The 112,343-nt window shown below is 63.0% G+C and carries 110 protein-coding genes, 1 other RNA gene and 1 pseudogene (1 of these 112 running past the window's edge); 61 read left to right on the top strand and 51 right to left on the bottom strand.

The window, feature by feature from the left end:
- From QQJ84_RS18705 to QQJ84_RS18655, 11 genes are all read left to right on the top strand, one after another.
- Positions 1-418: the 3' portion of a cytochrome P450 gene (locus QQJ84_RS18705; protein WP_284259847.1), read on the top strand. Its footprint begins 794 nt before the window's first position; the window shows 418 of its 1,212 coding nt (coding positions 795-1,212); the start codon falls outside the window, past its left edge; its stop codon occupies positions 416-418.
- Entirely contained in the window at positions 415-1,149 is a 735-nt protein-coding gene (locus tag QQJ84_RS18700; RefSeq protein WP_284259846.1) for a type 1 glutamine amidotransferase, read from the top strand. Before QQJ84_RS18705 ends, QQJ84_RS18700 begins: the two co-directional genes overlap by 4 nt.
- A gap of 40 nt (positions 1,150-1,189) precedes the next feature.
- Positions 1,190-2,044, top strand: a complete 855-nt coding sequence (locus QQJ84_RS18695) for a PAS domain-containing protein (protein WP_284259845.1) — start codon at positions 1,190-1,192, stop codon at positions 2,042-2,044.
- Positions 2,044-3,450, top strand: coding sequence for a sigma 54-interacting transcriptional regulator (locus tag QQJ84_RS18690; RefSeq protein WP_284259844.1), 1,407 nt, complete (start codon positions 2,044-2,046; stop codon positions 3,448-3,450). The genes QQJ84_RS18695 and QQJ84_RS18690 overlap by 1 nt, the downstream gene beginning before the upstream one ends.
- Before the next feature lie 219 nt (positions 3,451-3,669).
- On the top strand, positions 3,670-4,116 hold the full coding sequence (locus tag QQJ84_RS18685; protein ID WP_284259843.1) for a heme-binding protein: 447 nt from the start codon (positions 3,670-3,672) through the stop codon (positions 4,114-4,116).
- A gap of 445 nt (positions 4,117-4,561) precedes the next feature.
- Positions 4,562-5,512, top strand: coding sequence for a SphA family protein (locus tag QQJ84_RS18680; RefSeq protein ID WP_284259842.1), 951 nt, complete (start codon positions 4,562-4,564; stop codon positions 5,510-5,512).
- A 93-nt stretch (positions 5,513-5,605) separates the two neighbouring features.
- Positions 5,606-6,811, top strand: coding sequence for a benzoate/H(+) symporter BenE family transporter (locus QQJ84_RS18675; protein ID WP_284259841.1), 1,206 nt, complete (start codon positions 5,606-5,608; stop codon positions 6,809-6,811).
- Positions 6,812-6,968: 157 nt separating this feature from the next.
- Positions 6,969-8,336 carry a benzoate 1,2-dioxygenase large subunit gene (gene benA / locus QQJ84_RS18670; RefSeq protein ID WP_284259840.1) on the top strand — a complete coding sequence of 456 codons (1,368 nt, stop codon included), beginning with the start codon at positions 6,969-6,971 and terminating at the stop codon, positions 8,334-8,336.
- 6 nt (positions 8,337-8,342) lie between these two features.
- Positions 8,343-8,828: a benzoate 1,2-dioxygenase small subunit gene (gene benB / locus QQJ84_RS18665; protein WP_284259839.1), complete on the top strand. Its 486-nt coding sequence runs from the start codon at positions 8,343-8,345 to the stop codon at positions 8,826-8,828.
- Positions 8,829-8,843: 15 nt separating this feature from the next.
- Positions 8,844-9,863 (top strand): benzoate 1,2-dioxygenase electron transfer component BenC, encoded by a 1,020-nt coding sequence (benC, locus tag QQJ84_RS18660; protein WP_284259838.1) that lies wholly within the window; start codon positions 8,844-8,846, stop codon positions 9,861-9,863.
- Complete coding sequence (locus tag QQJ84_RS18655; protein ID WP_284259837.1) at positions 9,860-10,669, top strand: 1,6-dihydroxycyclohexa-2,4-diene-1-carboxylate dehydrogenase; 810 nt, start codon at positions 9,860-9,862, stop codon at positions 10,667-10,669. The genes benC and QQJ84_RS18655 overlap by 4 nt, the downstream gene beginning before the upstream one ends.
- Here QQJ84_RS18655 and QQJ84_RS18650 read toward each other — a convergent pair.
- The gene (locus QQJ84_RS18650; RefSeq protein ID WP_284259836.1) at positions 10,666-11,583 is read right to left on the bottom strand and encodes a LysR family transcriptional regulator; all 918 of its coding nucleotides are present in this window, start codon (positions 11,581-11,583) and stop codon (positions 10,666-10,668) included. The genes QQJ84_RS18655 and QQJ84_RS18650 overlap by 4 nt on opposite strands.
- Before the next feature lie 197 nt (positions 11,584-11,780).
- Between QQJ84_RS18650 and QQJ84_RS18645 the strand changes: the two genes are divergently transcribed.
- Positions 11,781-12,212 (top strand): aromatic-ring-hydroxylating dioxygenase subunit beta, encoded by a 432-nt coding sequence (locus QQJ84_RS18645; protein WP_284259862.1) that lies wholly within the window; start codon positions 11,781-11,783, stop codon positions 12,210-12,212.
- Between the two features lie 626 nt (positions 12,213-12,838).
- Here the strand turns inward: QQJ84_RS18645 and QQJ84_RS18640 are convergent.
- From QQJ84_RS18640 to QQJ84_RS18630, 3 genes are all read right to left on the bottom strand, one after another.
- Positions 12,839-14,242 (bottom strand): multicopper oxidase family protein, encoded by a 1,404-nt coding sequence (locus QQJ84_RS18640; RefSeq protein ID WP_284259835.1) that lies wholly within the window; start codon positions 14,240-14,242, stop codon positions 12,839-12,841.
- A 442-nt stretch (positions 14,243-14,684) separates the two neighbouring features.
- On the bottom strand, positions 14,685-14,960 hold the full coding sequence (locus QQJ84_RS18635; protein WP_284259834.1) for a metal-sensitive transcriptional regulator: 276 nt from the start codon (positions 14,958-14,960) through the stop codon (positions 14,685-14,687).
- A gap of 123 nt (positions 14,961-15,083) precedes the next feature.
- On the bottom strand, positions 15,084-15,488 hold the full coding sequence (locus QQJ84_RS18630) for a DUF302 domain-containing protein (protein ID WP_284259833.1): 405 nt from the start codon (positions 15,486-15,488) through the stop codon (positions 15,084-15,086).
- A 331-nt stretch (positions 15,489-15,819) separates the two neighbouring features.
- Between QQJ84_RS18630 and uppS the strand changes: the two genes are divergently transcribed.
- The 5 genes from uppS (at position 15,820) to QQJ84_RS18605 (ending at position 22,808) form a co-directional block, all read left to right on the top strand.
- Positions 15,820-16,629, top strand: coding sequence for a polyprenyl diphosphate synthase (gene uppS, locus QQJ84_RS18625; RefSeq protein WP_284259832.1), 810 nt, complete (start codon positions 15,820-15,822; stop codon positions 16,627-16,629).
- 27 nt (positions 16,630-16,656) lie between these two features.
- Positions 16,657-18,675, top strand: coding sequence for a bifunctional DedA family/phosphatase PAP2 family protein (locus QQJ84_RS18620; protein ID WP_284259831.1), 2,019 nt, complete (start codon positions 16,657-16,659; stop codon positions 18,673-18,675).
- 335 nt (positions 18,676-19,010) lie between these two features.
- On the top strand, positions 19,011-20,642 hold the full coding sequence (locus QQJ84_RS18615) for a glycosyltransferase family 2 protein (protein ID WP_284259830.1): 1,632 nt from the start codon (positions 19,011-19,013) through the stop codon (positions 20,640-20,642).
- Positions 20,639-21,919 (top strand): glycosyltransferase family 4 protein, encoded by a 1,281-nt coding sequence (locus tag QQJ84_RS18610; protein WP_284259829.1) that lies wholly within the window; start codon positions 20,639-20,641, stop codon positions 21,917-21,919. Before QQJ84_RS18615 ends, QQJ84_RS18610 begins: the two co-directional genes overlap by 4 nt.
- 31 nt (positions 21,920-21,950) lie before the next feature.
- Positions 21,951-22,808, top strand: coding sequence for a hypothetical protein (locus QQJ84_RS18605; RefSeq protein WP_284259828.1), 858 nt, complete (start codon positions 21,951-21,953; stop codon positions 22,806-22,808).
- 30 nt (positions 22,809-22,838) lie between these two features.
- Here QQJ84_RS18605 and QQJ84_RS18600 read toward each other — a convergent pair whose 3' ends face one another.
- A complete protein-coding gene (locus tag QQJ84_RS18600) occupies positions 22,839-23,993 on the bottom strand; it encodes a discoidin domain-containing protein (protein WP_284259827.1) in 1,155 nt (384 codons plus the stop codon).
- Positions 23,994-24,236: 243 nt separating this feature from the next.
- Here QQJ84_RS18600 and QQJ84_RS18595 point away from each other — a divergent pair, with 243 nt between their 5' ends.
- The gene (locus QQJ84_RS18595; protein WP_284259826.1) at positions 24,237-24,920 is read left to right on the top strand and encodes an OmpA family protein; all 684 of its coding nucleotides are present in this window, start codon (positions 24,237-24,239) and stop codon (positions 24,918-24,920) included.
- A 319-nt stretch (positions 24,921-25,239) separates the two neighbouring features.
- Here the strand turns inward: QQJ84_RS18595 and QQJ84_RS18590 are convergent, their stop codons facing one another.
- Positions 25,240-26,244 (bottom strand): YncE family protein, encoded by a 1,005-nt coding sequence (locus QQJ84_RS18590; protein WP_284259825.1) that lies wholly within the window; start codon positions 26,242-26,244, stop codon positions 25,240-25,242.
- Positions 26,241-27,452 (bottom strand): O-antigen ligase family protein, encoded by a 1,212-nt coding sequence (locus QQJ84_RS18585; protein WP_284259824.1) that lies wholly within the window; start codon positions 27,450-27,452, stop codon positions 26,241-26,243. Before QQJ84_RS18585 ends, QQJ84_RS18590 begins: the two co-directional genes overlap by 4 nt.
- 32 nt (positions 27,453-27,484) lie before the next feature.
- Between QQJ84_RS18585 and QQJ84_RS18580 the strand changes: the two genes are divergently transcribed.
- A complete protein-coding gene (locus QQJ84_RS18580) occupies positions 27,485-28,285 on the top strand; it encodes an alpha/beta fold hydrolase (RefSeq protein WP_284259823.1) in 801 nt (266 codons plus the stop codon).
- On the top strand, positions 28,282-29,397 hold the full coding sequence (locus QQJ84_RS18575) for an NAD(P)/FAD-dependent oxidoreductase (RefSeq protein ID WP_284259822.1): 1,116 nt from the start codon (positions 28,282-28,284) through the stop codon (positions 29,395-29,397). The genes QQJ84_RS18580 and QQJ84_RS18575 overlap by 4 nt, the downstream gene beginning before the upstream one ends.
- A 102-nt stretch (positions 29,398-29,499) precedes the next feature.
- On the opposite strand, the gene QQJ84_RS18570 is transcribed toward QQJ84_RS18575, so the two are convergent.
- The 5 genes from QQJ84_RS18570 to aspS all read right to left on the bottom strand — a co-directional run bounded on the left by QQJ84_RS18570 (position 29,500) and on the right by aspS (position 34,642).
- The gene (locus QQJ84_RS18570; protein ID WP_284259821.1) at positions 29,500-30,267 is read right to left on the bottom strand and encodes an AIM24 family protein; all 768 of its coding nucleotides are present in this window, start codon (positions 30,265-30,267) and stop codon (positions 29,500-29,502) included.
- A gap of 95 nt (positions 30,268-30,362) precedes the next feature.
- Positions 30,363-31,070, bottom strand: coding sequence for a phosphate regulon transcriptional regulator PhoB (phoB, locus tag QQJ84_RS18565; RefSeq protein ID WP_284259820.1), 708 nt, complete (start codon positions 31,068-31,070; stop codon positions 30,363-30,365).
- Positions 31,071-31,796 carry a phosphate signaling complex protein PhoU gene (gene phoU / locus QQJ84_RS18560; RefSeq protein WP_284259819.1) on the bottom strand — a complete coding sequence of 242 codons (726 nt, stop codon included), beginning with the start codon at positions 31,794-31,796 and terminating at the stop codon, positions 31,071-31,073. It lies immediately after the preceding gene.
- A gap of 12 nt (positions 31,797-31,808) precedes the next feature.
- Positions 31,809-32,612, bottom strand: coding sequence for a phosphate ABC transporter ATP-binding protein PstB (gene pstB / locus QQJ84_RS18555; protein ID WP_284259861.1), 804 nt, complete (start codon positions 32,610-32,612; stop codon positions 31,809-31,811).
- 236 nt (positions 32,613-32,848) lie between these two features.
- Positions 32,849-34,642, bottom strand: a complete 1,794-nt coding sequence (gene aspS, locus QQJ84_RS18550; RefSeq protein WP_284259818.1) for an aspartate--tRNA ligase — start codon at positions 34,640-34,642, stop codon at positions 32,849-32,851.
- 61 nt (positions 34,643-34,703) lie between these two features.
- On the opposite strand from aspS, the gene rnd reads away from it, so the two are divergent.
- The 4 genes from rnd to QQJ84_RS18530 all read left to right on the top strand — a co-directional run bounded on the left by rnd (position 34,704) and on the right by QQJ84_RS18530 (position 37,017).
- Entirely contained in the window at positions 34,704-35,885 is a 1,182-nt protein-coding gene (gene rnd, locus QQJ84_RS18545) for a ribonuclease D (protein ID WP_284259817.1), read from the top strand.
- Positions 35,875-36,213, top strand: a complete 339-nt coding sequence (locus tag QQJ84_RS18540) for an MmcQ/YjbR family DNA-binding protein (protein ID WP_284259816.1) — start codon at positions 35,875-35,877, stop codon at positions 36,211-36,213. The genes rnd and QQJ84_RS18540 overlap by 11 nt, the downstream gene beginning before the upstream one ends.
- A 245-nt stretch (positions 36,214-36,458) precedes the next feature.
- A complete protein-coding gene (locus tag QQJ84_RS18535; protein WP_284259815.1) occupies positions 36,459-36,680 on the top strand; it encodes an AbrB/MazE/SpoVT family DNA-binding domain-containing protein in 222 nt (73 codons plus the stop codon).
- Complete coding sequence (locus QQJ84_RS18530) at positions 36,670-37,017, top strand: type II toxin-antitoxin system PemK/MazF family toxin (protein WP_284259814.1); 348 nt, start codon at positions 36,670-36,672, stop codon at positions 37,015-37,017. The genes QQJ84_RS18535 and QQJ84_RS18530 overlap by 11 nt, the downstream gene beginning before the upstream one ends.
- Positions 37,018-37,042: 25 nt before the next feature.
- Here the strand turns inward: QQJ84_RS18530 and QQJ84_RS18525 are convergent, their stop codons facing one another.
- From QQJ84_RS18525 to QQJ84_RS18500, 6 genes are all read right to left on the bottom strand, one after another.
- Positions 37,043-37,438, bottom strand: a complete 396-nt coding sequence (locus QQJ84_RS18525) for a type II toxin-antitoxin system VapC family toxin (protein ID WP_284259813.1) — start codon at positions 37,436-37,438, stop codon at positions 37,043-37,045.
- Entirely contained in the window at positions 37,435-37,638 is a 204-nt protein-coding gene (locus QQJ84_RS18520; RefSeq protein ID WP_284259812.1) for a type II toxin-antitoxin system Phd/YefM family antitoxin, read from the bottom strand. The genes QQJ84_RS18525 and QQJ84_RS18520 overlap by 4 nt, the downstream gene beginning before the upstream one ends.
- A gap of 126 nt (positions 37,639-37,764) precedes the next feature.
- Positions 37,765-38,403: a thiamine phosphate synthase gene (gene thiE, locus QQJ84_RS18515; protein WP_284259811.1), complete on the bottom strand. Its 639-nt coding sequence runs from the start codon at positions 38,401-38,403 to the stop codon at positions 37,765-37,767.
- The gene (locus tag QQJ84_RS18510; RefSeq protein ID WP_284259810.1) at positions 38,400-39,089 is read right to left on the bottom strand and encodes a VIT1/CCC1 transporter family protein; all 690 of its coding nucleotides are present in this window, start codon (positions 39,087-39,089) and stop codon (positions 38,400-38,402) included. The genes thiE and QQJ84_RS18510 overlap by 4 nt, the downstream gene beginning before the upstream one ends.
- Before the next feature lie 9 nt (positions 39,090-39,098).
- Complete coding sequence (locus QQJ84_RS18505; RefSeq protein ID WP_284259809.1) at positions 39,099-40,013, bottom strand: class I fructose-bisphosphate aldolase; 915 nt, start codon at positions 40,011-40,013, stop codon at positions 39,099-39,101.
- A 55-nt stretch (positions 40,014-40,068) separates the two neighbouring features.
- Positions 40,069-40,449: a hypothetical protein gene (locus QQJ84_RS18500; protein WP_284259808.1), complete on the bottom strand. Its 381-nt coding sequence runs from the start codon at positions 40,447-40,449 to the stop codon at positions 40,069-40,071.
- Between the two features lie 41 nt (positions 40,450-40,490).
- On the opposite strand from QQJ84_RS18500, the gene QQJ84_RS18495 reads away from it, so the two are divergent.
- The 3 genes from QQJ84_RS18495 (at position 40,491) to ssrS (ending at position 41,308) form a co-directional block, all read left to right on the top strand.
- A complete protein-coding gene (locus QQJ84_RS18495) occupies positions 40,491-40,691 on the top strand; it encodes a hypothetical protein (protein WP_284259807.1) in 201 nt (66 codons plus the stop codon).
- Between the two features lie 5 nt (positions 40,692-40,696).
- On the top strand, positions 40,697-41,005 hold the full coding sequence (locus QQJ84_RS18490; RefSeq protein ID WP_284259806.1) for a cell division protein ZapA: 309 nt from the start codon (positions 40,697-40,699) through the stop codon (positions 41,003-41,005).
- A 145-nt stretch (positions 41,006-41,150) separates the two neighbouring features.
- Positions 41,151-41,308: non-coding RNA, 6S RNA (gene ssrS / locus QQJ84_RS18485), on the top strand.
- Positions 41,309-41,328: 20 nt separating this feature from the next.
- Here the strand turns inward: ssrS and ligA are convergent.
- From ligA to QQJ84_RS18470, 3 genes are read right to left on the bottom strand one after another with little or no spacing between them, the layout of a single operon-like run.
- Positions 41,329-43,341: an NAD-dependent DNA ligase LigA gene (ligA, locus tag QQJ84_RS18480; protein WP_284259805.1), complete on the bottom strand. Its 2,013-nt coding sequence runs from the start codon at positions 43,339-43,341 to the stop codon at positions 41,329-41,331.
- Complete coding sequence (gene recN / locus QQJ84_RS18475; RefSeq protein ID WP_284259804.1) at positions 43,338-45,017, bottom strand: DNA repair protein RecN; 1,680 nt, start codon at positions 45,015-45,017, stop codon at positions 43,338-43,340. Before recN ends, ligA begins: the two co-directional genes overlap by 4 nt.
- Positions 45,018-45,043: 26 nt before the next feature.
- Positions 45,044-46,012 carry an outer membrane protein assembly factor BamD gene (locus QQJ84_RS18470; protein ID WP_284259803.1) on the bottom strand — a complete coding sequence of 323 codons (969 nt, stop codon included), beginning with the start codon at positions 46,010-46,012 and terminating at the stop codon, positions 45,044-45,046.
- A 216-nt stretch (positions 46,013-46,228) separates the two neighbouring features.
- Here QQJ84_RS18470 and rpsA point away from each other — a divergent pair, with 216 nt between their 5' ends.
- From rpsA to pyrF, 4 genes are all read left to right on the top strand, one after another.
- Positions 46,229-47,962, top strand: coding sequence for a 30S ribosomal protein S1 (gene rpsA, locus QQJ84_RS18465; RefSeq protein WP_284259802.1), 1,734 nt, complete (start codon positions 46,229-46,231; stop codon positions 47,960-47,962).
- A 248-nt stretch (positions 47,963-48,210) separates the two neighbouring features.
- On the top strand, positions 48,211-48,534 hold the full coding sequence (locus QQJ84_RS18460; RefSeq protein WP_284259801.1) for an integration host factor subunit beta: 324 nt from the start codon (positions 48,211-48,213) through the stop codon (positions 48,532-48,534).
- Between the two features lie 44 nt (positions 48,535-48,578).
- Positions 48,579-48,815, top strand: coding sequence for a lipopolysaccharide assembly protein LapA domain-containing protein (locus QQJ84_RS18455; protein WP_284259800.1), 237 nt, complete (start codon positions 48,579-48,581; stop codon positions 48,813-48,815).
- A complete protein-coding gene (pyrF, locus tag QQJ84_RS18450) occupies positions 48,815-49,510 on the top strand; it encodes an orotidine-5'-phosphate decarboxylase (RefSeq protein WP_284259799.1) in 696 nt (231 codons plus the stop codon). Before QQJ84_RS18455 ends, pyrF begins: the two co-directional genes overlap by 1 nt.
- An 18-nt stretch (positions 49,511-49,528) precedes the next feature.
- Here pyrF and QQJ84_RS18445 read toward each other — a convergent pair whose 3' ends face one another.
- Entirely contained in the window at positions 49,529-49,954 is a 426-nt protein-coding gene (locus tag QQJ84_RS18445; RefSeq protein ID WP_284259798.1) for a hypothetical protein, read from the bottom strand.
- Positions 49,955-50,198: 244 nt separating this feature from the next.
- Here QQJ84_RS18445 and QQJ84_RS18440 point away from each other — a divergent pair, with 244 nt between their 5' ends.
- From QQJ84_RS18440 to QQJ84_RS18395, 10 genes are all read left to right on the top strand, one after another.
- On the top strand, positions 50,199-50,522 hold the full coding sequence (locus tag QQJ84_RS18440; RefSeq protein ID WP_284259797.1) for an FtsB family cell division protein: 324 nt from the start codon (positions 50,199-50,201) through the stop codon (positions 50,520-50,522).
- Between the two features lie 286 nt (positions 50,523-50,808).
- Positions 50,809-51,768: a pyruvate dehydrogenase (acetyl-transferring) E1 component subunit alpha gene (gene pdhA / locus QQJ84_RS18435; RefSeq protein WP_408862245.1), complete on the top strand. Its 960-nt coding sequence runs from the start codon at positions 50,809-50,811 to the stop codon at positions 51,766-51,768.
- A 3-nt stretch (positions 51,769-51,771) separates the two neighbouring features.
- On the top strand, positions 51,772-53,103 hold the full coding sequence (locus QQJ84_RS18430) for a pyruvate dehydrogenase complex E1 component subunit beta (RefSeq protein ID WP_284259795.1): 1,332 nt from the start codon (positions 51,772-51,774) through the stop codon (positions 53,101-53,103).
- A 12-nt stretch (positions 53,104-53,115) separates the two neighbouring features.
- The gene (locus QQJ84_RS18425) at positions 53,116-54,390 is read left to right on the top strand and encodes a pyruvate dehydrogenase complex dihydrolipoamide acetyltransferase (protein ID WP_284259794.1); all 1,275 of its coding nucleotides are present in this window, start codon (positions 53,116-53,118) and stop codon (positions 54,388-54,390) included.
- 68 nt (positions 54,391-54,458) lie between these two features.
- Positions 54,459-55,856: a dihydrolipoyl dehydrogenase gene (gene lpdA, locus QQJ84_RS18420; protein WP_284259793.1), complete on the top strand. Its 1,398-nt coding sequence runs from the start codon at positions 54,459-54,461 to the stop codon at positions 55,854-55,856.
- A 63-nt stretch (positions 55,857-55,919) separates the two neighbouring features.
- The gene (gene lipA / locus QQJ84_RS18415) at positions 55,920-56,870 is read left to right on the top strand and encodes a lipoyl synthase (RefSeq protein WP_284259792.1); all 951 of its coding nucleotides are present in this window, start codon (positions 55,920-55,922) and stop codon (positions 56,868-56,870) included.
- Positions 56,870-57,361: a type II toxin-antitoxin system RatA family toxin gene (locus QQJ84_RS18410; protein ID WP_284259791.1), complete on the top strand. Its 492-nt coding sequence runs from the start codon at positions 56,870-56,872 to the stop codon at positions 57,359-57,361. The genes lipA and QQJ84_RS18410 overlap by 1 nt, the downstream gene beginning before the upstream one ends.
- Positions 57,362-57,529: 168 nt before the next feature.
- Positions 57,530-58,489: a hypothetical protein gene (locus QQJ84_RS18405; RefSeq protein WP_284259790.1), complete on the top strand. Its 960-nt coding sequence runs from the start codon at positions 57,530-57,532 to the stop codon at positions 58,487-58,489.
- Complete coding sequence (locus QQJ84_RS18400; protein WP_284259789.1) at positions 58,486-59,718, top strand: phosphotransferase family protein; 1,233 nt, start codon at positions 58,486-58,488, stop codon at positions 59,716-59,718. Before QQJ84_RS18405 ends, QQJ84_RS18400 begins: the two co-directional genes overlap by 4 nt.
- Positions 59,719-59,836: 118 nt before the next feature.
- Positions 59,837-60,847: a TIGR03617 family F420-dependent LLM class oxidoreductase gene (locus QQJ84_RS18395; protein ID WP_284259788.1), complete on the top strand. Its 1,011-nt coding sequence runs from the start codon at positions 59,837-59,839 to the stop codon at positions 60,845-60,847.
- Between the two features lie 14 nt (positions 60,848-60,861).
- On the opposite strand, the gene uvrA is transcribed toward QQJ84_RS18395, so the two are convergent.
- A complete protein-coding gene (gene uvrA, locus QQJ84_RS18390) occupies positions 60,862-63,738 on the bottom strand; it encodes an excinuclease ABC subunit UvrA (RefSeq protein WP_284259787.1) in 2,877 nt (958 codons plus the stop codon).
- Between the two features lie 130 nt (positions 63,739-63,868).
- Between uvrA and ssb the strand changes: the two genes are divergently transcribed.
- Positions 63,869-64,354 (top strand): single-stranded DNA-binding protein, encoded by a 486-nt coding sequence (gene ssb / locus QQJ84_RS18385; RefSeq protein WP_284259786.1) that lies wholly within the window; start codon positions 63,869-63,871, stop codon positions 64,352-64,354.
- Positions 64,355-64,467: 113 nt separating this feature from the next.
- The gene (locus QQJ84_RS18380; protein WP_456304819.1) at positions 64,468-64,956 is read left to right on the top strand and encodes a uracil-DNA glycosylase family protein; all 489 of its coding nucleotides are present in this window, start codon (positions 64,468-64,470) and stop codon (positions 64,954-64,956) included.
- A gap of 58 nt (positions 64,957-65,014) precedes the next feature.
- Here QQJ84_RS18380 and QQJ84_RS18375 read toward each other — a convergent pair whose 3' ends face one another.
- The 6 genes from QQJ84_RS18375 to rfaE1 all read right to left on the bottom strand — a co-directional run bounded on the left by QQJ84_RS18375 (position 65,015) and on the right by rfaE1 (position 72,544).
- Positions 65,015-66,154, bottom strand: a complete 1,140-nt coding sequence (locus tag QQJ84_RS18375; RefSeq protein ID WP_284259785.1) for an OmpA family protein — start codon at positions 66,152-66,154, stop codon at positions 65,015-65,017.
- A 204-nt stretch (positions 66,155-66,358) separates the two neighbouring features.
- Positions 66,359-67,501 (bottom strand): OmpA family protein, encoded by a 1,143-nt coding sequence (locus tag QQJ84_RS18370; protein WP_284259784.1) that lies wholly within the window; start codon positions 67,499-67,501, stop codon positions 66,359-66,361.
- 200 nt (positions 67,502-67,701) lie between these two features.
- On the bottom strand, positions 67,702-68,850 hold the full coding sequence (locus tag QQJ84_RS18365; protein ID WP_284259783.1) for an OmpA family protein: 1,149 nt from the start codon (positions 68,848-68,850) through the stop codon (positions 67,702-67,704).
- Between the two features lie 222 nt (positions 68,851-69,072).
- Positions 69,073-70,164, bottom strand: a complete 1,092-nt coding sequence (locus QQJ84_RS18360) for an OmpA family protein (RefSeq protein WP_284259782.1) — start codon at positions 70,162-70,164, stop codon at positions 69,073-69,075.
- A gap of 243 nt (positions 70,165-70,407) precedes the next feature.
- Complete coding sequence (locus QQJ84_RS18355) at positions 70,408-71,076, bottom strand: GNAT family N-acetyltransferase (protein WP_284259781.1); 669 nt, start codon at positions 71,074-71,076, stop codon at positions 70,408-70,410.
- Between the two features lie 4 nt (positions 71,077-71,080).
- Positions 71,081-72,544: a D-glycero-beta-D-manno-heptose-7-phosphate kinase gene (rfaE1, locus tag QQJ84_RS18350; protein ID WP_284259780.1), complete on the bottom strand. Its 1,464-nt coding sequence runs from the start codon at positions 72,542-72,544 to the stop codon at positions 71,081-71,083.
- A gap of 65 nt (positions 72,545-72,609) precedes the next feature.
- On the opposite strand from rfaE1, the gene hslO reads away from it, so the two are divergent.
- The 10 genes from hslO (at position 72,610) to QQJ84_RS18300 (ending at position 81,747) form a co-directional block, all read left to right on the top strand.
- Positions 72,610-73,557 carry an Hsp33 family molecular chaperone HslO gene (hslO, locus tag QQJ84_RS18345; protein ID WP_284259779.1) on the top strand — a complete coding sequence of 316 codons (948 nt, stop codon included), beginning with the start codon at positions 72,610-72,612 and terminating at the stop codon, positions 73,555-73,557.
- Complete coding sequence (locus QQJ84_RS18340) at positions 73,554-74,306, top strand: YajG family lipoprotein (protein ID WP_284259778.1); 753 nt, start codon at positions 73,554-73,556, stop codon at positions 74,304-74,306. Before hslO ends, QQJ84_RS18340 begins: the two co-directional genes overlap by 4 nt.
- A complete protein-coding gene (locus QQJ84_RS18335) occupies positions 74,303-74,647 on the top strand; it encodes a cupin domain-containing protein (protein WP_284259777.1) in 345 nt (114 codons plus the stop codon). Before QQJ84_RS18340 ends, QQJ84_RS18335 begins: the two co-directional genes overlap by 4 nt.
- Positions 74,648-74,733: 86 nt before the next feature.
- Positions 74,734-75,003 carry a 30S ribosomal protein S20 gene (rpsT, locus tag QQJ84_RS18330; RefSeq protein WP_284259776.1) on the top strand — a complete coding sequence of 90 codons (270 nt, stop codon included), beginning with the start codon at positions 74,734-74,736 and terminating at the stop codon, positions 75,001-75,003.
- A 406-nt stretch (positions 75,004-75,409) separates the two neighbouring features.
- Positions 75,410-76,825 (top strand): chromosomal replication initiator protein DnaA, encoded by a 1,416-nt coding sequence (gene dnaA / locus QQJ84_RS18325; protein WP_284259859.1) that lies wholly within the window; start codon positions 75,410-75,412, stop codon positions 76,823-76,825.
- 140 nt (positions 76,826-76,965) lie between these two features.
- Complete coding sequence (gene dnaN / locus QQJ84_RS18320; protein ID WP_284259775.1) at positions 76,966-78,090, top strand: DNA polymerase III subunit beta; 1,125 nt, start codon at positions 76,966-76,968, stop codon at positions 78,088-78,090.
- Positions 78,011-79,204, top strand: coding sequence for a DNA replication/repair protein RecF (gene recF / locus QQJ84_RS18315; RefSeq protein WP_348522697.1), 1,194 nt, complete (start codon positions 78,011-78,013; stop codon positions 79,202-79,204). Before dnaN ends, recF begins: the two co-directional genes overlap by 80 nt.
- A complete protein-coding gene (locus QQJ84_RS18310; protein WP_284259774.1) occupies positions 79,201-80,013 on the top strand; it encodes a TIGR00282 family metallophosphoesterase in 813 nt (270 codons plus the stop codon). The genes recF and QQJ84_RS18310 overlap by 4 nt, the downstream gene beginning before the upstream one ends.
- Positions 80,013-80,534, top strand: coding sequence for an SRPBCC domain-containing protein (locus QQJ84_RS18305; protein WP_284259773.1), 522 nt, complete (start codon positions 80,013-80,015; stop codon positions 80,532-80,534). The genes QQJ84_RS18310 and QQJ84_RS18305 overlap by 1 nt, the downstream gene beginning before the upstream one ends.
- 145 nt (positions 80,535-80,679) lie before the next feature.
- On the top strand, positions 80,680-81,747 hold the full coding sequence (locus QQJ84_RS18300; RefSeq protein WP_284259772.1) for an acyltransferase family protein: 1,068 nt from the start codon (positions 80,680-80,682) through the stop codon (positions 81,745-81,747).
- Here the strand turns inward: QQJ84_RS18300 and QQJ84_RS18295 are convergent.
- The 7 genes from QQJ84_RS18295 to QQJ84_RS18265 all read right to left on the bottom strand — a co-directional run bounded on the left by QQJ84_RS18295 (position 81,712) and on the right by QQJ84_RS18265 (position 89,033).
- Entirely contained in the window at positions 81,712-82,284 is a 573-nt protein-coding gene (locus QQJ84_RS18295; RefSeq protein WP_284259771.1) for a hypothetical protein, read from the bottom strand. The two genes, QQJ84_RS18300 and QQJ84_RS18295, sit on opposite strands and share 36 nt — an antisense overlap.
- A gap of 6 nt (positions 82,285-82,290) precedes the next feature.
- Positions 82,291-83,241, bottom strand: a complete 951-nt coding sequence (locus QQJ84_RS18290) for a class I SAM-dependent methyltransferase (RefSeq protein WP_284259770.1) — start codon at positions 83,239-83,241, stop codon at positions 82,291-82,293.
- A 6-nt stretch (positions 83,242-83,247) separates the two neighbouring features.
- A complete protein-coding gene (locus QQJ84_RS18285) occupies positions 83,248-84,129 on the bottom strand; it encodes a DMT family transporter (RefSeq protein WP_284259769.1) in 882 nt (293 codons plus the stop codon).
- 102 nt (positions 84,130-84,231) lie between these two features.
- Positions 84,232-85,437, bottom strand: a complete 1,206-nt coding sequence (locus QQJ84_RS18280) for a phosphoglycerate kinase (protein ID WP_284259768.1) — start codon at positions 85,435-85,437, stop codon at positions 84,232-84,234.
- A complete protein-coding gene (gene gap / locus QQJ84_RS18275; protein WP_284259767.1) occupies positions 85,434-86,462 on the bottom strand; it encodes a type I glyceraldehyde-3-phosphate dehydrogenase in 1,029 nt (342 codons plus the stop codon). The genes QQJ84_RS18280 and gap overlap by 4 nt, the downstream gene beginning before the upstream one ends.
- A gap of 3 nt (positions 86,463-86,465) precedes the next feature.
- On the bottom strand, positions 86,466-88,502 hold the full coding sequence (gene tkt, locus QQJ84_RS18270) for a transketolase (RefSeq protein WP_284259766.1): 2,037 nt from the start codon (positions 88,500-88,502) through the stop codon (positions 86,466-86,468).
- A gap of 114 nt (positions 88,503-88,616) precedes the next feature.
- Positions 88,617-89,033: a group II truncated hemoglobin gene (locus tag QQJ84_RS18265; RefSeq protein ID WP_284259765.1), complete on the bottom strand. Its 417-nt coding sequence runs from the start codon at positions 89,031-89,033 to the stop codon at positions 88,617-88,619.
- Positions 89,034-89,183: 150 nt separating this feature from the next.
- Here QQJ84_RS18265 and QQJ84_RS18260 point away from each other — a divergent pair, with 150 nt between their 5' ends.
- Positions 89,184-89,423, top strand: a complete 240-nt coding sequence (locus QQJ84_RS18260; RefSeq protein WP_284259764.1) for a DUF2188 domain-containing protein — start codon at positions 89,184-89,186, stop codon at positions 89,421-89,423.
- A gap of 116 nt (positions 89,424-89,539) precedes the next feature.
- Here the strand turns inward: QQJ84_RS18260 and QQJ84_RS18255 are convergent, their stop codons facing one another.
- Genes QQJ84_RS18255 through QQJ84_RS18245 form a run of 3 tightly spaced genes read right to left on the bottom strand, consistent with a single transcriptional unit; the run spans position 89,540 to position 91,976 of the window.
- Positions 89,540-90,373, bottom strand: a complete 834-nt coding sequence (locus QQJ84_RS18255) for a CDP-alcohol phosphatidyltransferase family protein (RefSeq protein ID WP_284259763.1) — start codon at positions 90,371-90,373, stop codon at positions 89,540-89,542.
- The gene (locus QQJ84_RS18250) at positions 90,370-91,044 is read right to left on the bottom strand and encodes a phosphatidylserine decarboxylase (protein WP_284259857.1); all 675 of its coding nucleotides are present in this window, start codon (positions 91,042-91,044) and stop codon (positions 90,370-90,372) included. The genes QQJ84_RS18255 and QQJ84_RS18250 overlap by 4 nt, the downstream gene beginning before the upstream one ends.
- Entirely contained in the window at positions 91,044-91,976 is a 933-nt protein-coding gene (locus tag QQJ84_RS18245) for an Ig-like domain-containing protein (RefSeq protein WP_284259762.1), read from the bottom strand. The genes QQJ84_RS18250 and QQJ84_RS18245 overlap by 1 nt, the downstream gene beginning before the upstream one ends.
- Positions 91,977-92,072: 96 nt before the next feature.
- Here QQJ84_RS18245 and QQJ84_RS18240 point away from each other — a divergent pair, with 96 nt between their 5' ends.
- Both QQJ84_RS18240 and QQJ84_RS18235 read left to right on the top strand, forming a co-directional pair.
- Entirely contained in the window at positions 92,073-92,624 is a 552-nt protein-coding gene (locus tag QQJ84_RS18240; protein ID WP_284259761.1) for an LOG family protein, read from the top strand.
- A gap of 244 nt (positions 92,625-92,868) precedes the next feature.
- Positions 92,869-94,221, top strand: a complete 1,353-nt coding sequence (locus QQJ84_RS18235; protein ID WP_284259760.1) for a purine-cytosine permease family protein — start codon at positions 92,869-92,871, stop codon at positions 94,219-94,221.
- A gap of 202 nt (positions 94,222-94,423) precedes the next feature.
- Here the strand turns inward: QQJ84_RS18235 and QQJ84_RS18230 are convergent, their stop codons facing one another.
- Both QQJ84_RS18230 and QQJ84_RS18225 read right to left on the bottom strand, forming a co-directional pair.
- Positions 94,424-95,224 carry a sulfite exporter TauE/SafE family protein gene (locus QQJ84_RS18230; RefSeq protein WP_284259759.1) on the bottom strand — a complete coding sequence of 267 codons (801 nt, stop codon included), beginning with the start codon at positions 95,222-95,224 and terminating at the stop codon, positions 94,424-94,426.
- A 36-nt stretch (positions 95,225-95,260) separates the two neighbouring features.
- The gene (locus QQJ84_RS18225) at positions 95,261-97,243 is read right to left on the bottom strand and encodes a primosomal protein N' (RefSeq protein ID WP_284259758.1); all 1,983 of its coding nucleotides are present in this window, start codon (positions 97,241-97,243) and stop codon (positions 95,261-95,263) included.
- 43 nt (positions 97,244-97,286) lie between these two features.
- Here QQJ84_RS18225 and fsa point away from each other — a divergent pair, with 43 nt between their 5' ends.
- Both fsa and QQJ84_RS18215 read left to right on the top strand, forming a co-directional pair.
- Positions 97,287-97,943, top strand: a complete 657-nt coding sequence (gene fsa / locus QQJ84_RS18220) for a fructose-6-phosphate aldolase (RefSeq protein ID WP_284259757.1) — start codon at positions 97,287-97,289, stop codon at positions 97,941-97,943.
- Positions 97,936-98,838, top strand: a complete 903-nt coding sequence (locus tag QQJ84_RS18215) for a tyrosine recombinase XerC (protein WP_284259756.1) — start codon at positions 97,936-97,938, stop codon at positions 98,836-98,838. Before fsa ends, QQJ84_RS18215 begins: the two co-directional genes overlap by 8 nt.
- A 230-nt stretch (positions 98,839-99,068) precedes the next feature.
- On the opposite strand, the gene QQJ84_RS18210 is transcribed toward QQJ84_RS18215, so the two are convergent.
- The 9 genes from QQJ84_RS18210 to xseA form a co-directional block, all read right to left on the bottom strand.
- The gene (locus tag QQJ84_RS18210) at positions 99,069-99,818 is read right to left on the bottom strand and encodes a hypothetical protein (RefSeq protein ID WP_284259755.1); all 750 of its coding nucleotides are present in this window, start codon (positions 99,816-99,818) and stop codon (positions 99,069-99,071) included.
- A 313-nt stretch (positions 99,819-100,131) separates the two neighbouring features.
- A complete protein-coding gene (gene atpC / locus QQJ84_RS18205; protein WP_284259754.1) occupies positions 100,132-100,554 on the bottom strand; it encodes an ATP synthase F1 subunit epsilon in 423 nt (140 codons plus the stop codon).
- A gap of 2 nt (positions 100,555-100,556) precedes the next feature.
- Positions 100,557-101,987, bottom strand: a complete 1,431-nt coding sequence (gene atpD / locus QQJ84_RS18200; RefSeq protein WP_284259753.1) for a F0F1 ATP synthase subunit beta — start codon at positions 101,985-101,987, stop codon at positions 100,557-100,559.
- A gap of 12 nt (positions 101,988-101,999) precedes the next feature.
- A complete protein-coding gene (locus tag QQJ84_RS18195) occupies positions 102,000-102,878 on the bottom strand; it encodes a F0F1 ATP synthase subunit gamma (protein ID WP_284259752.1) in 879 nt (292 codons plus the stop codon).
- Positions 102,879-102,884: 6 nt separating this feature from the next.
- Positions 102,885-104,417: a F0F1 ATP synthase subunit alpha gene (atpA, locus tag QQJ84_RS18190; RefSeq protein WP_284259751.1), complete on the bottom strand. Its 1,533-nt coding sequence runs from the start codon at positions 104,415-104,417 to the stop codon at positions 102,885-102,887.
- 1 nt (position 104,418) lies between these two features.
- Positions 104,419-105,015, bottom strand: coding sequence for an ATP synthase F1 subunit delta (atpH, locus tag QQJ84_RS18185; protein ID WP_348522695.1), 597 nt, complete (start codon positions 105,013-105,015; stop codon positions 104,419-104,421).
- Between the two features lie 99 nt (positions 105,016-105,114).
- Positions 105,115-105,678, bottom strand: a complete 564-nt coding sequence (locus QQJ84_RS18180; protein ID WP_284259749.1) for a DUF2889 domain-containing protein — start codon at positions 105,676-105,678, stop codon at positions 105,115-105,117.
- 244 nt (positions 105,679-105,922) lie between these two features.
- Entirely contained in the window at positions 105,923-106,879 is a 957-nt protein-coding gene (locus QQJ84_RS18175; RefSeq protein ID WP_284259748.1) for a Hint domain-containing protein, read from the bottom strand.
- 616 nt (positions 106,880-107,495) lie between these two features.
- The gene (gene xseA, locus QQJ84_RS18170; protein ID WP_284259747.1) at positions 107,496-108,923 is read right to left on the bottom strand and encodes an exodeoxyribonuclease VII large subunit; all 1,428 of its coding nucleotides are present in this window, start codon (positions 108,921-108,923) and stop codon (positions 107,496-107,498) included.
- A 48-nt stretch (positions 108,924-108,971) separates the two neighbouring features.
- On the opposite strand from xseA, the gene purD reads away from it, so the two are divergent.
- The 3 genes from purD (at position 108,972) to QQJ84_RS18155 (ending at position 112,148) form a co-directional block, all read left to right on the top strand.
- Positions 108,972-110,261: a phosphoribosylamine--glycine ligase gene (purD, locus tag QQJ84_RS18165; protein ID WP_284259746.1), complete on the top strand. Its 1,290-nt coding sequence runs from the start codon at positions 108,972-108,974 to the stop codon at positions 110,259-110,261.
- Between the two features lie 6 nt (positions 110,262-110,267).
- The gene (locus QQJ84_RS18160) at positions 110,268-111,035 is read left to right on the top strand and encodes a Stf0 family sulfotransferase (protein WP_284259745.1); all 768 of its coding nucleotides are present in this window, start codon (positions 110,268-110,270) and stop codon (positions 111,033-111,035) included.
- Between the two features lie 66 nt (positions 111,036-111,101).
- Positions 111,102-112,148, top strand: coding sequence for an aldo/keto reductase (locus tag QQJ84_RS18155; protein ID WP_284259744.1), 1,047 nt, complete (start codon positions 111,102-111,104; stop codon positions 112,146-112,148).
- Between the two features lie 14 nt (positions 112,149-112,162).
- Here the strand turns inward: QQJ84_RS18155 and QQJ84_RS18150 are convergent.
- Positions 112,163-112,343: pseudogene (locus QQJ84_RS18150) on the bottom strand (ABC transporter permease); the annotation flags it as partial.

The following is a 112,343-nucleotide window of genomic DNA, read 5'->3' as shown; positions in this document are numbered from 1 at the left end:
GGCGGCCAGGCCAGAACTCTCCGCCCCGGCCGTGGAGGAGATCATGCGCGTGCGCCCGACCGTGACCTGGGTCACGCGCGAGGCGATGGAGGATATCGACTTCCAGGGCGTGCATATCAAGGCCGGCACCACTGTGCATCTGTTCTCCGAATCCGCAGGTACCGACCCGCGGGTAATCGTGCAGGAGGGCTTTGATATCACGGCCCGCCGGCCGCTGCATTATGGTTTCGGCATGGGCGGGCATCATTGCCTCGGGCATTTTGTCGCGCGCAGCGATATGGCGGTGGTGCTGCGCGTGTGGCCCGCGCGCGTGACCGCGCTCGCGAATGGCGGCGATGCGGTGTGGCTGCCCGATAGCGGCAATACCGGCCCGCTCTCGCTGCCCATTACATTCAAGCACCGCGCGAGGGCGGCATGAACCCCAAGCCCCGCCTCGCCTATATCGCCCAGTTCGCGCATCCGGGCTCATACCAGAAAGCCAACTGGGTGCGGGTGCTGGGCGGCGACGATGAAACCATCGCCTTCAGGGCCTTGCTGGAAGCCAGCGGGCTGGCTGACCGGTTCGAATATATCGGCGTGAGGGCGCACGAGGGTGAGGAGATTTCCCTCGATTACGACATGGCCGTGCTGGGCGGCAGCTTTGCTTCGGTGCATGACGGCCACGAATGGCAGCGCGAGATACAGAAATGGCTCACCGCCTGGAGAGTCACGGAAAAACCGCTGCTGGGCATTTGCGGCGGGCATCAGCAAATGGCCGTGGTGCTTGGCGGCCGGGTTTCGCGGCGGCCGGAAGGCCCGGTCGTTGGCAGCCTGCCGGTTACCCGCACCGAGGCGGGGCAGCGCCATTTTCTGTTCGAGGGCTTCACTGACGAATCGCCGTTCTTTTTCGGCAATTTTGACCATGTGGACACCCCTCCGCGCGGCGCCGCCACCCTCGCCACCCGCCCTGGCCTGCCGCACGCGGCACTGGACCATGGCGGCAACTGGGTCTCGGTGCAATTTCATCCGGAGACCACCTGCGACCGCATGGCCACCTGCTGGCTAGAGATCGACCAGGAGCAATCCCGCCGCTATAGCTTCATCCCGCAATGCCAGGGCATGGTCGAAAATTTCCTCCGCCATGGCCTGAGGGTCCTGGCGGCCGCGTGAAGTGCTGCCTATACTGCCCCCCCATGCCGCGAGGTGATGTGTGACGAAGCGCCACGACGAAAAGATGCTGGGCCTGCCGGATACGGAGCCGGGCTGGGACGATTTTTCGAGCGATTTGATGGTCGATATCGTCGATTCCGAGGGGCGGCTCTCCTGGATGAACGCGACTGAAGCCGAGGTGCTGGGCCTGCCGGCAGCGGCTATTGCCGGGCTCCCGGTGGAGACTTGCTACGCCGCGGCCTCGGCCGAGGCACTGCGCGAGATGCTCGGCCGGGGTCTGCCGGAAGGCTTCGTCACCACGCTGCCGCTGGTGCTGCTCGGGCGCGGCGGGCGGGAGGTGCGCACCATCGCCCGCTGCCGCAAGATCAGCTACGCGGGCAGCCCGCAATTCCGCCTGATCAAGCTCAATCTTGCCCATGTCGGCCAGGCCTATGACGATCTGGAGACCGAGAACCAGTTGCTCAGCCGCGTTATCGCCGACGCCAGCGAGGCGCATTGGTGCATAGAGTTTCTGGAACCGGTTGATATCAACCGTGGCCGGGAGGAGGTCGTAGACCAGATTTTCGAGAACCGTTCGATCTGGCGCATTGCCAACCCCGCCATGCAGGCCCTCTACCACCTGCCGGGCAGCGGAGAGTTCAGATCCTTCGACGTACGGCTCTACTGGCCGCGCACGCCGGAAAACGAGGCTTTTGTGGGCCAGATCATTGATTCCGGATACCGGATCGACGCTGCAATTTCCTCCGACCGGCGATCCGACGGCACGGTTGTTGATCTGGAGAACGATGTGCGTGCCGAGATCCGCGAACCTTATCTCTATCGCATCTGGGGCAACTGCAGGCATGTGAGCGAGCCGCCGTTGCCGCACGGGGCGGTGCGCTGGGCGCGGCGTTAGTGGCAAAACAAGCGGAAATCAGTCCGTTCCGCCTGGGAATACGTGGGCAGCAGGCCGCCTCGGAGGAGGAAATCACCGCGCTGCTGGAGTCGCCGGCCTTTCGCGCCGTTGCCATGCTGCTGCCTGATCCGCTGATCGTGGTGGACGGCGATGAGAACGTCGCTTTTCTGAATGCCGCGATGGAGCGTTTGGCCAGTCTGTCCGCCGTTGAGGCCGAGCGCCTGCCGTTTGCCAAATTCCTGCGCCGTAACGACTGGGAATTGGAGGAGAATTTCACCGCCGGCGGGCGCAGCGACGGCCAGGCGCGGCTCACCATCCAGGCCGATGGGCGGGTCTTGCCCGTACTTCGCCGCATCCTCGCCGCCAATGACAGCAGCACCGGCCATATCGTATACATCATCCGTGCGGCCGGCGCGCTGGAGCCCGCGGCCCGCACTCAGGCGGGGCGGACCACGGCGGCTACGGGCGACGCGGCGGCGCTGATGTTTCCCGCCATGCTGGAAGAGCAGGTGCAGCGCGCTGTCCGCGCCTATCACCGCCGGGTGCGCATTCTGCTGCTGGGTGAATCCGGCGTCGGCAAAACCGCCATCGCCCGGCATATCCACAACCTCACCGCAGGGAGGGACGTGCCCTTCGTGCATGTGAATTGCGGCAGCATTCCAGAAACATTGTTTGAATCCGAGATGTTTGGCTACGAGCGCGGTGCTTTCACCGGGGCGTTGCAGGCTGGCAAGCGCGGATATATCGAGAGCGCGAAAGGAGGCACGCTGTTTCTCGATGAGGTAGGCGAGATTCCGCTTTCTTCTCAGGCCAAGCTGCTGAAATTTCTGGAGGACAGCACCATCCAGCCGGTAGGCTCGGCGGTTAGCAAACGCATTGAGACGACCGTGATCACCGCCACCAACCGCGATTTGCGGACGATGATTGCGCAAGGAAGCTTCCGCGGCGATTTATTCTACCGCATAGCCACCTTCCCGGTGCCGATCCCCTCGCTGCGCGAGCGCCCGGACAAGGAGGCATTGCTGGACGCGATCCTGGCGCGGATAAATGCCGGGCGAAATCCGAAACTGCATCTATCCCCGCCCTGCCGCGCGCGGCTGCTGGCCGCCAATCTGCCTGGAAATGTAAGGGAACTCTCCGGCATCATTGATTATCTCGACATTGTCGCCGATGAGGTGGCAACGCCCGCGCATCTCGCCGGCGCCTTGATCGGGCAGGAACCGCCGCCGCCCATTGCCGCGCCGGTGCCCGTGGTGGAGGGCAAGCTGAAGGACATGACGGCAATGTTCGAGGACCAGATGATCCGCGCGGCAATCGCTCGTTACGGCTCCAAACGCGAGGCGGCGCAGCATCTTGGCGTCGATGGCGCAACGCTGATCCGAAAGCTGCGCCGCAGCCCCGTTTAGAGCAACATGCGAACGGTGATTTGCTTTCGCCTTAATCGCAGGGGGCGGGAAACAACTAAAATAACGAAGTTTTACAAAATATCGAAATTATTGTTGACTCTCGGGTAATATTCGGGAATAAAATCTCACAAAAGCTGCGCAGAGGCTTGTCGCCTGCGTGCGCGCTTCCCGGTAATGCGTACGTCTCTGTTGAAACCCGATAAAATCCGAGGATGGATCATGAGTATTTCCCGTAAGATTTCCACCATCACCTCTGCCGCGGCGTTACGTGCCGTACAGGTGGCGGTGGACCATGCGGCAACACGCGGCGCGGCGGTGGTGGTGGCGGTGGTGGATGCCGGCGGAGTGCTCATGGCCAGTCTGCGCGCTGATGGCGCGTTTGCGGCCTCGGTGGATATTGCGCGCGACAAAGCCTGGACCGCGGCGATTTTTGGTGCCTCCACCGATGATTTATGCGCGGCCCTCTCGAAGCGTGAGGTGGTGCGCGAGGGTCTCGCATTGCGCCCGGGGGTCGTGTTGTTCGGCGGCGGTCTACCGATCCGGCTGGATGGCAACATCATAGGCGGTATCGGCGTTTCCGGCGGTTCGGAGGATGACGACCGAGCCAGTGCCGCCGCCGGGTTGCACGCGCTTGGCCTTGAGACCGCCAGCGCCGCGGTTATTTGACGGGCGGAGATTCTCCCGCGCGCCAGCGATGGCAATGATGGCCTGAATGTCCTGTGGCAAATATGCCACAGCCGGCGCGAGATAACTACAATACAAAAAATCTCGAAAATAACCTTGACCATCGAAATTAAACTGCATAAGAACAAGATGCAGGAAGGAACGCCGCAGTATGGCATTCCACCGAGGATAGGGAATGTTCGTTGATGCGCATTATTTTTTGCCGATGCGGTGCGGTTTAATCCCGGCGTTTGTGGTGGCGGGGAAGTACTGCCGTTGCGTTTTTATTTTGCGGCATAAAAACCAGAATCTGTAACGAAATTTTGTGGCGGGAGACGGCGCGCCATGCACCTTCCGCCGCATGGCCGGCGCGAATTCAGCCGTGAGCCGTGCGTATTTTACGGCCAATTTAAAGGCAAGTTTCATAATGCATAAAGGGAGATCAGATATGTCAAAAGCAAGTTTCAAGATGACGGCAACGCTGAGCGCGGTCGCGCTCTCCATGGCCGCTACCGTGGTGTTGGCAGGCCCGGCGAAGGCGGAGGAATTGTGGGATCCGTATCTGCGCGGCGTGTTCGAAGGCCAGGCGGCTGGCGCGCTGCCGCCGCCGGGCGTTTATGGTGAGCTTGATAATTATTGGACATCCTACGGCAATTATTTGAACAACAACGGCACCAAGGAGCCGGGTCATCTCAGCGCGCTGGTTGAGGTGCCAATTGTGCTCTGGGTTCCCGGCATCAAGATTTTGGGCGCCGATTACGCCGCCGCGATCGGGCAGCCGATCGACTTCACCAGGACCAAACTGTTTGGCCACACCGGCGGCGGCAATTGGGGTACGTATAATACGATCCTGGTGCCTGGCATGTTGTCCTGGGCTTTGCCAGATCATGTTTTTGTGAGGACTGGCCTTACTGTTTTGCTTGATGACGCCAGCTCGACCATGGGCGATGTCTACAAAGGCAAGCTTACGAACGGTGGCGCGCCCTCGGGCAATGCATACACCACTATTCAACCGGATTTCGGCGTGAGCTGGCTGTATGACGGTTGGAATCTGAGTGTCGGCACGCATTATGCCATTCCGGTTTCGGGCAACAAATCCAACGGCATCAACTATCGCTCGGCCGCTCAGTTCTCGGCTGACTACACGGTTACCAAGACGATCGGCGCCTGGACGGCCGGTATTGGCGGGGAGCAGGAGAATCAGTTCAGCCGCGACACCGTAACGGTGAACGGTGTATCCGTGCCGGGCAGGCAGACGAGCAATTATGGTGTTGGGCCGATCCTTGGCTACCAGTTCGCCAACGGCGTTGGCGTTATGGGTTACTGGAACCATTCTTTCGCCACCAAGAGCGATGTTGCTGGTGATTTCTTCAATCTTCGGCTGACGGCGGCGTTCTGACAAGCCTGCCGGCAAGGCCTATATAAACGCGCTTCAGTGATGCAGGTTAAAGCATCATTGAGGCGCGTTGCGTGTTTTTCGAGAGAGGGTGACATGAACCAATCCAGCGGCGCCAGCCACTCCTTGCGGCGGGACTGGTCCATCTCCGCCATCACGGCCGGTTTCCTCGCTGTGCTGATCTCATACTCCGGCCCGCTGGTGATTTTTTTCCAGGCCGCCAAGGTGGCCAACATGCCCAATGAGATGATCGCCTCCTGGGTCTGGGCGATATCGGTGGGGGCAGGGGTTTCGGGAATTCTGTTGAGCTGGAAGCTGAAAGTTCCGGTTGTCACCGCGTGGTCGGCGCCCGGAACGGTGCTGCTGGTTACGCTCTTTCCCGCGCTCTCGTTGAATGCGGCCGTGGGTGCTTACCTCACCGCGGCGGCGATTTTGTTTTTTATCGGCATTTCCGGCAGTTTTGATGCCATCACGCGCCATATCCCGCGCGGCATCGCATGCGGGATGCTGGCGGGCATTCTGTTCCAGTTCGGCGCCAATGCGTTCCGTTCCATAAGCTCCATGCCCAGCCTCGCATTATCGATGGTGGCGGCCTACATTGTTTTTAAGCAGCTGGTGCCGCGCTACGCCATTGTGCTGGTGCTGCTGTTCGGCGCGGCGCTTGCGGTGCTGCTGGGCCAGACGCATCTCGGCGAGGTGAGCCTGCGCTTCGCCCGCCCGGTGTTCATCCGCCCGGAATGGACGCTGGGCTCCACGCTCAGCCTTGCCATACCTCTGGTGATGGTCAGCCTCACCGGCCAGCACCTCCCGGGGATGACGGTTCTGCGCGTCTCGGGCTATCACACCCCGGCGCGGCCGATCATCGCGCTCACCAGCCTGGCCTCGCTCGCGGTGGCCTGTTTTGGCGGCATCACCATCGTCACCGCGGCCATCACCGCGGCCCTGTGTACGGGCAAGGACGCGCATGAAGACCCAGCCCGCCGCTATGTGGCCGGCATCGCCAACGGTGTGTTTTATCTGGCGGGCGGCTTGTTCGCCGGCTCCATTGTGCTTTTGTTCAATGCCCTGCCTCGTGAATTCATCGCCGTGCTGGCCGGGCTGGCGCTCATCGGCGCGATCAGCTCCAACGTGCTGGGCACGGTGCTGGAGGAGGAACACCGCGAAGCCTCGATGATCACCTTTCTTGCCACCGCCTCGGGCATGAGCTTCCTCGGCCTCGGCTCGGCATTCTGGGGCGTGGTCATCGGCTCGCTGGCCTATCTGGTGCTCAACAAGCCCTACCGGGCGGCGCTGGCGAAGTAGGCGCGCCTGGCGGCAAACGGCTCCATACCTTTTAGGTATGATCTTACATGATATTGGTCTTGGACAAAAAAATTTCGAGATTTTAAATCCGCTGTCAAGATGCACTCGCCAGCACGGCGATCCGATTTCGAAGAAAAATAGCAAGAGGAGATGCCCCATGTTAGACGGCCTTCAGCATACACTCGACAACGCCTTGCAGGACGATCCCAGCACCGGGCATTTCCGCTCCAGGCGCGATGTGTTCACCGATAAGGACATTTTCGAACTCGAGATGCGCCATATCTTCGAGGGCAACTGGATTTATCTGGCGCATGAGAGCCAGCTTCCCAACAACAACGATTATTTCACGGCTTACATCGGCCGCCAGCCTGTTGTCATCGCGCGCAACCGCACCGGCGAGCTGAACGCCTTCATCAACGCCTGCAGCCATCGCGGCGCCCAGCTGTGCCGCCACAAGCGCGGCAACCAGGGCACCTATACCTGCCCGTTCCATGGCTGGACCTTCAATAATTCCGGCAAGCTGCTCAAGGTGAAAGATCCCGAGGGTGCGAATTATCCCGATCAGTTCAACAAGGACGGCTCGCACAACCTCACCAAAATCGCGCGGTTTGAGAATTATCGCGGCTTTTTGTTTGGCAGCGTGAACGCCGATGTGAAGCCGCTTACCGAACATCTCGGCGAGGCCGCGAAGATTATCGACATGATCGTCGATCAATCGCCCGAGGGGCTGGAGGTGCTCACCGGCGCATCCACCTATGTTTATGACGGTAACTGGAAACTGCAGGCGGAAAACGGCGCCGATGGTTATCATGTCACCGCCACGCATTGGAACTACGCGGCCACAACCGGGCGGCGCAAGGAGACGGAGCAGGGCGATACCATCCGCGCCATGTCAGCCGGGGGCTGGGCAAAAACCGGCGGCGGGTCTTATTCGTTCGAGCATGGCCATTTGCTGTTGTGGACCAATTGGGCCAACCCGGAGGACCGGCCGAACTGGCACCGCCGCGATGAGCTGGCCGCCAAGCATGGCCAGGCCATGGCCGATTGGATGGTCCGCCGCTCGCGCAACCTGTGCCTGTATCCGAATGTTTATCTGATGGACCAGTTCAGCTCGCAAATCCGCGTGCTGCGCCCGCTCGCGGTGGATAAGACGGAGGTGACGATCTACTGCATCGCGCCGAAGGGCGAGGATGCGGCGGCGCGCGCCCATCGTATCCGCCAGTATGAGGATTTCTTCAATGCCAGCGGCATGGCGACGCCGGATGATCTGGAGGAATTCCGCTCCTGCCAGCAGGGCTACCAGGGCCATGCCGCGCCGTGGAACGATATTTCCCGTGGCGCCAAGCACTGGATTCACGGGCCGGACGAAGCCGCCAACGAGATCGGGCTGAAGCCGCTGATGAGCGGCGTGCGCACCGAGGATGAAGGGCTCTACGTCACCCAGCATCACTACTGGGTGGAGACCATGCAGCGCAGCCTCGCGCATGAGCGCGCGCAGCCGGCCAATTCCACCGCGGGGGAGTAAGTGAAAATGATTAACATCGAGCAGGCACAATCGTTTTTGTACAAAGAGGCACGCTACCTTGACGATAAGGACTGGGACAACTGGCTCGCCCTCTACGCCGCGGATGCGCAATTCTGGATGCCGGCCTGGAGCGAGGATGACCAGATCACCACCGATCCGCAGACGCAGATATCGCTGATCTACTATGCCAACCGGGGCGGGCTGGAGGACCGGATTTTCCGTATCCGCACCGAGCGCTCCAGCGCCACGATGCCCGAGCCGCGCACTTCGCATAACATCAGCAATGTGGAAATCATCGCGCAGGGCGAGGGCGAAGTGAAACTGCGTTTCAACTGGTTCACGCTGAGCCACCGCTACAAGACGACGGATACCTACTTCGGCACCTCGTTCTATACGCTGGATACATCGGGCGCCGCGCCGGTTATCAAGGCGAAAAAAATTGTGCTGAAGAACGACTATATCCGCCACGTCATCGATATTTATCACATATAGCCAGGCGATTCTGTCATGTCATTCAAGGTTGCGCTTAACTTCGAGGATGGTGTCACCCGTTTCATCACCTGCCCGGCCACTGATACGGTGGCCGATGCCTCCTACCGCGCGGGCATCAACATTCCGCTGGATTGCCGCGACGGCGCCTGCGGCACCTGCAAATCGTTCTGTGAATCCGGCACTTATGAAGGCGGGTCCTACATCGAGGACGCGCTGAGCGATGAGGAGGCCGCGCAGGGCTTTGTGTTGACCTGCCAGATGAAGCCGCGCTCCGATCTCGTGCTGCGCATCCTCGCCCCCGCCTCGGCCTGCAAGACCGGGGTGAGCAAGCAGGAGGCGGAAATTGAATCCGTGACCAAACTCTCTCCCACAACGGTAAGCTTCTCGTTGCGGCTGGCAGCGCCTGTTAATTTTCTCAGCGGACAGTATGTGAACATCGAGGTGCCGGGCAGCGGGCAGACCCGCGCCTACTCCTTCAGCTCTGCGCCCGGCGCGCCAAGAGCTGAATTTCTGATCCGCAACATCCCGAGCGGGTTGATGAGCAGCTTCATCACGCAGCAGGCGGCGCCGGGAACCAAGGTGAACTTCACCGGCCCGGTGGGGAGTTTCTTTCTGCGCGAGGTGAAGCGCCCGGTGCTGCTGCTGGCCGGCGGCACGGGGCTGGCGCCGCTGCTCTCCATGCTGGGCGCGATGCTGGCCGAGCCGCCCGCCCATCCGGTGCATCTGGTCTACGGCGTGACGAATGATGAGGATTTGGTCGAGGTCGAACGGATCGAGGATTTTGCAGCCAAATTGCCGAATTTTACATGGTCGGCCTGCGTCGCCAGCGAGTCCGCCGCCTATCCGCACAAGGGCTACGTTACCCGCTACATTCAACCCGCGCATCTCAACGGCGGCGATGTCGATGTGTATCTGTGCGGGCCGCCGCCGATGGTGGAGGCCGTGCGCAGATATTTCACCGAAAGCGGCATCGCCCCGGCGAGCTTCCATTACGAGAAATTCGCCCCCAGCACCGCGCACGGCGCGGCGGCATGAGCGCGCTTCCCGCCTGGCCCGGCCGGTTTGCTGGAAAGGTCGCGGTGGTGACAGGAGCGGCTCAGGGCATCGGCCGTGAGGCGGCGCTGCGGCTGGCGCGCGAGGGGGCCAGCCTGGTGCTGGCTGACCGCTCCGAGCTGGTGGATGAAGTATGCGCCCAAGCCGTGGCCGGTGGTGCGCAAGCGGTGGCCGTGCGGGCCGATCTGGAGGGCTATGAGGGCGCTGAAGCGGTGATGCAGCGCGCGCGCGAGGCTTTTGGCGGCATCGGCATCCTCATCAACAACATCGGCGGCACCATCTGGACCCGGCCCTACGCCGAATACCAGCCGGCGCAGATCGAGGCGGAAATCCGCCGCTCATTGTTCCCCACGCTCTGGGGCTGCCGCGCGGCCCTGCCGCTGCTGCTGGAGGGTGGGGGCGGCTGCATCGTTAACGTCTCCTCGGTGGCCACGCGCGGGCTCAACCGCGTGCCCTACGCCGCCGCCAAGGGCGGGGTGAACGCCATGACCGCCTGCCTGGCCTGGGAATACGCTGAACAGGGCATAAGGGTGAACGCCGTCGCCCCCGGCGGCACCGATGCGCCGCCACGCCGTATCCCGCGCAGCGCCGGTGCGCCGCCAGCACCACCCTCGGCGCAGGAGCAGGCCTGGTATCAGACAATCATGGACCAGACCGTGCAGTCCAGCCTGATGAAGCGTTACGGCACGCTGGACGAGCAGGTCGCTGCCATCCTGTTTCTCGCCTCGGACGAAGCCTCCTACATCACCGGCGTCACGCTGCCGGTGGCAGGCGGGGATTTGGGCTAACCTAACCCTTTTGGCGCGGGCAGGCCCCAGGCCGCATATGCCTCGATGATCACCCGGCTCATGAGGGCGAGCTGGGGGGAGTGGTCGCCGATCCGGCGGCTCATGATAATCGGCGAGGAGATGCCCGGCTCGGCCAGTTCGCGGTATACGATATCGTCGCGCCGCAGGCGTTGCACCGAGGCCGGCACAATGGCGACGCCAACCTCGGCGGCCACCAGCCCGACCGCCGATTGCAGCTCGCGCGCCTCATGCACCACATTGGGCTCCAACCCGCGGTCGCGAAACAGCGAGATCACCTGATCCGCATAGCTCGGCCGCGGCTCGCGCGGATAAATAATCAGCGGCTCGCCGGCGAGGCTGGTGATGCTGAGTTTGCCCTCCTGCGCCAATAGGTGGTGCGCGCGCGGCAGGGCCACCACCAGCGGCTCCTCGCGCAGCACATCGCGCCGCAGCGCCGGATCGTCGAAGCGTATTCTCCCAAACCCGACATCGATCCGGTTTTCCTTCAACGCGGCGATCTGCTCCAGGCTGACCATCTCCACCAGGCTTAACTCCACTTCGGGCGCCGCCGCGCGGAAGCGGCGGATGAGATCAGGCAATGCCGCATAGATGGTCGACGCGGCGAAGCCGATGACAAATCGCGGCCGCCCGGATTGTTTGAGCCGCCGCATCATCACCTTCATGCCCTCAATGCGCTCGAGCACCTGCACCGCCTGTTCCAGAAACAACCTGCCGGCATCGGTGGTGCGCAGCGGGCGGCTGTCGCGGTCGAGCAGAACGAGGCCGAGTTCTTCCTCCAATTGTTGAATCTGCCTGCTGAGCGGCGGCTGCGCCACATGCAGCCGCTCCGCCGCGCGGGTGAAGCTTCCCTCCTGCGCAACGGCGGCAAAGTAACGGAGATGGCGTAGCTCCATTGTGGCTTCCTTCGATATTGTTGATGTGAATGTGGAATTTTTCAAGCCGGAAGGCAATTCCCAGCCAATCACGCCGCCAATTCTTAACCTCGAATAGCCCGGCTCCATAGCGTTTTTTATACATTCCCGCCTGAACTCAACGGGCCGCCCGCACATGATTTATCGACCAAGGACCGCATTAAACAGCAAAGGCACGGATTTTTCCACGACTTCGGAATTGGGAAGCGCTGTTGACGGATGATGCGGAATATCTTGTCCCTCCTATCGGAGTACCGGGTGGCGCTACACTCTCACCAGCCGATACGATGTTTGTGATCTGTGATGACCGGGCGCAGCTGACGGCATGCCTGGACCGGTTGAAAAGTAGCAAGGGGTTTTGTGAGGTTCCCCGCTCCAACTTGCGGCATCTCATCGGCAATGTTCGTATCCTGGCTGATGACGATAAGGCAATCACGGTCTCGGCTAATTTTTGGGTCTACCGGATTCGCCGGGCGGAAATCATTGAATTCATCGGCCGATACCGTTACTTGCTCGTAAAGCATGGCAACTCGTACAAAATAAAAAGCAAGCGCGTGATTCTTGATATTGATGTGCTGCGCGGGCAAGGGAGTATCAGCGTTATTTTATAAATGCGGCGCAAGGATTAACGCCGGTATCACGCCGGCGTATTCGTCTCCGCCTATCGTCGTATCTATATCTGGCCGGTCGCATATGATGATGGAAAAATCACGCTGTTCTCGGAGATTGTGATTGGCGGCGGCCATGTCGGATTGAAGGTGCCGGTACCAGGCGGGGCGATTAGCAACGGATCACCTCGCTGCTGAGCACGCTGCATTACCCGCCGCCGGAGGCTGGGCTGATCACGGCGATCGCCCCGCTGGTTCCCCACCTGGGTGTGCTTACGGCATTTCTGCTCATCGGCAGTTTTCTGCTGGTGGCGGCAATCATCGCGCAGTTTGGCGTCAACACCCGCGCGAAGCTCCTGGATGATATTTCTCCGTAGGCGATCGCGATATCCGCCATCCTTGAGCACGATCGTTTTAGAGCTGGATGACATGAGATGGGATCGCCGCGCGATTACATCTCATGTCTGAATCCTTCTCTGAATTATAAAGACAGAGGGTGATGATGCTGGAGCATTTCCGTGTGAACGGAAAATGCTCCACGAAGCCTTTGAACAAGTTGGCATTGATATAGCGATTCACAATCAGGCGTGCCGCGCATTGATATGACGCAACGCGCGGCTGGCGGTCTGCTATATATAGCGAACCTCCGTCATCATGCCTGCTGCCATGTGGTAGAGATTATGGCAGTGGAACAACCAGCGCCCTGGATTCACGGCATCAAACGCGATGCGCACATTGCCCATGGGCGGCACCAGAACCGTATCACGCATCGCCCCCGGTAAAGCCGTGCCGTTTATGGCAACAACCTGGAAGTGATGGCCATGCAGATGCATCGGGTGCGCCATTTTGCTGTGGTTAACGATGTCGAACGCAACACGCTCGCCTTGTTTCACCAACAGGGGGTCGTGATTCTTCCATTGCTTCCCGTTGATGGTCCAATCATACCCCGCCATGTTGCCGGCGAGAATGACCTGATGCACCCGGTCGATCGGCCGGTTGGTGAGCGGCGTCTGGGCGCGCAAATTGGCCTCGAGTGTGATGCCGCATGCCCCTGCCGATGTGTTGGCTTGTTTTGAGAGTTTTATGATTTTGGCCGAGGGTGTGGCGAGGATAAGGCCCGTGCGGGCGGTGTCCCCTTCGCGCTGGGCCAGGATCGGATATGCCCCCTCGCGCGGCGGGAGGGTAAGCAGCAGATCGAGCCGCTGGCCTTCCGCCACGGGCAGGGGGGCGGAAACATCAAGCGGCTGCACCGCATCGCCATCCACGGCGATCAGCTGTGCCGGAACGCCGCCGGTGCCGATCCAGAAGGCGGTGGCGGTGGCACCATTGATCAGCCGCAGGCGCACGCGGCCGCCACGCTCCACGCGCACGATCTGCGGATCATCCAGCGTGCGGCCGTTGGCGAGATAGGCGTCGAAGTTGATATCATTGAGGTCTGGTCCGTTGCCCATGGCCATGCCACCCATCATGCCCATGCCGCCTTGGCTGTTTTGGGCGGTGAGGCTGGGCAGAATCTCAGCCGGGTCACGGAACGTGAAGTCATGCAGCAGCACCACCACTTCTTGTGTGCTGGCGCGAACATCCTCCGCCGTATGCACAATCAACGGCGCGGCCATCAGCCTTTGCTCCTGCAGGCCGAGATGCGAATGCATCCAATGCGTGCCGGGGCGGGGTACAAAGTCGTAGGCGGCTGAGGCGCCGTTGGCGATGGGTGACTCATAGCCGGTAGCCGTCACGCCATCCTGCGCCACAGGCGGTGTCTGGCCATGCCAGTGGATGATGGTTGGCTCGCCGCAAGCGTTTTCAAGCGTGACGGCGAAACGCTCACCTGGGGCGAGCCTGACGCCGTCGAGGCCGTCAGCGCCTTCAAGCGCGAACATGGAGGCGGATTTGCCGTTAACTTCGATGATGCGCTTGGCCGCGCGCAAACGGCGTATTGGCATCGCAAGCGCCGGGGTGGAGGGCAGCCACGCAAGCGCGCCCGCGCTGGCGCCCGCCAGCAAAACATGGCGCCGGGAAAAATGTCTGAGCATCGTTGATAACCTTTGGAATGATCTGAATTTAAAAAGGCAAGTCTCTGAGAGGCGCGGCGAGATGATCCCGCCAGGGGCTACACGGCAATGCGCGGCGGCGGCGAAACGGGCCGTACAGTCAGGCCGTGCGGGAAGGTTCCGGCCGGCCGGGGGTAAAGGCTGATGATCGGCGATACAATCGCCGGCCCGGCTGAGAAAGGAAGCAGAACGCCCGCCAACCCTGCTGAGAACGTGCAGGATGTTTCTTGATCAGGGCAGCAGGGGCAGGGAAGCGATGGTTGAACCTGCGATGGCATGGCCATGGCATGGGGCAAGGGGCCAACTGCGCAAGGCGAGGCCGCGTTGCCGGGCGATACGCCAAGCAGGAACATCAGCGCAAAGGCCAGTTGGAACAAGCTGCGCGGCAACCGCCCACTCCTATTTTGTGCCCGGGCGATGCGCATCACCTTGTCATCCGCCCCAGGGTTTGCACCAGCTCCTCGACCTTATGGCGTTGATCGGTGATATCGCCGGAGGCGAAGGCGTTGGCGACACAATGGTTGACATGATCGCGCAAAATTTCCTCTTCCACCTTATGCAAGGCGGCGCGAATGGCGCTGATCTGCGTCAGCATGTCGATGCAGTAGCGGTTATCCTCAACCATGCGCAGCACACCGCCAACCTGACCTTCAACCCGCTTCAGCCGTTGCGTCACTTTTTGCCGTGTCGCGTCATGCATCGGGCCGCGCCTTTGATACCATACCCATGCGGGGTATATACCGCATGGCGGGTTCACGGGCAAGCAACGGGTGAGCGGCGCAAGCAGATCGCGGTCATTGAAATTTGGCGCGGCGCGGGCGGGTTAATGTCGCGCCATGGCGTCAATGGTGCCGATGACCGCGCGCAGTTTTTCCCCTACAGTTTGGGCAATCCCGGCAAGGGCCGGATTATCGATGGCTTGCATCGAGGCCACTGGATCAACCGCAGAGATCTCAATCATGCCCCCTGCCTGCTCCTGCACGATCACGTTACAGGGCAGCATTGTGCCGATCTTGTCTTCGGCCTGCAGCGCTTGATACGCCATTTGTGGATTACAGGCGCCAAGAATCCGGTAAGGCCGGAAATCGGCGCCGAGTTTCTCTTTCATCGTCGCTTGCACGTCAATTTCGCTTAACACTCCAAAGCCGTGCTGTTTCAGCGCGGCCTTCGTGGTTTCCACGGCTTTCTCAAACGGTAGTCTTACGGTTGCCGAAAAATGATAGGTCATGGATGAATATCCCCGGCAGTGTCTGGGATTGCTTTGAAATGGCTTGACCCAGAACATCTGGTTTTGCGCAGGATGCAGAGGGCGGCCATTAAGATCAAGGGAATAATAAATTGCGCGTCCGGCTCAAGACATCGAACGGGCGGCGCGCATCCGGTGCAAACGGGTGGATCAAAACCTGCTCAGGGGCCATAAGGGCAAAGCACGGCAGGTTTGCTTACAGTCCTTGTTACAATAACCTCTGCAGAACGGGTACATGAAAGAAACGTCACCATCAAATACAGTCGAACCGGCGAGCCAACCCGCCCTTAAGCCGCGGCCGGGCGGGTTTTCCGTGTTGCGGCGTTGGGCGCGGTTGGTCTCCGGGCCGGTCTGGCGGCTGGTTTATGGCCTTTATGAGCGTCAGCTTGCGCGGCAGGTACGAGCGCTGCCGATGCCCGGCCATGTCGGCATTATTCTCGACGGCAACCGCCGCCATGCGCGTGAGAGCGGCATGCAGGATCCCGGCGCGATCTACCGGCTCGGCGCCGCCAAGCTCGACGATATTCTGGCCTGGAGCGTCGAACTCGGCGTACGCATGGTCACGCTCTGGGTGTTTTCGCCCGATAATCTGCGCCGGCCGGAGACGGAGATCGGCGGGATTTTCGGCGCGGTCGAGGCCAAGATGCGCGCCCTCGCGGCGGATCCGCATATCCACCGCCGGGGCGTGCACGTCGCCGCCATGGGCCGGCGCGACCTGCTGCCCCCCGGGCTGCTGGAGGCAATAGACGCCGCCGAAGCCGCCACACGGGGCAATGATCAAATAACCGTCACACTGGCCATTGGCTATGGCGGGCGGGAGGAGATCGCCGACGCGGTGCGGGCCTTCCTGGCTGATTGCGCCTCGCATGGGCTTTCAACGGCTGAAGCAGCCGCTCAAGTCAGCCCGGCGGCGATCCGGCGGCATCTCTACCTGGCTGACATGCCAGACCCGGACCTGATCATCCGCACCAGCGGCGAGGTCCGCCTTTCAGGGTTCATGCTCTGGCAGAGCGTGCATAGCGAGCTGTATTTCTGCGACGTGAACTGGCCTGTGATGCGGCGGATCGATTACTTGCGCGCCATCCGCTCCTATCAGCGGCGCGAGCGGCGGTTTGGTGTCTGAGCGCCCGCGGTATAGCCTGGCGGCCTGATGCAAGCCTTTGTCTTCGCCGTTATCGCGTTTGCCACCGCGCATAGCCTGCTGGCCTATGGGTTGGCGTTTTTGCTTGCCGGCGCGGAAGCGTTTCCGGTGATCGGGGCGCTGGTGCCGGGTACGGCGGTCATCGTCGGGCTTGGCGCGCTGGTGCCGGGCGGGGCGCTGGCCATGTGGCCGTTGATTGGCGCCACCGCAGCCGGAGCCATTACCGGAGATGGCCTCTCATATCTGTTCGGGCGCCACTACAAGCAGCATGCCATGGCGATGTGGCCGCTGCGCAAACGGCCGGGGCTGCTGGCTTCGGGCGAGGCGTTTTTCACCCGTCATGGCAGCAAGGCGGTGTTGATCTCGCGGTTCCTGCCGGGGGTACGCGCGGCCATACCCATGGTGGCGGGCATGTCAGGCATGGCGGCGGCGCGGTTCTATGCGGTTGATGCCTGCGCCGCCGGGTTGTTCGCGCCGGCGCATATCCTCTTTGGCATGGCGATCGGCGCCTCGCTCACGGTTCTGCACGCCATTGCCGGACGGCTTGTGGTGCTGGTGCTGAGCCTAGCTTTGGCCGTGTGGCTTGTGGTGTGGCTCACACCCTGGGTCATACGCCGTACACTTGGGCTGCTGGCGCGGCTGCGCGGGCCGGTGCGGCACTGGGCGGAAGCCGGGGATGGCTGGGCGCGCCGCCTCGTTCGCTCATTGCTCGACCCCGAACGGCCGGAGACGCTGGGGCTGCTGGTGCTGGGCTTCGCCTTAATCGGCGGCCTGGGGCTGTTTTTTGGTGTTTTGCAAGATGTTCTCGCCGGTGACCCGCTGGTGCGGGCGGATTTGGCGGTGTTTCACCTGCTGCAATCGCTGCGCGTGCCTATTGTCGACCAGGTAATGGTGGCGATAACGGAATTGGGCGATGCCCGCGTCGTTGTGCCTGTTCTGCTGGCGGTATTGGTGTGGCTTTCCTGGCAGCGGGCTTGGCGGGCGGCAGTCTATGGGGTTGCCGCCGTGGCCGGAGCCAGCCTGTTCGCGTTCCTGCTCAAGATCACCTTGCAACAGCCCAGGCCGGGGGGGCTCTATCATGGTTGGAATGCCTATTCCTTCCCAAGTGGTCATGCCACCGCCAGCGTGGCGCTCTACGGGTTTCTGGTGGTGCTGATCTGCCGCGAGGTTGGCGCGCGCGCCCGCTTCGCGGTGACGCTCGCGGCGGTTCTGTTCGTGGGCGCCATCGCTTTTTCCCGGCTGTATCTGGGCGCGCACTGGCTTTCCGACATAATGGCGGGTCTGGCCTTTGGCGTGGCCTGGGTGGCGCTGCTCGGCATTGTGTATCTGCAGCATGCCCGCCGGGATGTGCGGGCGGGCGGTTTGGCCGGGGCTGGACTGGCCGCGCTGCTTGTGGCCGGGGGGCTGCATATCGCCACGGCGCATTCGGCGGATATGCGGCGATATGCTCTTGCGCTGCCAACGCGGCAGATGGCGGCGGCAGCCTGGCTGGATGGCGGCTGGGCGGCGCTGCCGGTGCGGCGGGTGGATCTGCTGGGCGATTACGAAGAACCGTTTACCCTGCAATGGGCCGGGCCGCTGGCGCCGCTGCGGGCCGCATTGCTGGCACAAGGCTGGCAACCGCCTGTGCCGTGGGATTTATCCTCATCGGTGGAATTTTTGTTGCCCAATGCACAGCCGGACGCTCTGCCGGTGTTGCCGCACCTCGATAACGGCCGCGCCGAGGCGCTGGTGCTGATTAAAACCGGCGGCGATGTTCCCGCCAACCAGCGGCTGGTTTTGCGCCTCTGGCCTTCCGGCACTGTGCTGTCCGGCGGCGCAAAGGCGCAGCCGCTCTGGATTGGCACCGCGGTTGCCGAGAGGATTGAGCATCTGAAACCGCTGGCCAGCCTTTTCGATGAACGCAATGATGTAAACGGCGCCTTGCGAATTCTGAAATCTGCCCTGCCGGGCGCGCTCACGCAAAGCCGCGCCCCAACGGTTTCAGGGCCGGCGTGGAATGGAGAGGTGCTGCTCGGGCCGCCTTGAAACAATTCAGCTCGTCCGCCGCGCCGCTGGGTGCAGCCCCTGACGCTGGGGCAAACGGTTTCTCCAACAGGCCGTCAACGGTGGCACCAGGCAGAGCAGCCTTTTTTGGCTGCCCCTGCGAGAAGCCTTTGTCGGTGGCCTCGCCATAAATGTTTCTCTCGCCTCCACCGCGGCAATCGTTGCCGCTTTCAGGCGGATGCTCCAGCGCTCCGGGCGTTAAAATTTAGCCCGCCACCTGTATGGCATTACGCGGTGTAATTCTTGTATGGTTGGCCGTGTGGATAATTTTGGTTTTGTGCTTCTGCTCGGTATGGTGGCGTAAAGGTGGGGCTTAAATGGCAGATATCGATGATCCGGCAGCGATAGCGACAGGGGAAGCCAGCGCTGGCGTGGCGTTTGATGAGGAAACTTACCTGCGCCTGAACCCGGATGTTCGCTTGGCTGTGGCCAGTGGGGGCTTCCATTCAGGGCGGGACCATTACGAAAGATACGGCCGCGCCGAGGGAAGGCCCTTCATGATGCCGCAAGGTGGTGTACGCGGGCGCATCGTGATGACTGCCGCGCCTGATACCCGCCGCGAAAAAGTGAGACTTCCGGCCGCGGCGGTTGATGCGGTCCGGCTTTCTCGTTCCGGCGGGATTTTTGTCGTCGGATGGATTAACGATGTCAGCGACAGGCTGGACAGTCTGGACCTGTATTTTTCCAACTGGTCGGTTTCCCTCGACGCAAACAGCCTGGCACGTGAGCGCAGGGAGGACGCAGAGGAAGCGTTGGCCAATGGGGGCCGGCATCCTTACGGATGGTGGGGCTTCATGTTTGCAGCCAGACGGCTGCCGGCCGGGGTGTGCAGCGTGGTGCTGCGGCTTAAATCCGGCACAGAACTCAGCTTCATGGTCACGGCCGAAATGCTGGAGGACCAGGAGATGCGCAAAGCCACGCTGACGCATCTTGTGCAAGCCAAGTATTTTGGCAACCCGTATTTTGATGCCGTGGCGGCGATTGATGCCACCATCGGCGAACAGATGGCTGACTTTAACAAGATGCTAAGCCGCCGCGCGGTAAATGCGCCGTATGCCGAGCGCTTTGGCGAGACAGGGCGGAGCTATAAAGGCTCGATTATCGTCTGTCTCTACGGCAAGGCGGAATATATGTTCCTGCAACAAGCGCTGTTCTCAAGGCTTGCGGGCATTCATGATTATGAATTCATCTATGTGCTCAACAGCCCCTGGATTGCCGAGCAAACGCTGCGTGAGGCAAAACGCTGCGCGTTGATCTATGGATTGGATATGAGTGTCGTGATCCTTAACAGCAACGCTGGATTTGGTGCCGCCAATAATGCCGCCGCACAATTTGCAAGCTCTGACCGGCTGTTGATCATGAACCCGGATGTGTTCCCCTACGACAGTAACTGGGCGGAAAAACACACCATGCTGATTGAGACCCTGCCGCATGAACAGACCGCGCTGTTTGGCGCGCCGCTTTATTATGATGATGGGTCGCTGATGCATGCGGGCATGTATTTTTGCGAAGATACCATGCCTGGTTTTGCCGGGGGCCGTAAGCGCGAGACCAGTATCTTGCGCGTGGAACATTACGGCAAGGGCGCACCGCCGGAGACTGCGGCGTTTTTAAAACCCCGGCCGGTTCCTGCGGTCACGGGCGCGTTTATGTCTGTGCAGCGGGCCTGGTTTGAGCAGCTTGGCGGCTTCACCCAGGATTATGTGTTTGGCCATTATGAGGATGCGGATTTGTGCCTGAAAAGCATTGAGGCCGGGTGCCTGCCGTGGCTGCATGATATCCGCCTCTGGCATTTGGAGGGCAAGGGCTCGGCGCGCCGCCCGCAGCATGAAGGTGGATCAGTCGTTAATCGCTGGCTGTTCAGCCGTAGCTGGGGCGAAATGGTCCGTAATAGCCTGCTGGGGCCACAGCCTGGTTATGCCGGTCTGGGTGGAGAGGCTGCGTCATGAAGGTTTTGCTGGTTAGTCTTTATCACCCCGAGCTGGTGCGTGGCGGTGCGCAGACGGTGGCTTATGAATTGTTCCAGGGTTTGCGCGAAAGGCCGGATGTGGAGCCGGTGTTGCTGGCGTCCATCGATCATTCCTCGCCAGCGCTTTACAAAAGTGGCGCGCGCATAACAGGATTTGATGGCAGGCCGGATGAGTATCTCTTGCTCACCCAGGAATATGATTATGTTTGGGAGAAGAGCGGCAGTGTCATGCTGGCGGAATCCTATGCGGAGTTTTTGCTGCTGATTAAGCCCGATGTGGTGCATTTTCATCATTTTCTGACCATCGGCATTGATTTTTTGACCCTGACGCGCCGGGTGTTGCCAGAGGTGAAAATTGTATTCACCGCGCATGAGTTCCTGACCATCTGCCCCGCCAACGGGCATATGGTGCGGCGTACCGACGCCTCGCTTTGTTCGCGCGCATCTGCCGTGCGCTGCCACCAATGTTTGCCGGACCGAGCGCCGGAGCATTATTTCATGCGCGAAATGTGGATGAAGCGGCATCTGGAAGCGGTGGATATTTTTACCACGCCCAGCCGGTTCATGATCGGCCAGTTTGAGAACTGGGGCCTGGAACGCTCGAAGTTTGTGCATGTTACCAACGGGCTGTTACCACATGGCATACAGCCCCCGGCGGCCTCAGCCGGGGAACGGCGCAACCGCTTTGGTTTTTTTGCGCAGCTGGTAGACTCCAAGGGGCTGCATGTTTTGCTGCAAGCGGTGACATTGCTTCGCGCCAGCGGGTTTAACGATTTTATCGTTGAGATTAATGGCGATAACATCCAGTTTGCAACGCCGGCACGGCGCCAGGAGATTGAGGATTTTCTTGCCGCCGAAGAGGCGTTGCCGCTGGCGGAGCGTAACGTAATTTTTAACGGCTCCTACCACCATGACCAATTGCGCGGGCGCATGGCGCGGGTGGACTGGGTCGTGGTGCCCTCAGTATGGTGGGAAATTTTCTGCCTGGTGATCTCGGAAGCCTGGAGCTTTGGGCGGCCGGTGATCGCCTCTAACGTCGGCGGCCCGGCGGAGCGCATTACCGATGGTGTGGACGGCTTGTTGTTCGAGATGGGCGATGCCCGCGCTTTAGCTGAAACCATCCGCCGCGCCTGCACTGAGAAGGGCTTGTGGGACAGCCTGGCAGCCGGGATTACGCCGCCCGCCAGCCGTGCGGAGATGGTGGCGGGGTTTTTGGAGGTTTATGAGGGCGTGAACGTAAGCGCGGCGGCGGCGTAACAGGATGTTATCGAGTCAGCGCTGGCGGGAAATGGGTCTACTTGTAAAAAAAGTTGCAGTAATCACGGACGCAATCTCGCCGGAGTTTTTTTTCCCCCGCTGGCAGCGTTATTATGGTGGTTTGTTTGGTCAGGAAAATCTGCATGTTATCACATATGCAGGTATGAAGCCGTTGTTTCGCGATGTTCAAGTGGGCAATATCTGGGAGGTAAACAGGCCATACGATGATAAATTGCGGGTTGATTTGATCGCTGATTTCATAGCTGTATTGCTAAATAGCTACGATGTAGTGCTGCGCTGCGATGTTGATGAATTTTTATTCCCTGATCCGGCCAGATTCTTGAATCTCGCTGATTTTGTGGAAAAAAATATGCAACCCTATGTTACAGCGCGCGGAGTGGATGTGATTGAGTTGGAAGATGATCCGCCGCTTGATTCGAATGCTCCTGTTTTGGGAAATCAGCGGCACTATGGCCTACGTTCGGCAGCCTTGAACAAGACGTGTCTGACGACGGTGCCTTTGCGTTGGGCTCCTGGGTTTCATGGTGCGAATGCATCCCCACATTTTTCATATCTATATAATTTCCACCTTAAATGGGCGGATATTAAAGCCCGAATAATCTGGAACGAAAAAATGCTCACGGGTCTCACGCCGGGGACGTCTGAGCATACATATTTTGCGGTTGGTGCGGAGCATTTACTCAGTGTCGCAAAATTTTTCTCGAATAAACCGAAGCTGGGAGAAGAGACAGAAGGTGAATTTGACCGGCGTTTTCTTGGTTCAGTAAATGTTCACCAGGAGAGCCAGATATATCAGGGAGAATTTATAACTCAGGATTTTTTGTTTTCCCTTGAGAAACAGTTTAATACCCCTGCAGCTGATTTCTAACGAAAGCAGGCTTATCATATCGTCTAACGACTAGGCAGCAATATGCCTTTCCCACCCCAGATGACGGGCATAGCCGCCTTCATCTAAAATTACCGCACGATAGCCCAATGCTGCATAACGATTGCCAACCATGGGTTCGTCCAGATCGTCCGTATGATTAAATATGCGCGAAAAAGGACCAACAGCATCATAATCAGATTTTCGGCGTAGCCCTGGGTTCCATGAAAATCCATGCCACATATCGAGGTAACCACAAGCCAAAACGCCGAATGTTTTGCAGCGTGCGCGAAAGCTCAAAGGATGGCCGTTGGTGTCGTTCCAAGCTCTTAACCAGACGCAGACACATGATAAATCAGATTTCAATATTTCCATGCTTTTCTCGATAAAGCCTGGCCGGTAAAACTCCCAATCATCTTCACAATGGAAAATATATGGGGTTGTCACATAAGAATAGGCAACATCGATCGCATGGAGTTGACCCCGTCTCGTGTTGATGCGGATTAATCTGGCACCATATCGGGCGCAAATATGTTCCGGGTTTGCATCGCCATCCTCCACGACGATTATCTCCTTGATGGCGTTATAGGTGTTGTATTGCTCGAACGAACGAAGCGTTTGTTCAAGGAGATCATGCCGATTGCAGGATGTAATCACGACGGTGACGTCACCATTCGGATTTATTTTATCTGCCGGGGAAATTTCTGAAATTGGAAACCCCACCGCCTCGGCCGGCTCACTTGTGTAAACTTCGACCTGATCGAGGTGAAGATAGCCGGTTCCGAGCAGCGTTACGCGCACAAACCTGCCCCATGCAGGCCACGGTTCGCGCCAAATATAGGGGTTGCAGCCCCCCTCTACCGGGATATCATCGTCTTTTCGTGTAATTTCTGCCCAAACCTCACCGTCAATTGATACGGAGATGCTGAAATTTTTAAGTCGGGACGAGGTGGCATCGCATGTGTTGTGAATGCGGACCTCGGATATTTTGTAATTTTTGACGAGATCAACCTGCCACCAGGGGTTTTGTTCCAATGCGGTATGAAATTTCCGGGCACCGTCGATCTTGCCGTTGAGCGCACCGGCTGCGTCTTCCTGAGCAGTAGGGGCCTGTGACCATTCAGAGACCGAACTCTGGGTCGCTGGCTTGCCCCGGCTAATAAGCCGATCGATAGATGGTTGCAGCATCGCCTCTTCCTTTTGTCAAAACGATGCTATCATGTTTACAAAGCGAGCTATAGCCCGGTCACCGGGCCGGGTACTCAGATTAAGCGGCTCCCAACAGCCAAACGCTTGCTCCCCCATCGGAAAATAGCGTAGACTTGGCGGAGACAGATTAGGCCAACGCGTCCGGCAATTCATTCCGTAAGCTGTCCACAATTGCCTGGCGACGTACGAAACTGAAAATTCATCAGGAGAACGCCGATGCAAATGACCAGAACCGTTCACCGGACTGCTGCCGCCTTTATGTGCGTCACTCTGCTCGCGGGGTGCAGCCAGCAATATGCTCAAAACAACCCCGGCGCCGCCAGTGCCGCCACGGGGGCGGGAATTGGCGCCGTCGGTGGTGCGTTGATCGGCGCACTGGCCAGTGGCGGCCAAGCGCGCGGCGCTGTCATCGGCGCGCTGGGCGGTGCGGCGGCAGGCGGCCTTGGCGGGTATCTCTGGAACCAGCATCTGGAGGCGCAGAAGCAGCAATTGCAGCAATCCGCGCAGGGTACGGGCGTGCAGGTCACCCAGACAGCGGATAACCGCCTGAAGGTCAACATTCCGGCCGATGCCGGCTTCGACACCGGCAGCGCGACGCTTAACCCGCGCATCAATCCCATCCTCGATCAGCTGGCTTCAGGCGTGCAGCAAAACCCGACCGAGACAGTGCAAATTGTTGGCTATACAGACAGCACCGGCTCCAGCGAGATCAACTATCCGCTGTCTGACCACCGGGCCGGGAGTGTGCAGTCGTATCTCGTCTCACGCGGGGTTAACGGCCAACGCATTACCACTCAGGGCATGGGGCCGCAGAACCCGGTGGCCAGCAATACCACCGCAGCCGGACGCGCGGCCAACCGCCGCGTGGAAATCTACGTGGCCTTCCCGGCGCAACCGGCCGGTTAGAGCCTGATCGCTTTAAGTGCGATCAGGCTCTAACCGTTTTTCTGAGGACGATTCACGCTTTCGGCCCGCCCGGTTGAGCGAACCTCAAACGATCGCGCTTTAACAAATCAGCTGACCCGGTAACACGCTATGAACCCCGCGACGCGAATAAGGCCTTAACGATCCGCGCCGCCACCGGTGCGGATGCCGCCTTCCGATCGGCCCGGAAGCGGACTATTCGGCTGCCCTGCGTGGACGGATAGGGTGTCTGTATTTTGTCTTCTCTCAAAGCTACGAGAGGCCGTTGGGCCACAGACACGTGTTGTTCGAGCGGTGCTTTTTACAGTCTTTCGGCCGTCAGCTCGCCCGTTTTCTGCATTTCGGTGTTGAGAAATATGCCGTGCGGCGAGCGGCCGACGGTGATGGTATCAAAATTGCCGGTATCGGGGTCCAGAATGGCGACGGCTTCGTTGAAGCGGAGCGCGATCCAGATTTTACCGTCGGGCGCAATCCCGATGTCGTCCGGGCCGCCGGGGATGGGGTAGTCGCGTTTAACTTCCAGGCTCACCGGGTCGAGCGCCGAGAGTGTGCTGCCGACGCGGTTGGAGACGTAGAGGGTTGAACGGTCAGTCGAGAGAAAAATGTTGTGCGCGCCTTCGCCCGTCGCCTGGCGGCGGGTGATTTCGCCGGTCAGCGGGTCAGCCTCGACGATGCCGTTCTCGCCCATGATACAGATCAGGAGCTTGCCGTTGTGCCAGAGCACGCCGGCGGGGGTTTTGCCGATGGGCACGCTCCAGCGCTCGGTCATGGTGGCGAGGTCGATGGAGACCAGCGTGTTCGACTTTTGCATGCTGTGGAAGCTGAAGCGGCTGTCGGGGGAGAAATCCATATGGCTGGGGAATTTGCCGGATTTGAAGCGTTTGACGAGCTGCATGTTGGTGGCGTCGTAGATGTCGACATAGTCGAGGCGCAGGGCGTTCACCACAAGGTATTTCTGGTCCGGCGTGTAGGCGAGCTGATAGGGGTCGGCGATGCGGATATGGCCCATGGGCGCGGCGGTCAGGGGATCGAAGATAAACAGCGCGTTGCCGCTGGCATCGGAGACATAGAGTTTTTTGCGGTCCGGGGTCAGCGCCCAATGGCTCGGCTCACGCAGCATGGGCAGGGTGTTGATGACCTGCTTCGTTGTCATGTCGATGACGGAGATGGTCGCCTCGCCGGAGTTCATCACCATGGCCAGTTGCTGTGGCGCGGCGGCGCCGGGGGGCATGGGCGTGTCAGCCAGGGCTTGTGCGGGGAAGAGAGCCAGAGGCAGGAGCGAGACAGCAGTGCGGCGCGTAATCATGCCGCCAGACTAGCCCTTTCCGGCTGCGTTGCGAAGACCGTGCTGGTCCAAAGGAAAAAGATGCTCGCGGTGGTGGCGATGAGGGTGTTGTCCGTCACGGACTGTAGTGCGAACCCGAGGAACACCAGACGCATGAGCCAGCGCTGGGCGGCAGGCAGGGCGGCGGTGCCGCGTTTTGCCCAGAGAAACAAAAGGCCGATGAGGAGCGCGAGGCCGATGATGCCGCCCTCGGCGCCGATTCGCAGATATTCATTATGCGCGGCGTTGGTGCCGGTGAGAGTGAAGATGGCAGCGGTGAGGGGGACGATGACTTTACCCGCCCCGGCGCCCCAGCCGAACCAGGGCGAGCTGCCAAACGCCTGTTCGAAATAGGGCCAGATGAGGTTGCGATTGGAGAGGTTGGCGGCCTCGCCGCGCTGCGCCAGGGTTACCACGCGCAGGAAGCTGAGCGCATTGAAAAAGATGAGGCCGAGGCTGGCAAAAGCGCCCGCCGCGGCGAGCAGCATCAGGCGGCGCTGGGCGAGGAGCAGCCCCGCGCCCATCACCGCGGCCAGAGCCAGCGGCGCGCGCGCGCCTGTGAGCAGGATGAGGGTGAAGTTGGCTATAATCGGCAGTGCGGCGGCGCGGGTTGGCGTGCGCAAAAAGCTCATCAGCCCCGCGTAAAAACCAGTAAGGGCGAAACCGGCGAGAAAGGCGGGTTCGCCCGCGCCGCCGAGGCGGATGGCGCCTTGCTCCGTGACATAAAAATGCCCCTGGCCGCTCAGGGCGAGGAGCATGCCAAACCCCACCGTGGCCAGCGGCGCCCAGATGATGGTGCGCTGCACGGTGCGGCAGAAATCCTCCGGGAGGCGGACCAGGCTGAACAGAAAGGGCGCGGCCGAGCCGATTGTTGAGCGCAGGCTGGCGGCGATGCCAAGCCCGGGGTAGAGGCCGTGCATCAGGCCGGTTGCGAACATGAAGGCGAACGCCAGGGCGGGGTTGAACGGGTCGCGCCGCCAGCCGTGGCGCAAACCCAGCGCCAGCACAATGCTGAGTCCGCAGGCCTTGAGCAGGCCGGTGGCGGGCTCCTGACCTCCAAACAACCCCCCCGCCCAAACATCGGGCGAGGATTCCACCAGGAGAATCCATAACACACAGGCGGCGCGGGGAAAGCGCAGGGTTAACCCCAGGGCGCAGACTGCGGAGAATACAACCAGGGCTTGCATCATGCTGCGTTCATAGCTGGTTTTCCGGCGGGCGCTTGAGATTATTTTCCGATGCGGCGAAGGTGGCGGGGATGATTCTCAATACATTGATCTCGGGCGAAGGCCCGCCGCTGGTGCTGCTGCATGGTTTGTTCGGCGCGGCGAAAAACCTGGGTGCGCTCTCGCGCGGGCTCAGCCCGCAGGCGCGGGTGATCGCCATGGACCTGCGCAACCATGGCGACAGCCCGCACGGCGCGGCGATGGATTTCGCCACCATGGCGGGGGATGTGGCCGATACCTGCGCGGCGCTGGGCGTGGCCCGCGCGCGGGTGGCCGGGCATTCGCTGGGCGGCAAAACGGCGATGATGCTGGCGCTGCTGCGGCCGGAGCTGGTCGAGCGCCTCGCGGTGCTGGATATCGCGCCGATGCGCTATGACCATGATTATGATGATTATGTGAAGGCGATGCAGGCGATTGAGCTGCACCCAGGCTTGAGCCGCGGCGAGGCCGACGCCGCATTGGCCCATGTGGTGAAGGCGGCGCCGATGCGCGCGTTTCTGCTTAACAATCTGAGCCTGGGCGCTGTGCCGCACTGGCGCGCGGGGCTGGATGAAATCGGCGCGGCGATGCCTGATCTGCTGTCCTGGAACGAGCCGCAGGGAGCCTTGCCTTACCAAGGCCCGGCGCTGTTTTTGCGCGGCGGCGAGTCGGACTATGTGCCCGATGCGGCCGGGCCGGGGATAAAGCGGTTGTTTCCGCGTGCGGTGGTGGAGACGGTGGCGGGCGCCGGGCATTGGCTGCACGCCGAAAAACCTGCGCAGGTGCTGGCAAGTTTGCAGGGGTTCTTTTTTCCATGAGCCAGGGCTTCGACATGATCGTGATCGGCGCGGGCATTGCCGGCGCCACCGTGGCGGCGGGGTTGGGGGCTACGCACAAGGTCGCGCTGGTCGAGGCGGAGGAGCAGGCGGGTTATCACACCACCGGGCGCTCAGCGGCGATCTGGGTGCGCAACTACGGACCCGCCGATGTGCGCGTGCTCACCGGGCTCTCGCGTGAGTTCTTCCTGAACCCGCCTGCGGATATCGGCACGGACCGGCTGGCGGTGGGGCGCGCGATCGTCTATCTGGCGCCGCCGGCGCAGACCGGCGCGCTGGACGGGTTGATCAGCCAGGGGCTGGGGATCGAGGAGATTTCCCTGGCTCAGGTGAAGGCGATGGTGCCAGCACTGATCGAGGGTTACGCCGTGCGGGCGGGAATCGAGACTGATGGTTTCGACATGGATGTCGCGGCGCTGCACCAGTTCTACCTCCGCCGGGCGCGCGCGGCGGGCGGGCAGTTGATGCTGCGCAACCGGGCCGGGCGCATCGCGCGCAAAAACAGCGCCTGGGAGGTGGAAACCTCGACCGGCGCGATCCTGTGCGCGCCCATTGTGGTGAACGCCGCCGGGGCCTGGGCGGATGAGGTCGCGCAGATCGCCGGGCTGGCGCCGATCGGCCTGGTGCCGTGCCGGCGCACCGCCGCCATCATCGACCCCGCGCCCTATCAGGTGGAACACTGGCCGATGGTGCAATCCGCCGCGCATGATTGGTACATCCGCACCGAGGCCCGCACCCGGCTGATGGTAACCCCCTGCGATGAAACGCCGATGTATCCGCATGACGTGCAGCCCGATGAGCTGGATGTCGCCACCGGCATCGACCGGATGCAAAAAGCCCTGAATATTCCAGTGCGGCGGGTGGAGCGCGCCTGGGCCGGGCTGCGCACCTTCTCGCCCGACCGCAGCCTCGCCTTTGGCTGGGATAACGCCGCCCCCGGATTCTTCTGGTGCGCGGGGCAGGGCGGCTACGGCATCCAAACCGCGCCGGCCGCGGGCGCGCTGGTCGCGGCCATGGTGAAGGGGGAAGACCCTGGGCCGGCCACGGGGATTATTGCCGCGATCGATCCGATGCGGTTCCGCGGGAGAGTTTAGACAAGCGCGAGCGTTTGAGGTTCGCTCAACCGAGCGAGCCGAAAGCGTGAATCGTCCTCAGAAAAATGGTCAGAGCCTGATCGCGCTTAAAGCGGTCAGGCGCTAACGCTGCCCGAAAATATCCCCGAGGATACCGCCCGCAATGGCCGCGCCGCCAATTTGCGGGGCGGTGGCCACGGCCTGCTCGCCGCCGAGATAAGGTGAGAGCGCGTGCGCGAGATTGGGCACGGTCATGCTTTGCAGCCAGACCTTGCCGGGGCCGGTTAGGCGCGCGATGAACAGCCCATCAGCGCCGAACAAGGCGTTCTTGATGCCGCGCATGAACACAATGTCAAAATTCACGCTATCCTGGAACATGCCGATATGGCCAGGGTGAACCTGAATGGATTCGCCAGGGCGCAGATCATAGACCACGGCCTCGCCGCCAAGTTCGACAAATGCGGTGCATGGGCCTGCGAGTTTTTGCATCACAAAGCCATTGCCGCCGAAAATTCCGGCGCCGAGCTGGCGCTGGAAGCCGATGGAGAGATTGACCCCCTGGGTGGCGCAGAGAAACCCATGCTTATGGATCATGTAGGAATGGCCAGCCGGAACATCGACCTGCTGGATAGTGCCCGGCACTTTCGCGGCGAAGGCGATCAGCCCCGGTCCACCCTGGGGCGAATATTCGGTCATAAACAGCCCGCCGCCCGAGAGGGCACGGCCGATGGCTCCAAAAAACCCGCGCGCCCCGCCGGTTTGCGTCGTGGTGTTGAGCTGCATGTTATCGCTCATCCAGGAAAATTCGCCTGGTTCAGCGATGATGACCTCGCCAGGGTCGAGCCCGATCTGCAACACAGGCATGGTGGTCCCGGCGATCGTGTGTTTCATGGCTGGCTCCCGATTGTTGCCGCCAATTCAAGCACTTTTTGCAACAACGGCCAAGAAAAAAACACCGCCTTCCCAGGCGCGGGCCAATTTGAAGCCTAAAGCGCTGCTTCCAGGTCCAGCGCGTAGCCGGCGGCGCGGATGGTGCGCACGATGTCAATTTCGCCGGGGCCGTTGATGGCTTTGCGCAGGCGGCGGATGTGAACATCCACGGTGCGGGGTTCGACATGGATGTCGCGGCCCCACACGGCGTTAAGCACGTCTTCGCGCGAGAACACGCGCTTGGGGTGGCGCAGGAAGAATTCCAGCAGGCGGAATTCGGTTGGCCCCAGATGCAATATGCGGCCGTTGCGCTGCACCCGGTGCGAGGCGGGGTCCAGCGAAATGTCGTGAAAATTCAGCTTCACCTTGGTCGGCACCGAGCCGGCGCGGCGCAGCAGGGCGCGAATGCGCGCGATCAGCGCCTCGGTGGAAAACGGTTTGGTGATGTAGTCATCGGCCCCGGTGTCCAGCCCGCGCACCGCGTCCTGTTCCTCGGCCCGCGCGGTGAGCATGATAACCGGCAGCGTGCGCGTGGCGGGGCGGCGGCGGATCTGGCGGCAGACCTCGATGCCCGACATGGTGGGCAGCATCCAGTCCAGCAGCACCAGGTCGGGCGGGGTCTCGGCGATGCGGGTCAGCGCCTCGCCGCCATCGCCCGCGTCTTCCACGCGAAAACCCTGTTTTTCAAGATTATAGCGCAGCAGCGTAACCAGCGCGGCTTCGTCCTCGACGATGAGGATATAGGGTTTGTTCTGGTCGGTCATTTATTGCCCAGCTGGGTTGGCGTGGATATAGGCCGACGTCTGGTCGCCCTTGGGGCGGAACTCGGGCAGGGATTCGCCGGTGACGGCGTAATAGGTCAGCTCGGCGATATTGGTGGTGTGGTCGCCGATGCGCTCAAGGTTTTTGGCGATGAAGAGCAGATGCGTGCAAGCGGTGATGCTGCGCGCGTCCTCCATCATGTAGGTGATCAGCTCGCGGAAGATGGTGTTGTAGAGATCATCCACCGCCTGGTCGGCGCGCCATACGGAGATGGCTTTCTGCGGGTCGGCCTCGCCCACCGCGTCGATGCTGGATTTGAGGTTTTGCTGCACCAGGGCCGCCATCTGGCCAAGGCCCGAGAGCGCGAAGCGGCTGGCGGCCTGGTTGATGACGATGCTGCGCTTGGCGATGTTGGCGGCATAGTCGCCCACGCGCTCCAGATCGGTGACGACCTTGAGCGCCTGGATGACCTGGCGCAGGTCATCAGCCACCGGCTGGCGCAAGGCCAGCAGGCGCACGGCGAATTGCTCGATGGCGCGCTCCTCGGCATCGATCTTCGGGTCGTGTTCAATCACATTGGCGGCAAGCGCGGCATCATGTTCCAGCAGCGCCGTAGCGGCGTCAGCCACCGCGCGTTCCACCAGCCCGCCCATCACGGCGATCATGTCGCGGAGTTTCTTCAGCTCCGCTTCAAAGCTGGCGACGATATGTTTGGGTTCATCGGGCATGGCGCTGCTCCTTTAGCCGAACCGGCCGGTGATATATTCCTGCGTCTTGCGCTCACGCGGGGCGGTGAAAATCTGTGTCGCGGGGCCGGCTTCCACCAGCTCGCCGAGGTAGAAAAAAGCAACCTGGTCGGCGCAGCGCCCGGCCTGTTGCATGTTGTGGGTAACGATGACGATGGTGAAGTCGCGCTTCAGCTCATCGATCAGCTCCTCGATCTTGAGCGTGCTGATGGGGTCGAGCGCGCTGGTGGGCTCATCGAGCAGCAAAACCTCGGGCCGCACCGCGATGGAACGCGCGATGCACAGGCGCTGCTGCTGGCCGCCCGAGAGGCCGAGTGCGGAAGTATGGAGCCGGTCCTTTACCTCACCCCAGAGGGCAGCGCGGGTGAGCGCCCATTCCACGCGTTCATCCAGCTCGGATTTGGAGAGCTTCTCGTGCAGGCGCACGCCGAAAATCACGTTCTCGTAGATTGATTTCGGGAAGGGCGTGGGTTTTTGGAACACCATGCCGACACGCCGGCGCAGGTGGTGCAGATTTTGCCCAGGCGCGATGATGTTCTCGCCGCTGATCAGCACCTCGCCTTCGGCGCGCTGGCCTGGGTAGAGGTCATACATGCGGTTGAGCACGCGCAGCAGGGTGGATTTGCCGCAGCCCGAGGGGCCGATCATCGCCGTGGTCTGGCGGTCCGGAAAATCGATGCTGATGTTGCGCAGCGCCTGGTTGGCGCCATAGAAAAAATCGAGATTACGGATTGAAACCCGTGCGTCGGTCATCTGTGCCTTGGGGGTAAGGGCTTCGGGTGGCGCCGCTTCAGGCATAATTGGACTCGCTATTTCCATCTGCGCCTCCATAGGCGCGTTTCATGACAGTAAAATGACAGTACCGTGAAGCTTCCGTGACAGGAAGGGGGCCTGATTGCGCCTTCGAAGACGAAATAAGGCCAGATGCCCCGGGAAAGACGGTAAACGCCATTTTATCTCCTCCAGGGCCGCGGAATATAAAATTTAACAGGCGAAACGCCCCGGCGCGCTCAACACGCGCCGGGCGCGCGGGGTCAGGTTTTGATCACTTTGGGCGGCAGCGCCAAAGCGATGGAGAGTTCCTTCAGCCGTGGCGCGGCAATGGGCGCGGGGGCACCCATCATCAAATCCTCGCCCTGCTGGTTGAGCGGGAAGGCGATGACCTCGCGGATGTTGGGCTCGTCGGCGAGCAACATGACAATGCGGTCGATCCCAGGTGCCGAGCCGCCATGCGGCGGGGCGCCGAAGCGGAAGGCATTCAGCATACCGCCGAAGCGCGCTTCGACTTCTTCTGGCCCGTAGCCCGCGATCTCGAAGGCGCGCAGCATGATATCCGGGCGGTGGTTTCTGATTGCGCCGGAGGAAAGCTCGATGCCGTTGCAGACGATATCATACTGGAAGGCTTTGATGGTCAGCGGGTCCTGGTTCTGGAGCGCCTCCATCCCGCCCTGGGGCATGGAGAAGGGGTTGTGGGAGAACACCACCTGCTTCAGCTCTTCGTCGTATTCGTACATCGGGAAATCAACGATCCAGCAGAACTTGAACGCGCCCGCCTTGATGAGGCCGAGATCGTGGCCCAATTTGGTGCGCACGGTGCCCGCGAATTTGGCGGCGTCCAGCGCCGAACCCGCTGCGAAGAACACGGCGTCACCAGCTTTCAAGCCACAGGCGGCGCGAATTTGCTCGGCGCGCTCCGGCGAGAGATTTTTGGCAATCGGCCCCTGCGGCCCGGCGTCGGAGAAGGTGATATAGCCCAAACCGCCCGCCCCCTCGGCGCGCGCCCATTCGTTCAGCTTGTCAAAAAAGCTGCGCGGGTTGGCACCGGCACCGGGCGCCGGAATGGCGCGCACGATCCCCCCGCCTTCGATGATTTTGGCGAACAGGCCGAAGGAGGAGCCGCGAAAAGCCTCGGTGACGTCGGAAATCTCGATCGGGTTGCGCAAATCGGGCTTGTCGGAGCCGTATTTGAGCATCGAGACGTCGTAGGGGATGCGTGGGACGGCAAGGTCAACCTCGCGGCCATTGGCAAATTCCTGGAATACACCAAGCAGGATCGGCTCAATGGTGTTGAACACGTCCTCCTGGGTGACGAAACTCATCTCAAAGTCGAGCTGATAAAACTCGCCCGGCGAGCGGTCGGCGCGCGAAGCCTCATCGCGAAAACACGGCGCGATCTGGAAATAACGGTCAAACCCGGCGACCATGAGCAGCTGCTTGAACTGCTGCGGCGCCTGGGGCAGCGCGTAGAACTTGCCCGGATGGTTGCGCGAGGGCACCAGGAAGTCGCGCGCGCCCTCAGGGCTGGAGGCGGTGAGGATCGGGGTTTGGAACTCGGTGAAATTGGCCTCGATCATGCGGCGGCGGAAGCTGGCGATAACGCCGGCGCGCAGCATGATGTTTTTGTGCACCTGCTCGCGCCGCAGATCGAGAAAGCGGTATTTGAGGCGCAGCTCGTCTGGGTAGCTCTCATGCCCCGCAACCTGGATGGGCAGGACATCGGCGGTGGATTGCACGAGCAGGTCTTCCACCCGCAGCTCGATCTCCCCGGTGGGGAGTTTCGGGTTGGTGGTGCCCGGCGCGCGTTCCACCACAGTGCCGGTGAGGGTGATGACGGACTCAACGCGCAGCGACTCCGCCGCCGCAAAGGGCGCCGAGCCGGCCGCGAACACGCATTGGGTGAGGCCGAAATGGTCGCGAAGGTCAATGAACAGCAGCCCGCCATGGTCGCGCTTGGCGTGGACCCAGCCGGAAAGCCGGGCGGTTTGGCCGATATTCGCTGACCGCAGGGCGGCGCAGTTGTGGGTGCGGTAGGGATGAGAGTGTTGCATGAGAGGCGAATGAAACCGCAGCCTCTTCCCTGTCAAGCCGGGGGGTGATTAAGGAGAGGTTATGAGTGACATCCAAACCGCCTTTATTACCACAACCGACGAGCTGGCAGCCCTGTGCGCAAGGCTGAGCACCGAGGAGTTCGTGACCGTGGACACCGAGTTCATGCGCGAGCGAACGTATTACCCCGAGCTTTGCCTCGTGCAGCTGGCGGGAACCCACGATGTGGCGGTGGTGGACGCACAGGCGAAGGGCATCGACCTTGCCCCGCTGGGCGTGCTGCTCGCCAAGCCCGATGTGGTGAAGGTGTTCCACGCCTGCCGCCAGGATGTGGAAATATTTCTGCTGATGTTCGATGCGGTGCCGCTGAACCTCTTTGATACCCAGGTGGCGGCGATGGTGGCGGGCTTTGGCGACCAGGTGGGCTATGATGCCCTGGTGCAGGCGCTCACCGGCGGACATATCGATAAAGCCCACCGCTTCTCTGACTGGTCGGCCCGCCCGCTGACCAAGGCGCAGGTGGATTACGCCGCCGCCGATGTGACCCATTTGCGCACTGTATATGAGCGGCTGATGGCGCGGCTGCGGGTGGATGGGCGGATGGATTGGGTAGGCCAGGAGATGGCGGCGCTCGCCGACCCTGACACTTACCGCGTGAACCCCGAGCGCGCCTGGGAGCGGCTGAAGCTGCGCACCGGCAATAAGCGCCAGTTGGCGATGATCCAGGCGATCGCGGCCTGGCGCGAGCGCGAGGCGCAGCGGGTGAATATCCCGCGTCAGCGGCTGGTGAAGGATGAGCAGATTCCAGAGATTGCGGCGCTGGCACCCGAGACCGCCGATGCGCTGGCCAAGGCGCGCGGGATCACCAGCGGCTTCGCGCAGGGCAAATCCGGGCAATCGCTGCTGGCGGTCATCGCGGCGGCCAAGGCCCTGCCCGAGGGCGATCTGCCGCGCACCGAAAAACCGCGCGATCTGCCCCGCGCCTCGCCGGCGCTGGTGGCATTGTTGAAGGTGCTGCTGAACGCGGTGGCCGAGCAAAACAATGTGGCGCCGCGGCTGGTGGCAAGCTCGGAGGATATCGAGACGCTGGCTCTGGGCGAAGCCGAAGGCAACGCCGCGCTGGAAGGCTGGCGCGGCGAGATGTTCGGGCGCGATGCGCTACGGCTGATCCGCGGCGAGATCGCGCTCTCCGCCCAGGGCAAGCGGGTGAAAATCGTCGAAGTGGCCGGGCGGGGTGAGGCTTAGCAGCTTCGACGCTTTTTGCCGCAAGCTGCCCGCCAGCACCTTTGTGGTGCAGTGGGGCGGCTCCCATGTGCATAAAATCGGCGGCAAGGTGTTTGCCATCGGGCAGTTTACCGGGAAGCCGGCCTATGTGTTCAAGACCACGCCGCTGCGCTTTGATCTGCTGATCGAGCAGGGGATGGCAATGCGCGCGCCTTATTTGCGGCGTGGAACCTGGGTGCAGGTGAGCGATGGGGTGCCCGATGCCGAGCTGCGGCGGTTGCTGCGCCAGTCCTACGATGTGGTGGTGGCGGGGCTGACCAAGGCCGCCAGGGCCGATCTCGGCGTTTAATTCGGAAAATTCCTTACTGAATCCTGGAAAATCCTTACATCAAGGAAGTTCCTTGCGGTGGAAGTTTTTTCCTTACTTGGTAAGGATTTTCCTTACCCGGAAAGGAATTCCCTTCTTGCCCCGGATTTTCCGTGAATACTGGAATATTCCGGCGTTTTCGCCAGAAAAAGTAAGGAATTTTACCGAACGTAAATGAAATCTCCGCACAAATGCCGCGACTCGGGCATTTTATGGAGGACCGGAACATGATCACCAGCAAGCTGACCTCGAAGGCGCAGACCACCATTCCGCAAGCGGTGCGGCATCATCTGGGGCTGAAGGAGGGGGATATGCTCGGCTTTGTGCTTGAGGGCGAGCGGGTGGTGCTCTGCAAGCCGCTCGCCCCGCAGCCTGGCGCCGTGGCGGAGATGGCCGTGTTCAACGAATGGGAGAGCGAGGCGGATAAGAGGTCGTTCTATGGGCTTTAAACGCTGGGATATTGTCCGAATCCCCTATCCAGCAGGCGGCAAACCGGCGCGCGAACACCGGCCGGCGCTGGTGATCGTCGCCGGGGACATTTTTAAGAACCACGGGCTGCTCTGGGTGCTGATGATCACCAGCGTGAAAAACCGCGGCTGGCCTGGCGATATCGAGGTGGGGGATATGATGGCGGCAGGGCTTGGCGTGCCCTCCGTGGTGCGCACCGCGAAAATCATGACCGTGGAGGGGCGCGAAGCCGAGATAATCGGCGCGTTGCTGGGCGGCGCGCGGCGGCAGGTCAGCGAGCAGGTGTTCGCGAATATGGGGCTGACCGGGGTGGTGTGACCACGATCATCACGCCATGACCATGTTACCAGATGGTGCGGATATGGGAGTAGGCGCGTAGCTTGGCGCTGCCGGTGATGAGCGGGCAGCCATATTGGCGGGCGGTGGCGGTGAGAATACGCGCAATCAGGCCACCGGGCGCCAGGGCGGGCAGGGTTGCCGCCCGCACGGCGATTTCGTTGTTCACGGGAACATACCGTATCTCCGCCAATGCGCCGATCTGTGCCAGCCAGGCGCTGGGCTCCATGCGCAACCCGAGCCGCCCGGCCTGCGCCAATTCCGCGACTTCCAAGGCCGTGATTGCGGAAATCAAAATTTCGCCGCCCGGCCGTTCAGCCTCGATGGCGGCCAGCGCCGCGACGGACAACTCCGCATGGCGGTTGACCCACCAGATCAGGCTGTTGGTGTCGAGCAGGATCACTCCATCTCTTCCGGCGGCGTGAAGAACAGCACCGAGCCGCGCAACGCCTCCAGCGGGTTGGCGCGTGGCGCCGCGTAGGGGCGGATTTCCAGCGTAGGGGTACCGTTGTCAGTGATGATGAGCGGGCGGCCGGTGGCCTCCACCTCACGGAATAATTCCAAAGCGCGCGGCTTGAACTGGGATTTGGAGATTTTATGCATGGTGACCAGGGGTTTATGCCCATGGTCATTAAGGAAATATTGATTTTAGACGCAGCCGGGGCGGAAATTTTCCGCAACCAAACGCAGAGCCGCAATTGAGGGCAGGTGGCGCGATAGGCGTCCGCGCTACCCGGCCGTGGCGGCCGCAATTGCCTTTATCATCGCCCGCACGCCCTCAGCGGGGCCGCCAGGGTGATTCCAAACCGCGCCGACGACGGCGAGAAATTCGGCGCCCGTCTGCACCAGCGGGGCGCAGTTTCCGGCGGTGATGCCGCCGATGGCGACACAGGGGATTTCCATGATCTCCGCCCAGGATTTGAGCGTGGAAATTTCCGCCATTTCGGGCGGCTCCTTGGTCGCGGTGGGGAAGAAGGCGCCGAAGGCGACATAGTCGGCCCCGGCCTCGCCGGCTTCCATGGCCAGGTGCAGCGAGTTGTGGCAGGTCACCCCCAGGGTGAGGTCACCAAGAATTTTGCGGGCCTGCGCGACTTTCATGTCGCTCTGGCCGACATGGGCGCCGTCGCAGCCGTGTTTCACGGCAAGGTCTGGCCGGTCGTTGAGCAAAAAGGCGGCATCGCGCGATTGCACGACGGGGCGCAGCCGCTCGATGGTTTTCTGCACCTCCAAGTCCGGTGCGTCCTTCAATCGCAGCTGCACCGCGGCGACATCCCCGGCATCGAGCGCGGCGGCGAGCAGATCGGCGAAGTTGCCGGGCAGCACCGGCGGGGTGATGAGGTAGAGGCGGCAGTCAGGGGTGGCTGTCATGCGTAGGTTCCAAATAATGTGCCGGCGATGGCGGTGGTGGCCATGGCGGCCGCACCCCAGAAGCTGACCCGCAGCGCGCTGCGCAGCACGGGCGCGCCGCCGCTATGCGCGGCCACGGCGCCGAGCAGCGCCAAAAACAACAGCGAGGCAACGGCGACGCTGGGGATGAGATCTGGCAGCGGGGTCAGGACGCTCGCCAGCAGCGGCAACAGCGCGCCGCCGGAAAACGAGATGGCGGAGGCAATGGCGGCCTGCCCGGGGCGGGCCTTGAGTTCGTCGGTGATGCCAAGCTCGTCGCGGGCGTGGGCGCCCAGGGCATCATGCGCCATCAGCTGCCCGGCGACCTCGGCGGCGAGCGCCGGGGTCAGCCCGCGCCCGATGTAGATTTCCGCCAGCTCCTCCAGCTCGGCTTCATGGTCCTCGAGATGCACGCGCTCCAGCGCAAGGTCGGCGGCTTCGGTGTCAGCCTGGGAGTGGACGGAGACAAACTCGCCCGAGGCCATGGCCATGGCGCCTGCCAGCAGGCCCGAGACCCCCGCGACCAGCACGGATTGGTGTGTGCCGTGGGCGGCGGCGACGCCGAGCACAAGGCTGGCGGTGGAGAGAATCCCGTCATTTGCCCCCAGGACGGCGGCGCGCAACCAGCCGGAGCGGCCGGTGCGGTGGGCCTGCCTGGGGGCGGTCATGCGTTAGACTCAGGCTTTGCCCTGATAGATTTCGATGATCTTGGCGAGCATGGCCAGGGCTTCCTCGCGCGGGCGCTGGAAGGTGTTGCGCCCGATGATGGAGCCGTTGGCGCCACCGTCACGCAGGCCGCGGACTTCGTCGTAGAGGCCGTCCAACCCCTTGGACTCGCCGCCCGAGAACACGACGATGCGCTTGCCGCCGAAGCAGGACTGCACAATGTGTTCAACGCGCTTGGCCATCGTCGAGCCGTCGATATTGGCGTAGGATTTCTTCGCGGCTTCCAGCGAGACCACGGCGGTCGGCGGCTTCACCTTGATGATGTGCGCACCCAGCAGGGCGGCCATATGGGCGGCGTAGGCGCAGATGTCGAAGGCGGTTTCGGCGGCCTTGTCCAGCTCCGGCCCGCGCGGGTACGACCACACGACGACCGCGAGGCCGACGGCCTTGGCTTCCTCGGCGAGTTCGCGGATCTCTTCCATCAGGTCGAACGCGAATTCGCTGCCCGGATAGATGGTGAAGCCGATGGCCGAGCAGCCCAGGCGCAGCGCGTCGTTCACCGAGCCGGTGACGGCCTGGTTTTTGTCGGTGGCGAGCGAGTTGGAGGAGTTCACCTTCAGAATGGTCGGGATCGCGCCCGCGAAGGTGTCAGCGCCAGCCTCGATCATGCCCAGCGGCGCGGCGTAGGCGGAGAGCCCTGCGTCAATGGCGAGCTTGAAGTGGTAATGCGGGTCGTAGGCGGCCGGGTTGGGCGCGAAGGAGCGGGCGGGGCCGTGCTCGAAGCCCTGGTCAACCGGCAGGATGACCAGCTTGCCGGTGCCGCCGAGTTTGCCGTGCATCAGGATGCGGGCGAGGTTTGTCTTGGTCCCGGGATTGTCGCTTTCGTAATGCGACAGAATCTTTTTAACCCGCTGCGAAATATGCATGTTTGCTCCACCGTGTTGAAAACCTGGCCGGATGTAACGCATGGGCGCGCGAATGTCATCCGGCCAGCCAGCCATCCAGCCGCCTTGTGGCGCCATTTAGGCATAAATCAAGCGCGGGCGGGGCAAGCGGGAGCGCCAGCGCGCCCTGCGCGGCGGCAAGCTCCGCGACGATGGCAAAAGCCGGCGCCGGTGCGCGCAGCACCACGCCGCCCAGGCCCAGATGCAGCGCCTCCAGCGCGCGCCCGGGGGCGGCGGCGCAGTCGAGCAGCGCCGGGCCGGCGAAGCCCGCGGCCGCCAGAAGCTCGCGCCACCACAGGCAGCCGGCGAATTGCGCGGCGCCGGGGGCTGAGAGCAGGGTGAGCGGGCGGCCATGGGCCAGCGCCGCCTTGGCATCGGCGAGGCTATGCACGATCACCGCCGGGGGTAGGTCGATCATTTATTTGACTTTTCACGTCCGTGTCGGGTTGAATGGCTACCATGCCCGAGTCTGAGTCTGAAGACGAAATTCTTGAACGTATCGAAATCGCGCTGCGCAAGATCGCGGCGCTTGCCCAACCGGCCAAGCCGCCCGCGGGCCAGGAGCTCGACCGCGACGCTCTGGCCCACTCGCTTGATACGGTGATCGAGCATTTGCGTGCCGGGCTGGATACGCCCGGATCAACCGGCCAGACGGAGTAAACCCCATGGCGCAAGTGACCATCCGGATTAACGGCTATGTCTATACCGTGGGTTGCGAGGACGGTCAGGAGTCGCACCTGGAACGCATGGCCGCCGAGATCGAGCAGCGGATCAACAGCATCAAGGCCATCGGCGGCCAGTCCGGCGAGGCGCGGCTGCTGATGCTGGCCTCGTTGCTGCTGGCCGACGAACTGCATGACCTGCGCAACAACGCACCCGCGCCGGTGGAAAAGCCCAACCCGGAACGCCGCGCCCGCCTGCGCCGCGTCGCCGCCCGCGCGGAAGAAATTGCCGCCGACCTGTTGGATGCCTAAAGCGCGATCGTTTGAGGTTCGCTCAACCGAGCGAGCCGAAAGCGTGAATCGCCTTCAGAAAAATGGCCAGAGCCTGATCGCACTTAAAGCGATCGGGCTCTAAGCAGAGCGATTGAACTTTCTACAATCCGGCCCTAAGTAAGGGGTGGAGCTGCCCGGTTCGTCAGGCAAATCATCCCCAGGGCCGTAAGCATCTCCCTCGGGAGCTGGCTCTGTCCGGGCCTTGGTCCGGGTATCTGGCGCCCACCTGCACAAGCAGGCCTTGGGAGGATGTATAAAACCAACGGCCAGGGCGGCTCCACAGTGACTTTTGTAACAGTCACTTATAGCCCGGCGAGGGCGCGAAACTCATCCTCGCTCAAAATGTGCAGCCCCAGCTCGGCGGCCTTTTTGGCTTTTGATCCAGCGTCAGCCCCCACCACCACGTAATCGGTTTTTTTCGAGACCGATTCGGTGACTTTCGCGCCGAGCGATTCCGCGCGGGCTTTCGCCTCCGGCCGCGCCATCGAGAGTGTGCCGGTAAACACGATGGTCTTGCCGGCCAAAGGTGAATCAGCTCCCCCGGCGCTGGGTGCGCCGGTGATGGTGAGATAATCCTCCAGCGCATCGAGCGTGGCGAGGTTGTGCGGCTCGGCGAAGAACGCGGCGAGGTCGGTGGCGATCGCCGGGCCGATGCCGGAGATGGAGCCAAGCTCCAGCCGCGCGTCCGAGCCTATCTCGGTGGCGGCCTGCATGTTTTGCCGCCAGTTGGCGTAGGAGCCGTAGTGGCGGGCGAGTAATTTCGCGTTGTTCTCGCCGACGCGGCGGATACCCAGCGCGAAGATGAAGCGGGGCAGGGCGATGGTGCGCCGTGCCTCGATGGCGGCGGTGAGGTTGGCGGCGGAGAGCTTGCCCCAGCCTTCACGGGCGGCGATTTCCGCCTCGTGTTCCGGCAGGCGGAAAATATCGGCGGCGGATTTTATCAGCCCGGCGTTGTAGAATTCCACAACGGTCTTCTCGCCCATGCCTTCGATGTCAAACGCGCCGCGCGCGCAGAAATGGATGAGCCGCTCGGTGACCTGCGCCGGGCAGCTCAGCCCGCCGGTGCAGCGGCGCACGGCCTCGCCGGCATCGCGCACGGCAAGGCTGCCGCACACCGGGCAATGCGTGGGGAAGACGAACGGCCTGGTGTGTTCGCCGCGTTTGAGCACGCCAAGGATCTGCGGAATCACATCGCCGGCGCGCTGCAACTCCACAATATCGCCGATGCGCACATCCTTGCGGGCGATTTCGTCCTCGTTGTGCAGCGTCGCGTATTGCACCAGCACCCCGCCGACATTCACCGGCGTCAAGCGCGCGCGCGGCGTGAGCGCGCCGGTGCGCCCGACCTGGATTTCGATATCTTCCAGCAAGGTGCTGGCACGTTCGGCGGGAAACTTCCAGGCGATGGCCCAGCGCGGCGCGCGCCCGGCGAAACCCAGGCGGTTCTGCAAGGCGAGATCGTTCAGCTTGTAGACCACACCGTCAATATCATAGGGCAGTTTTGCGCGCGCGATGCCGATGCTGTTCTGGAAATCTTCTGCCTCGGGTTCGGAAATCTGTTTCGATAACGGGTTGACCGAAAATCCCCAGTCTTGCAGCCTTTGCAGATATTCCCAGTGTGTTTGCGCAACCGGCGCAGAAGATTCACCCTGCGCGTAGGCAAACAGCGAGAGCTTGCGTTGGGCGGTGATGCTGGCGTCCAACTGGCGCAGGCTGCCCGCGGCGGCGTTGCGCGGGTTGGCGAACTGCTTCTCCTGCGCCTCGTTGAGCGCCAGAAAATCCGCCTTGGTCATATACACCTCGCCCCGGATTTCGATGCGCGCGGGGGCTTCTCTGGGTAGAGTGAGCGGCAGCGATTTCAGCGTGAGCAGGTTGGCGGTGACATCCTCACCCTCGGTGCCGTCGCCGCGCGTGGCGGCTGAGAGAAATTTATGGTGCTCGTAGGTGAGCGAGATGGAAAGCCCGTCGATCTTCGGCTCGGCGACAAACGCCAGCGGCGCCTCATCCAGCCCGAGAAATCGGCGGATGCGGGCGCAGAATTCCGGGAAATCCTCGGGGGCGAAAATATTGTCCAGCGAGAGCATCGGCGTGGCGTGGATGATCTTTTTGAATTTGGGCGCCGGTTTGGCGCCGATTTCGGCCAGGGCCTCGGCGCTGCCGAGTTCAGGGTGCGCGGCCAGCAGGGCCTCGGCCTCCCGGCGCAGCGCGTCGTAGGCGGCATCGCTCATCACCGGCGCATCCTGCGTGTGATAGGCGGCGTTGGCTTCGGCGATCCTGGCCGTCAGCTCGTCAAAGCGGGTTTTTGCGGTGGTCATTGCGCCAGCAAACTTCCCGCCGCCTCACGCGCGGCATCGGTGATGATTTCGCCCGCCAGCATACGGGCAATTTCCTCGCGGCGGGTGGCGCCGTCGAGTACATCCACCACGGTGACGGCGCGTTCCCCCTCAATGCGCTTGGCGACCCGCAGTTGCGCAGCCCCCCGCGCCGCGACCTGCGGCGAATGCGTGACGACCAGAACCTGCAGATTCCGCGCGACGCGGGCAAGGCGCTCGCCCACGGCGGCGGCGGTGGCGCCGCCGATGCCGGAGTCGACCTCGTCAAAAATAAGCGTTTCCACGGCGCTGCCGCCGCTCAGCACCACTTTCAGCCCCAGCATGAGCCGGGAGAGTTCGCCGCCGGAGGCGATTTTATCAAGCGCGCCGGGGGGCTCGCCGGGGTTGGTGCTGATGAGGAATTTAACCGAATCCGCCCCGCGCGCGCCCCAGTTGGCTTCAGGCAACATGCTCCGCTCCACCACGAAGCGGGCGCGCTCCAGCTTTAAGGGCGGCAGTTCGCCAGCCAGCGCGCGCATCAAATCCCCTCCCGCCTGTTCGCGCAGGAGCGAGAGCTTGGCCGCGGCTTCCACATAGGCGGCGCGCCGGGTGGCGGTCTCGCGGGTCAGCAGAGCGATGTCGGCGACGCCGGTTTCCAGCGCGGCCAGTTTGGCGCGCAGTTCGGCGAGGAATTCAGGCAGCGAAACCACGGGAACGCCATGTTTACGGGCGGCGGCGCGCAGAGAGAACAGGCGCTCCTCGGCGGCTTCCAGGGCGCGCGGGTCTGCCTCGGCCTCCAGCGCCAGGCGGTTGAGCAGGTTTTCGGCCTCGGCCAGCGCATCCTCGGCCCGTTCAATGGCGGCCATGGCCTCGGCGGCGGGGTGCTCGGCTCCGGCGGGTGCGGTGATTTTGCCCAGCGCCCGCGCGGCGGCGCGCAGATGGGCGGCGGGGCCGGAGGCGCGGCGGTCGCGCGGGGTGAGTTCGGCCAGCGCGGCGGCGATGGCCTCGGCGCGGCGCTCGCCCGACTGCAGGCGCAGCCGTTCGGCGGCCAAGGCGTCCTCCTCGCCGGCCTGCGGGTTGAGGCGGGAGAGTTCATCCACCGCGTGGCGCAGAAAATCCTCCTCGCGCGCGGCCTCGGCGATTTTCTCCTCAGCCTGCCGCAGGCGCGCGGCGGCGTCCCGCCAGGATTTATGCGCCACGGCCACGCTCTGGCGCGTCTCCGGGGGGACTCCGAAAGCATCGAGCAGGAGCAGATGATTGGCCGGGTCGGCGAGGCCCACCTGCTCGTGCTGGCCCTGCACCTCGATCAACAGCGCGCTGAGGGTTTTCAGAAAATTCAGGCTGACCTGCTGGTCGTTGACCAGCGCGCGGGAGCGGCCGTCGCGCGTGACGATCCGGCGCAGCAGGATGTCCGGGCCGGTGTCGAGCCCCTGTTCGTTCAGCAGTTCGAGAGCCGGGTGGCCGGGGGTGACCGAAAACGCCGCCGCGACCACCGCCTGGGCCGCGCCGGAGCGGATCAGCCCGGTGTCGGCGCGCGCGCCCAAAGCCAGGCCGAGACTGTCGAGCAATATGGATTTACCCGCCCCGGTCTCGCCGGTGAGCGTGGTCAGCCCGGCGGCGAAATGCAGGTCCAGCCGCTCGATCAGCACGACGTCGCGGATCGACAGACTGTTCAGCATTGTTTACCGCCTGCTTGGCATAGGGGTCAGAACGGCCAGTACCAATGGTGTTTCTTCACGGCCGGGGCGCTCTGCGTGGTGTCCGCCGGGGGTGTGGTGGCGCTGGTGCCGGCGGCCGCGCCGCTTTGGTCAGGCGCCGCCGCGCCGCTCTGGTCCGTGCTGCTTTGGCCGGTGCCGGCAACGGGGGCGGCGGCCAGCAGGTCATGCGCCTTCAGGGAATGATAGGCGCTCTGGTACCAGATGCTGCCGGGGTAGTTATAGCCCAGCACGGAGGCGGTGCGCTGCGCCGAATCGGTCAGCCCGAGGTTGAGATAGCATTCCACCAGCCGCTCCAGCGCCTCGGCGGTGTAGGTCGTGGTCTGGAAGCTGGTCACGATATCCTGATACCGGCCGATGGCGGCGCCGTAGAGATGCTGCTTCTCGTAGAAGCGGCCGATCACCATGTCATGCCCGGCCAGGCGGTTGTTCGCCAGCCGCAGTTTGATCCGCGCATCGCGCGCGTAGCTGCTGTTGGGGAAGCGGGTGATCACATCGGTAAGGGTCTGGATCGCCTCATACGTCGTGGTCTGGTCGCGCTGCACATCGTCGATCTGCTCATAATAGCAGAGCGACTTCAGGTAATAGGCATAGGCCGCGTCCGCGTCCTCGGGGTGCAGGCTGATGTAGCGGTTGAGCGAGCTGATCGCGTCGTCGTAATTCTGGTCTTTGTACTGGGAGTATCCCGCCAGCAGCTCGGCATGGGTGGCCCAGGTGGAGTATGGATAATTCTCATCCACATTGTTGAACGCCTTCACGGCGCGCTCATAATCGCCGCGCTGTATCTGCGCGATGCCCTGGGCGTAGAGCACATCCGCCGGGGGCAGGGTGACGCTGCTGGCGTAGTCGCCACCATCGCGCGGCTCGCTGTTTTCCAGGGCGGAGCAGCCGCCGAGGCAAAGCAGAAGGGCCAGGGCAGGCAGGGAGGTGCGGAGGGAGCCGGGGTGAAAATTTGTCATTGCGACCGGCTTATAGCAGCTAAAACGCGAACGCGAAGCCGCCCCGGGCAACCAGTTGCGGGAAAACTTGACTCCACCGGGTTTAGGGGTATGAGACCGCCATTCACTTAACCGGAGCTGGACAGGGGTTGCCCCGCCAGGCTCTAGCCGTTGCCCCAGCCGGGCCGCGCAAACCACCGGGCCACAACGCCCGCAGTCAAGGACATACCCAGCCTCATGGCTTCCATTTCACCTGCTCTCCGCCATTCCGACGCCCCCGCCTATTCGGGCGCCGATGATTTTGCTGCCCTCCTGGATTCCTCGCTCGGCGCCAATGCCGGGTTCGAAGGTTCCGTCGTTTCCGGCACCGTGCTCCGCATTGATGATGATTTCGTGATCGTCGATGTCGGCCTGAAGAGCGAAGGCCGCGTGCCGCTGCGCGAGTTCGCCCCCGTCGGCGCCAAGCCCGAAGTTAACAAGGGCGACGTGTTCGATCTGTATATCGAGCGCTATGAAGACAAAGACGGCTCCATGGTCCTCAGCCGCGAAAAAGCGCGCCGCGAGGAATCCTGGACCCAGCTTGAGAAGGCTTTCGAGGCGCAGACCCGCGTCAACGGCGTGATCCACGGCCGCGTCAAGGGCGGCTTCACCGTTGACCTCGGCGGCGCCACCGCGTTCCTGCCCGGCTCCCAGGTGGACATCCGCCCGGTGCGCGATGTCGGCCCGCTCATGGGCGTCGCCCAGCCGTTCCAGATCCTGAAGATGGACCGTCAGCGCGGCAACATCGTGGTCTCGCGCCGCGCCGTGCTGGAGGAAACCCGCGCCGAGCAGCGCTCCGAGCTGATCCTCGGCCTCAAAGAGGGCCAGATCCTCGACGGCGTGGTCAAGAACATCACCGATTACGGTGCGTTCGTGGACCTCGGCGGCGTCGACGGCCTGCTGCATGTCACCGACATCGCCTGGAAGCGCATCAACCACCCGGCCGAGGCCCTGGTCATCGGCCAGCCGGTCAAGGTGCAGGTCATCCGCTTCAATGCCGATACGCAGCGCATCTCGCTGGGCATGAAGCAGCTTGAGGCTGATCCGTGGGAAGGCGTTGACGCCAAATACCCGCCCGGAATCAAGGCTTCCGGCCGCGTCACCAACATCACCGACTACGGCGCCTTCGTGGAGCTGGAGCCCGGCGTTGAAGGCCTGGTGCATGTGTCTGAAATGTCCTGGACCAAGAAGAACGCGCATCCCGGCAAGATCGTCTCCACCTCGCAGGAAGTGGATGTGGTGGTGCTCGATGTCGACGCCTCCAAGCGCCGCATTTCGCTCGGCCTCAAGCAGGTCACGCGCAACCCCTGGGAAGAGTTCCAGGATGCGCATCCGATCGGCTCCATCATCGAGGGCGAGATCCGCAACATCACCGAGTTCGGCCTGTTCGTGGCTGTCGGCGCCGAGATCGACGGCATGATCCACATGTCCGACCTCTCATGGGACGATGCCGGGGAGACCGCGATCACCAAATACAACAAGGGCGACGTGGTGAAGGCGAAAGTGCTCGATATCGACGTCGAGAAAGAGCGCATCAGCCTTGGCATCAAGCAGCTTGAGGTCGACCCGGCCGCCGGCGTGCTGGACAAGATCCACAAGGGCCAGATCGTGACTTGTATCGTTACCGCGGTGCAGGCCAATGGCATTGAAGTGAAGGTTGACGATGTGTTGACCGGCTTCATCCGCCGTGCCGAGCTGGCGCGCGACAAGGCCGAGCAGCGCACCGAGCGTTTCTCGGTTGGCGATGCCGTCGATGCGAAGATCACCGCGGTGGACCGTGCGGCCCGCAAGCTGCAGCTGACCATCAAGGGCAAGGAAATCGACGAGGACAAGACGGCCGTGGCCGAGTTTGGCTCGTCTGACTCCGGCGCCTCGCTGGGTGACATCCTGGGTGCGGCCATCCGCCGCCGTAACCAGGCGACCGAAGACTAGAGCCTGATCGCTTTAAGTGCGATCAGTCTCTCGCCATTTTGCTGAGGGCGATTCACGCTTTCGGCTCGCTCGGTTGAGCGAACCTCAAACGATCGCGCTCTAATACCGCCGCAACCGGTGGTAGAATGAGAGAGGCCCGGCGACACAATCGCCGGGCCTTTTTTCTGGAATAAAAAATCAGGCATTCACAATAAGTTATTGACCAGATCGTGCGCCCCTGGCATCGTTGCACAGGGTGGGAGGGGTATATGACACGTTCTGAGCTGATCGCTGGGTTGGCGGAAGACAACCCGCATCTGACCATCGCTGATGTTGAACGGATTGTTGCAACATTATTCGATGAAATGACCATCGCGCTGGCGCGTGGCGAGCGTGTGGAGCTGCGGGGTTTTGGCGCTTTTACCGTGAAGCGGCGCAACGCCCGGGCCGGGCGCAACCCGCGTACCGGGGAAACCGTGGAGGTGGCGCAGAAATCGGTGCCCTTCTTCAAGGCGGGCAAGGAGCTGCGCGAGCGCATCAACAAGCCGGTTGCCGCACCGAACGGTAAAAAGAATGGCGGAGCAAAAGCCTGAATATCCTAAAAAGCATTGTCGGCTTTCTGATTCTCCTGGTTCTGGTGGTTTTTCTGCTCTCCAACCGGGGGGTGGTCGATATTGTCTTCTGGCCGTTTGGCCAGATCGCGGCCTGGCCGCTGGGCGCGGTGGTGCTGGCCGTGCTGGTGCTGGGCTTTTTGCTCGGGCTGGCGTTTCATCTGCCGCACCGTTTTGCCCTTAACCGCCGTGCCAAGCGGGCCGAGAAGCGCGCGGCGGAGCTGGAGGCGCGCCCCGCCCCGCCGCCGCCGGTCTCCTTCTGATGCGCCGCCTCATTGCCGCGATTGATACGCCCGATGTTTTGCAGGCGGCGGCGCTGGTTCACGAAATTGCGCCGCATTGCGGGCTGGTGAAGCTGGGGCTGGAGTTTTTTCTCCGCCATGGCGCGCCGGGCTACCGCGAGGTGGCGCAGGGGCGGCCGGTGTTTCTGGATTTGAAGCTGCACGACATTCCCAACACGGTGGCGGGTGCCGTGCGCTCATTGCTGCCGCTGGCGCCGGATATGCTGACCATCCATGCCGCTGGCGGCGGTGCGATGGTGGCCGCCGCCGTTGAGGCGGCAGCGGCGGCGCCGGTGCCGCCAAAAATTCTGGCGGTGACGGTGCTGACCAGCCTGGATGCGCGCGCGCTGCATGACATTGGCGTGGCGGGCGGCACGACGCAGCAGGTTCTGCGGCTGGCGCGGCTGGCGCTGGAAAACGGCGCGGACGGGTTGATCTGCTCGCCGCATGAAATTGCGCAGCTGCGCGACGCCTTTGGCGAAAAACCGCTCCTCGTCGTGCCGGGCATCCGCCCGCTGGGCGCTGCCATGGGCGACCAGGCGCGCGTGATGACGCCTGAGGAGGCGGTGAGCGCCGGGGCTGATTATATCGTGGTCGGCCGGCCGATTACCGGGGCGCCGCAGCCGGGCGCGGCGGCGGCGGAGATTGCCGCCGCCATATCCGGGTTGCGGGGCTGAGCGCCCCGCCCGTTCAGCCTATGGTGTGAGGGTGATGGACGGCGGGGTGATGTAGATCCCCGGTGGCGGCATCGCGTAGACCGGCGGCGGGGCATAATACATCGGCGGCGGCGGGGGGGCGTAATAGCCGTAGCCGGGGCCAAAACCGGCAAACCAGTGCCAGCCGCCATTGCCGTCGAACCAGCCATGGCGCTCATCGTCGTCACGGCGCCAGCCGCCATCATAACGGCGCCAGCCATTATCGGCATGGCCCTCCTGGCCTTGCCAGCCACCGTGTTCGCCGCCCTCCGGGCCGCCATGGCCGTGCCAGTCTCCGCCGTTTCCGCCGTGCCAGTCACCGCCGTCACCGCCGCCGCCGTGCCAGTCAGCCATTGCGCCATGGGCGCCGATAAATGCGGTGCCGCCGAGTAGAGCGGCGCAAAACGCCAGATATTTCAATTTCATATAAAAGAGCCTCCAAGCTCCTGAAGCATATATGGGGGGCGCCATGGCGAATTCAGGATAAAAGCAAGGTAAAATGATGGCTTGTTCGAGATTTATCATTTTTGCCCCCCGCGGCAAGCGTTTCTCGTTTGTGCCGGGGGAAATTTGTTAAAATCAGCGAGGTAGCAGCGAAAGCGCTTGCGAAACCGGGCCGCATGGGACAGACTCGGCGCGCTGGCTGTTCCATTTCCGTCGAGGGATTATTTTGCTTCGCGCCATTAAATATCGTCTTCGCAGTTATTTGCCGCCGGCCATCTTCCTGGCCATTTCCGGCTATTTCGGCTGGAACGCCCTGCACGGCAAAAGCGGGCTGGAGGCGCAGAACGTGCAAATCGCCGAGCTTGCGCAGGCGCAGCAGGCCTTCAGCGCGGCCGATGCGCAGCGCCAGCAGTGGGAGACGCGGATCGCCGACCTTTCGGGCAGCTCAATCTCGCAGGATATGCTTGACGGTCAGGCGCGCAAGGTGCTGAATTTGGCCAACCCGAATGATCTCGTCATCGATCTGCCGCAGAATAAAAGTGCTGAATAATCGGTTTTTTTTCGGCGTGATTTGAGTTTTTGTTGATAGGATGTCGCGGCTGCACGAAATTTTGTTTCGTGCGGATGGCCGGGCTTTAGCTGCCATAAGTGACTTAACCATTTTGTGGTTAAGTCTGTTTTTTGCTGGTTATGCGAGGGGGTTTCGTAAACGTCACACTTGCGCGGCACGGCTGCTTGAGGATAGTGGCGGGCAATACCCTGGAAACCAAACGAGGAGCCCCAAAATGGCCGTGACCCCGGAAAAAACGAAACGAGGCAAGAAGCCTGCCGTCTCGATGGATAAGGACGAGTTGTTCGCCGCCTATGCCAGCATGCTGCTGATCCGCCGCTTCGAGGAAAAAGCCGGTCAGCTCTATGGCATGGGGCTGATCGCGGGGTTCTGCCATCTCTACATCGGTCAGGAAGCGGTTGTGGTCGGCATGCAGCACTGCATCGGCCAGGGCGATGAGGTTATCACCTCGTATCGCGACCATGGCCATATGCTGGCCTGCGGCATGGACCCCAACGGCGTGATGGCGGAGCTGACCGGGCGTTCGGGCGGGTATTCCCACGGCAAGGGCGGCTCCATGCACATGTTCAGCAAGGAGAAGGGGTTTTTCGGCGGTCACGGCATTGTCGGCGCGCAGGTTTCGCTGGGTGCGGGGCTGGGCTTCTCCAACTGGTACCGTGAGAACGACCGTGTGTCGCTGACCTATTTCGGCGAGGGCGCCTCCAACCAGGGGCAGGTTTATGAGAGCTTCAACCTCGCCAACCTGATGAAGCTGCCGGTTGTCTTCATCATCGAGAACAACCGCTACGCCATGGGCACCAGCGTTGAGCGCGCCTCCGCCTCGCGCGACCTTTCGCTCAACGGCGTGCCCTGGGGCATGCCCAGCCTGGCGGTGGACGGCATGGACGTGCTGGCCGTGAAGGCGGCGGGCGAGCAGGCCGTGGCGCATTGCCGCGCGGGCAAGGGGCCGTTTCTGCTGGAGATGAAGACCTACCGCTACCGTGGGCATTCGATGTCCGACCCCGCGAAATACCGCACCCGCGAGGAGGTGCAGCGCATGCGCGCCGAGCATGACCCGCTGGATTCCGCCAAGAAGCACCTGGAGGAACTTGGCGTCACCGAGGCGGAGCTGAAAAAACTGGACGACGATATCAAGCTGCGCGTGCAGGAGGCGGCTGATTTCGCCCAGGCCTCGCCCGAGCCTGATCCCTCTGAACTATGGACCGATATTCTGGTGGGAGTTTAAACCATGGCGACCGATATTCTGATGCCCGCCCTCTCGCCCACCATGACCTCGGGCAAATTGAGCAAATGGCTCAAGCAGCCGGGCGATAATGTGAAATCCGGCGATGTGCTGGCCGAGATCGAGACCGACAAGGCCACCATGGAGGTGGAGGCGGTTGATGAGGGCGTGCTCTCGAAGATTGTGGTGCCCGAGGGCACCGAAGGTGTTGCGGTGAATGCCGTTATCGCCGTGCTGAACGCCGATGAGGCGAGCGCCGCCCCGGCGCCCAAAGCCGCGCCCGCCGCTCCCGCGCCAGCCGCCCCCGCGGTGGCAAAGCCGGTGGCCGCGCCGCAAAATCTCAGCGAGCCGGCGTGGGGCGAGACCAAGCCCACCACCGTGCGCGAGGCGTTGCGCGAGGGCATGGTGCTGGAGATGCGCGCCGATGCCGATGTGTTCCTGATGGGCGAGGAAGTCGCGCAGTATCAGGGCGCGTATAAAATCAGCCAGGGCATGCTGGACGAATTCGGCCCGCGCCGGGTCATCGACACGCCGATCACCGAACATGGGTTCACCGGCATGGCCGTGGGCGCGGCGATGAACGGGCTGAAGCCGATCGTTGAGTTCATGACCTTCAACTTCGCCATGCAGGCGATCGACCAGATCATCAACTCCGCCGCCAAAACCTTGTATATGTCGGGCGGGCAGATGGGCTGCCCCATCGTCTTCCGCGGCCCCAACGGGGCGGCGGCGCGCGTGGGGGCGCAACACTCGCAGTGCTATGCCTCGTGGTACGCGCATTGCCCGGGGCTGAAGGTGGTGGCGCCGTGGTCGGCGGCCGATGCCAAGGGGCTGATGCGCGCGGCCATCCGCGATCCCAACCCGGTCATCTTCCTGGAGAACGAGATCCTCTACGGCCAGACCTTTGATTGCCCGGTTTCGGAGGATTTCATCCTGCCCATCGGCAAGGCGAAGATCGAGCGCGCCGGGTCGGATGTGACCATCATCGCCTTCTCGATCATGGTCGATGTCGCGCTGAAGGCGGCCGAGGCGCTGGCCGAACAGGGGATTTCCGCCGAGGTCATCAACCTGCGCACCATCCGCCCGCTGGATATCGAGACCATCATCGCCAGCGTGAAGAAAACCAGCCGCGTGGTGAGCGTGGAAGAGGGCTGGCCGTTCGCCGGCATCGGCTCGGAAATCTGCATGACCGTGGTGGAGCATTGCTTCGACTGGCTGGACGCCCCGCCGGTGCGCGTGGCTGGGCTGGATGTGCCGATGCCCTATGCCGCAAATCTGGAAAAACTCGCGCTGCCGCAACCCAACTGGGTGGTGGACGCGGTCAAGAAACTTTTTTGAGGAGGGCGAAACATGTCCACCAATATTCTGATGCCGGCTCTCTCGCCCACCATGACCACGGGCAAGCTCGCGAAATGGCTGAAAAAAGAGGGCGATGAGGTTAAATCCGGCGATATTCTGGCCGAGATCGAGACCGACAAGGCGACCATGGAAGTGGAAGCCGTGGATGAAGGCTTTATCGCCAAAATCCTGGTGCCCGACGGCACGGACGGCGTGGCGGTGAACGAGGTTATCGCCATTCTCACCGCGACCAAGGGCGAGGCGATATCGGCACCCAAGGCGGCTGCGCCTGCCCCCGTGGCGGCGGCGCCCGTGGCTGCTGCCGTGGCCGCGCCTGTGGTGGCGGCCGCGGCCCCGGCTGCGGCGAACGATGAGAGGGTTTTTGCCTCTCCGCTGGCCCGGCGCATGGCCAAGCAGGCTGGGGTGGATCTGGCCGGCATCAAAGGCTCCGGCCCGAACGGGCGGATCGTAAAGGCTGATCTGGACAAGGCCCCGGCGGCGGCCCCCGCTCCGGCGGTGGCGGCGGCACCCGCCCCCATGGCAGCGGCGCCCGCGCCCAAGCCCGCGGCCCCGGCGCCGGTTATCACCGGCGCCTATAAGGCGGTGCCCAATTCCACCATGCGCAAGGTCATCGCCCGGCGCCTCACGGAATCCAAGCAGAGCGTGCCGCATTTTTATCTCAACAGCCATATCGAGATCGACGAGCTGCTAAAACTGCGCGCCGAGCTGAACGCGCGCTCCCCCAAGGAGGGCCCGGGCAGCTTCAAGCTTTCGGTCAATGACCTTATCATCAAGGGCTGCGCCCTGGCGCTGCGCCGCCACCCGAATGTGAACGCCAGCTACACCGAAGACGCCATTTTGCTCTATGACGATGTGGACATCTCGATCGCCGTCGCCATTCCTGACGGGCTGATCACCCCGATCATCCGCAAGGCCGATGAGCGGGGCCTGCCCTCCATCAGCAATGCGATGAAGGATCTGGGCGCGCGGGCGAAGGCCGGCAAGCTCAAGCCCGAGGAGTTCCAGGGCGGCGGCTTCTCCATCTCCAACCTGGGCATGTTCGGCATCCCTGACTTCACCGCGATCATCAATCCGCCGCAGGGCGCGATTTTGGCCGTGGGCGCGGGCGAGAAGCGCGCGGTTGTGAAGGATGACCAGATCGTCATCGCCACGATGATGACCGTGACCCTCTCGGTCGACCACCGCGTGGTGGACGGTGCGCTGGGCGCGCAATTCCTTGCCACGCTCAAGGGTCTGCTGGAAGACCCGATGGGCCTGCTACTTTAGCTAACTGGGAATGATTTTCGATCTGGGGCAAGCTCCCTGGTTACGGCATATAATGATAGGAGCCAGCCATGGCGGATGAATTTGATCTGATAGTTGTCGGCGGTGGGCCGGGTGGTTATGTCGCGGCGATCCGCGCCGCCCAGCTCAAGCTGAAGGTGGCGGTGGTGGAGGCCAAGCATCTGGGCGGCATCTGCCTCAACTGGGGTTGCATCCCCACCAAGGCGCTGCTGCGCTCCTCGGAGGTGAACCACCTGTTGCATAACCTGGGCGAGTTCGGGTTTTCGGCCGATAACATCCAGTTTGACCTGGACAAGATCGTGAAACGCTCGCGCGGCGTGTCCAAGCAGCTCTCCTCGGGCATCGCGCATCTGCTCAAGAAGAACAAGGTGACCGTGGTGGACGGCTTCGGCCGGCTCACCGGCGGCGGGCACCTGGCGGTGAGCGGAGCGGACGGCAAGCCGAAGGCCATGCTGCACGCGCCGCACATCATCCTCGCCACCGGGGCGCGGCCGCGCCAGATCCCCGGCATCGAGGCCGATGGCAAGCTCATCTGGTCCTATTTCGAGGCCATGGTGCCAGCCGCCATGCCGAAGTCGCTGCTGGTCATCGGCTCGGGCGCCATCGGCATCGAGTTCGCCAGCTTCTACCGCAACATGGGCGCCGAGGTGACCGTGGTGGAGATGCTGGACCGCGTGCTGCCGGTGGAGGATGCTGAAATCTCCGCTTTGGCCCGCAAATCCTTCGAGAAGCAGGGCATGAAGATCATCACCTCCGCCAATGTGAAGGGCGTGGTGAAAGGCGCTGACAATGTGACCGTGACCGTGGAAGCGGGCGGCAAGGAGCAGCAGATCACCGTGGACCGTGTGATTTCGGCGGCCGGCATCGTCGGCAATGTCGAGAACCTCGGCCTTGAGGGCACCAAGGTGAAGGTGGAGCGCACGCATATCGTGGTGGATGGCTTTGGGCGCACCGGCGAGCCGGGGGTTTATGCCATCGGCGATGTCGCCGGGCCGCCCTGGCTCGCGCATAAGGCCAGCCATGAGGGGGTGGTCTGCGTCGAGTACATCGCGGGCAAGAATCCGCACCCCTTCGAGACCGGTAACATCCCCGGCTGCACCTATTGCCGCCCGCAGGTGGCCAGCGTGGGGCTGACCGAGGCGAAGGCGAAAGAGGCGGGCTATGAGCTGAAGATTGGCCGTTTTCCCTTCATCGGCAACGGCAAGGCAATCGCCATGGGCGAGCCGGAAGGGCTGATAAAGACCATCTTCGATGCCAAAACCGGGGCAATGCTGGGCGCGCATATGATCGGCGCGGAGGTGACGGAGATGATCCAGGGTTATGTCATCGCCCGGCAGCTCGAGACCACCGAGGCGGAGCTGATGCACACCGTCTTCCCCCACCCGACCATCAGTGAAGCCATGCATGAGTCGGTGCTTGACGCCTACGGTCAGGTTATACACTTCTAGTGCCCACGCCCCCCAGGCGCCCGGCGCTTGGGGGTTTTACCGGGCACTGATAGAAAGCACGCCATGAGCACCCGTATCGAGATCGACCACCGCGTCCGCCACCCGGAGAAACAGGGCCGCCCGGATAATCCGATCAGCCGCAAACCGGCCTGGATTCGGGTGAAGGCGCCTACCAGCGCCGTGTATCATGAGACGCGGGAGCTGATGCGCGAGAAGAAGCTCTCCACCGTGTGCGAGGAAGCCGCCTGCCCCAACATCGGCGAATGCTGGTCGCAGCGCCACGCCACCATGATGATTATGGGCGAGATCTGCACCCGCGCCTGTGCCTTCTGCAATGTGAGCACTGGCGTTCCCGCCGCGCTGGATGCCGATGAACCCCGCCGCGTGGCCGAGGCCGTCGCCACGCTGGGCCTGCGCCATGTGGTTATCACCTCGGTGGACCGTGATGACGTGGCCGACGGCGGGGCCGCGCATTTTGCCGCGGTGATTGCCGCGGTGCGCGCGGCGGCGCCCGGCACCACCATCGAAATTCTCACGCCTGATTTTTTACGCAAGCCCGGCGCGCTGGAAATTGTCGTCGCGGCCCGGCCGGACGTGTTCAACCACAATCTGGAAACCGTGCCCCGGCTCTACCCCTCCATCCGCCCCGGCGCGCGTTACTATCAATCCTTGCGCCTGCTTGACCGGGTGAAGCAGCTTGACCCCAATATCTTCACCAAATCCGGCCTCATGGTCGGGCTGGGCGAGGCCAAGCCGGAAATCGGCCAGGTGATGGACGATCTGCGCATCGCCGATGTCGATTTCCTCACCATCGGCCAATATTTGCAACCCACGGTGAAGCACGCGGCGGTGGACCGCTTCGTGACGCCGGAGGAGTTCGAGGAATACGCGCTGATGGCGCGCGTCAAGGGCTTCCTGCAGGTCTCGGCGACGCCGCTCACCCGCAGCTCCTACCACGCGGACTCAGACTTCGCCGCCCTGCGTGAGGCGCGCGCCCGTAAGCTGGTTGCGTGATGCCTACCTATACCGAGAAAAAAATCGTCCCCTACACGCCGGCGCAGCTCTCGGCGCTGGTGGCCGATGTTGGTAAATACCCGCAGTTTTTGCCGTGGTGCGCCGGTGCGCGTATTCGCAGCCATGTTGATAATGTGCTGATCGCTGATTTGAGCATCGGCTTCGGCCCGTTCCGCGAGAGCTTCACCTCCCGCGTGACGATTCTCCCGCAGGACGCCGAAGGTGTTTGCGAGATCAAGGTGCAATACCAGAACGGCCCGTTCAAATATCTGAATAACCGCTGGCACTTCGCGCCGCACGCGCAAGGCTGCCTGGTGGATTTTTACGTGGATTTCGAATTCCGCAACATCATCCTGCAAAAAGCCATCGGCGCGGTGTTCACCGAGGCGGTGCATCGCATGGTCGCGGCATTCCTGAAGCGCGCGGGCACGGTGTATGGCGCACCGGCGGCGGAAATTTCCGCCGTGGAGGTTGCGGCCGCCACCAAGTAGGCCGGTTTTTTCCGGCTTCCCGCCTCCATCCCAGCGCAAATGGGAAGTTTCTTGCAACGGGCTTGATTTAAGGTCAGGCCCCCTGCCTTGTCCGGCTGCCTGATCCATGGAAACCTTCCGCCCGAGTGTCGCAGCAAACTAAAAAATGCCGCCGGAGCGCCAGGAAACATGACCACCACGCATGATGACTACCCGCACCCGATCCCGCCCATCGCGTATCTGCGCTGGAAGGAGAATTACTTTTTCATTCTCATGGACCCAGGCAGCGGCGTTTTCGGCATTTTGCATTTCAACAACGAACCCGGCTTCAACCGTTCGCGTTTCACCTGCAACCTCACCATTCGCGGCAAAGCCTATGAGTACCACGGCGAGACCCCGCTGCCCGCTGATTTTGAGATGGCGCGCCAACTCTCCGATGGCAAACTAACCCTGCGTTTCCTCAAGCCGCACCAGCATTTTCAGGTGCGGCTGCGCACCGATGCGCTTGAGGCCGAGCTTGATTTCCACGCGCATTTCCCCACCTTCGATTTTTCCGCATGCGCAACGGCGGCGCCGGAGCTGGTCTCCTTCCGCGAAGTGAGCACATTGGGCTACAATCTGCCCTATAACCACCAGCAGCAGGCGCTGCGCGCCTCCGGGTTTGTTAAACTCGCTGGCGAGACCATCAACATTAACGGCTCCGGCTACCGGGACCACAGCTGGGTGATGCGCAGCGATGCCGGTGTGGCCAAGCATGTATGGTGCGGTTTCGTCTTTCCCGAGCGCGCGTTCGGCATCAAGGTGCTGTCCTCGCAGGCGCGCCCCGGCATAACCGCGAAAGAGGGCTACGTAACCGACGCTGACGGCCCGCGGGCGCTGCGCCGCATCGAGGTGCGCTTTGAAGGCGCGGGGCCGGATGGTATGCCCGCCGCCGTGGTGCATGATGTGACGGATGTTTACGGCCAGCGATTCGTGTTGCGCTCCAGCGTGGCCGGCCGCCACGGCGCGGTGCCGCTGGTCTCGGAGGCCGCACCCGGCCGCCCGGCCTATCGCATTGTCGAGAATTTCTGCCCTGTCACCCTGGAGGATTCGCCTGACCTCGGCATCGCTCTGGTGGAGATCGGCGCCAGCGCGGCGCTGCCGGCATGAGCGCGCTGGAAAACAATCTGCGCCTCCTGCGCGACACCTGCCGCGATGTGCGCGAAAAACTTGGCGCGCATGAACAGGCGGCGGCCCTCGGCCCTGTTGTGAGCCTGCTGGACGATATGCTGGTGCAACAGGGCGTGCTCCCCGCGCTGGCGCAAGCGCGCGATGCGGCGCTCAACACATCAGGCGCGGCGGGCGCTGATTTAAGCTATTGGCAGGGCTACCAGAGCGCCGTGGCGGCGCAGTCCGTGGCCCTGGAGAGCGGCGCCCCGGCTGAGAGAATTGACACTGCCGCGCTGCAAACCTACCTCGCCACCCTGCCGGGCGAAGCAGGGGTCAGAGTGGTTGCCGCGCGCGTCGTCTCGCGCGGGTTTTCCAAAAAGACCGTGCTGGTCAGCCTGCAAGGCAACCGCACGCTCCCGGCGGAAATCGCGCTGCGCATCGACCAGCCTTTCAACTATCTTGGCACCACGGTGAGCGATGAATTCCCCTGGCTCCGCCAGCTTGCGGCGCATGGCGCGCGCATTGCGCAGCCCTTTGCGCTGGAAGGCAGCGGGCGCGTGCTCGGGCAAAAATTTCTGGTCTCGGCAAAAGTGAACGGCGGCGCGGTGGGCGGCAATTACGTCTCCCCGCCGCGCAACCCGGCGCTGGTGGCTGATATTGCGCACGCCCTGGCGGGCATCCATCGGGTGAGGCTGGAGGGGTTGCGCGGCCTGCAACCCGCTGGTCCGCATATCATGCGCGAGGTGGATGCTTATTACCGTGACTGGCAGGCGCTCGGTGCCGTCAGCCCGGCGCTGGAGGCGGGCTTTGCCTGGGTGCGGCGCAATCTGGCCGCCGCGCACGGGCCTGAGGCGATTATCCATAACGACTATAATTTTAATAACATGATGATCGAGGGCGATCGCCTGCTGGCCGTGGTGGACTGGGAGTTCGCGCATATCGGCACCCCGGCCGCCGATCTCGGCTATTTCTATTATTCGGCTGAAAACACCGCGAGCTTCGACTATTTTCTCGACCAGTATCGTCAGGCCGGCGGCACCGTGCCCGCGCAGGCAACGTTGGATTTCTACATCTTCTGGGGCCAGTTGCGGCTCGCCGTCATGGGCTTTCAGGCCGTGGCGGGCCTGAACGGCGGCAATTTCAAGGATATCCGTTTCGCCGCCTCGCTCGGACACCTGCGCAGCGGCATGATGCGGGTGTGCGGCAAGCTCATGGAGTTACCCGGATAAGACAGATGTACTGACAGAGTTTGTTGGTTTTTTCAGGGGAAAATAAAATACCGGCTTCTCAGCCGCGGGAATTGAAGCTAGGCTCGCAGCCAAAGCATGAATTGCCAGGAGGACGGCGGTGAAGGTTACACAACGGCTACGAAACAATCTGAAAGACGTGATCCCCGACTTCAACCGGAAAGTAGCACTTGGTTACAAAGGATTTTTCGGTTTCGAGAACAAATCGAACCCCTTCTTCGCGCCGCTGATGTGCGCGACGCAGAACCGCGGCATCGCACTTTCCACCTCCATCGCGGTGGCCTTCTCCAAAACGCCGATGGTCATGGCGATGGAGTCCTACTCCCTCAACCAATATTGCCAGGGCAATTTCACGCTTGGCATGGCCTCGCAGATCAGGCCGCATATCGTGCGCCGTTTCGGCATGCCGTGGACGGATAAGCCAGTGTCGCAGATGCGTGAATATATCGCCGCGCTGCATGCCATCTGGGATGCATTCGAGAGCGGCGGGCCTTTGAACTTTGAAGGGGAAACCTACAAACATACGCTCATCTCGCCTGAGTTCATCCCTTATATCGAAGGCTTCGGCCGGCCAAAAATTCACCTCGGCGCGGTTGGCCCCGGCATGAACAGGCTCGCCGCCGAGGTGGCGAGCGGTGTCATCACGCATTCTTTTGTCTCCGAAAAATCGCTGCGGGAAATCAACCTCGCGCCGATCGAACAGATTTTAAGAGAACAGAACAAGCCGCGTTCCAGCTTTGAATTCGTGTACCCCATTTTCATCGCCACCGGCTCGAATGAGGAGGAATATAAAAAGAACATTGCCTGGCATCGCCACCGCATCGGCTTCTACGCTTCCACGCCCGCCTATCAGGTGCAATTGGAATTGCACGGCTGGGGCGCGCTCCATCAGGAGGTGAAAAAAATGACGAAGGAAGGCCGCTGGAGCGAACTCGGCGCGCCGATTACCGATGAGATGCTCGATACCTTCACCGTCATGGGCGAACCGAAAGACATCGCGCCGAAAATCAAACAGCGTTTTGGTGATTTCGTTGATACCATTCAGTGCAACCTCGAACTCCAGGACGAAGAGGTGCAATACGAAATCATCAAATCCATAGAATCCATCTGATGCGCGCGCATGGTCTATGCCGTTGCTTTCCGGCGCGGCCTGGCAGGTTTTTCCGTTAGCAGCGGCGCCAGAAAGCGCCCGGTGTGGCTCGCCTTGTTGGCGGCGATATCCTCCGGTGTTCCAGTAGCGACGATGCGCCCGCCGCCATCGCCGCCTTCCGGCCCCAGGTCGATGACATGATCGGCGGTTTTGATCACTTCCAGATTATGTTCGATGACGATGATGGTGTTGCCCGTATCCACCAGCGCATGCAAAACTTCCAGCAACTTGCGGATATCCTCGAAATGCAGCCCGGTGGTGGGTTCGTCGAGAATATAGAGCGTGCGCCCGGTGGGGCGCTTGGCCAGCTCCTTCGCCAGCTTTATGCGCTGCGCCTCGCCGCCTGAGAGTGTGGTCGCCTGTTGGCCAAGCTTGATGTAGCCAAGCCCGACTTTGCTAAGCAGCGAGAGCCGGTCATGGATTTTTGGCACGGCCTTGAAAAACCCCTGCGCTTCGTCCACCGTCATATCCAGCACATCGGCGATGGATTTTTCGCGGAACTTCACCTCCAGCGTCTCGCGGTTATAGCGCTTGCCCTTGCAGGTATCGCAGGTGACGAACACATCGGGCAGGAAGTGCATCTCGATCTTCAACACCCCGTCGCCCTGGCAGGCCTCGCAGCGCCCGCCTTTCACATTGAACGAAAACCGCCCTGGCTTGTATCCGCGTGTGCGCGCCTCTGGCATTTCGGCAAACCAGTCGCGGATCGGCGCGAATAAATCGGTATAAGTGGCGGGGTTGGAGCGCGGCGTGCGCCCGATCGGCGATTGGTCGATGTCGATGATCTTGTCGAGCTGTTCCAGCCCCTCCAGCCGCTCAAACGGGCTGGGCACCTCGCCGGAGCCCATCAAGCGGCGCGAGACGGCTTTGTAGAGCGTATCCACCACCAGGGTCGATTTGCCCCCGCCCGAGACGCCGGTGATGCAGGTGAACACGCCGAGGGGGAATTCTGCCGACACGTTTTTCAGGTTGTTGCCGGTAGCACCTATAACCTTCAAAATGCGGCTGCTCTTCACCTCCCGCCTCGGGTGAGGCACGGGAATCGCGCGCCGGCCTGAGAGATAATCCCCGGTTATGGATTTCGGGTTCGCCGCAACCTCCGCCGGCGTGCCCTGCGCTACCACATACCCGCCGCCCATGCCCGCCAGCGGCCCCATGTCGATCAGATGATCCGCCGCGCGGATCGCATCCTCGTCATGCTCCACCACCAGCACGGTGTTTCCCAGGCGTTTCAAACGCTGCAGCGTACCCAACAATCTCTCGTTATCGCGCTGGTGCAGGCCGATGCTTGGTTCGTCCAGCACATACAACACGCCGGTCAGCCCCGAGCCGATCTGGCTGGCCAGGCGGATCCGCTGGCTCTCGCCGCCCGAAAGTGTCGCCGAGCCGCGCGCCAGGGTTAGATAATTCAACCCCACATCCAGCAGAAATTGCAAACGCTCGTTGATCTCGCGCAATATCCGCCGGGCAATTTCAAGCCGCTGCGGCGTCAGCGTGGCGGCCACGCCCTCAAACCATTCCCGCGCGCCGGAGATGGAAAGCTCCGCCACCTCGGCCAGGTTTTTCCCCGCGACCCGCACGGCCAGCGCCTCTGGCTTCAGCCGCGCGCCGTGGCAAGTGCCGCAGGGGCGCTCGGCATGGTAGCGGGAGAGTTCCTCGCGCGTCCACGCGGAATCAGTTTCGCGCAGGCGGCGTTCAAGATTCTTGATGACGCCTTCAAACGCTTTCGTCACCGTGTAGGCGCGCGTGCTGTCCTTGTAGGAAAACGCCACCTCGGTTTTGCCGGTGCCGTATAAAATCGCATCGCGCACCGCCTCGGGCAGTTTCTCCCAAGGGGTGGTCATCTTTATTTTGAAATGCTTGGCCAGGCTGGCCAGGGTTTGCGTGTAATAGGGCGAGAGCGAATTCACCCAGGGCATCACCGCGCCATCCTCCAGCGAGCGCTGCTCGTCAGGCACCACCAGATGCGGGTCAAAAAACACCTCATGCCCCAAGCCGTCACACACCGGGCAGGCGCCGTGCGGCGAGTTGAAGCTGAACAGCCGCGGCTCGATCTCCTCGATGGTGAAGCCGCTCACCGGGCAGGCGAAGCGCGAGGAGAACACTGTGCGCACGCCGTCATCAGCCCCCTCGGCATACACGATGCCGTCGGAAAGTCCCAAGGCGGTCTCAAACGAATCCGCCAGCCGCTTCTCCAGCCCGGGCTTCACCACAATGCGGTCAACCACCGCCTCGATCTCATGTTTCAGCTTTTTGTTGAGCGCGGAAACCTGGTCGATCTCATAGAGTTTTCCATCAACCTTCGCGCGCGTGAAACCCTTGCGCTGCAGCTCGGCCAGTTCTTTTTTATACTCGCCCTTGCGGTCGCGGATCACCGGCGCCAGCAGCAGCAGCTTGGCACCTTCCTTCATCGCCATCACGCGGTCCACCATTTGCGCCACGCTCTGCGCCTCAATCGGCAGGCCGGTGGCGGGTGAATACGGCACCCCCGCGCGCGCCCATAAAAGCCGCATATAATCGTGAATTTCCGTCACCGTGCCGACCGTGGAGCGTGGATTCTTCGAGGTGGTTTTCTGCTCGATGGAAATCGCGGGCGATAAGCCCTCGATTGAGTCCACATCCGGCTTGCCCATCAGCTCTAAAAACTGCCGCGCGTAGGATGACAGACTCTCGACATACCGGCGCTGCCCTTCGGCATAAATCGTATCGAACGCCAGCGAGGATTTGCCCGAACCGGAAAGCCCGGTAATGACGGTGAGCTGCTCACGCGGAATCGCAATGTCGATGTTCTTCAGGTTATGTTCGCGCGCACCGCGGACCGTGATAAAGCCCGCGTTTTTTTGTTCAGCCATTCTCGCACCAAATGTTCGTGTATTGTTCTTGTAAGATATGGTGTCGCCCGCTAGAATGCAAACTCTTCGTCTGGCCGGAATGCAAATAATGCGTTACTCTAGATGACAATCTAAAGTAGAGGAGGGCCATGTGGCCGGTAGTGTCAATAAAGTGATTCTGGTGGGCAATCTCGGGAAAGACCCGGAAGTGCGCAACGCGCAATCGGGGCTGAAGATCGTCAACCTCGCCGTCGCCACCTCCGATACGTGGAACGACAAGGCCAGCGGCGAGCGCAAGGAGCAGACCGAGTGGCACCGCGTGGTCATCATGAACGACCGGCTGGGCGAGGTCGCGGAGAAATATCTGCGCAAAGGCTCGAAGGTTTACATCGAGGGCAAATTGCAGACCCGCAAGTGGACCGGGCAGGATGGCCAGGAGAAATACACCACCGAGGTGATGATCGGCCGCTTCGGCGGCGAGCTGGTGCTGCTGGACAAGAACCCCAACGCCGGCGGCGACTATGAACCGCGCGAACCCCGCGCCGCCGCTCCTGCGCGTTCCGCCCCCGCCCCGCGCGCCACCGGCGGCTGGGATACGCGGCCGGGCAATGACATGGATGATGAAATCCCGTTCTGAACCGCTGAACAGGGCAGGGGCCTGAGCCCCTGTCCACGGCACTTGCAACCCTCGCGGCGCAGGCCCGCGCCTGCACGCTCTGCGCCGCCCACCTGCCCCTTGGCCCGCGCCCGGTGTTCCGGGTCTCCGTCACGGCGAAACTGCTCATCATCGGCCAGGCGCCCGGCACCAAGGTGCACGCCAGCGGTATCCCATGGAACGACGCCTCCGGCGAGCGCCTGCGCGGCTGGATGGGCATCGGCCCCGACATCTTCTACGACGAGTCCCGCATCGCCATCATGCCGATGGGCTTCTGCTACCCTGGCACGCTGCCCAGCGGGGGCGATGCGCCGCCACGGCCCGAGTGCGCGCCGGCATGGCATGGGAAGTTTCTGGCCCTGATGCCGCAGCTCCAGCTCACCCTGCTGGTGGGTTCATACGCGCAAAAACGCTATCTCGGCCCCGCCAGCATGACCGAAAACGTCCGCGATCAGGCGGCGCATCCCCGCTTCCTGGCGCTGCCGCATCCCTCCTGGCGCACCGCCTTCTGGGAGGCGAAAAACCCCTGGTTCGGCGCTGAAATTCTGCCCCGGCTGCGGGCGCGGGTGGCGCAGCTCACGTGAGGCATAAAAAACCCCCGGCAGTTTCCCGCCGGGGTTCGATGGATTCAAAAAAACGTAGTTAGTTGAGGATGATTTCCACACGGCGGTTTTGCGGCTCGCGCACGCCCGGGCCGGTTGGCACCAGCAGTTTGGTGTCGCCAAAGCCCTGGGCGGTGATCTCGGAGGCGGGAACGCCGTCAGTCACCAGCTGTGCGGCGACTGCCTTGGCGCGGCGCACCGAGAGACCCTGGTTGTAGGCCGGGGTGCCCGAGGTGTCGGTGTAGCCGTTTACGTCAATCGTCGTGGTGGCCTGGGTTTTGCTGTCGGAGGCTGCCTGGGCGATGATCTGCGTCGCGCGCGGGGTTAGAGTCGCTTTATCCCAGTCAAAAAACACCAGATAGGTGCGCGCCGGTGCAGGCGCGGGGGCGGCCATCGGCGCGGCCGCCGGGGCAACGGCCGGGGCGGCCGCGGGGGCGTTGAACAGCTGGTAGCGCAGGCCAACCAGAAAGCTGTGGCTGGACTGCTGGCCGATCTTCACGGGGCCACCGGAGGCGCCGCCGAGCGGCAGAGATGATGATGCGTAATTACGGCTCGCGGTCAGCTGCATGAAGCGATACTCCGCCGTGAGGGAAAGCCCAGGCACCATCGGCAACGGATACGCCAGACCGGCGATCAAATCATAGGCAAAGCTGCCACGTGTGCCTTCAACCGTGTGGTTGAAGCTGGCGACATCGCTGATATGGCTGTTAAACCGCGCCCACTGGTAACCAGCGCCAGCACCGGCATAGGGGAAGATCGGCAGGCCGAGGTTCATGTCATAGAGCACATTCAGCATGGGGCCGTAGGTGTTCATACCACCTGTCGCCGGATAAGTAACCAGGCCGCTGCTCAGATCGTCCTTATTGATGGTGTTGCGGAGAAAATCACCGTCCAGCTGCACGCGCAAGCCGTTGCCAAAACCGTAGCCGATGGCAATATCGCCGGCATAGGAAGGCCGGGTGACGAATTTACCGGTAGGCGCTTGCCCGCCAGGCCGCAGCCCCAGATTCGGGATGCTTGGCAGACGGAGAGCGGGTAGTTGAGAGTAAGCGTAGTTAAACGAATTGCCCAGGTTTGCGCCGCCCTCGGCGCTGACATAAGGGCCGGTGACGGGCTGCGCCTGCGCAGCGATAGGCAAGGCGAGACAGGTGGCGGCGGCAAGGGTTAAACGCAGTTTCACGGCTAAACTCCTGGGTGATAAATACTGAAACATCATTTCGGATACAAAGCCGTGGCTGGACAGGGTAAAAGGAATCACAAATTTGTGAGTTTACCGCGGATACTTTTTGGTTGCGCTGTTTTGTCTTTTCGCAACGAGGCCTGGTGGCCACAAAAAACCCCGGCAATTGCCTGCCGGGGTTCGATGGACTCAAACAAACCGTGGTTAGTTGAGGATGATTTCCACACGGCGGTTTTGCGGTTCGCGCACGCCCGGGCCGGTTGGCACGAGCAGCTTGGTGTCGCCAAAGCCCTGCACGGTGATCTCGGAGGCGGGAACGCCGTCAGTCACCAGCTGTGCGGCGACTGCCTTGGCACGGCGCACGGAGAGACCCTGGTTGTAGGCCGGGGTGCCGGAGGTGTCGGTATAGCCGTTCACGTCAATCGTCGTGGTGGCCTGGGTTTTGCTGTCGGAAGCCGCCTGGGCGATGATCTGCGTCGCGCGCGGGGTTAGAGTTGCTTTATCCCAGTCAAAAAACACCAGATAGGTGCGGGCCGGGGCTGGGGCTGGGGCGGCCATCGGCGCGGCCGCCGGGGCAACGGCCGGGGCGGGCGCGGGGGCGTTGAACAGCTGGTAGCGCACACCGAGCATGAAGGTGTGGCTCGACTCCTGACCGACCTTGCCCTTGACCGTGTCGGTATAGCCATTGAAGGTCTGAGATGCGCGGTAATACGTGCGGGTCTGGGTCAGCATCATGAAGCGGTATTCCGCGGTGAGCGACAGGCCTGGCACCATCGGCAGCGGATAAGACAGACCGGCGATGGCATCAAAGGCAAAGCTGCCCTGGGTCAGATCGCTTTTTCGGGAAACCTGATTGAGCAGCGAGTTGTGCAGAGTTGCCCATTGATAGCCCACACCCGCGCCAACATAGGGGAACACCGGCAGGCCGATATTCATGTCATAAAGCGCGTTGACCATCGGGCCATAGGTCGTCTCGATACCAGGGGCTTTGCCTGAAATAGCGGGAGCGGCGGTAGCGCCTGTGTTGGTGAAGCTGTATTGGGCGTTGATTTTCGCGATGGTGTTGCGCAGAAAATCACCGTCGAGCTGAACGCGCCAGCCATTGCCGAATCCGTAGCCGACGGCGGCATCCCCGGCGAGGGCGGGGCGCGTGTAACGCTTGCCGGCGAGGTCAGCCGAACTTGATGTATACAGTGAAGTTTGCGTGACGCGGAAGTCGATATCCGCCGGGTTTCCGATGCTCGTGCCTGCTTCCAGGCTAACATAAGGGCCGGTGACCGGCTGCGCATGCGCCGCGATCGGCAATGCAAGGCAGGTGGCGGCGGCAAAGGTTAAGCGCAGTTTCATTGAAGCCTCCCAGAGATTAATAATTATCAATTTATGGTTAGCGCTTTTGGCGTTAGCGTAACAACAAAAAAAGCGACGAAGCCGCAACATTTGGCTTTTGTTGTATTCGAGTAACTTATTACGGCAAATCATCCATTCACGATGCCATAAAAAACCCCGGCAGTTGCCTGCCGGGGCCGTTAGCCACAAATAAATCGTGGTTAGTTGAGGATGATTTCCACGCGCCGGTTTTGCGGCTCACGCACGCCCGGGCCGGTCGGCACGAGCAGGTTGGTGTCGCCAAAGCCTTTGGTGGTGATCTCGGAGGCGGGAACGCCGTCAGTCACCAGCTGTGCGGCGACTGCCTTGGCACGGCGCACGGAGAGACCCTGGTTGTAGACCGGGGTGCCGGAGGTGTCGGTGTAGCCGTTCACGTCAATCGTCGTGGTGGCCTGGGTTTTGCTGTCGGATGCCGCCTGGGCGATGATCTGCGTGGCGCGCGGGGTCAGGCTTGCCTTATCCCAGTCAAAGAACACCAGATAGGTGCGGGCTGGAGCCGGAGCCGGAGCCGCGGCGACCGGGGCAACCGCCGGGGCCGGGGCGGGGGCGGGGGCCGGGTTGAACAACTGATAACGCAGGCCGATCAGGAAGGTATGGCTGGACTGCTGGCCGAATTTCACCGGGCCATCATACGGGCCACCCGGCACGGGGTAGGTCGTCACGTAGTTGCGGCTCGCGGTGAGCTGCATAAAACGATACTCCGCCGTAACGGAAAGGCCCTGAACCATGGGCAGCGGGTAGGATACGCCGGCGATGATCTGATAGGCGAAGCTGCCCCTGGTGCCTTCATAGTTGTCAACGAATGTCGAGTCGTAAATATGATTTTGCAGCTTGGCCCATTGATAGCCGACGCCAACGCCAACATAGGGGAAGATCGGCAGGCCGAGATTCATGTCATACAGCACATTGAGCATCGGGCCATAGGTGTACTGACCGCCGGTCGCACCGCCGGAAATAGACCCAGGTGATACGGCCGCAACACCAAGGGGCAGCGCCGTTGTGTTTTCATTCACCTTTACGGCGGTATTGCGATAAAGGTTGCCGCCGAGTTCAACGCGCAAGCCGTTGCCAAAACCATAACCTACGGATACCGCCCCTGCGTAGGAAGGCCGGAAAATAATCTTACCCGTCGGCCCCTGGACGGCAGGCAACTGGCCGAAATCCTGCTGTGCCCAGTTGTCGTAATTCGTTGAGTTGAGAAAGCTCGTGCCACCTTCGAGGCTAACATAAGGGCCGGTGACCGGTTGCGCATGTGCCGCGATCGGCAATGCAAGGCAGGTGGCGGCGGCAAGGATTAAGCGCAGCTTCATGACTAAACTCCCGAAAATGAACAAACAATGAGACATTGTTAGCGAAAACAGCGATTCATTAACAGATTAAACGTCAACTCAATTTTAACAGTTAATAACTGTTGCGTTTTAGCCACGCATATGTCCGCATCGCTTGTTCACGTTTCCGTGATTCTACGGCGAGACCATAAAAAAAGCCCCGGCAGTTGCCTGCCGGGGCCGTTATTCAGAAATAAACCGTGGTTAGTTGAGGATGATTTCCACACGGCGGTTTTGCGGCTCGCGCACGCCCGGGCCGGTTGGCACGAGCAGGTTGGTGTCGCCAAAGCCTTTGGCGGTGATCTCGGAGGCGGGAACGCCGTCAGTCACCAGCTGGGCCGCCACCGCCTTCGCGCGGCGTACCGAGAGGCCCTGGTTGTAGACCGGGGTGCCGGAGGTATCGGTGTAGCCGTTCACGTCAATCGTCGTGGTGGCCTGGGTTTTGCTGTCGGATGCCGCCTGGGCGATGATCTGCGTGGCGCGTGGCGTCAGAGTCGCTTTATCCCAGTCAAAGAACACCAGATAGGTGCGGGCTGGCGCCGGGGCCGGGGCCGCGGCCACCGGCGCCGCGGCCGGCGCAACCGCCGGGGCCGGGGCCGGAGGGGTAAACAGCTGGTAACGCAGGCCAACCAGGATGGAGTTGGTCGACTGGTGGCCATATTTCACCGTACCGGGGATCGGCGAGCCAGCCGGGAAGCCGCCGGTGATGCTCTCGCCCTCCTTGGTGTCAGCGATCATCTGCGTGAAGCGGTATTCAGCGGTCAGCGACAGCCCAGGAACAGGCGCTATCGGGTAGGAGAGCCCGGCGATCAGGTTATAAGCGAAGCCCCCCTTGGTCCCGGAGGCAAAAAACGGCCCGTTGTTCTCATTCTGGACCCATTGATATCCGGCGCCTGCCCCAACATAGGGGAAAATCGGCAGGCCGACGTTCATGTCATACAGCACATCGAGCATTGGCCCCCATGTGGTGTGCACGCCGCTTGCCCGGATATGCCCATAGGCAGAATCATCGATCTCATGCAGGGTGGTGTGCAGGTCATCCATGCTGATTTGCGCGCGCCAGCCATCGCCCAGCCCATACCCAAGCGACGCCACGCCGGCATATCCGGGGCGGTATTGCATTTTGCCGCCAGTGTTGTGCAGGGATTCATGGAAGGTGACCGGCATGAGGAAATCAACGCCGCCCTCCAGGCTCACATAAGGCCCGGTGACGGGTTGCGCATGGGCCGCGCCAGGCAAAGCCGCAGCAGGCAGGGCGAGACAAGTCGCCGCAGTAAGAATGAAGCGTAATTTCATGACGGCCTCCATACGGATAAAGTTAAGACAATTGAAATATGCTACAATTCGGGTGGATTTCGGCAATGATTCAGGTCATTTTGATGAAAGGCCGGGAAAAAACGCGGCAGTGTTGCCGCCGGGCCACAAAACAGCCGGTTTTAGATCGATATTGGTTTAGCTTGAATCGCCAGATTCAAACTAAACCAATGAAATTGATCGCAAAGTAAAGGTGGAGCGTGATTGACGCAAGGCAATCACGCTCTAGCCGCGCAGCGCGGCCAGGCCCTGCTTCGCGGTGCCGTCGGGCGCGAAATTCTCCGCCGCCAGCCAGGCCAGCATCGCGTCGCGCCGGCTCGGCCATTCGGGCGCGGTGATGCTGAACATCGCGGTGTCGCGCTGGCGCCCCTTCACCACTTTATGCGCACGCAGCAGGCCCTCGGGCATAAACCCCAGCCGGTGCGCGGCGCTTATCGAGGCCGCGTTATGCGCATTGCATTTCCACACCAGCCGCCGGTAGCCCAGCTCGTCGGCGGCGCGCCGCAGCAGCAGAAACATCGCCTCGGTGGCCGCGCGGGTGCGGGCGAGGCGCGGCGAGAACCAGATGTTGCCCAGCTCGATGGCGGCATGCGCTGGTTCGATGTCCATCAGCGCGAGCCAGCCCGAGGCCATGCCCGTCGCCACCGGGCGCACCGCCCAGAACATCGGGTCATGCTGGGCCGCGCTGGCGGCGATCCATTTGCCAAGTTCGTCCTGCGAGGCGAACGGGCCGTAGCTCATATAGGTGAAGCTCGCCTCCGCGCCGCGCATCGCCTCGAACAGCTCGCCCGCATGGCGGCGGTGCAGCGGCTCCAGCGCCACATAGGCCCCGGATATTGGCGTGCGGGCGGGCAGGGGGCGCGGCCAGGGGTCCACCTGTGGCCCGAGCGGCAAATCCCTATCCACGCAGCCGCGCCAGCGTTGCTGTGGTGGAGTGCCCCGGCAGCAGCTCGGCCAGCGCCACCGCGCCGCCCCAGCTCTCCACCAGCTCAGCGCCCACCACCGTCTCGCGCGTGTAGTCAGAGCCTTTAATCAGCAGGTCGGGCTTAATCAGCTTGATCACCTCGATCGGCGTATCCTCCTCGAAGAGACAGACCAGATCGACGCTCGCCAGCGATGCCAGCACGGCCGCGCGCGCCGCCTCGCCCTGCGCCGGGCGGGTGGGGCCTTTCAGCCGCTTCACCGAGGCATCGGAGTTGATGCCGACAATCAGGCGGTCGCACATCGCGCGGCACTGTTCCAGCAGATGCACATGGCCCGGGTGCAGCAGGTCAAAACAGCCGTTGGTGAAGCCCACCTTGTAGCCGCGTGTGCGCCAGCGCTCGGCCGCCTCGGCGGCGGCGGCGGCGGTCACCACCTTGGTCAGCGCGCCGGTGGCGGGCGTGATGGCGGCCAGAATATCCGCCGGATGCGTCACCGCGGTTCCAACCTTGCCGACGACGATGCCCCCCGCGATATTGGCCAGCCGCGCCGCCTCGGGCAGTGGCACGCTGGCCGCCAGGGCGGCGGCGAGCGTCGCCACCACGGTGTCGCCCGCGCCTGATACGTCGAACACTTCCTTCGCCTCGCCGGGGAAGTGGTGTACCTCACCTGGCATGATCAGGCTCATGCCGTCCTCGGAGCGGGTGACGAGCACGGCGCCGAAATCATGCGCGTCCAGCAGCATCCGCGCGGCGGCGACAATCGCGGCATCGCTATCAACCGGCATGCCGGTTGCTTCCGCCAGTTCGCGCCGGTTGGGGGTGATTACGTCAGCGCCCCGATACAATGCGTAGTCGCGGCCTTTCGGGTCGACGATGACCTTGCGGCCGAGTTTTTTGGCCCCCGCGATCAACTGCCCCGCCACCTCCGGGCTCAACACGCCTTTGCGATAGTCGGAGAGGATGGTGACGGTGGTTGCCGCCATGGCGTCGAGCGCGATGCGCACCAGCCGCTCGGCCAGCCGCGCTGGCAGTGCCATGGTCTCCTCGCGGTCGGCGCGGATGAGATGCTGCCCCTGCGCGATATAGCGGGTCTTTAATGTCGTCGTGCGCCCGCCCTGCACCAGCAGCCATGGCTCCACACGCTCCTGCCCGCCGATCAGCCCGGTCAGGTCAGACCCTGCCGTGTCGTCGCCCACCACCGAGACAAACGCCGCCGAGGCATCGAGCGCGATGAGGTTGCGCACCACATTGCCAGCCCCGCCCGGCATCGCCACCTCGCGCGTGACGGTGAGAATCGGCACCGGCGCCTCGGGGCTGACGCGCGTGACCTCGCCATAAACGTAACGGTCCAGCATGGCATCACCCACAACCAGCACGCTGGCGCGCGAGAAGCGTTTCACATAGGCACCCAGATCGCCGGCCGGCTCAGTCTTGCTCATAAGAAACCGCTAACCCGGACGAAGGTGTATGGCAACGCCGATAAAACGTAGTTATCCTCCATCTGATGACAGATCTTCCGGCTTTTCTAGATTCCACCCGCCCGGACGTACCGGACCTGGCCGTGCCGCGTGGTGTTACACCCTTTTATCTTCCCGGTCAGCCGGTGCGCGGGCGGCTGGTGCGCCTCGGGCCACTGGCCAACACGCTGCTCACCCGCCACGATCACCCCGGCCCGGTGCGCAAGCTCATGGGCGAGGCGCTGGCCCTGGCCGCCGCGCTGGCCAGCGCGCTCAAATTCACCGGCTCGTTCAGCGTGCAGGCGCGCGGCGATGGCCCCGTCTCCCTGCTGATCGCCGATTGCACCGAGGCGGGCGCCCTGCGCGGCTACGCCCGGCTGGACAAAGCCGCGGTGCTGCCGCCCGAGGCCACGGCCGGGCAATTGCTGGGTTCGGGCTACCTCGCCTTCACCGTGGACCAGGGGCTGGACCGCGACCCGCAACAAGGCATCGTCTCGCTGGAGGGCGACTCGCTGGCGCGCATGGCGGGGCATTATTTCGAGATGTCCGAGCAATTCCCCTGCAACGTCTACCTTGCCGCCGGGGACACAGCTTCCGGCTGGCGCGCCTCCGCGCTGGTGGTGGAGCGCGTCGCCGTGGGCGGCACCATCGCTCCCGGCGACTCCGCCGAGGCGCAGGCGGAAGCCTGGCGCACCGCCGTCATCCTGGCCGACACCATTACGCCCGAGGAGCTGCTGGACGACGCGCTCCCCCCCGAGCGCCTGCTCTACCGGCTGTTTCACGGCGAGGGCGTGGCAGCCGAGCGCCCCCGGCCGCTGCGCTTTGGCTGCCGCTGCTCGCGCGCCAAACTGGGCGGCATCCTAGAAGGCTTCCCCGCCGATGACCTCGACCATATGGCGGTTGACGGCGACATCGTCATGACCTGCGAATTCTGCAATTACGATTTTCATTTTCCGCGCGAGAGCGTCACCGGAAAACCAGGAGCCCCCGCATGAAACACTGGCAGTTCTCCCCCCTCGCGGTTCTTGCCCTGGCGGCTTGCAGCTCGCCGCCGCCGCTGCAGACCTTCGCGCCGCTGGATTATTCATACCTGCCGCCGCTGGTCCTCAAGGTCGCCAATTTAAGCGTGGTGAATAATTATGTGCCCACGCCCAGCCAGGCGACGCTGATCGGCGAGGACCCCGCCTCACCCATCACCACGCTGCAAAACATGCTCAACCGGCGCATCGTCGCCTCCGGCGCGCCGGGCACGGCCACAATTGCCATCCAGACCGCCTCCATCGACCAAGTGAACGGCAACCTCACCGGCACGATGACGGTGGATGTCAGCGTTGCCAGCCCGGACGGCCGCTCCACCGGCTATGCCGAGGCCACGGTCTCCGCCAGCCAGACCGCGCCGGATTCCGATGCCTCGCAGAACGATACGCAGGCGGCGCTCTATGGCCTCACGAAAAAGCTCATGGATGATATGAACGTGCAGCTGCAATATCAGCTTCAGCATAACCTCAGCAGCTGGATCTCCTGGTCTGGCACCCCGGGCACCGCGCCGCTGGCGGCGGGGGGGGCGGGCGCGCCCGGCGCTATCCAGGCGACGCCGCTCACACCGCTCACCCCAACGGCCCCCGGCACTGCCCCGGCCCCGCAGACTCCGGCGCCCGCCAACCCGGTCAACACCAACCCCGCGGTGCCCAACTACCTGCCCGGCGCGGGCCCGGCGGCGCTCGGCCAGGCGGCCCCGCAATGAGCCATCTTATCAAGCTGCCCCAAGCGGGGGAGGCGGTGTGGGAGCCCATAGCGGCCGAGAAGCTCCTCTCCGGCCTGCCGCAAACCCGCACCTGGGTGCATTATGATAACCCCGCCGCAAAACTCAGCGCCGGGGAGTGGGAGGCCACCGTTGGCAAATGGCGCATCGCCTATGGCGAATGGGAATATGTTCTGGTCATCTCCGGCCGTTGCGTCATCACCGGCGACGACGGCACCCGCATCGCCGCTGGTCCCGGCGAGTCCTTCGTCATCGAGCCTGGCTTCACCGGCACCTGGGAGGTTAGCGAGCCCATGCGCAAGCATTGGGTGATACGCGAATAGGCGCCCCGCGCTTGCTTACTTGACGCAGGGCCCGCCCCGGTCTAGACCGCGCCCTTCGTTAAACACACCTTTTTCCTTCGGACATCATGGCCAATATCGCATCCGCCCAAAAACGCATTCGCCAAACCGCTACCCGCACCGCGCGCAACAAGGCGCGCAAGTCGCGCGTGCATGGCGCCATCCGCAAGGTTGAAGAAGCCGTCGCCTCCGGCAACAAGGAGGTGGCTCTGGCCGCCTTCCGCGCAGCCCAGCCCGAGCTGCAGCGCGCTGTTGGCAAAGGCGTGTTGAAGGCCAACACCGTCTCGCGCAAAATCTCCCGCCTCTCGGCGCAGGTCAAGGCGGTTTCCGCAGCCTGATTAAACGGTAGGATGGTGGAAATCACCGTCCTATTTTTAAGATATTCCGGTGCCGGTGTAATCTCATTGTAAAATGAGCTTGACGCCGGCATTATTTTTGTGCTTGGCGTTTTTGTTTTGATATCAAAACGTAAATGTCATTTTAAGAATCTTGGAAATTTAAATCTCCTTGTTTTTGCAGCTAAACTTTGCCGTTTCAGAGGTTTGGGCGGTGCGGCGGACGAATCGAACGCTTGCGTACCCGCCCTCTTTTGACCTAAGTTCCAGCGCTTACAAACGCACTAGCGACTGTCTCAATTCTGGGAATGTGAGGTCGGAGTCAGGTTTTTTTGCAACCTGGGGCTGACCGTGAGGCGGCGTTAACAGGGTGGAGCGGGAATTGGGAATGAGCCTGGAGGTCGGTTCCATGCGTGATGGCGACGTCGTGCTGAAATCTTCGTCGCCGCGTCAGGGCGAAACCGGCCTCACCGAGCAGTGGGGCCGCGTGCGTGCCCGCCTGCAGGCTGAGGTTGGCGAGGTGGAGTACCGCACCTGGCTCAAGCAGGTGGCGCTGGCCGGGGTTGATGGCGATGAGGTCACCCTGGTGCTGCCCACGCGCTTTCTGCGCGACTGGGTGAAAAAGGAATATGGTGAACTGGTCGCCAGCCTCTGGCAGGCTGAAAATCCGGCCATCCGCAGCGTGGACATCCGCTCCCAGCCCGGCCGTGGCACCGCCCCGAATCTGGCTGAGCCCGTGCCGGTGGAAGCCGCTCCGGCGGCGGTTGCCCCCGTGGTGCCGCGCGCCGATGTTGCCGCCCCGCTCGACCAGCGCTTCACCTTCGATACGTTTGTCGTCGGCAAGCCCAATGAGTTCGCCTATGCCTGCGCGCGCCGCGTCGCGGAATCCCCCGCCACCGCCGGGTTCAATCCGTTGTTCCTCTATGGCGGGGTCGGGCTGGGTAAAACGCATCTGATGCACGCCATCGCCTGGGAGCTTTCCACCCAGCATAAGGGCGGCGGTCAGGTCTCCGTCGCCTATATGTCGGCGGAAAAATTCATGTACCGCTTCATCAACGCGCTGCGCTCGCAATCCACGCTCGAATTCAAGAATGAGCTGCGCGGCGTCGATGTTTTGATGATCGATGACCTGCAATTCCTCATCGGCAAGGACAACACGCAGGAAGAGTTCTTCCACACCTTCAACGCCCTGGTGGATGCCGGCAAGCAAATCGTCGTCTCCGCCGATAAATCCCCCTCCGATCTCTCCGGTCTCGATGACCGCCTGCGCACCCGCCTCGGCTGCGGCATGGTGGCTGATCTTCATGCCACCACCTTCGAGCTTCGCATCTCCATCCTGGAGACCAAGGCCGAGCGCGCTGGCGTCGATGTCCCCGGCAAGGTGCTGGAGTTCCTCGCGCGCAAAATCACCTCCAACGTGCGTGAGCTGGAAGGCGCGCTCAACCGGCTGGTCGCCCACGCCAATTTGTTCAACCGCCAGATCACGCTGGAAGCCGCGCATGAAGTGCTGCATGACGTGTTGAAGGCGCATGACCGCAAGGTTTCGATTCAGGAAATCCAGAAAAAGGTCGCGGATCATTACAATATCCGCATCGCCGAGATGTCCTCCGCGCGGCGTGCGCGCAACATCGCCCGCCCGCGCCAGGTGGCGATGTATCTGGCCAAGCAGCTCACCAGCAAATCCCTGCCTGACATTGGCCGCCATTTTGGCGACCGTGACCATACCACGGTGATGCACGCCGTCTCGCGCGTCACCGAGCTGATCGGCCAGGACGCGGCCTTTGGCGAGGATGTGGAATTGCTCCGCCGGATGCTCGAGAACTAGAGCCGGGCGCCCACGCCAAAAGCGCGCCGCGCCGCCAAAATCCGGTGCCTTCCCTATCCCCACAACCCTTGCTACGGTAAAACACGAATCGGTCTCGATAACGGGGCATAAGAATCCGGTTCTCCGTCTGGAAGGGTATCATGAAGTTCAAGGCCGACCGCGCAACGCTCATCAAGTCGCTGGCCCATGTGCAGAACGTGGTCGAAAAGCGGAACACGATTCCCATTCTCGCCAACGTGCTGCTGGCTGTGCGGGACGGCAAGCTGAGCATCGCCGCGACCGACCTGGAGATCTCCCTGGTTGAGGAGGTCACCGCCCAGACCACCCGCAACGGCGCCATCACCGTGCCCGCGGCCACACTGTATGAAATCGTGCGCCGCCAGCCGGACAATGCCGAGATCGAGCTGGACCACCCGGGCGGCGATGCCCAGCTCGCCCTGCGCGCAGGGCGCTACGCCACCTCGCTCGTGGCGCTCAGCGTTGATGAATTCCCCAAGCTCGATGCCGGCAAGCTCAGCCACCATTTCGTGCTCTCCGCACAGGAGCTGCGCGGGCTGATAGACCGCACCAAATTCGCCATCTCCACCGAGGAAACCCGCTATTACCTCAACGGCATCTTTCTGCACGCCGCCGAGGGTGACACCGGCCCCGTGCTGCGCACCGTGGCGACTGACGGTCACCGCCTCGCCCGTGTCGAGGAGCCGCTGCCGCAAGGTGCGGCGGGCATGCCTGGCGTCATCATTCCGCGCAAAACCGTCACCGAACTGCGCAAGCTGCTCGACGAAGCCTCCGGCGAAGTCGAGGTTGCCCTCTCCGAGACGCGCATCCAGTTCACCATCGGCAACATGCGCCTCACCAGCAAACTCATTGACGGCACCTTCCCTGATTATGACCGTGTGATCCCGCGCGGGAACGACAAGGTGCTGCGCATCGATAAAAAAGATTTCAACGACGCCGTTGGCCGCGTCTCCGCCATCAGCTCCGAGAAACACCGCCCGGTGAAGCTCTCGCTCGCGAAAGACCTGCTGGTCATCTCCGCCGCCAGCGCCGAGCAGGGCAGCGCCTCGGAGGAGCTGGGCCCCGAGCTGGTGGATTACCAGTCCGGCCCGCTGGAGATCGGCTTCCAGGCCCGCTACCTCTCCGATGTGACCGAGCAGATCAAAGGCAAGGTCGAATTCATCTTCGCTGACGGCGCGGCCCCCACTTTGGTGCGCGACCAGGACGACGCCTCGGCGGTCTACGTCCTCATGCCGATGCGGGTCTGACACGACGCATCTAACCCGTCTCACGCTTACTGATTTCCGCTCCTACCCCGCGCTGCGCTTCACCCCCGCGGCGCGGATTTGCGTTTTCGCGGGGCCGAACGGCGCCGGCAAAACCAACCTGCTGGAGGCTGCCTCGCTGCTGGTTCCCGGCCGCGGGCTGCGTGGCGCCAAATTCTCCGAACTCGCGCGGCGCGGGCCAGACGCCTCCGCAACCTGGGCCGTCGCCGCGCAACTCTCCGGCCCTGGCGGCCTGTTCGAAATCGGCACCGGCGCGGTGGAGGGGGCGCCCGAGCGCCGCGTCTTCATGCTGGACGGCGCCAAACCCCGCTCGCAATCAGAAATCGCCGAGCGCCTCGCCGCCGTCTGGCTCACCCCGCAGATGGACCGGCTGTTCACCGACACCGCCTCGGGGCGCCGCAAATTCCTCGACCGCCTGGTCATCGCGCTGGAACCCCACCACGCCCGCGAAATCGCCGCCTTCGAATCCGCCGCCGCCCAGCGCAACCGCCTGCTGGCTGAAAACCCTGATCCGCTCTGGCTCGACGGGCTGGAAGACTCCTGCGCCCGCCACGCCGTCGCCGCCACCGCCACCCGCGCAGCACTCATCGCCCAACTCAACGCCACCCTGGCCAGCGGCGCCGCTGCCCCGTTTCCGCTGGTCAGGCTCGGCCTCAACTGCGCCATCGCCGAAAAACTGCGCGCCGCCCCGGCGGTTGAGGTCGAGGACGCCCTGCGCGCGGCCTATAAATCCGCCCGCGCGCAGGATACCGCCCAGCGCGGCGCCTCCCTCGGCCCGCAAAAAGCCGATCTGCTCATCACTGACGCCGCGACGGCCCGCCCCGCCGCGCTCTCCTCCACCGGCCAGCAAAAATCCATGCTCATCGGTATCGTGCTTGGCCATGCCGCGCTCATCGCCGCCACGCGCGGCGCCGCGCCGCTGCTGCTGCTCGATGAACCCCTGGTCCACCTCGATGCCGCCCACCGCGCCGCCTTGTTCGCGGCGCTCACCACGCTCAACCTGGCCGCCTGGATCACGGGGACTGACATTGAACCCTTCGCCGGCCTGCAAGCCGCCTGTTATCGCATCCATGAAGGCGTTATAGCCCCCCTATGAAACTCCTTTTCCTTGGCGACCTCCTCGGCCGCGCCGGGCGTGACGCCGCCATCAAAGCCATTCCCGAACTGCGCGAAAAACTGAAACTCGACTTCGTGGCGGTGAACGCCGAGAACGCCAGCCATGGCTTTGGCCTCGGGCCGGACATGGCCGACGCCCTTTTCAAGGCCGGGGCCGATGTCATCACACTGGGCAACCACGCTTGGGACCGCCGCGAGATCATCCCCTACATCGCCCAGGAAAAACGCCTGATCCGCCCGCTCAACTACCCGCCCGGCACGCCCGGCCAGGGCTCCGCCCTCGTCACCCTGGCCGATGGCCGCAAGGTGCTGGTTGCCCAGGCCATGGGGCGTTTGTTCATGGACCCTCTCAACTGCCCGTTCATGACCATGGACGAGCTGCTCACCCGCCACCGCCTCGGCAACAGCCTGCACGCCATCATCCTGGACATTCACGCCGAAGCCTCCTCCGAGAAAATGGCCTTTGGCCATGCGTTCGATGGCCGGGTCTCGGCCGTGGTCGGCACCCACACCCATATCCCCACCGCCGACCACCAGATTTTTCCGCGCGGCACCGCGTATTGCACTGATTTAGGCATGTGCGGCGACTATGATTCGGTCATCGGCATGAGCAAAGATGCCGCCGTCGCCCGTTTTATCCGCAAAATGCCGGGAGAGCGCTTGACCCCGGCTGAAGGTCAAGCCACCGTATGCGGTGCCTTCATCGAAACCGGTGAAGACGGCCTTGCAACCCGTATCGAGCCGGTGCGCCTGGGCGGCCGGCTCCGAGCAACCCTGCCGGAGGTTTAATGCGTCGCGGTTTTCCCCTGTTTTGTCTGTTGCTCAGCCTCAGCGCCTGCGGCTCCCCGAGCGAGCGCCAGAGCAGCCTCGCGGCGCAAGGAAAAACCGACCCGCAGGCCCCGCGCCAAACCACCCAGCAGATCAGCATCAAAGCCCCGGCGGCAAAAATCTGGGCGCTGCTGGCCAATCCCCAGGCCTGGCCGGGCTGGAACCCCAGCATTCCGCAAACCAGCGCCCCCTACGTTCTGCAAAACGGCAGCCTGTTCTCCTACAACGCCGATGGCATGAGCATCCACGCCGCCGTCCGCCAATTCATCCCGGCGCAGGCCCTGGCCTGGACCGGCGATGTCCTCAACTTCCACGCCATCCAGACCTGGACCCTCAACCCCCAGGCCGACGGTACCACCCTGGTCACCACCAGCGAGTCGGTCAGCGGCTTCCTGATCGGCGCTTTCTTCTCGCAGGCCCAGTTGGAGCGGGACGATCATATCTGGCTGGCAAACCTTAAAGCCGCGGCCGAGCTGCCCTAACCGCCATCCAGCCGGTTCACCGCGCCCGCCTGCCACCACCCAAAACCCCTGAATTCAGCGCCTTGCCCAGGCTTGCGGAACAAGATACGCCGTGGAAGCGGGGTTTAGAAACCCGTCCGCCGCCAAAGGAGTTTTGCACACCACCGTGACGGACCAGCCCCCCCCACCCCGGCTCGGCGCGCTGGAGCTTGGCCGCTTCATCGCCGCCTCACTCGTCGTGGTCACGCATCTGCCAGCCTTGGCTCCCGCGCTGCATGCGCTGGCGCTCGGCCCGCTCGCGGTGCAATATTTCTTCGTGCTCAGCGGCTTTGTCATGGTCGCCGCCCATCATGGCGACCCTAAAACCTGGGCCCGCCCGTTAAACTTCTGGTGGCGCCGCGCCTGCCGCATCTACCCGCTGTATTGGCTCATATTGCTGCCGGTGTTGCTGGCGGGCTGGCACGAAATCCCCCGCGGCGCGCTCTGGCATCTGGTCTCCCTCGACCCCGCCGCCTACCCTGAGATCATCCCCGCCGCCTGGACCCTGCGTTACGAACTGGCCTTCTACCTCATGTTCGGCCTCTGCCTCACCCCCATCATCGGCCGCTATGTGCTGGGCTTCTGGGTATTCTCAGTCCTCTGGCTCTACCTGCCCCCGGCCATCCGCTGGTGCACCTGGCTGCGCGGCTGGCACTGGATGAAAGGCGGGCTGGTGGTTAAATCCCTTGCCACCGTCAACGTTTATCTGCTGCAAAGCTCGAATCATTTCATCAGCGCCTGGGAGGTGTTGTTCTTCGCGGGCCTTGCCGCCGGCTGGCTGTTCGTCACCCTGCGGCCATCGCTCCTGGCAGGCGCCGCGGCGCTGGCGCTTGGCGCCGCGCTCTGCCTGCACAGCCTGGCCCTCTCCAAATGGGGCACTGACTATCCCAGCGAGCTGCAAATACCCCTGGCCGCCCTTGGCTACGCGCTGCTGCTCTACGGCCTCGTGGTGCTGGAAGCCTGCCAGCTTTTCCGCTGCGGCCAATGGGCGCAGCGGCTGGGGGCGATGTCCTACCCGCTCTACATCGCGCACATGCCGCTGATCGTCCTGCTGGGCTGGATGCTGCCAGCCCACACTGCCGCCCCGGCCATCCTCGCCGCCATCTACCTCGTTGGCATTATCCTCACATTTTACGTAGACCGCCCGCTGCAGCGCGCTCTACGGGGCATTCCCCGCCGCCTCGGGCCGCAATAACATCCCGAGGCTGCGCAGCAACCGCTCGCGCGCCGCCAGCGCGGCCCTGGGCTTGGGCGCGAAGGCGCGGAACCATATATCCAGCGAGGGCACATTGCCGCCGAACCCATCCAGATTGAACTGCACGGTTTTCAGCAAAAACGTCACATCCCATACCTGCGTGCCCACGCCCCGGCGCAGCCCGGCGGTGATATGCTCCGCCAGCCTTATGTATGCCGCCGCATCCGCCTGCGCGTAGCGCGCCATCATCAGTTGCAGATATCCGCCCGCCACCTCGCACCGTTCCGCGGGCGCCATCGCCTCCCGGTATGCGCCCAGATCACATGCTACGCTGAACACCGCAGCGTCTGGCGCGGCCAGCGCGGTCAGCAGCGCGCGCATTTCCGTTGAGCCGATCCCCTCGGCGATGGCGGCCGCCAGTTCCGGGCGCCCCCGCGTGTCGGTGAAGCCGTGGTTACAGCGCCGTTCATCGCGCTCCGGCCCGTAGGGGATGGTGATCCCCACCGGCGCATTCTGCACCCGCACGGCTAGCGGCATGTTGTTTCATCCCTGGATGTCTGGCTTCGTTGCGCTCAGAAACACCATCCGGCTCGCGGTGGTCAACCGCCCTGCCTCCACCTCGGGCCGCAGCGCCGCCTCCAGCGTGGCACGCTCCTGCGGGGTGAATCGCGTTGCCAGTATCTCGCCCAGCCCCGGCGCCCAGGGGTGAGGTGCCGTGGCGCAGAACACCGCCCAATCGGTCGTCTCGTTTGGCCGCACATCCATGTGCAGCTCAAGGTGCAGCCGGGAAAACCCCGCCTGTTGGGCGAATCGCAACAGGTCGCGCTCGCCGTAGCTGGCCAGCGGGCTGGCCGCCATCGCCGCTTCGGTATCGGGGAATTGCGCCGCCTTCCATTTGTGCAGCAGCGGCAGCAGCCTATCCGTCACCCCGTCGCGTTCCAGCAACGCGCGCATGGCGCAGGCCGCCAGCGCCTCATCGCGAAACACCGGCTCCGCCAGCGAGACCCGCCCCCCCGGTTTGAGCACCCGCAACATTTCCGCCAGCGCCGCCGGTTTATCAGCCACATAGGCCAGCGCCGAGCGGCTGGTCACCGCGTCCAGGCTGGCGCTTTCCAGCCCCTCCAGCCGTTCCGCCCCGCATTCGACAAACCGGCACTGCGCCGCCACGCCCAGCACCTGCGCCTGCCCACGCGCATAACGCAGCAGCGGCGCGGAAATATCAGTCAGAATCACCCGCAATCCCGGCCCGCAGCGCTCAATCGCCCGCCACGCCACAACACCTTCGCCGCTGCCGATATCCGCCATCACCATGCCTGCTGCCAAGGCGGCGCCATCCAGCACGCGCTCCACATAGCCATCCACAGCGGCTCGCACCCGCGCCGCCTGCGTTGCATCGCCGCCATGGCGGCGGTTCAGCAGCCAGCCGGTCCATTCATCGCCGGCAAGCCCGGGTTCGGCAAGCTTCGGTTCGGCAAGCTCGGGTTCGGCAAGCATCGCGCATCACTTTCTCTGGCTTAAAAACACCGAGAGCATAATGAGCCCGCCACCTGAAAATTCCGTTAACGTCACCGGCTCGCCCAGCACAATCGTGCCCCCCGCCGCGCTCACCACCGGCAGCAGGTATAAAAACCATGCCGACTGCTCCGCCCCCAGCCCGGCGCTTCCCGCGTTCCAGGCCACAATGGCGATCACCGAGGTTCCCACGCTCAGCCCGGCCAGGACTTCCCATTGCCTCAGGCTCATGTGCAGCATCATCTCCGGCATGCCCGGCAGCCCCACGGCCAGCAGCGGCAGTGTCCCCGCGATCACGGTGATCGCGGTCATCGCCAGCACGCCGCGGCGTTGCAACAGCGGTGCGGCGATAACGCAATAGGCCGCCCAGCAGAGGGCGCCCAGCAGCAACAGGGCAATCCCCCGCGCATCTCCCACCGCCGGCCCCGCGCTCAAGGCCAGCATCCCGATGCCGCATATCCCCACCGCGCCGGCCAGCATCGTCCACCGCGAGGGCAGCTTGCGCCGCTGCAGCGCCAGCAGCAGCACGATCAGCAGCGGCTCCGCGCCGTTCAGCAATCCCGCCATCCCGGCTGAAACCGTGCGGCTGCCGATCACGTTCGGCAGATTATACCCCATCACGCCGACCAGCCCGCAGAATGCGCCCAAAACCAGTTCTGAACGCGGCCAGCGCCGCAGCTCCCCCCACAGCACGGGGACGAAGAAGATCGAGGCGATCAGATAGCGCAGCGCGATGAAGGGCAGGGGCGGCAGGCCCGCATGCGTGCTGCCCACCAGATAGCGCGTGCCGACCGGCGCGCAGCCCCACAGCAGGGCCGCGAACAGCGTCAGCCCGGCGGCCTTCAGTTTTGGGCTCGCACCAAGGGTCATAAGGGATGCCTCTTGGCATGAGTATGGTTTTTGGCGCGCGGTACCAAAAAAAGCCCAGGGGATTTCCCCCTGGGCCTCATAGCGTCAACCGGATTCAAGCATTCACCCGAGGTTGGAGAGGTCTTTGCTCAGCGCTTCCACGCCGGGCAGAATCTTGCCCTCCATCCATTCCAGGAACGCCCCGCCGGCGCTGGAGAGATAGCTCAGCCGGTCTTCGACCCCGGCCAGCTTCAGCGCCGATACAGTATCGCCGCCGCCGCCGACCGAGACGATCTTGCCCTCCTGCGTCGCCTTGGCGATGGCATCGGCCAGCGCGTTGGTCGAGGCGTCGAACGGCTTGGTCTCGAATGCGCCCAGCGGCCCGTTCCAGATGATGGTTTTGATCTGCGGCAGCCGCTTGATGAACGCGGCGACCGTGGCCGGGCCAACGTCCAGCGCCATCATGTGGGGCGGCACCGCGTCCACGCCCACCACCTGGGTTGGCGCGTTCTCGGCAAACGTCTCCGCCACCACCAAATCGTGCGGCAGCACGATCTCGCAGCCCTTGCGGTGCGCCTCTTCCAAAATCGCCAGCGCCGTCTTGTGCAGGTCTTTCTCCTGCAGAGACTTGCCGACATCATGCCCCTGCGCGGCCAGGAAGGTATTCGCCATGGCGCCGCCGATCACCAGAATATCCACCTTGCCGACCAGATTGTTCAGCAGTTCGAGCTTGGTGGAGACCTTGGAGCCAGCGACAATCGCCGCCACCGGCCGCGCCGGATGCCCCAGCGCCGTTTCCAGCGCGTGCAGCTCCGCCTGCATCAGCCGCCCCGCGAACGAGGGCAGGTGGCGCGTGATGCCCTCGGTGCTGGCATGCGCGCGGTGCGCGGCGGAGAAAGCGTCGTTGACATAAAGGTCAGCCAGCTTGGCGAGTTCGGCCGCGAACTGCGGGTTGTTCTCCTCCTCGCCGGCGTGGAAGCGGGTGTTCTCCAGCACCAGCACATCGCCGTCATGCAGCGCGTCCACCGCCGCCAGCGCCACCGGGCCGATGCAGTCGGCGGCAAACGCCACCGGCCGCCCCAGCACCTTGGCCAGGGCCGCGGCGATCGGGCGCAGCGACATGGCTTCAACGACCTTGCCCTTCGGCCGGTCAAAATGGCTGAGCACGATCACCTTCGCCCCCTTGGAGGAGAGTTCGCTGATCGTCGGCGCCAGCCGCTCCAGGCGCGTCAGGTCGGAGATCACCCCGCCCTGCATGGGCACATTAAGGTCGGCGCGGAGCAGCACGCGCTGCCCCGCGACCTTCACATGATCCAGGTTCCGGCTCACAGCGCGCCGAAATAGGCTGCGGTGTCGGACATGCGGTTCGAGAAGCCCCACTCATTGTCATACCAGGAGAGCACACGCGCCAGCGCGCCATCCACCACCGTGGTCTGCGGCGCATCGAAGGTGCTGGAGGCCGGGATATGGTTGAAGTCCTGGCTCACCAGCTTGGCGGTGGAGTAGCCCAGAATCCCCTTCAGCTCGCCCTCGGACGCGGCCTTCATCGCGGCGTTGATCTGCTCGACGGTGGCATGCGTCTTCAAATTCACATCCAGCGAAATCAGCGACACGTTGGGCGTCGGCACGCGGATGGCGGTGCCGTCCAATTTGCCCTTCAGCTCCGGCAGCACCAGGCCGACAGCCTTGGCGGCGCCGGTGGAGGTCGGGATCATCGAGAGGGCGGCGGCGCGGGCGCGGTGCAGGTCCTTGTGCAGCGTGTCGACGGTTTTCTGGTCGCCGGTGTAGGAATGGATGGTCACCATATATCCGCGCTCGATGCCGAAATTCTCATGCAGCACCTTGGCCACCGGGGCGAGGCAGTTGGTGGTGCAGGAGGCGTTGGAGATCACCTCCATCTCCTTGGTCAGAGTCTTGTGGTTCACGCCGAACACGATGGTCGCATCCACGCCATCCGCCGGGGCGGAGACCACAACCTTGCGCGCACCGGCGGTGAGCAGCGCCGCGGCGGCCTCGCGCTTGGTGAACAGCCCGGTGCATTCCATTGCCACATCCACGCCCTGCAACGGCACTTTCGCCGGGTCGCGCTCGGCCGAAACCTTGATCGGCGCATAGGTGCGGCCGTTATGCGTGATGACCAGGCTGTCGCCCTGCACCTCAACTGTGCCGGGGAAGCGGCCATGCACGGAGTCATAGCGGAACATATGCGCGTTGTCCTCGACCGAGCCGAGATCGTTGATCAGCACGGGCACCACATCGGTGCGCCCGCTCTCGATCATCGCGCGCAGCACCAGACGGCCAATCCGGCCAAACCCATTAATCGCGATTTTCACAGCGCCATCTTTTACAGCCACGTCTCAGTTTCCTTCTTTTTTAACGGCAGCCACAATCGCCGCCTCGGTGATTCCAAAATGCTCATACAAAACTTCCGCCGGGGCGGAGGCGCCAAAGCCGGTCATGCCGATGAACACGCCATCGGACCCCAGCCAGCGCTCCCAGCCAAAGCCGCAGGCCGCCTCCACGCCGATGCGCCGGGCGCTGCCCAGAACCTCGGCCTGATATCCGGCATCCTGCCGCGCAAACAGCTCAAAGCTGGGCGCGGAGACCACTGCGACCTGGATCCCCTCCGCCGCCAGTTTTGCCCGCGCGCCCATGGCCAGAGCCACTTCCGTGCCGGTCGCGATGATCGTCGCCGCCCGCTTGCCCTCGGCTTCGGCCAGGACATAGGCGCCCCGGGCCGATTTGCAGCCATTGGCCACCAGGCGCAGCGCCGGGATCGCCTGGCGCGAGAGCACCAGCAGGCTCGGCCCGGTGGTGTTGCGAATTGCGATCTCCCAGGCCTCCGCCGTCTCCACGGCATCCGCCGGGCGCAGCACCAGCACATTGGGCATGGCGCGGAAACTGGCCAGATGCTCAATCGGCTGATGCGTCGGCCCATCTTCGCCCAGGCCGATGCTGTCATGCGTCAGCACATGAATGACGCGGATGTGCATCAAGGCCGCCAGCCGGATCGCCGGGCGCATATAATCGGAGAACACAAAGAACGTCCCGCCATACGGGATCAACCCGCCATGCAGCGCCAGGCCGTTCATCGCCGCCGCCATGCCGAACTCGCGCACGCCGTAATAAATGTAGCGCGCGGCGAAATTATCCGCGCTGGCCCCCGCCATGCCCTTCACCAGGGTCAGGTTGGAGCCGGTGAGGTCAGCCGAGCCGCCAACCAGCTCCGGCACCGCCGGCACCAGCACCTCAAGCGCCTTCTGGCTGGACTGCCGTGTCGCCAGCTTCGGCTTGGTCTCCGCGAGCGATGCCTTGTAGGCTGACATTGTCTCCACCCAGCCCTCGGGCAGCTTGCCGGCCATCACGCGCTCAAACTCGGCGCGCTGCGGATGCTTGGCCAGCCGCTTCAGCCAGGCGCGGCGCGTGCCGGCACCCCGGCTGCCGGCCTCATGCCAGTCCTTGTAAACCTCCTCGGGTACATGGAAGGGCAGGTGCGGCCAGCCCAGCGCCAGCTTCGCCGCCTGCGCCTCGGCCCCGCCCAGCGCCGCGCCATGGCTCCCCGCCGTTCCCGCCTTGGTCGGCGCGCCAAACCCGATAATCGTCTTGCACGCGATCATCACCGGCTTGGTGGATTTCTGCGCCCAGGCGAGTGCGGCCTGCAGCGCCGCGAAATCATGCCCGTCAACCCGCTTGGTCGCCCAGCCGTAATTGGCGAAGCGCTTCAGCGGGTCCTCGGAGACACTCAGCTCCGTGCCGCCGTCGATGGAGATGCTGTTGTCATCCCACAGCACCACCAGCTTGTTGAGCTTCAGATGCCCGGCCAGCGCGCCCGCCTCATGGCTGACACCTTCCATCAGGCAGCCATCGCCCGCGATCACATAGGTGCGGTGGTCCACCAGGCTCTTGCCAAACTTGGCCGCCAGCAGCCGCTCCGCCATCGCCATGCCCACGGCGGTCGCCAGCCCCTGGCCCAGCGGCCCGGTGGTCATCTCAATCGCCGGATGCTCATGATATTCGGGATGCCCCGCCGCCACCGAATGCAGCTGCCGGAAGGTCTTGAGCTGCTCTATCCCCATGCCCTCATAGCCGGAGAGATGCAGCAGCGCATACAACAGCATGGAGCCATGCCCGGCCGAGAGAACGAAGCGGTCACGGTCCCACCAGCTCGCATCGGCGGCGTCGTATTTCAAAAATTTCTTCCACAACACGGTGGATGCGTCCGCCATGCCCATCGGCATGCCCGGGTGCCCGCATTTGGCGGCCTCCACACCATCGATGGCCAGTGCGCGGATCGCATTCGCCATCACCCGCTCCCCGGTCAACGGCTGGCTGAGAATCTCCGCCTGCCGCGCCAGCGCCGCTTCGTTGCCTGAAATGTCCCCAATACTCGCCATGTGCCGTGATTCCGTCCTGATTGCGCCGTGCATAATCCGCACAGCCCCAAGCGGCAACCCGGAACGTTCACATCCCAGCGTTCTTTTGCAGGCTTACCCGCGCCGGGAGGCGGGTCACCCCCGCACCATCCCGGCCGCGAGCCTTGTCAGTATCTGGTCCATCTGTTCGGCGAAGCCCGGCTCCACCTTGGCCACCACCAGGGCCGCGCGCAGCGCATCGCTCCACTGTTTCGCGGTTTTTCCGGTAATGGGCATTTTGGAGTGGCGCGTCATCACGCAAAACCCGCCCTGCGCGGTGAACCATTCGCGTGAGCCGCCCATCCAGCCGGTGAAAAACCCGGTCAGCGCCTCGCGCATCGGGGTCATATCGGGCGCGTGCATGGCGCGCAGCTCGGCATATTGCGGGTCGCTCTCCAGCAGGTCGTAAAACGCATCCACCACCCGGCGGATCGGCTCCACGCCGCCGATCATCTCAAAGGGCGTGGTCTTCTGGGTCTCGGCGGGCGCTTGCGCGGTGCTGGTTGCGGTCATGGTCTTCCTTGCATGAATGTTTAATTCTCTCTCAAAGCAAACTTCGCGCTGTCATGCCTTGATCTATCTCATTGCCCGTTCCCATATCCGGGGTGGAATTAAACACCACCAAAAGGCGCGGCCGCAAGGCATATCCCGGAGGAGCCCACGATGAGCCTGATTCACTACAAAATTGTCCAGCACGATGGCGGATGGGCCTACAAGCTGGGGGATGTTTTCTCCGAGCCCTACCGCTCCCATGCCGCCGCGATGGCAGCCGCCCGCAGGGTCGCCGCCGAGCAGCGCGTGCCGGGCGAGACCCGCTACATCCAATACCAGAGCGAGGATGGTGTGTGGCACACCGAGCTCGCGGCCAGCACCGACCGCCCCCAGGCGGATGTTCTGGAATAGAGCGCGATCGTTTGAGGTTCGCTCAACCGTGCGAGCCGAAAGCGTGAATCGCCCTCAGAAAAACGGCTAGAGCCTGATCGCACTTAAAGCGATCAGGTTCTAGCGCGTCAGCCGCCTCAGGTGGAGTCGCCCACTTCGGGGATCGCCTCCGCCGCCGCCCGCCGGGTCTCCGCCTGCGCCGCCAGATTGCGGTAGCTGCGCACGCTAAAGGGCAGCATCACGATATAGGCCAGCCCGAGCAGCGCGCCCGCGGCATAAGGGTCGGCGAATAATATCGCCGCGAACACCACGACGCCGAGCAGCAGCGGCAATACATTGGCGGTCGGTATCTTGAAGTTCTTGAAGCTCCACACCGGCAGGGTGGACACGCAGAGCAGCGCGACGCTCACCAGTACGGCGCCGGTGAACAGCGGATAGGCCACCGCCGTGTGCAGCCAGTCCATGTGCATCTGGTCAGCCTCCAGCCCCAGAAACAGCGGAAACAGCGCCAGCCCGGCACCCGCTGGCGCCGGCACGCCGGTGAAGAAATTATACGCGAACGCCGCTTTCGGGGTGCTGTCCAGCGCCGCGTTGAACCGCGCCAGCCGCAGGGCCATCGCCGAGGTATACATCAGCGGCGGCAAAAACCCCATCGCCCCCCAGGCCTGCAGCGACCACAGATACATCACTAGCCCCGGCGCGATGCCAAAACACAAAAAATCCGCCAGGCTGTCAAACTCCGCGCCAAAGCGCGAGGTTGCCTTCAGCAGCCGCGCCAGCCGCCCATCCAGCCCGTCGATCACGCCAGAGACCGCAATGGCGATCACCGCGCTGCCAAATTTCCCATCCATCGCCAGCCGGATCGAGGAGAGCCCGATACACAGCCCCAGCAGCGTCATCAGGTTTGGCAGCATGCGGTTAAAGCTGAGGCCGGCGAAGCGGTTCCGGCGCGGCAGGCGTCGCTTGATCATTCCCGGCCAAGCTCCGCGATCACGCTCTCGCCGCCCACCATGCGCTGCCCCACCGCAACCAGCGGCTCGCAGCCCTCGGGCAGATAAAGATCGGTGCGGCTGCCAAAGCGGATAATGCCAAACCGCTCGCCCGCCGCCAGGCTCTGCCCCTCTTTCACATCACATAAAATCCGCCGCGCGATCAGCCCGGCAATCTGCACGACCACAACCTCCTGCCCGCCCGGCAGGTCGAGGATCAGCGAGTTGCGCTCGTTTTCATCGGACGCCTTCTCATCCGCCGCGCCAAAAAACTTGCCCGGATGATACGCGATCTTGCGCACCACCCCGCCGATCGGCGCGCGGTTCACATGCACATCCAGCACCGAGAGGAAAATCGCCACCCGCGTGCGCGGCTCGTGGCTTAAGCCCAGTTCAGCCGGCGGCGCGGCCCGCTCGATGCTCACCACCAGCCCATCGGCCGGCGCCACGAACGCATTGGCGCGCGGCGGCAGCACCCGCTCCGGGTCGCGGAAAAAATAGAGGCAGAACACGGTGAACAGCAAACCCGCCCAGGTCAGCGGGTGCCAGAGCAGCAGCCCGAGCACCGCGACCGCGATGCCCCCCAATATGAACGGGTAGCCAGCCTTGTGCGGCGGCGCCAGCACCGATTTGATGCTCTCGACAATATCCATCACGGGACCTTTTGCGGTTGCGGCAGGGTGAATTTCTGCCCAGGGTAAATAAGGTTCGGGTTCTCAATCTGGTTGGCGTTGGCCGTATATATCACCGTGTACATGATACCGTGGCCATACACATGTTGCGAGATCGTCCACAGATTATCGCCGGGCACGATCACCACATTCCCGGCGGCGACGGCTTCAGGCAAGGTCTGCAACGTAAAGGGCACATCCACCGGCGGCATCACCTTCCCATCCGCGCCGGTCGCCAACAGGGTGATCGTGCCGCTGGCCGCGGGCGTCGGCGAGATAAAATGCCACCGCCCATCCGCCCCCGCCACCGCCTGGCCGATCTGCTTGCCGCCCAGGCTCACGTTCACCTTCGCCCCCGGCGGCGCGGTGCCGCCAAACAGCGCATGGCCATCGGTGTCATAATCCACGGTGCCCATGCCCAGGGTTCCGGCGGCCGGCCCCTGGCCGGACATCACAACACTGCCATTCGGCCCCGACACCACAGCCAGCGCATGCCCCTGGCCGTCGACCGGCACATTGATGGCGGCGACTTCCTGCCCCGCCAATTTGGTCCCATCCGGCAGAGTCTCGCTCAGCGTGATCTCCTGCGCGCCCGGCGGCAGCGGCGCGCTGGGCACCAGCACAAACGCGCCCTGCGCATCCGCGGTCGCGGTGCCGATGATCTTATCGCCGCTCCTGATTGTCACGACAGCGCCCGGCACCGCGCGCCCGGCCAGCACCGCGTTGCCGTGCGCGTCAACGCGCACCACGTCGAAAGTAGGCGCCACCACGGTCACGGCGGGCGGCGGCGGCGGCGCGGGCGGGGTGGGCTGCAGCTGCGGCTTGGCGCTCAGATACAACAAGCCGCCGATCGCAAGACCCGCCAGCAGCGCGAGCGCGGCGATCCCACCATATTTCCGCGTCATCTCAGCCATAGTCAAACCCCTGTTCCTCGCGCGCCGCATGCTTGCTAACTGGCAAATAGCCTGCCACGAACCGGTCTATACAGGAAGCGAGGCAAAACCGACACCATGAGCAGTTTCTCCGTCACCGTCTTCTGCGGCTCCTCTCCCGGCGCTGATCCCGCTTATGTCGAGGCCGCGACCGCGCTGGGCCAGGGGCTGGCCGGCCACGGCATGAAGCTGGTGTTTGGCGGCGGCAACGTCGGCCTCATGGGCACCACGGCGCGCGCCGCACTCGGGGCCGGCGGCCATGTTACCGGCATCATCCCTGACTTTTTGCGTAGCCGCGAGGAAGAACTCCACGGCCTCTCCGAGCTCTTCGTCACCGACTCCATGCACACCCGCAAGCGCCGCATGTTCGCGCTGGCCAACGCGTTTGTTGTAATGCCCGGCGGTTTGGGAACTTTTGATGAAACCATCGAAATTTTAACCTGGAAGCAACTCGGCCAGCACAACAAGCCGATCATCCTGGTTGATCTTTTGGGCTGGGCGCAACCCTTCGTGGCCATGGTCAACGGCGCGATCGAGCGCGGCTTCGCCCGCGAGGCGGTGAGCGGGCTTTATGAAGTTCAGCCAACCGTCGAGGCCACTCTGGCCCGGCTGATGCAACTGCGCGGCTAGAGCGTGATTGCCTCACGTCAATCACGCTCTAGCTTATGTTTTACGATCAATTTCATTTGGAACGATATCGGTTCGGATCCTCCGGCTCACGCGATTTTGCCTGTTTTTTGCGCTCGCAGCGTAATTGCTTGACGCTGCACTGAAATATTGCGAGATTTTTAATACCGCCGCGGTCCGATGGTTCGGCTTGCGTGGGGCTGCTTGATGAATTTTTTAGCGGCCTTGCGCCGTGCTGGAGCGAAGAATGACGGCTGAAGCGACATCCGAACTGTTTGGCATCATCGAGGAAAAGGGGATCGCCGAAGTATCTCTGACAGAGACGCACGGCAACCCGAAAGCCGTGTTCGGCCTCTGGATGGCGGCGAATATTGAATTCGCGACTCTCACGACCGGGGCTTTGGCCACCGGCTGGCTCGGGCTCTCCTTCAGCGCCGCGCTGGCAGCCATCCTGATCGCCAACGTGCTCGGCGGGCTGACGCTGGCGTTTTTCAGCACATTCGGCGTGGATTACGGCCTGCCGCAGATGATCCAGGGGGCCAACTGGTTCGGCAAGCTCGGCAATAAACTACCCTCGCTGTTCAACTTCCTGGGCGGCTTCTCCTGGTTCGCGGTCAACACGATCGTCGGCGCCTATGCGCTGCAGTATTTCTTCGGCGGGAGCCTGATCGTCAGCATCATTGTGCTCTCGGCCATCCAGGTCGCCATTGCCTTTGTCGGGCACGATCTGATCCAGGCGACGGAGAAATATCTGGTGTATGTGCTGACGCTGGTGTTTTTGGCGCTCAGCTTTGTCGCGGTGAGGCACCTTGGCCTCTCGGTGCCGGAAAACGTGAAATCCGAGGCCGCCGTGGGCGGTTTCTCCGGCGCGTTCATGCTCGCAACCTCGATCATGGTTGGCTACGTCGTCGGCTGGATCCCCTATTCCTCCGATTATACGCGCTACCTGCGCACCAACCAGAACCCCGCGGCGGTGAAAAAAACCGTGCGGACCTATGCGTTCTGGGGGTCGCTGATCTCCACCGTATGGATCGAGGCGCTGGGCGCGCTGATCGGCGCTTCCGTGTCGTTTGCGAAACCCTCCGATCTGTTCACCAGCTGGATGCCCGAATGGCTGAAGACGCCGTTGCTGATCGCGGTGGTGCTGGGCACCATCAGCGCCAATATCCTGAACATCTATTCCGCGACGCTCTCGGCCCTGGCGATCGGCGTGAAGATTAAACAGCATTGGGCGGCGCTGCTGACAGGCACCATCGGCACCATCATCTCCGTGCTGGCGGCTGAAAACTTTATTACCAATTACGAGAATTTTCTCTTCGTGCTCGGTTATTGGACCGTGCCGTGGATTTCCATCACGCTGTTCTGCCATCTGACCAGCCGTACCTCCCGCCTGGGCGGTGTCAGCGCTGCTTTCGTTGCCTGGGTGGTGACGGTCGTGGCCTCTGAACCGTTTTGGAACCAGACCCTGCACACCGGCTCGTTCGCGGCCGCCTATCCGCAGTTTGGCGATAGCACCTTCATCGTCTCCTTCGTCCTGGGCGCGGTGCTGTATTTCCTCCTCACCTCGCCCGGCCCGGTAGTAGCCGCCGCGGGCGAATAAGGCGGCGATGGGGCGTGGCCGCTCTGTGGCCCGCTTTTTATTTAGCCAAGCGCGATCGTTTGAGGTTCGCTCAACCGAGCGAGCCGAAAGCGTGAATCGCCCTCCGAAAAATGGCCAGGGTCTGATCGCACTTAAAGCGATCAGACCCTGGCCGGAGATTCAGAGCTGAGATGCAATCGCAACGCGATTCCATCTCATATTATCAGGCTCTCGCCAGCAGTTTGAGGCCGACGAGGGCGAGGATGATACCGAGGCAGGGTTTTATCACGGCATCAGGGGTGTAGCGGGCGGCGTAGCTGCCGATGATGATGCCGGGGATGGAGCCGAGGAGCAGCGAGCCGAGCAGGTGGAAATTCACCGTGCCGAGATACCAGTGGCCGAGTCCGGCGAGCAGGGTCAGGGGCACGGCGTGGGCGATATCGGAGCCAACGATGCGCACGAGCGGCAGGCGGGGGTAGAGGTAGATGAGGGCGATGGTGCCCAGCGCGCCGGCGCCGACGGAGGAGAGCGAGACCAGGATACCGACGATGAAACCGACGAGGATTGTTCTCCAGGCGGAGCTTTCCTGCCCTGTTCCAGGCCAGCGCTTGCTGGCGTAGGCGATGATCCAGCCCTTGAAGAGCAGGGAGGTGGCGCTGAGCAGCAGGGCGGCGCCGAGCGTGAGGGAGATAAGCTGCGTGATGGTTTTGCTGGCGACGCCGAAATAAGCGAGGGCCAGCAGGGTGAGGATGGTTGCCGGGACGGAGCCGGTGGCCAGGCGGGCGACGATTTTCCAGTCTATGGTTTTACCGGCGCTGTGGATGCTGGTGCCGACGGTTTTGGTGATGGAGGCGAAGAGCAGGTCGGTGCCGACGGCGGTGGAGGGGTGCAGACCGAATGCCAGGACAAGCAAAGGGGTCATGAGAGAACCGCCGCCAACGCCGGTCATGCCGATGAGCAGCCCGACGAGCAATCCGGAGAGCGTGTAGCCGGGTTGAATGGCTATATTCTCTATAACTATCATAGGGTAATTCTACTAGGCTTTAGTCAGCCATGCAAGCTACATAAATGAGACGGGATCGATATCTACATCAACCCGACTGGATTTGTGGATATCAGTTTGCGCCAGCCAGTCGCGCAACAGGCCTTGTATCTGAATATGTTTCGCGGTTTTCAGCAGCAGGCGGCGGCGGAAGCGGCCGCGCAGCAGGGCGTAGGGCGCCGGGGCGGGGCCGAGTACCTCAATCCCTGGGCCGCGCGGCGCGGTGCGGCTTAGGGCGCGGGCGGTCTGGTCGGCCAGTTTTTCGTCTGTGGCGCTGATGATGAGGGCGGCGAGACGGCCATAAGGCGGCCAGTGGCCGGGGCGGCGGGCGGCGGCCTCCTGGGCGTAGAAATCCGGCAGGTCGCCGGAGATGAGCGCCATGATGACCGGGTGTTCGGGCGAGAAGCTTTGCAGCAGCACGGTGCCGGGGGCCTGGGCGCGGCCGGCGCGGCCGGCGACCTGGTGGAGCATCTGCACGGTGCGCTCGCCCGCGCGCAGGTCGCCGCCGGCGAGGCCGAGGTCGGCATCAACCACCCCGACCAGCGTGAGGTGCGGGAAGTGCCAGCCCTTGGCGACCATCTGCGTGCCGATGATGATGTCAGCATCGCGCTCGGTAATGCGCGCGGCGGCTTCGGCGGCCTGCTTGGGGCCGGAGATGTGGTCAGAGGCCATGACCAAAGTGCGGGCTTCGGGGAAGAGTCCGGCGACTTCCTCGGCGATGCGCTCCACGCCGGGGCCAATGGGTACGAAACTGCCCTCGGCCTCGCAGGCCGGGCATTTTTCCGGGATGGCGGCGCTGTGCCCGCAATGATGGCAGATAAGGCGCGCGTGGCTACGGTGTTCCACCAGCCAGGCGGTGCAGTTGGGGCAGGAGAGGCGGTGGCCGCAGCGGCGGCAGAGGGTGAGCGGGGCATAGCCACGCCGGTTGAGGAAAAGCATGACCTGCTCGCCGCGCGCCAGGGTCTCGCGGGCGGCTTCCACCAATACGGGGGAGAGGAATTTGCCGCGTTCGGGCGGGTGGGCGCGAAGGTCCACTGATTTTACCAGCGGCAGCACGGCGCCGCCGTGGCGGGCGGGCAGGTCGAGGCGGGCGTAGCGGCCCGATGCCGCGTTTTCCACGCTCTCCAGGCTCGGCGTGGCGCTCACCAGCACGCAGGGCGCGGCCGAAAGGCGTGCGCGCACCACCGCCATGTCGCGGGCGTTATACATCACGCCGTCTTCCTGCTTGAAGGCGCTTTCGTGCTCTTCATCCACCACGATCAGCCCGAGGGCGGGGAAGGGCAGGAACAGCGCCGAGCGGGCGCCCACCACCACATTGGCGCGGCCCTGTGCCACGGCCCTGAAAGTTTCGCGCCGGAGGGCTGGGGTGAGTTCGGAGTGCCAGACCGCCGGGGCGGCGCCAAAACGGCGTTCAAAGCGCTGCAAAAACTGCACCGAGAGCGCGATTTCGGGCAACAGCACCAGAGCCTGCCGGTTGTTGCGCAGGGCTTGCGCCACGGCTTCCAGGTAGACCTCGGTTTTGCCCGAACCGGTCACGCCATCCAGCAGGGTCACCCCGAATGTCTGGCCCGCCACCGAGTCGCGCAGGGCGGCTGCGGCGGCGGCCTGCGCCGTCGAGAGTTCAGGACCGGGATGCGCCGGGTCGGCGCCGCCGAAAGCATAGGCCTTGCCGCGCTTGGGGGGGGCTGCGAGCAGGCTCTCCTTCAGCGCCAGGGCGAGCACGTCGCCACGTTTGCTCAGCGTGTAGGCGGCGACCCAATCAATGAAATCCATCAACGGCCTGGGCAGCGGCGGGAAGGCGAGAACCTCGGCGATGGGTTTGGTTTTTACCCCCTGGTCTGGCGCGTCACCCCATACGGCGCCCACCACCATGCGCGTGCTCAGCGGCACACGCACCAGCGTGCCGGGCGGCAGTGCTTCCTCCGCCGCATAGGTAAACGGCGCGTCGAACTTGTATGGGAGCAACACGCTGACGCGGGTGCTTCGACTTGGGGGCTCCATGCTGTATGCTTTGCACCAGACTTCTCACACCGGAAAGTAACCCATGAAATTCTTCGTCGACACTGCTGAAATTTCCGAAATCCGCGAACTGGCCGCCACTGGCCTGCTTGACGGCGTGACGACGAATCCGTCGCTCATCGCCAAATCGGGCCGCAACATCCTGGAGGTGATCGCCGAGATCTGCGATGTCGTCCCCGGCCCGGTGAGCGCCGAGGTGGCGGCCACCGAATATGGCCAGATGCTCAAGGAAGCCGCTGTGTTGCGCAAGATCGCCAGCAACGTGACCATCAAGGTGCCGTTGACGCAGGACGGGCTGCGGGCCTGTTACGCGCTCAGCCAGGAAGGCGTGATGGTCAACGTGACACTCTGTTTCTCCGCGGCCCAGGCGCTGCTCGCCGCCAAGGCCGGCGCCACGTTCATTTCCCCCTTCGTGGGCCGGCTGGATGACATCGGCCAGAACGGCATGGATCTGATTGCTGACATCGTTCAGATTTACGCCAACTACCCGAATATCAAGACCGAGGTGCTGGTCGCCTCGATCCGCAACCCGATCCATCTGATCGAGGCGGCGAAAATGGGCGCTGACGTGGCGACGATCCCGCCCAGCGTGATCAAGCAGCTCTATTCCCACCCGCTGACCGACAAGGGCCTGGCGGCGTTCATGGCTGATTGGGCGAAGACCGGGCAGAGCATTGCCTGAAGGCCTGACCCAGGAGTTTTTGGTGTGGCTCGGCGGAGAACGCCGGGCCGCCGCCAAAACCCTGGAGACTTATGGGCGGGATGTGCTCGCCTTTTTGCAGTTTTGCTCCACCCATGTGGGCGGGGTGCCGGATTTAGGCATGTTGCGGGGGCTGCGCGCGGCGGATTTCAGGGCCTGGATTGCGGCGGAGGCAAAAGCTGGCGTCGGCAATGCGACTCGGGCGCGCAAACTCTCCGCGATCAAGACATTTTTCCGGTTTTTAAAGAAGCGGCACGAGGTTGATGGCACCGCGCTGGCGCTGATCTCTCGCCCGCGCCCCAAACGGCCGCTGCCCAAGGCGCTGAGCCCGCAGGATGCCACCGCGGTGGCGCATGATATCGGCGAGGCCAGCGATACCGCGATGGTGCAGGCGCGCGACACGGCGCTGATGATGCTGCTCTACGGCGCGGGGCTGCGCATCAATGAGGCGCTGTCGCTCAACGTGGGCGATCTGCCCCCGGCGGATGATGCGCTGCGGGTGACCGGCAAGGGCAACAAGCAGCGGATTGTGCCGGTATTGCCCGCCGTGCGCGAGGTGATTGCGGTTTATTTGAAGCTGCATCCGAATCCGGGGCGGGGTGAGCCGTTGTTTGTGGGTGTGCGCGGCGGGCGGCTGAATGCCGGTGTGGTGCAGAAGACGCTGCGCGATTTCAGGCGGCTGAACGGATTGCCCGAACATGCGACGCCGCATGCGCTGCGGCACTCCTTTGCCACCCACCTGCTGGCGGGCGGGGCGGATTTGCGCTCGATCCAGGAGCTGCTGGGGCATGCGAGTTTGTCGACGACGCAAAGGTATACGGATGTGGATACGGGGCAGTTGATGGAGGTTTGGCGGAAGGCGCATCCGCGGGCGTGAGGGGGGCGGTGAGGGGTGCTTCACGTGAAGCACTTGTGAGGTTTCACGCGTAACATACTGTTAGTATAACTTAATTTTTTGCTTGCACCCCAATTTGTGCGGGTTTGGTACGAAAATAGAATGAAATGACATCGAAAGGCGGAGGAGTTCGTGATTTTGTTCTACGCTGATTGTGGACAGATTACGTATGGATCGATTGCCCGGACACAAGCGTAACCGGATATCCGTTCTTATTGGTTTGCTGACGGCGTTTTGAAGTCGGGAAATTGTTTATAGCAATAGTCGATCTCGCTCCAGTCTTGGAATTGGGGATTCCCTGACGTCCACTGATTTATGCATTGCTGACCTTCCTCCTCATTGAATCCAGGAGACGAAGCTAACCAACGAAAATCTTTAAAATCGGATATTTGTTCACCGAAAACATATGCTATTTCCTGGTCGTCACGGTCTCCGTTTTTTATCCATTCGGTAATAGTTGAGTCGAGTAGAGGCTGTGCATTAGGCATATTGGAATAATTAGAAGCTAGAGCAACAAGGTTGTTATAACCTTGTTGCTCCTGGTTCACACAGTAAGCATCTTCCTCTTGATCAAGAACGCCTGCTTTTGTCCACTCACTCCGGCAAAGGTCATCGTAATTTCCGGTTTGTTCTGTTGGAATACTGAGAGTTCCGGTTTCAGAAGACGCATTTATAAAGCTTTGCACTGAAATTGACGGGGATGTGGAGGGTGAGCTTTCGGAATCTTGCGTTGCGGTTTGAGTTGAGTTGGGGAGCGTTCCTGAATTTGATCCTATAACACCTATTAAAACAATGATTCCGATAACCGTTAAACATCCAATTGCGGGCATATTGCCTTTCTTTTTGGCTGTCTCAGTGGCGGCAGGCTGTTGGGTTTTCTGAATTCTAATACCGCAACTTGGGCACACATCAGCTTGGTCACTAATTTGTTTGCCGCATTCTCTGCACGCTATAAGGGCCATAGCATCCTCGCATCATTACGAATGTGAGTTTGCCCTAATTCGTGGAAGAGTCTAGTCGGTCTATTTTGTAGTCCCAGCCGTTTCTCAGGAATGGAGGTTGGAGTTGTGGCTTGGCGCAAGATGGATCGCCCCGCTGCGCTCGCGCCGACGTGACGGTGAGGCGCGGGGGTAAGGAAGGCGTGGATGCCCGCGTTCGCCGGCATGACGGTGGGGGCGGCACCGGGCTTAATTCTCCGGGTCTGGGGCCGGGGGCCCCAGTGGGGTCCAGGGGCAAAGCCCCTGGCGGGGTTTTAAGGGGCGGCGCCCCTTGGCCTTAAACCTTATCGCTCCGCTGTGGCGAAATGCTGTCCACCATCGCCTGGGCCGAGATCAGCCGGTCAGTGGCGAGGCGGTAGGCTTCCTCGTTGTTCATATCCGTGGCGTCATAGGCGGCCTGGGCGGCGGTGACGGCTTCGGCGGCCTTGGCGGGGTCGAGGTCTGACTGGCGGATGATACCGTCGGCCAGCACGGCGCAATAGCTTTCCGTGACTTCGGCGAAGCCGCCGGGGACGAAAAAACGGTCGGTGATGGTGTTGTTCTCGTAGATATCCACCAGCCCGCCGCGCAAGCCCGTGATGAGCTTGGAGTGGCCCGGCAGCACGCCGATGTCACCCTCGGTGCCGGGGATGACGACCATGTCGACATCCCGCGACAGCAGGAGCTTCTCCGGGCTGATGATTTCCAGGACGAGTGGCATTTTCAAGCCTTCGCGGCCATGGCTTCGGCCTTGGCGACCGCGTCCTCGATGGTGCCGACCATGTAGAAGGCGGCCTCGGGGAGGTGGTCGTATTCGCCGGCGACGATGGCCTTGAAGCTGCGGATGGTGTCTTCGACCTTCACGAACACGCCAGGGGAGCCGGTGAAGACCTCCGCGACATGGAAGGGCTGCGAGAGGAAGCGCTCGATTTTACGCGCCCGGGCCACGACGAGTTTATCGTCTTCCGACAACTCATCCATGCCGAGAATGGCGATGATGTCCTGCAACGATTTGTAGGTTTGCAGGATGCGCTGCACGTCGCGGGCGACCTGGTAGTGCTCCTCGCCCACGATGCGGGGGTCGAGCGAGCGCGAGGTGGAGTCCAGCGGGTCAACCGCCGGGTAGATGCCTTTTTCGGAGATCGCGCGGTTGAGCACCGTGGTGGCGTCGAGATGGGCGAAGGAGGTGGCGGGCGCCGGGTCGGTCAGATCGTCGGCGGGGACGTAGATGGCCTGCACCGAGGTGATGGAGCCCTTCTTGGTGGAGGTGATGCGTTCCTGCAGGGCGCCCATGTCGGTCGCCAGGGTGGGCTGGTAGCCCACGGCGGAGGGGATGCGGCCCAGCAGCGCCGACATTTCGGCGCCGGCCTGGGTGAAGCGGAAGATGTTGTCCACGAAGAACAGCACGTCCTGGCCTTCAACGTCGCGGAAGTATTCGGCCATGGTCACGCCCGAGAGCGCGACGCGGGCGCGCGCACCCGGCGGCTCGTTCATCTGGCCGTACACCAGGGCCACTTTGGAGCCTTCGGTGTCGTTCTCGCCGAGCTTGATGACGCCAGCGTCGATCATTTCATGGTAAAGGTCGTTGCCTTCACGGGTGCGCTCACCCACGCCCGCGAACACGGACACGCCGCCATGGCCTTTGGCGATGTTATTGATGAGCTCCTGGATGAGCACGGTTTTGCCCACACCTGCGCCGCCGAACAGGCCGGTTTTGCCGCCCTTCTGGTAGGGGGCCAGGAGGTCCACCACCTTGATGCCGGTGACCAGAATTTCAGCGGAAGCCGATTGTTCCTCGAACGCCGGGGCGTCGCGGTGGATCGGCATGCGGGCGGTTGCCACGATCGGGCCGCGCTCGTCGATCGGCTCACCGATGACGTTGAGGATGCGGCCCAGCGTGCCGGGGCCGACGGGGACGGAGATGGCCGCACCCGTGTCGGAGACTTCAGCGCCGCGGACCATGCCGTCGGTCGTGTCCATGGCGATGCAGCGCACGGTGCGCTCGCCGATTTCCTGCGCGACTTCCAGCACCAAAGTGCGATCGCCGATTTTGGTTGTCAGCGCGTTCTGGATGAAGGGCAGTTCGCCATCGAACTGCACGTCGACGACGGCGCCGAGGATTTGCGTGACGCGACCAGTGTTATTGCTTGCCATTTTCTCTCTACCTTAAACGGCTTCAGCGCCGGAGATGATCTCGATGAGTTCTTTGGTGATGTTCGCCTGCCGGGCGCGGTTGTAGGTCAGGGACAGTTTTTTGATCATGTCGCCCGCGTTGCGGGTGGCGCTGTCCATGGCCGTCATCTGGCTGGCGTAGAAACCGGCGCTGTTTTCGAGCAGCGCGGCGTAGATCTGCACCGCGAGATTGCGCGGCAGCAGGCGGTCCAGCAGCGTGCCGTCGTCGGGCTCGACCTCGTAGTTCTGGTCCCCCGCGGCGTTGTCGTTGGCGGTGGGGGTGGCGGCGGGGATCAGCGGGGTTTCGGTCACGGTCTGGGTCATCACCGAATGGAAACGGTTGAACACCAGTGTGCAGACATCGAAGGCTTCATCGCGGAACAGGCCGATGATGGTCTGCGCGATGGCTTCGGCGTCAGAGAATTCCAGTGTCTTTTTGCCGACGAAGTTTTTCGTGCCGATGATCTTGCTGTCCAGGTCGCGGCGCAGCGAGTCATTGCCCTTGCGGCCGAGCGTGAAAATTTTCACGGTCTTGCCCTGGGCTTCCAGCGCCTGAACCTGGAGGCGGACATGTTTTGAGATGTTGCCGTTGAAGGCGCCGGCCAGGCCGCGGTCAGCGGTGATGGCCAGCAGCAGGTGGGTTTTATCCCGCCCGTTGCCAACCAATAGGGCGGGGGCGTTGGGGTTGGCGGCCTCGGCGGCGGCCAGGGCGCCCATCATGTCGCCCATGCGCTTGGCATAGGGACGCGAAGCCTCCGCCTGCGCCTGCGCGCGGCGCAGTTTCGCCGCGGCGACCATCTTCATGGCGCTGGTGATCTTTTGCGTCGATTTCACACTGTTAATGCGATTGCGCAGGGTTTTTAAACTGGGCATCGGAAATTATCCAAATGTACGGAGTAAATTCTCGATGAAGGCGATCAGCTTCGTCTCGGTATCGGGCTTGATCTGCTGGTCGTTGCGGATCGCCTCGATGATGCCCGGTTCGCGGGCCTTCAGCTCGGAGAGCAGATGAGACTCGAACTTGCCGATCGAGGATACTGGCAGATCGTCCATGTAGCCACGCGTACCGGCGAACACTGAGACCACCTGGTCCTCGACCGGAAGCGGATGGTACTGCGGCTGCTTCAACAGCTCGGTCAGGCGAGCGCCTCGGGCGAGCAGCTTCTGGGTCGAGGGGTCGAGATCGGACGAGAACTGCGCGAAGGCCGCCATTTCGCGGTATTGCGCGAGGTCCAGCTTAATTTTGCCGGCAACCTGCTTCATCGCCTTGATCTGCGCGGCGGAGCCAACGCGAGACACCGACAAACCGACGTTAACAGCCGGGCGGATGCCCTTGAAGAACAGCTCGGTCTCAAGGAAGATCTGGCCGTCGGTGATGGAGATCACGTTGGTCGGGATGTAGGCGGAAACGTCGCCGGCCTGGGTCTCGATGACGGGCAGGGCGGTGAGCGAACCGGCGCCCTTGTCGTCGGACATTTTGGCCGCGCGTTCCAGCAGGCGCGAATGCAGGTAGAACACGTCGCCCGGGTAGGCTTCGCGGCCCGGCGGGCGGCGCAGCAGCAGCGACATCTGGCGATAGGCGACGGCCTGCTTGGAGAGGTCGTCATAGGCGATCAGCGCGTGCATCGCGTTGTCGCGGAAGTATTCGCCCATGGTGCAGCCGGTATAGGGGGCGAGATACTGCATCGGCGCCGGGTCGGACGCGGTGGCGGCGACGACGATGGAGTATTCCATCACGCCCTGCTCTTCCAGCGTGCGCACCAGCTGCGCCACGGTCGAGCGCTTCTGCCCGATGGCGACATAGATGCAGTAGAGCTTCTTGCTCTCATCAGTGCCGGCGTTGATGGTTTTCTGGTTGATGATGGTGTCGATGATGACGGCGGTCTTGCCGGTCTGGCGGTCGCCGATGATCAGCTCGCGCTGGCCGCGGCCGATGGGGATCAGCACGTCGATCGACTTGATGCCGGTCTGCATCGGCTCATGCACCGATTTACGCGGAATGATGCCGGGCGCCTTGGTCTCGACCAGGCGGCGCTCGGTGGCCGTGATCGGGCCTTTGCCGTCAATCGGGTTGCCCAGCGCATCGACGACGCGGCCGAGCAGGCCCTTGCCGACGGGAACGTCGACGATCTGGCCGGTACGGGTGACGGTGTCGCCCTCGCGGATCTGGCGGTCATCGCCGAAGATAACGGCGCCGACGTTGTCCTGCTCCAGGTTCAACGCCATGCCTTTGATACCGGCGGAAGGGAACTCCACCAGCTCGCCGGCCATCACATTGGTCAGGCCGAAGATACGGGCAATGCCGTCACCCACGGAGAGGACCTGGCCGGTCTCGGCCACGTTCGATTCGGTGTCGAAATCCGCGATCTGGCGTTTCAGAATCTCGGAGATTTCGGCTGGGCGGATCTCCATGTCAGGCAGCTCCCTTTAGAGAATAATTGAGCCGGTTAAGGCGTGATTTCAGACTGGTATCGAAAAGTTTTGCGCCAATTTGGAGCACCATGCCGCCGAGCAGGCTGGCGTCGGTGTGCTCGATCAGCTTGACGCTGCCGTATCCGGCCTCGGTGAGGCGGGCGGTCAACTGGCTGCGCTGCAGGCCGCTCAGCGGCTGGGCGGAGGTGACGCTCGCCACCACCTCGCCGCGCTTGGCGGCGACGTAGGCGGCAAAACCGGTGATAAGCGCGGGAAGCTCGGCCAGGCGCCGGTTGGCGATGACCACGTTCACGAAATTGCGGATAATGGGCAGAAAGCCCTGCTCGGAAAGCGCCTGGGTCAGCGCCGGGGCGATTCGCCCCGCGTCCGTCAGCGGGTTGCCGACCAGGCGCTTCAGCTCCGGGCTTTGTGCGATCAGGCTGCCAAGGGCGGCCATCTGGCCGATGACCTCGGTGAGGATGTTCTGATCAAAAGCCAGGGCATAAAGCGCGGCGGCGTAGCGCGCGGATAGTCCTGTCTCGCCAGTGCCGGTAATGTCGACCAAATTACAATGCTCGCCTTGAGGTTTTTGTGGCATCCAAACCCGTGTTACAGGGTCCGGCGGGGCAGTAACATAGGGTAGCGCGGCCAGCAAGGCCGCAAGCCTTGGGAATTGGCAAAGATTGCATGTGCGCGTTCATATGCTGGCCTTTGCCGCCGCCCGCCGCGCCAGGGGGCCGGTTTCGTCATAGGCGAAGCAGGTGTTCAGCAGCGCCACCTGAATGCCAGAGGTGGTGCGGGGGGCCTTACTCGCGTTATGGAGCGCCCGGTGTTCACGGATGCTGTGCATGGTCTGGAAGGCCACCGTGGCGATGGGCTGCAGCAGCTCGCGCAGATGCGTGCAGCTGGCGACGCCGCCCAGTTGCTCCATGGCCGCCTTGATGAAGCCCTTGCCGAGCTTCATCCCGTTGAGGCGCCCGAAGCTGGCGGCGGCGCCGCCGCATACATTATAAGGCGTGGCGTCCATCGAGGCTTCGCAGGCCTGGATGACCATGTGGTGGTCGATGGTTACGCGCACCCACATGTCATGCAGCGCCTCGCCGGCCTGGATGCCTGAGCGGTCCTGGTTGCCCCAGCTGTAGGTTTTGGTGTCAAGGATGCGCGCCTCGATATCCACCAGCCCGTCCGCGCGCTCGTAGCCGCGGAGCTGAATATCGCGCTGGTGCAGCAGTTTGCGGGGTGTGGCGCGGCTGAGGGGCATGGGTCACCTTTCTGGAGCGGGCCTGTCTGGCAGGAAATGTTGGGGCGGCCTTTGTCTAGGGGATGGGGAAAGACAAAAGCCAGCCGCCCGCGTTTACGGATTGGCGAGAGGGGCCGCAACCTTGAATTTGCAATGCCGCCGGGTGGCTGGGTTACATGAGGGAGGCTGTGGTTTGATCTTCCCGCATGAAAAAACCCCCGCCGGTGACCGGCGGGGGTTTTTAAGGCATGACGCCGCCGTGTTTTTAAGCGGCGGTGGCGATCCGTGCGCCGGACAGGGCCGTTGCGCGTTCGGCCAGATGAGCGCGGGTCTTCGCCGGAACCTGACGTACGGCTTTGGCGCGCGGCAGGTCCATTTCGGTGATGGCGCTGGCATCGGCCAGGGCCTCGTGCTCGGCCCAGTTGTCAAACGCCATGCGGTCGACGTTGTCGACAAAGGTTTCCGCCGGGGTGTTCTCGGCCAGGATCAGCGAATGGCCGGCCAGCTCCACATGATGATAGGTGAAGGTGACGGGGACATTGGCCTCACGGAAGATCGATACACCGTTAACCAGGGCGGCGGCCTGGATCAGCACGCCATCGACGAGCAGGGCGTGGTCCGGGGATACCAGCAGGTCACGCGCGGGGACGCCCTCGGCCAGCGCGCCGGCCTTGATGTGGATCGGCAACACGCGCAGCGGATCGGCAAAGCGGGTGGAAACCGTCTGGCGGCCCATCCAGCGCACCGGCGCGGATTTACCATCGGCGGTCAGCACCAGATCACCGGCTTGCAGCGTCTCCACGGCTTTTTCGCCGTCCGGCGTGGCGATCATCGTGCCGGGGTAGAAGCAGATTACGTCGTAGGTTAGGGCTGGGGAGGATGGGAGGATGCCCGGCGACGCGGCGCCGAGATGGTAGGTGATACCGCCTGACGAATTGTAGATGAGGATTTCGAGGTTTGAATTGGAGCCGGTAGGGGTGCCCGCCAGGCTCAGGTTGCCGGTCGCATCGCCCGCCGCAACAGTATAGACCCAGGCGGTTCCGTTATAAATCGCGTGGCCGCCGTTGCTCAGCAGGAAATAGTCACCTGAGACGGGGGTAAACCCGGTGCCATTCAGGGCGAGGGTAAGGGATACCGTATCGCCGGCGGATAATTCCTCAACGCCGCCAACAAATGTGCCGCCGGTTTCGGCCCAGGTAATCGTTTGTACATGAGTTGCCATAAGCGAACCTCCGTCACGTGGCATACGCGGCCACAGGAAAATAAAAAATCAAAGGCGGGAAGCGGGATAATCCGCACCGGTAGAATCAGCTATCTCAGATTTCGATATTGTGAGTCAACGAGATTGTTGCCGGTATGAATTTGTAATTAGTTGATAAATAACCGCAAACTTTAAAAATTTGCAGCTTCCTCACGACAATGTGATAGTTGTGTTTTCGCAACTTTAGCGGGATGATTTAGGGTGCGTTTCGCGTAAATGGTTTCCGGCCCAATCGTTATTTTTAGATAATGAACAAAACCCTTATAAATACAGGGAAAAATCAAATTGATGCAAAATCGTGATTGACAGTTTTGCTCAATCTTTGCGCGTGGATAGAATCCATATTCGCGTAATGATTGTAGCGATGATTTTACGGAGACGGAGAGAATCTCGGCGGAAACAGCAAAAAATAAAATTCTCACAAAAGCGTGAGGTCCGGCTTTTTGCAATCTTCGCGAGAGTTATGTTTTGATTTCGCCTGCAGGGTGTGGATGCGCGGGGGTGCGCGCAGATTTTTGAAAATACCCACAGCCGGAACGTTACGGTGAAGGCCGTGCGGCAATCCGCCGCGCCGCCGCTATAACCCCAGGTCGAGCTGCGCGGTTTTGGCGGCGGCCTTCACCGCGATGTCGCCGTCGGCGAATTTGATGGTCAGCGCCGCGCCGGGAGGCACCTGGGCGGCGCTGGAGATGGGCGTGCCCTTGGTGTTGGTGACCAGGGCGAAGCCGCGCGCCAATACGGCGGCGTAGGAGACGCTCTCCAGCCGGGCGGCGAGGTTTTCCAGCCGCAGGCGGGATTCGCGCAGACGCCCGGGCAGCGGGGCGCCGAGGCGTTGCGCCAGCAGGGCGGCGGTGGTCTGGCGGGTGCGCAGCTGGTTGGGCAGAGCGGCGGCGAGGCGTTGCGCCAGCAGGGCCACCGCGTTGCGCCCGCGCGCCAGCTGCTCGCGCGGGTGAACCAGCCGGGCGGCCAGGCGCTCCAGCCCGGCGCGGCGGAGGTTGAAGAAATTGGGCAGCGCCAGGGCGAGGCGCTCGCCACGGTCATCCAGCCGCTGGCGGGCGGCGCCGAGGATGCTCGGCAGGTCCGGCAGTTTGGCGCCGGCGCGGTCCAGCAGCAGGCGCGCCTGGGCGGTGGTGCGCGCCAGGGCGCCGGTGAGCCGGGCGGATTTTTGGGCGAGGTCTGCCAGGAGTTCGAGCCGGGCGGGAATCGCCATTTCAGCCGCCGCCGTGGGGGTGGGGGCGCGGCGGTCGGAGACGAAGTCGATCAGGGTTGTGTCGGTCTCGTGGCCAACGGCGGAGATGAGCGGGATGGTGCAGGCGGCGGCGGCGCGCACCACGAGTTCGTCGTTGAAGGCCATCAGGTCTTCGAGGCTGCCGCCGCCGCGCGCGACGATCAGCACGTCCGGCCGGGGGATCGGGCCATTTGCGGGGAGGTTGGAGAAGCCGTTGATGGCGGCGGCGATTTTCTCGGCCGCGCCCTCGCCCTGCACCGGCACGGGCCAGAGCAGGAGCGGGCGGGGGAAGCGCCGGGCGATGGTTGTTTTAATGTCCTGCAGCACCGCGCCCTGGGGCGAGGTGACGAGGCCGATGATGGCGGGGAGCATGGGTAGCGGGCGCTTGCGCTCAAACAGGCCCTCCGCCGCCAGCTTCACCTTCAGCGCCTCGATGCGCGCGAGCAGCGCCCCGGCCCCGGCATATTCCAGCCGCTCGACGATGAACTGGTATTCAGAGCGTTCCGGGTAGGAGGTGATGCGCCCGGTGGCGATGACCTCGACGCCGTTCTCGGCCTTGAGGCCAACGCGTGAGACGCTGCCCTTCCAGATGATGGCGCGGATTTTGGCGCTCTCGTCCTTCAGGGCGAAATATTGGTGGCCGGAGGCGTAGGCCTTGAATTCGGTGATCTCGCCGCGCACGCGCACCCGGCCGAACGCGCCTTCGAGCGTTTTTTTCACCGCTCCCGCGAGTTCGGAGACGGAGAATTCGGGGGTGTTGGGGAGGAGGTCGCTCATGGGCGGAGACTATGATAGAGCGCGCGGCGTTAACAGAGGGGGTTTGGCATGCGGGTATTGATCATCGGTTCCGGCGGGCGGGAACATGCGCTGGCCCGGGCGATTGCGGCGAGCCCGCTGCTGAGCAAGCTATATGTTGCCCCCGGCAACCCTGGCACTGCGGCGTGCGCGGAGAATGTGCCGCTGCGGGGGAGCGACATCGCCGGGCTGGTGGCTTTTGCTGTGGAACAGAAGATCGGCCTCGTGATCCCCGGGCCGGAGGCGCCGCTGGTGGCGGGTATTGCTGATGCGCTGGCGGCGGTGGGCATTGCCTGCTGCGGGCCGGGCGCGGCGGCGGCGCAGCTGGAGGGCAGCAAGGAATTCACCAAGGAAATCGCCGATGCGGCGGGCATCCCCACCGCCGCCTGGGCCAGCTTCACCCATGCCGGGGAGGCGCATGAATATATCGAGGCCGTGGGCGCGCCGATTGTCATCAAGGCGGATGGTCTGGCGGCAGGCAAGGGGGTGGTGGTGGCCGCCACGCCCGAGGAGGCGCATGAGGCGGTGACCGCGATCATGGAAGACATGGTCCACGGCGCGGCCGGGGCCAAGGTGGTGATCGAGCAATGCCTGGTGGGCGAGGAGATTTCAGTGTTCGCGCTCTGCGACGGGCTGGACGCGCTCTACCTGGGGGTTGCCGCCGACCATAAGCGCGTGGGCGAGGGCGACACCGGGCCGAACACTGGGGGGATGGGCGCGATCTCGCCACCGCCCTGGGCGCCGCCTGCGGTGATCGAGGAGACGATGGCGCGCGTGATCCGCCCGGCGCTGGCCGAGATGGTGAAGCGTGGCATGCCGTTCCGGGGGTTTTTGTTCGCGGGGCTGATGGTGGAGCATGACGGGCCGAAGTTGATCGAGTTCAACGTGCGCTTCGGCGACCCGGAGTGCGAGACGCTGCTGCCGTTGCTGGATTCGGATTTGCTGCCAGCACTGGCGGCGGCGGCGGGCGGCCGGCTGAAAAATGTGGCGTTGCGCTGGAAGGACGGCGCCTCGGCCACCGTGGTGATGTGCGCCAAGGGCTACCCCGGCGCTTATGCCACCGGCGGCGAAATTTATGGGTTGGAGGAAGCCGGGGCGCTGCCTGGGGTGAATGTGTTCCACGCCGGGACGATGGCCGACCAGGGCGGGATTTTGGCCAATGGCGGGCGCGTGCTGGCGGTGAACGCGGTGGGAGCGGACCTGGAGCAGGCCGTGGCGCGCGCCTATGCGGCGGTGGATACAATTGAGTGGGATGACGGTTTTTGCCGCCGCGACATCGGGCGGCGGGCGATTTTCGCGGCGGCGTTCGCCAAGGGCTGACCCCGGGTGATCGTCCCGCCGCCGCTGCGCGCGGTTGCCTCTTATCATCGCGCGGCGGTGGAGGCGGCGTTCGGCCCGTTGCGGCCGGACCCGGATGCGCGGATGCCGCCAGGAAAATTCCTCTTCCTCTGTTTCACCAACCGCTGCGGCTCCAACTATCTGGCGCATCTGCTCGCCACCACGGGCGCGTTCAACGAGGCGGGGGAGTTTTTCAACGCGGAGACCGTGCTGGAGCATTCCCGCCCGCGCGGGCTGCGCTCGCTGGGGGCGTATTTCGCCACGCTCTACCATCTTTTGCCGCATGAGCGGCATATTGCGGCTAAGGCAGGGGTGGACCAGCTGGCGATGCTGGCCGATGCCGGAATACTGGATGCGCTGGGGCCGCGCGCGCAATTCGTGCTGATGGAGCGCCAGGACCGGTTGGGTCAGGCGGTCTCGCGCGTGATCGCCATGCAGACAGGCCGGTTCACCACCGCGCAGGCGGCGAACGTGCCGGATGATGATTTGGTGTATTCGCGCGCCGCCATCGCTGGGGAGCTGGAGAAGATCGCATTGGCCAACGCGCTGTTTTATGCGTTTTTCGCAGCCAACGGCATCGCGCCGGTTCACACCACCTATGAGGATGTGCTGGGCGCCCCGGCCCCGGTGATGGCGCGCATTGCCGCCGCCATGGGCGATGATGCGCTGATGGCGCGGCCGGAGCAGGTGCAAATTTCCCGTCAGGCCAATGCGGTAAACCAGCAATGGCGGCTGCGGTATCTGGCCGGGGCATGAGGCGCGGGTGGAAAAACGCGCTGGTGCGCCTATGTTCAAGGCGTACATAAACATTAGGGATCAGAGATGAAATATAAACAGCTTGGCCGCACGGGTCTGTTCGTTTCGGAAATCTGCCTGGGGGCGATGACATTTGGCGGCAATGCCGATGCAGGCATGTGGAAGGCCATCGGCGCGCTCGGCCAGGCGGATGTGGATCGCATCATCAGCCGCGCGCTGGGGGCGGGGGTGAATTTCATTGATACCGCCGATGTTTATTCCTTCGGCCAGTCGGAAAAACTGGTCGGCCAGGCGCTGAAAAACCTGGGCGTGGCACGCAAGGATGTGGTGATCGCCACCAAGGTTTTTGGTGAGATGGGCCGCGGGCCGAATGATCGCGGCGCCTCGCGCGGGCATATCATGGACTCCGTCCATGCCAGCCTGGAGCGGCTGCAGATGGATCATATCGACCTCTACCAGATTCACGGCAATGATACTGTGACCCCGGTCGATGAAACCCTGCGCGCGCTGGATGATCTCACCCGCCAGGGGCTGGTGCGTTATGCCGGCGTCTCCAACTGGTCCGCCTGGAAAATCGCCAAGGCGCTGGGTGTGAGCGAGGCCAAGGGCTATGCTCGATTCGAGACGTTGCAGGCGTATTATTCAATTGCGGGAAGGGACCTGGAGCGCGAACTGGTGCCGATGCTGACAGAGGAACGGCTGGGGCTGATGGTGTGGTCGCCGCTGGCCGGTGGGCTGCTCTCCGGCAAATTCGGCCCCGGCGCGCCAACGCCCGAGGGTGCGCGCCGCGCCAGTTTTGACTTCCCGCCCGTGGATAAGGACCGGGCCTGGGCCTGTATCGCTGAAATGCGGACCATCGGCGAGGCGCATGGCGTCTCGGTGGCGCGGGTGGCGCTGGCCTGGCTGCTGGCGAAGCCGCATGTGATGAGTGTGATCATCGGCGCGAAGAGCCTGGCCCAGCTCGATGACAATCTCGCCGCGATTGATTTGAGCCTGTCGCCCGAGGAGATCGCCCGGCTGGATGCCGTGAGCAAGCTGCCGCCGGAATATCCGGGCTGGATGTTCGAGCGCCAGGGCGCCGCGCGCGTTCCGGCGCCGTTTATGCCGGAATAAGGGCGCGCACTGTTTTAGCTAAGCGCCTGCGCCCGCACCAGCCGGGCGAAGGCGCCCTTGGCGGCCAGGAGTTCGGCATGGGTGCCCTGTTCGACGGCCTGGCCGTCGGCCATCACCACGATAAGGTCGGCATCGCGCACGGTTGAGAGCCGGTGGGCAACCACGATGGTGGTGCGCCCGGCGCGCAAATGAGCC

This window comes from Acidocella aquatica (assembly GCF_030160635.1).
GTDB lineage: Bacteria > Pseudomonadota > Alphaproteobacteria > Acetobacterales > Acetobacteraceae > Acidocella > Acidocella aquatica.
This window is presented reverse-complemented; position numbering and strand designations above follow the sequence as displayed.

What these genes read in the sequence shown, in the direction of transcription:
- QQJ84_RS18700 (WP_284259846.1), top strand. Translation starts at nt 415, where the DNA reads ATGAACCCCAAGCCCCGCCTCGCCTATATCGCCCAGTTCGCGCATCCG.
- QQJ84_RS18685 (WP_284259843.1), top strand. Translation starts at nt 3,670, where the DNA reads ATGAGTATTTCCCGTAAGATTTCCACCATCACCTCTGCCGCGGCGTTA.
- QQJ84_RS18680 (WP_284259842.1), top strand. Translation starts at nt 4,562, where the DNA reads ATGTCAAAAGCAAGTTTCAAGATGACGGCAACGCTGAGCGCGGTCGCG.
- QQJ84_RS18675 (WP_284259841.1), top strand. Translation starts at nt 5,606, where the DNA reads ATGAACCAATCCAGCGGCGCCAGCCACTCCTTGCGGCGGGACTGGTCC.
- benA (WP_284259840.1), top strand. Translation starts at nt 6,969, where the DNA reads ATGTTAGACGGCCTTCAGCATACACTCGACAACGCCTTGCAGGACGAT.
- benB (WP_284259839.1), top strand. Translation starts at nt 8,343, where the DNA reads ATGATTAACATCGAGCAGGCACAATCGTTTTTGTACAAAGAGGCACGC.
- benC (WP_284259838.1), top strand. Translation starts at nt 8,844, where the DNA reads ATGTCATTCAAGGTTGCGCTTAACTTCGAGGATGGTGTCACCCGTTTC.
- QQJ84_RS18655 (WP_284259837.1), top strand. Translation starts at nt 9,860, where the DNA reads ATGAGCGCGCTTCCCGCCTGGCCCGGCCGGTTTGCTGGAAAGGTCGCG.
- QQJ84_RS18650 (WP_284259836.1), bottom strand. Translation starts at nt 11,583, where the DNA reads ATGGAGCTACGCCATCTCCGTTACTTTGCCGCCGTTGCGCAGGAGGGA.
- QQJ84_RS18640 (WP_284259835.1), bottom strand. Translation starts at nt 14,242, where the DNA reads ATGCTCAGACATTTTTCCCGGCGCCATGTTTTGCTGGCGGGCGCCAGC.
- QQJ84_RS18635 (WP_284259834.1), bottom strand. Translation starts at nt 14,960, where the DNA reads ATGCATGACGCGACACGGCAAAAAGTGACGCAACGGCTGAAGCGGGTT.
- QQJ84_RS18630 (WP_284259833.1), bottom strand. Translation starts at nt 15,488, where the DNA reads ATGACCTATCATTTTTCGGCAACCGTAAGACTACCGTTTGAGAAAGCC.
- QQJ84_RS18620 (WP_284259831.1), top strand. Translation starts at nt 16,657, where the DNA reads ATGCAAGCCTTTGTCTTCGCCGTTATCGCGTTTGCCACCGCGCATAGC.
- QQJ84_RS18615 (WP_284259830.1), top strand. Translation starts at nt 19,011, where the DNA reads ATGGCAGATATCGATGATCCGGCAGCGATAGCGACAGGGGAAGCCAGC.
- QQJ84_RS18610 (WP_284259829.1), top strand. Translation starts at nt 20,639, where the DNA reads ATGAAGGTTTTGCTGGTTAGTCTTTATCACCCCGAGCTGGTGCGTGGC.
- QQJ84_RS18605 (WP_284259828.1), top strand. Translation starts at nt 21,951, where the DNA reads ATGGGTCTACTTGTAAAAAAAGTTGCAGTAATCACGGACGCAATCTCG.
- QQJ84_RS18600 (WP_284259827.1), bottom strand. Translation starts at nt 23,993, where the DNA reads ATGCTGCAACCATCTATCGATCGGCTTATTAGCCGGGGCAAGCCAGCG.
- QQJ84_RS18595 (WP_284259826.1), top strand. Translation starts at nt 24,237, where the DNA reads ATGACCAGAACCGTTCACCGGACTGCTGCCGCCTTTATGTGCGTCACT.
- QQJ84_RS18590 (WP_284259825.1), bottom strand. Translation starts at nt 26,244, where the DNA reads ATGATTACGCGCCGCACTGCTGTCTCGCTCCTGCCTCTGGCTCTCTTC.
- QQJ84_RS18585 (WP_284259824.1), bottom strand. Translation starts at nt 27,452, where the DNA reads ATGATGCAAGCCCTGGTTGTATTCTCCGCAGTCTGCGCCCTGGGGTTA.
- QQJ84_RS18575 (WP_284259822.1), top strand. Translation starts at nt 28,282, where the DNA reads ATGAGCCAGGGCTTCGACATGATCGTGATCGGCGCGGGCATTGCCGGC.
- QQJ84_RS18570 (WP_284259821.1), bottom strand. Translation starts at nt 30,267, where the DNA reads ATGAAACACACGATCGCCGGGACCACCATGCCTGTGTTGCAGATCGGG.
- phoB (WP_284259820.1), bottom strand. Translation starts at nt 31,070, where the DNA reads ATGACCGACCAGAACAAACCCTATATCCTCATCGTCGAGGACGAAGCC.
- phoU (WP_284259819.1), bottom strand. Translation starts at nt 31,796, where the DNA reads ATGCCCGATGAACCCAAACATATCGTCGCCAGCTTTGAAGCGGAGCTG.
- pstB (WP_284259861.1), bottom strand. Translation starts at nt 32,612, where the DNA reads ATGCCTGAAGCGGCGCCACCCGAAGCCCTTACCCCCAAGGCACAGATG.
- aspS (WP_284259818.1), bottom strand. Translation starts at nt 34,642, where the DNA reads ATGCAACACTCTCATCCCTACCGCACCCACAACTGCGCCGCCCTGCGG.
- rnd (WP_284259817.1), top strand. Translation starts at nt 34,704, where the DNA reads ATGAGTGACATCCAAACCGCCTTTATTACCACAACCGACGAGCTGGCA.
- QQJ84_RS18535 (WP_284259815.1), top strand. Translation starts at nt 36,459, where the DNA reads ATGATCACCAGCAAGCTGACCTCGAAGGCGCAGACCACCATTCCGCAA.
- QQJ84_RS18530 (WP_284259814.1), top strand. Translation starts at nt 36,670, where the DNA reads ATGGGCTTTAAACGCTGGGATATTGTCCGAATCCCCTATCCAGCAGGC.
- QQJ84_RS18520 (WP_284259812.1), bottom strand. Translation starts at nt 37,638, where the DNA reads ATGCATAAAATCTCCAAATCCCAGTTCAAGCCGCGCGCTTTGGAATTA.
- thiE (WP_284259811.1), bottom strand. Translation starts at nt 38,403, where the DNA reads ATGACAGCCACCCCTGACTGCCGCCTCTACCTCATCACCCCGCCGGTG.
- QQJ84_RS18510 (WP_284259810.1), bottom strand. Translation starts at nt 39,089, where the DNA reads ATGACCGCCCCCAGGCAGGCCCACCGCACCGGCCGCTCCGGCTGGTTG.
- QQJ84_RS18505 (WP_284259809.1), bottom strand. Translation starts at nt 40,013, where the DNA reads ATGCATATTTCGCAGCGGGTTAAAAAGATTCTGTCGCATTACGAAAGC.
- QQJ84_RS18500 (WP_284259808.1), bottom strand. Translation starts at nt 40,449, where the DNA reads ATGATCGACCTACCCCCGGCGGTGATCGTGCATAGCCTCGCCGATGCC.
- QQJ84_RS18495 (WP_284259807.1), top strand. Translation starts at nt 40,491, where the DNA reads ATGCCCGAGTCTGAGTCTGAAGACGAAATTCTTGAACGTATCGAAATC.
- QQJ84_RS18490 (WP_284259806.1), top strand. Translation starts at nt 40,697, where the DNA reads ATGGCGCAAGTGACCATCCGGATTAACGGCTATGTCTATACCGTGGGT.
- ligA (WP_284259805.1), bottom strand. Translation starts at nt 43,341, where the DNA reads ATGACCACCGCAAAAACCCGCTTTGACGAGCTGACGGCCAGGATCGCC.
- recN (WP_284259804.1), bottom strand. Translation starts at nt 45,017, where the DNA reads ATGCTGAACAGTCTGTCGATCCGCGACGTCGTGCTGATCGAGCGGCTG.
- QQJ84_RS18470 (WP_284259803.1), bottom strand. Translation starts at nt 46,012, where the DNA reads ATGACAAATTTTCACCCCGGCTCCCTCCGCACCTCCCTGCCTGCCCTG.
- rpsA (WP_284259802.1), top strand. Translation starts at nt 46,229, where the DNA reads ATGGCTTCCATTTCACCTGCTCTCCGCCATTCCGACGCCCCCGCCTAT.
- QQJ84_RS18460 (WP_284259801.1), top strand. Translation starts at nt 48,211, where the DNA reads ATGACACGTTCTGAGCTGATCGCTGGGTTGGCGGAAGACAACCCGCAT.
- pyrF (WP_284259799.1), top strand. Translation starts at nt 48,815, where the DNA reads ATGCGCCGCCTCATTGCCGCGATTGATACGCCCGATGTTTTGCAGGCG.
- QQJ84_RS18445 (WP_284259798.1), bottom strand. Translation starts at nt 49,954, where the DNA reads ATGAAATTGAAATATCTGGCGTTTTGCGCCGCTCTACTCGGCGGCACC.
- pdhA (WP_408862245.1), top strand. Translation starts at nt 50,809, where the DNA reads ATGGATAAGGACGAGTTGTTCGCCGCCTATGCCAGCATGCTGCTGATC.
- QQJ84_RS18430 (WP_284259795.1), top strand. Translation starts at nt 51,772, where the DNA reads ATGGCGACCGATATTCTGATGCCCGCCCTCTCGCCCACCATGACCTCG.
- QQJ84_RS18425 (WP_284259794.1), top strand. Translation starts at nt 53,116, where the DNA reads ATGTCCACCAATATTCTGATGCCGGCTCTCTCGCCCACCATGACCACG.
- lpdA (WP_284259793.1), top strand. Translation starts at nt 54,459, where the DNA reads ATGGCGGATGAATTTGATCTGATAGTTGTCGGCGGTGGGCCGGGTGGT.
- lipA (WP_284259792.1), top strand. Translation starts at nt 55,920, where the DNA reads ATGAGCACCCGTATCGAGATCGACCACCGCGTCCGCCACCCGGAGAAA.
- QQJ84_RS18410 (WP_284259791.1), top strand. Translation starts at nt 56,870, where the DNA reads ATGCCTACCTATACCGAGAAAAAAATCGTCCCCTACACGCCGGCGCAG.
- QQJ84_RS18405 (WP_284259790.1), top strand. Translation starts at nt 57,530, where the DNA reads ATGACCACCACGCATGATGACTACCCGCACCCGATCCCGCCCATCGCG.
- QQJ84_RS18400 (WP_284259789.1), top strand. Translation starts at nt 58,486, where the DNA reads ATGAGCGCGCTGGAAAACAATCTGCGCCTCCTGCGCGACACCTGCCGC.
- uvrA (WP_284259787.1), bottom strand. Translation starts at nt 63,738, where the DNA reads ATGGCTGAACAAAAAAACGCGGGCTTTATCACGGTCCGCGGTGCGCGC.
- QQJ84_RS18370 (WP_284259784.1), bottom strand. Translation starts at nt 67,501, where the DNA reads ATGAAACTGCGCTTAACCTTTGCCGCCGCCACCTGCCTTGCATTGCCG.
- QQJ84_RS18365 (WP_284259783.1), bottom strand. Translation starts at nt 68,850, where the DNA reads ATGAAGCTGCGCTTAATCCTTGCCGCCGCCACCTGCCTTGCATTGCCG.
- QQJ84_RS18360 (WP_284259782.1), bottom strand. Translation starts at nt 70,164, where the DNA reads ATGAAATTACGCTTCATTCTTACTGCGGCGACTTGTCTCGCCCTGCCT.
- rfaE1 (WP_284259780.1), bottom strand. Translation starts at nt 72,544, where the DNA reads ATGAGCAAGACTGAGCCGGCCGGCGATCTGGGTGCCTATGTGAAACGC.
- hslO (WP_284259779.1), top strand. Translation starts at nt 72,610, where the DNA reads ATGACAGATCTTCCGGCTTTTCTAGATTCCACCCGCCCGGACGTACCG.
- QQJ84_RS18340 (WP_284259778.1), top strand. Translation starts at nt 73,554, where the DNA reads ATGAAACACTGGCAGTTCTCCCCCCTCGCGGTTCTTGCCCTGGCGGCT.
- QQJ84_RS18335 (WP_284259777.1), top strand. Translation starts at nt 74,303, where the DNA reads ATGAGCCATCTTATCAAGCTGCCCCAAGCGGGGGAGGCGGTGTGGGAG.
- rpsT (WP_284259776.1), top strand. Translation starts at nt 74,734, where the DNA reads ATGGCCAATATCGCATCCGCCCAAAAACGCATTCGCCAAACCGCTACC.
- dnaA (WP_284259859.1), top strand. Translation starts at nt 75,410, where the DNA reads ATGCGTGATGGCGACGTCGTGCTGAAATCTTCGTCGCCGCGTCAGGGC.
- dnaN (WP_284259775.1), top strand. Translation starts at nt 76,966, where the DNA reads ATGAAGTTCAAGGCCGACCGCGCAACGCTCATCAAGTCGCTGGCCCAT.
- QQJ84_RS18310 (WP_284259774.1), top strand. Translation starts at nt 79,201, where the DNA reads ATGAAACTCCTTTTCCTTGGCGACCTCCTCGGCCGCGCCGGGCGTGAC.
- QQJ84_RS18305 (WP_284259773.1), top strand. Translation starts at nt 80,013, where the DNA reads ATGCGTCGCGGTTTTCCCCTGTTTTGTCTGTTGCTCAGCCTCAGCGCC.
- QQJ84_RS18295 (WP_284259771.1), bottom strand. Translation starts at nt 82,284, where the DNA reads ATGCCGCTAGCCGTGCGGGTGCAGAATGCGCCGGTGGGGATCACCATC.
- QQJ84_RS18290 (WP_284259770.1), bottom strand. Translation starts at nt 83,241, where the DNA reads ATGCTTGCCGAACCCGAGCTTGCCGAACCGAAGCTTGCCGAACCCGGG.
- QQJ84_RS18285 (WP_284259769.1), bottom strand. Translation starts at nt 84,129, where the DNA reads ATGACCCTTGGTGCGAGCCCAAAACTGAAGGCCGCCGGGCTGACGCTG.
- tkt (WP_284259766.1), bottom strand. Translation starts at nt 88,502, where the DNA reads ATGGCGAGTATTGGGGACATTTCAGGCAACGAAGCGGCGCTGGCGCGG.
- QQJ84_RS18265 (WP_284259765.1), bottom strand. Translation starts at nt 89,033, where the DNA reads ATGACCGCAACCAGCACCGCGCAAGCGCCCGCCGAGACCCAGAAGACC.
- QQJ84_RS18260 (WP_284259764.1), top strand. Translation starts at nt 89,184, where the DNA reads ATGAGCCTGATTCACTACAAAATTGTCCAGCACGATGGCGGATGGGCC.
- QQJ84_RS18255 (WP_284259763.1), bottom strand. Translation starts at nt 90,373, where the DNA reads ATGATCAAGCGACGCCTGCCGCGCCGGAACCGCTTCGCCGGCCTCAGC.
- QQJ84_RS18250 (WP_284259857.1), bottom strand. Translation starts at nt 91,044, where the DNA reads ATGGATATTGTCGAGAGCATCAAATCGGTGCTGGCGCCGCCGCACAAG.
- QQJ84_RS18245 (WP_284259762.1), bottom strand. Translation starts at nt 91,976, where the DNA reads ATGGCTGAGATGACGCGGAAATATGGTGGGATCGCCGCGCTCGCGCTG.
- QQJ84_RS18240 (WP_284259761.1), top strand. Translation starts at nt 92,073, where the DNA reads ATGAGCAGTTTCTCCGTCACCGTCTTCTGCGGCTCCTCTCCCGGCGCT.
- QQJ84_RS18235 (WP_284259760.1), top strand. Translation starts at nt 92,869, where the DNA reads ATGACGGCTGAAGCGACATCCGAACTGTTTGGCATCATCGAGGAAAAG.
- QQJ84_RS18230 (WP_284259759.1), bottom strand. Translation starts at nt 95,224, where the DNA reads ATGATAGTTATAGAGAATATAGCCATTCAACCCGGCTACACGCTCTCC.
- QQJ84_RS18225 (WP_284259758.1), bottom strand. Translation starts at nt 97,243, where the DNA reads ATGGAGCCCCCAAGTCGAAGCACCCGCGTCAGCGTGTTGCTCCCATAC.
- fsa (WP_284259757.1), top strand. Translation starts at nt 97,287, where the DNA reads ATGAAATTCTTCGTCGACACTGCTGAAATTTCCGAAATCCGCGAACTG.
- QQJ84_RS18210 (WP_284259755.1), bottom strand. Translation starts at nt 99,818, where the DNA reads ATGGCCCTTATAGCGTGCAGAGAATGCGGCAAACAAATTAGTGACCAA.
- atpC (WP_284259754.1), bottom strand. Translation starts at nt 100,554, where the DNA reads ATGCCACTCGTCCTGGAAATCATCAGCCCGGAGAAGCTCCTGCTGTCG.
- atpD (WP_284259753.1), bottom strand. Translation starts at nt 101,987, where the DNA reads ATGGCAAGCAATAACACTGGTCGCGTCACGCAAATCCTCGGCGCCGTC.
- QQJ84_RS18195 (WP_284259752.1), bottom strand. Translation starts at nt 102,878, where the DNA reads ATGCCCAGTTTAAAAACCCTGCGCAATCGCATTAACAGTGTGAAATCG.
- atpA (WP_284259751.1), bottom strand. Translation starts at nt 104,417, where the DNA reads ATGGAGATCCGCCCAGCCGAAATCTCCGAGATTCTGAAACGCCAGATC.
- atpH (WP_348522695.1), bottom strand. Translation starts at nt 105,015, where the DNA reads ATGCCACAAAAACCTCAAGGCGAGCATTGTAATTTGGTCGACATTACC.
- QQJ84_RS18180 (WP_284259749.1), bottom strand. Translation starts at nt 105,678, where the DNA reads ATGCCCCTCAGCCGCGCCACACCCCGCAAACTGCTGCACCAGCGCGAT.
- QQJ84_RS18175 (WP_284259748.1), bottom strand. Translation starts at nt 106,879, where the DNA reads ATGGCAACTCATGTACAAACGATTACCTGGGCCGAAACCGGCGGCACA.
- xseA (WP_284259747.1), bottom strand. Translation starts at nt 108,923, where the DNA reads ATGAGCGACCTCCTCCCCAACACCCCCGAATTCTCCGTCTCCGAACTC.
- purD (WP_284259746.1), top strand. Translation starts at nt 108,972, where the DNA reads ATGCGGGTATTGATCATCGGTTCCGGCGGGCGGGAACATGCGCTGGCC.
- QQJ84_RS18155 (WP_284259744.1), top strand. Translation starts at nt 111,102, where the DNA reads ATGAAATATAAACAGCTTGGCCGCACGGGTCTGTTCGTTTCGGAAATC.